This is a genomic window from Oxalobacteraceae sp. CFBP 8761, assembly GCA_014841595.1.
GTDB lineage: Bacteria > Pseudomonadota > Gammaproteobacteria > Burkholderiales > Burkholderiaceae_D > Telluria.
On the sequence record JACYUE010000001.1, the window covers coordinates 2,470,370 to 2,585,712 of the forward strand.

At 63.9% G+C, this 115,343-nt stretch carries 92 protein-coding genes and 2 tRNA genes (2 of these 94 running past the window's edge); 40 read left to right on the top strand and 54 right to left on the bottom strand.

The window, feature by feature from the left end:
* On the bottom strand, positions 1-581 hold the start of the coding sequence (locus tag IFU00_10730) for a TIGR03862 family flavoprotein (GenBank protein ID MBD8542757.1). It extends 676 nt beyond the left edge of the window; 581 of the gene's 1,257 nt are visible here — the first part of the coding sequence; the start codon lies at positions 579-581; its stop codon lies beyond the left edge, outside the window.
* Positions 582-717: 136 nt separating this feature from the next.
* On the opposite strand from IFU00_10730, the gene IFU00_10735 reads away from it, so the two are divergent.
* The 5 genes from IFU00_10735 (at position 718) to dctP (ending at position 3,722) form a co-directional block, all read left to right on the top strand.
* Positions 718-1,128, top strand: coding sequence for a hypothetical protein (locus IFU00_10735; GenBank protein ID MBD8542758.1), 411 nt, complete (start codon positions 718-720; stop codon positions 1,126-1,128).
* On the top strand, positions 1,125-1,328 hold the full coding sequence (locus tag IFU00_10740) for a helix-turn-helix transcriptional regulator (protein ID MBD8542759.1): 204 nt from the start codon (positions 1,125-1,127) through the stop codon (positions 1,326-1,328). Before IFU00_10735 ends, IFU00_10740 begins: the two co-directional genes overlap by 4 nt.
* Positions 1,325-2,266: an alpha/beta hydrolase gene (locus IFU00_10745; GenBank protein ID MBD8542760.1), complete on the top strand. Its 942-nt coding sequence runs from the start codon at positions 1,325-1,327 to the stop codon at positions 2,264-2,266. Before IFU00_10740 ends, IFU00_10745 begins: the two co-directional genes overlap by 4 nt.
* Before the next feature lie 12 nt (positions 2,267-2,278).
* Complete coding sequence (locus tag IFU00_10750) at positions 2,279-2,503, top strand: hypothetical protein (GenBank protein ID MBD8542761.1); 225 nt, start codon at positions 2,279-2,281, stop codon at positions 2,501-2,503.
* 178 nt (positions 2,504-2,681) lie between these two features.
* A complete protein-coding gene (gene dctP / locus IFU00_10755) occupies positions 2,682-3,722 on the top strand; it encodes a TRAP transporter substrate-binding protein DctP (protein ID MBD8542762.1) in 1,041 nt (346 codons plus the stop codon).
* Positions 3,723-3,734: 12 nt separating this feature from the next.
* On the opposite strand, the gene moaD is transcribed toward dctP, so the two are convergent.
* From moaD to IFU00_10770, 3 genes are read right to left on the bottom strand one after another with little or no spacing between them, the layout of a single operon-like run.
* The gene (moaD, locus tag IFU00_10760) at positions 3,735-3,992 is read right to left on the bottom strand and encodes a molybdopterin converting factor subunit 1 (GenBank protein ID MBD8542763.1); all 258 of its coding nucleotides are present in this window, start codon (positions 3,990-3,992) and stop codon (positions 3,735-3,737) included.
* A gap of 7 nt (positions 3,993-3,999) precedes the next feature.
* Positions 4,000-5,232 carry a molybdopterin molybdotransferase MoeA gene (locus IFU00_10765; protein MBD8542764.1) on the bottom strand — a complete coding sequence of 411 codons (1,233 nt, stop codon included), beginning with the start codon at positions 5,230-5,232 and terminating at the stop codon, positions 4,000-4,002.
* A 28-nt stretch (positions 5,233-5,260) separates the two neighbouring features.
* The gene (locus tag IFU00_10770; GenBank protein MBD8542765.1) at positions 5,261-6,736 is read right to left on the bottom strand and encodes a threonine synthase; all 1,476 of its coding nucleotides are present in this window, start codon (positions 6,734-6,736) and stop codon (positions 5,261-5,263) included.
* A gap of 224 nt (positions 6,737-6,960) precedes the next feature.
* On the opposite strand from IFU00_10770, the gene IFU00_10775 reads away from it, so the two are divergent.
* Positions 6,961-7,929 (top strand): IS1595 family transposase, encoded by a 969-nt coding sequence (locus tag IFU00_10775; GenBank protein ID MBD8542766.1) that lies wholly within the window; start codon positions 6,961-6,963, stop codon positions 7,927-7,929.
* Positions 7,930-7,961: 32 nt separating this feature from the next.
* Here IFU00_10775 and IFU00_10780 read toward each other — a convergent pair whose 3' ends face one another.
* Genes IFU00_10780 through kbl form a run of 3 tightly spaced genes read right to left on the bottom strand, consistent with a single transcriptional unit; the run spans position 7,962 to position 11,579 of the window.
* Positions 7,962-9,344: an L-serine ammonia-lyase gene (locus tag IFU00_10780; GenBank protein MBD8542767.1), complete on the bottom strand. Its 1,383-nt coding sequence runs from the start codon at positions 9,342-9,344 to the stop codon at positions 7,962-7,964.
* 36 nt (positions 9,345-9,380) lie between these two features.
* Positions 9,381-10,343, bottom strand: a complete 963-nt coding sequence (locus IFU00_10785; protein ID MBD8542768.1) for an NAD-dependent epimerase/dehydratase family protein — start codon at positions 10,341-10,343, stop codon at positions 9,381-9,383.
* A gap of 30 nt (positions 10,344-10,373) precedes the next feature.
* Complete coding sequence (kbl, locus tag IFU00_10790) at positions 10,374-11,579, bottom strand: glycine C-acetyltransferase (GenBank protein MBD8542769.1); 1,206 nt, start codon at positions 11,577-11,579, stop codon at positions 10,374-10,376.
* Between the two features lie 174 nt (positions 11,580-11,753).
* Between kbl and IFU00_10795 the strand changes: the two genes are divergently transcribed.
* Positions 11,754-12,329 carry a helix-turn-helix transcriptional regulator gene (locus IFU00_10795; protein MBD8542770.1) on the top strand — a complete coding sequence of 192 codons (576 nt, stop codon included), beginning with the start codon at positions 11,754-11,756 and terminating at the stop codon, positions 12,327-12,329.
* A gap of 79 nt (positions 12,330-12,408) precedes the next feature.
* Here IFU00_10795 and IFU00_10800 read toward each other — a convergent pair whose 3' ends face one another.
* The 4 genes from IFU00_10800 to IFU00_10815 form a co-directional block, all read right to left on the bottom strand.
* Positions 12,409-14,580 carry a S9 family peptidase gene (locus IFU00_10800; GenBank protein MBD8542771.1) on the bottom strand — a complete coding sequence of 724 codons (2,172 nt, stop codon included), beginning with the start codon at positions 14,578-14,580 and terminating at the stop codon, positions 12,409-12,411.
* 93 nt (positions 14,581-14,673) lie between these two features.
* The gene (locus IFU00_10805) at positions 14,674-15,321 is read right to left on the bottom strand and encodes a sel1 repeat family protein (GenBank protein ID MBD8542772.1); all 648 of its coding nucleotides are present in this window, start codon (positions 15,319-15,321) and stop codon (positions 14,674-14,676) included.
* A 138-nt stretch (positions 15,322-15,459) separates the two neighbouring features.
* Complete coding sequence (locus tag IFU00_10810; GenBank protein ID MBD8542773.1) at positions 15,460-16,119, bottom strand: 3'-5' exonuclease; 660 nt, start codon at positions 16,117-16,119, stop codon at positions 15,460-15,462.
* A 39-nt stretch (positions 16,120-16,158) separates the two neighbouring features.
* A complete protein-coding gene (locus IFU00_10815; GenBank protein MBD8542774.1) occupies positions 16,159-17,424 on the bottom strand; it encodes an Hsp70 family protein in 1,266 nt (421 codons plus the stop codon).
* A gap of 203 nt (positions 17,425-17,627) precedes the next feature.
* Here IFU00_10815 and IFU00_10820 point away from each other — a divergent pair, with 203 nt between their 5' ends.
* Genes IFU00_10820 through cphA (IFU00_10830) form a run of 3 tightly spaced genes read left to right on the top strand, consistent with a single transcriptional unit; the run spans position 17,628 to position 22,002 of the window.
* A complete protein-coding gene (locus IFU00_10820) occupies positions 17,628-18,539 on the top strand; it encodes an isoaspartyl peptidase/L-asparaginase (GenBank protein ID MBD8542775.1) in 912 nt (303 codons plus the stop codon).
* Between the two features lie 8 nt (positions 18,540-18,547).
* A complete protein-coding gene (locus IFU00_10825) occupies positions 18,548-19,417 on the top strand; it encodes a cyanophycinase (GenBank protein ID MBD8542776.1) in 870 nt (289 codons plus the stop codon).
* Positions 19,414-22,002: a cyanophycin synthetase gene (gene cphA / locus IFU00_10830; protein MBD8542777.1), complete on the top strand. Its 2,589-nt coding sequence runs from the start codon at positions 19,414-19,416 to the stop codon at positions 22,000-22,002. Before IFU00_10825 ends, cphA (IFU00_10830) begins: the two co-directional genes overlap by 4 nt.
* Positions 22,003-22,413: 411 nt before the next feature.
* Here the strand turns inward: cphA (IFU00_10830) and cphA (IFU00_10835) are convergent, their stop codons facing one another.
* From cphA (IFU00_10835) to IFU00_10850, 4 genes are all read right to left on the bottom strand, one after another.
* Positions 22,414-25,047: a cyanophycin synthetase gene (gene cphA / locus IFU00_10835; GenBank protein MBD8542778.1), complete on the bottom strand. Its 2,634-nt coding sequence runs from the start codon at positions 25,045-25,047 to the stop codon at positions 22,414-22,416.
* A gap of 90 nt (positions 25,048-25,137) precedes the next feature.
* The gene (locus IFU00_10840) at positions 25,138-26,592 is read right to left on the bottom strand and encodes an iron-containing redox enzyme family protein (protein ID MBD8542779.1); all 1,455 of its coding nucleotides are present in this window, start codon (positions 26,590-26,592) and stop codon (positions 25,138-25,140) included.
* A gap of 132 nt (positions 26,593-26,724) precedes the next feature.
* The gene (locus IFU00_10845) at positions 26,725-27,351 is read right to left on the bottom strand and encodes an isochorismatase family protein (GenBank protein MBD8542780.1); all 627 of its coding nucleotides are present in this window, start codon (positions 27,349-27,351) and stop codon (positions 26,725-26,727) included.
* A gap of 97 nt (positions 27,352-27,448) precedes the next feature.
* Positions 27,449-28,816 carry an amino acid permease gene (locus IFU00_10850; GenBank protein MBD8542781.1) on the bottom strand — a complete coding sequence of 456 codons (1,368 nt, stop codon included), beginning with the start codon at positions 28,814-28,816 and terminating at the stop codon, positions 27,449-27,451.
* Between the two features lie 582 nt (positions 28,817-29,398).
* Between IFU00_10850 and IFU00_10855 the strand changes: the two genes are divergently transcribed.
* Positions 29,399-31,276, top strand: coding sequence for a diguanylate cyclase (locus IFU00_10855; GenBank protein MBD8542782.1), 1,878 nt, complete (start codon positions 29,399-29,401; stop codon positions 31,274-31,276).
* A gap of 2 nt (positions 31,277-31,278) precedes the next feature.
* On the opposite strand, the gene IFU00_10860 is transcribed toward IFU00_10855, so the two are convergent.
* From IFU00_10860 to IFU00_10885, 6 genes are all read right to left on the bottom strand, one after another.
* A complete protein-coding gene (locus tag IFU00_10860) occupies positions 31,279-33,246 on the bottom strand; it encodes a response regulator (protein MBD8542783.1) in 1,968 nt (655 codons plus the stop codon).
* A 278-nt stretch (positions 33,247-33,524) separates the two neighbouring features.
* A tRNA-Val gene (locus IFU00_10865) sits at positions 33,525-33,599 on the bottom strand.
* A 131-nt stretch (positions 33,600-33,730) separates the two neighbouring features.
* Positions 33,731-33,805 (bottom strand) — tRNA-Val (locus IFU00_10870).
* A gap of 56 nt (positions 33,806-33,861) precedes the next feature.
* Complete coding sequence (gene dnaQ / locus IFU00_10875; GenBank protein MBD8542784.1) at positions 33,862-34,563, bottom strand: DNA polymerase III subunit epsilon; 702 nt, start codon at positions 34,561-34,563, stop codon at positions 33,862-33,864.
* Positions 34,564-34,635: 72 nt separating this feature from the next.
* On the bottom strand, positions 34,636-35,112 hold the full coding sequence (gene rnhA, locus IFU00_10880; GenBank protein MBD8542785.1) for a ribonuclease HI: 477 nt from the start codon (positions 35,110-35,112) through the stop codon (positions 34,636-34,638).
* A gap of 18 nt (positions 35,113-35,130) precedes the next feature.
* Positions 35,131-35,919, bottom strand: a complete 789-nt coding sequence (locus IFU00_10885; protein MBD8542786.1) for a class I SAM-dependent methyltransferase — start codon at positions 35,917-35,919, stop codon at positions 35,131-35,133.
* Positions 35,920-35,939: 20 nt separating this feature from the next.
* Here IFU00_10885 and gloB point away from each other — a divergent pair, with 20 nt between their 5' ends.
* Positions 35,940-36,746: a hydroxyacylglutathione hydrolase gene (gene gloB, locus IFU00_10890; GenBank protein ID MBD8542787.1), complete on the top strand. Its 807-nt coding sequence runs from the start codon at positions 35,940-35,942 to the stop codon at positions 36,744-36,746.
* A 7-nt stretch (positions 36,747-36,753) separates the two neighbouring features.
* Here the strand turns inward: gloB and IFU00_10895 are convergent, their stop codons facing one another.
* The gene (locus IFU00_10895) at positions 36,754-38,343 is read right to left on the bottom strand and encodes a malate synthase A (GenBank protein MBD8542788.1); all 1,590 of its coding nucleotides are present in this window, start codon (positions 38,341-38,343) and stop codon (positions 36,754-36,756) included.
* A 172-nt stretch (positions 38,344-38,515) separates the two neighbouring features.
* Between IFU00_10895 and IFU00_10900 the strand changes: the two genes are divergently transcribed.
* Entirely contained in the window at positions 38,516-39,421 is a 906-nt protein-coding gene (locus tag IFU00_10900; GenBank protein ID MBD8542789.1) for a LysR family transcriptional regulator, read from the top strand.
* A 99-nt stretch (positions 39,422-39,520) separates the two neighbouring features.
* On the opposite strand, the gene IFU00_10905 is transcribed toward IFU00_10900, so the two are convergent.
* The 3 genes from IFU00_10905 to upp all read right to left on the bottom strand — a co-directional run bounded on the left by IFU00_10905 (position 39,521) and on the right by upp (position 41,073).
* Positions 39,521-39,724 carry a cold-shock protein gene (locus IFU00_10905; protein ID MBD8542790.1) on the bottom strand — a complete coding sequence of 68 codons (204 nt, stop codon included), beginning with the start codon at positions 39,722-39,724 and terminating at the stop codon, positions 39,521-39,523.
* A 319-nt stretch (positions 39,725-40,043) separates the two neighbouring features.
* Complete coding sequence (locus IFU00_10910) at positions 40,044-40,415, bottom strand: Hpt domain-containing protein (protein MBD8542791.1); 372 nt, start codon at positions 40,413-40,415, stop codon at positions 40,044-40,046.
* A gap of 7 nt (positions 40,416-40,422) precedes the next feature.
* Entirely contained in the window at positions 40,423-41,073 is a 651-nt protein-coding gene (gene upp / locus IFU00_10915) for a uracil phosphoribosyltransferase (GenBank protein MBD8542792.1), read from the bottom strand.
* A gap of 513 nt (positions 41,074-41,586) precedes the next feature.
* Between upp and IFU00_10920 the strand changes: the two genes are divergently transcribed.
* Together IFU00_10920 and IFU00_10925 are read left to right on the top strand one after the other, a co-directional pair.
* Positions 41,587-43,323 (top strand): EAL domain-containing protein, encoded by a 1,737-nt coding sequence (locus IFU00_10920; protein ID MBD8542793.1) that lies wholly within the window; start codon positions 41,587-41,589, stop codon positions 43,321-43,323.
* An 83-nt stretch (positions 43,324-43,406) separates the two neighbouring features.
* The gene (locus IFU00_10925; protein MBD8542794.1) at positions 43,407-44,813 is read left to right on the top strand and encodes an HDOD domain-containing protein; all 1,407 of its coding nucleotides are present in this window, start codon (positions 43,407-43,409) and stop codon (positions 44,811-44,813) included.
* 24 nt (positions 44,814-44,837) lie between these two features.
* Here IFU00_10925 and aroC read toward each other — a convergent pair whose 3' ends face one another.
* Positions 44,838-45,932: a chorismate synthase gene (aroC, locus tag IFU00_10930; protein ID MBD8542795.1), complete on the bottom strand. Its 1,095-nt coding sequence runs from the start codon at positions 45,930-45,932 to the stop codon at positions 44,838-44,840.
* Between the two features lie 216 nt (positions 45,933-46,148).
* Here aroC and IFU00_10935 point away from each other — a divergent pair, with 216 nt between their 5' ends.
* Entirely contained in the window at positions 46,149-48,446 is a 2,298-nt protein-coding gene (locus IFU00_10935) for an EAL domain-containing protein (protein MBD8542796.1), read from the top strand.
* A 12-nt stretch (positions 48,447-48,458) separates the two neighbouring features.
* Here IFU00_10935 and IFU00_10940 read toward each other — a convergent pair whose 3' ends face one another.
* Entirely contained in the window at positions 48,459-48,911 is a 453-nt protein-coding gene (locus IFU00_10940; protein ID MBD8542797.1) for a CBS domain-containing protein, read from the bottom strand.
* 201 nt (positions 48,912-49,112) lie between these two features.
* Between IFU00_10940 and IFU00_10945 the strand changes: the two genes are divergently transcribed.
* Positions 49,113-49,901, top strand: coding sequence for an alpha/beta hydrolase (locus IFU00_10945; protein MBD8542798.1), 789 nt, complete (start codon positions 49,113-49,115; stop codon positions 49,899-49,901).
* On the opposite strand, the gene IFU00_10950 is transcribed toward IFU00_10945, so the two are convergent.
* Entirely contained in the window at positions 49,894-51,300 is a 1,407-nt protein-coding gene (locus IFU00_10950; protein MBD8542799.1) for a YihY family inner membrane protein, read from the bottom strand. The genes IFU00_10945 and IFU00_10950 overlap by 8 nt on opposite strands.
* An 84-nt stretch (positions 51,301-51,384) precedes the next feature.
* Here IFU00_10950 and wrbA point away from each other — a divergent pair, with 84 nt between their 5' ends.
* The 14 genes from wrbA to IFU00_11020 all read left to right on the top strand — a co-directional run bounded on the left by wrbA (position 51,385) and on the right by IFU00_11020 (position 68,876).
* Positions 51,385-51,996 carry an NAD(P)H:quinone oxidoreductase gene (gene wrbA, locus IFU00_10955; GenBank protein ID MBD8542800.1) on the top strand — a complete coding sequence of 204 codons (612 nt, stop codon included), beginning with the start codon at positions 51,385-51,387 and terminating at the stop codon, positions 51,994-51,996.
* Entirely contained in the window at positions 51,996-52,394 is a 399-nt protein-coding gene (locus tag IFU00_10960; GenBank protein MBD8542801.1) for a DUF2069 domain-containing protein, read from the top strand. The genes wrbA and IFU00_10960 overlap by 1 nt, the downstream gene beginning before the upstream one ends.
* Positions 52,387-53,808 carry an FAD-binding oxidoreductase gene (locus IFU00_10965; protein MBD8542802.1) on the top strand — a complete coding sequence of 474 codons (1,422 nt, stop codon included), beginning with the start codon at positions 52,387-52,389 and terminating at the stop codon, positions 53,806-53,808. The genes IFU00_10960 and IFU00_10965 overlap by 8 nt, the downstream gene beginning before the upstream one ends.
* 22 nt (positions 53,809-53,830) lie before the next feature.
* Complete coding sequence (locus IFU00_10970; protein ID MBD8542803.1) at positions 53,831-54,259, top strand: DUF4124 domain-containing protein; 429 nt, start codon at positions 53,831-53,833, stop codon at positions 54,257-54,259.
* The gene (locus IFU00_10975; GenBank protein ID MBD8542804.1) at positions 54,247-56,796 is read left to right on the top strand and encodes an ABC transporter permease; all 2,550 of its coding nucleotides are present in this window, start codon (positions 54,247-54,249) and stop codon (positions 56,794-56,796) included. Before IFU00_10970 ends, IFU00_10975 begins: the two co-directional genes overlap by 13 nt.
* Positions 56,796-57,866, top strand: a complete 1,071-nt coding sequence (locus IFU00_10980) for a carotenoid 1,2-hydratase (protein MBD8542805.1) — start codon at positions 56,796-56,798, stop codon at positions 57,864-57,866. The genes IFU00_10975 and IFU00_10980 overlap by 1 nt, the downstream gene beginning before the upstream one ends.
* A gap of 18 nt (positions 57,867-57,884) precedes the next feature.
* Entirely contained in the window at positions 57,885-59,714 is a 1,830-nt protein-coding gene (locus IFU00_10985) for an ATP-binding cassette domain-containing protein (protein MBD8542806.1), read from the top strand.
* Between the two features lie 167 nt (positions 59,715-59,881).
* Positions 59,882-61,918, top strand: coding sequence for a Cache 3/Cache 2 fusion domain-containing protein (locus IFU00_10990; protein ID MBD8542807.1), 2,037 nt, complete (start codon positions 59,882-59,884; stop codon positions 61,916-61,918).
* Between the two features lie 102 nt (positions 61,919-62,020).
* Positions 62,021-63,145: a threonine aldolase gene (locus IFU00_10995; GenBank protein MBD8542808.1), complete on the top strand. Its 1,125-nt coding sequence runs from the start codon at positions 62,021-62,023 to the stop codon at positions 63,143-63,145.
* 41 nt (positions 63,146-63,186) lie between these two features.
* Positions 63,187-63,981: a thymidylate synthase gene (locus IFU00_11000; protein MBD8542809.1), complete on the top strand. Its 795-nt coding sequence runs from the start codon at positions 63,187-63,189 to the stop codon at positions 63,979-63,981.
* A gap of 221 nt (positions 63,982-64,202) precedes the next feature.
* Positions 64,203-65,525, top strand: a complete 1,323-nt coding sequence (locus IFU00_11005) for an Atrophin-1 multi-domain protein (GenBank protein ID MBD8542810.1) — start codon at positions 64,203-64,205, stop codon at positions 65,523-65,525.
* Between the two features lie 129 nt (positions 65,526-65,654).
* Positions 65,655-66,182 (top strand): serine acetyltransferase, encoded by a 528-nt coding sequence (locus tag IFU00_11010; GenBank protein MBD8542811.1) that lies wholly within the window; start codon positions 65,655-65,657, stop codon positions 66,180-66,182.
* A 425-nt stretch (positions 66,183-66,607) separates the two neighbouring features.
* Positions 66,608-67,705 carry a glycosyltransferase gene (locus IFU00_11015; protein ID MBD8542812.1) on the top strand — a complete coding sequence of 366 codons (1,098 nt, stop codon included), beginning with the start codon at positions 66,608-66,610 and terminating at the stop codon, positions 67,703-67,705.
* Positions 67,692-68,876: a WecB/TagA/CpsF family glycosyltransferase gene (locus IFU00_11020; protein MBD8542813.1), complete on the top strand. Its 1,185-nt coding sequence runs from the start codon at positions 67,692-67,694 to the stop codon at positions 68,874-68,876. The genes IFU00_11015 and IFU00_11020 overlap by 14 nt, the downstream gene beginning before the upstream one ends.
* A 112-nt stretch (positions 68,877-68,988) precedes the next feature.
* On the opposite strand, the gene IFU00_11025 is transcribed toward IFU00_11020, so the two are convergent.
* The 4 genes from IFU00_11025 to IFU00_11040 all read right to left on the bottom strand — a co-directional run bounded on the left by IFU00_11025 (position 68,989) and on the right by IFU00_11040 (position 73,485).
* A complete protein-coding gene (locus IFU00_11025) occupies positions 68,989-69,849 on the bottom strand; it encodes a glycosyltransferase (GenBank protein ID MBD8542814.1) in 861 nt (286 codons plus the stop codon).
* Positions 69,850-69,904: 55 nt separating this feature from the next.
* Positions 69,905-71,341 (bottom strand): MOP flippase family protein, encoded by a 1,437-nt coding sequence (locus IFU00_11030; protein MBD8542815.1) that lies wholly within the window; start codon positions 71,339-71,341, stop codon positions 69,905-69,907.
* Positions 71,338-72,204 carry a glycosyltransferase family 2 protein gene (locus IFU00_11035; protein ID MBD8542816.1) on the bottom strand — a complete coding sequence of 289 codons (867 nt, stop codon included), beginning with the start codon at positions 72,202-72,204 and terminating at the stop codon, positions 71,338-71,340. Before IFU00_11035 ends, IFU00_11030 begins: the two co-directional genes overlap by 4 nt.
* A gap of 315 nt (positions 72,205-72,519) precedes the next feature.
* Positions 72,520-73,485, bottom strand: coding sequence for a hypothetical protein (locus IFU00_11040; GenBank protein ID MBD8542817.1), 966 nt, complete (start codon positions 73,483-73,485; stop codon positions 72,520-72,522).
* Between the two features lie 416 nt (positions 73,486-73,901).
* Here IFU00_11040 and IFU00_11045 point away from each other — a divergent pair, with 416 nt between their 5' ends.
* A complete protein-coding gene (locus IFU00_11045; GenBank protein MBD8542818.1) occupies positions 73,902-75,341 on the top strand; it encodes a discoidin domain-containing protein in 1,440 nt (479 codons plus the stop codon).
* 167 nt (positions 75,342-75,508) lie between these two features.
* Here IFU00_11045 and IFU00_11050 read toward each other — a convergent pair whose 3' ends face one another.
* The 9 genes from IFU00_11050 to IFU00_11090 all read right to left on the bottom strand — a co-directional run bounded on the left by IFU00_11050 (position 75,509) and on the right by IFU00_11090 (position 86,565).
* Positions 75,509-76,714 carry a glycosyltransferase gene (locus tag IFU00_11050; protein ID MBD8542819.1) on the bottom strand — a complete coding sequence of 402 codons (1,206 nt, stop codon included), beginning with the start codon at positions 76,712-76,714 and terminating at the stop codon, positions 75,509-75,511.
* Complete coding sequence (locus tag IFU00_11055) at positions 76,711-78,108, bottom strand: O-antigen ligase family protein (protein MBD8542820.1); 1,398 nt, start codon at positions 78,106-78,108, stop codon at positions 76,711-76,713. The genes IFU00_11050 and IFU00_11055 overlap by 4 nt, the downstream gene beginning before the upstream one ends.
* A gap of 34 nt (positions 78,109-78,142) precedes the next feature.
* On the bottom strand, positions 78,143-79,216 hold the full coding sequence (locus IFU00_11060; protein MBD8542821.1) for a glycosyltransferase family 2 protein: 1,074 nt from the start codon (positions 79,214-79,216) through the stop codon (positions 78,143-78,145).
* Complete coding sequence (locus IFU00_11065; protein MBD8542822.1) at positions 79,203-80,162, bottom strand: hypothetical protein; 960 nt, start codon at positions 80,160-80,162, stop codon at positions 79,203-79,205. The genes IFU00_11060 and IFU00_11065 overlap by 14 nt, the downstream gene beginning before the upstream one ends.
* A gap of 2 nt (positions 80,163-80,164) precedes the next feature.
* Positions 80,165-81,070 carry a chain length determinant protein tyrosine kinase EpsG gene (gene epsG, locus IFU00_11070; GenBank protein MBD8542823.1) on the bottom strand — a complete coding sequence of 302 codons (906 nt, stop codon included), beginning with the start codon at positions 81,068-81,070 and terminating at the stop codon, positions 80,165-80,167.
* Between the two features lie 15 nt (positions 81,071-81,085).
* On the bottom strand, positions 81,086-82,528 hold the full coding sequence (gene epsF / locus IFU00_11075; GenBank protein MBD8542824.1) for a chain length determinant protein EpsF: 1,443 nt from the start codon (positions 82,526-82,528) through the stop codon (positions 81,086-81,088).
* A gap of 63 nt (positions 82,529-82,591) precedes the next feature.
* Positions 82,592-83,380: a polysaccharide export protein EpsE gene (gene epsE / locus IFU00_11080; protein ID MBD8542825.1), complete on the bottom strand. Its 789-nt coding sequence runs from the start codon at positions 83,378-83,380 to the stop codon at positions 82,592-82,594.
* Positions 83,381-83,488: 108 nt separating this feature from the next.
* Positions 83,489-84,628, bottom strand: a complete 1,140-nt coding sequence (locus IFU00_11085) for an outer membrane beta-barrel protein (GenBank protein ID MBD8542826.1) — start codon at positions 84,626-84,628, stop codon at positions 83,489-83,491.
* A gap of 431 nt (positions 84,629-85,059) precedes the next feature.
* Complete coding sequence (locus tag IFU00_11090; protein ID MBD8542827.1) at positions 85,060-86,565, bottom strand: undecaprenyl-phosphate glucose phosphotransferase; 1,506 nt, start codon at positions 86,563-86,565, stop codon at positions 85,060-85,062.
* A gap of 829 nt (positions 86,566-87,394) precedes the next feature.
* Here IFU00_11090 and IFU00_11095 point away from each other — a divergent pair.
* The 3 genes from IFU00_11095 (at position 87,395) to IFU00_11105 (ending at position 91,005) form a co-directional block, all read left to right on the top strand.
* Positions 87,395-87,910 (top strand): dihydrofolate reductase, encoded by a 516-nt coding sequence (locus IFU00_11095; GenBank protein ID MBD8542828.1) that lies wholly within the window; start codon positions 87,395-87,397, stop codon positions 87,908-87,910.
* The gene (locus IFU00_11100) at positions 87,907-88,542 is read left to right on the top strand and encodes a DUF4337 domain-containing protein (GenBank protein MBD8542829.1); all 636 of its coding nucleotides are present in this window, start codon (positions 87,907-87,909) and stop codon (positions 88,540-88,542) included. Before IFU00_11095 ends, IFU00_11100 begins: the two co-directional genes overlap by 4 nt.
* A gap of 204 nt (positions 88,543-88,746) precedes the next feature.
* On the top strand, positions 88,747-91,005 hold the full coding sequence (locus IFU00_11105) for an arginine/lysine/ornithine decarboxylase (protein MBD8542830.1): 2,259 nt from the start codon (positions 88,747-88,749) through the stop codon (positions 91,003-91,005).
* An 85-nt stretch (positions 91,006-91,090) separates the two neighbouring features.
* Here the strand turns inward: IFU00_11105 and IFU00_11110 are convergent, their stop codons facing one another.
* The 5 genes from IFU00_11110 to IFU00_11130 form a co-directional block, all read right to left on the bottom strand.
* Positions 91,091-92,599, bottom strand: coding sequence for an alpha/beta hydrolase (locus IFU00_11110; protein ID MBD8542831.1), 1,509 nt, complete (start codon positions 92,597-92,599; stop codon positions 91,091-91,093).
* Between the two features lie 253 nt (positions 92,600-92,852).
* Positions 92,853-93,419, bottom strand: coding sequence for a dCTP deaminase (locus IFU00_11115; GenBank protein MBD8542832.1), 567 nt, complete (start codon positions 93,417-93,419; stop codon positions 92,853-92,855).
* A gap of 82 nt (positions 93,420-93,501) precedes the next feature.
* Complete coding sequence (locus IFU00_11120) at positions 93,502-94,311, bottom strand: alpha/beta hydrolase (GenBank protein MBD8542833.1); 810 nt, start codon at positions 94,309-94,311, stop codon at positions 93,502-93,504.
* Positions 94,312-94,424: 113 nt separating this feature from the next.
* Positions 94,425-95,333 (bottom strand): intradiol ring-cleavage dioxygenase, encoded by a 909-nt coding sequence (locus IFU00_11125; protein MBD8542834.1) that lies wholly within the window; start codon positions 95,331-95,333, stop codon positions 94,425-94,427.
* Complete coding sequence (locus IFU00_11130; GenBank protein MBD8542835.1) at positions 95,330-95,872, bottom strand: periplasmic heavy metal sensor; 543 nt, start codon at positions 95,870-95,872, stop codon at positions 95,330-95,332. The genes IFU00_11125 and IFU00_11130 overlap by 4 nt, the downstream gene beginning before the upstream one ends.
* Positions 95,873-95,995: 123 nt before the next feature.
* Here IFU00_11130 and IFU00_11135 point away from each other — a divergent pair, with 123 nt between their 5' ends.
* Together IFU00_11135 and IFU00_11140 are read left to right on the top strand one after the other, a co-directional pair.
* Positions 95,996-96,682, top strand: coding sequence for a response regulator transcription factor (locus tag IFU00_11135; protein ID MBD8542836.1), 687 nt, complete (start codon positions 95,996-95,998; stop codon positions 96,680-96,682).
* A 1-nt stretch (position 96,683) separates the two neighbouring features.
* A complete protein-coding gene (locus tag IFU00_11140) occupies positions 96,684-98,129 on the top strand; it encodes a HAMP domain-containing protein (protein MBD8542837.1) in 1,446 nt (481 codons plus the stop codon).
* 10 nt (positions 98,130-98,139) lie between these two features.
* On the opposite strand, the gene IFU00_11145 is transcribed toward IFU00_11140, so the two are convergent.
* The 8 genes from IFU00_11145 to IFU00_11180 all read right to left on the bottom strand — a co-directional run bounded on the left by IFU00_11145 (position 98,140) and on the right by IFU00_11180 (position 111,232).
* Positions 98,140-100,491 (bottom strand): DNA internalization-related competence protein ComEC/Rec2, encoded by a 2,352-nt coding sequence (locus IFU00_11145; GenBank protein ID MBD8542838.1) that lies wholly within the window; start codon positions 100,489-100,491, stop codon positions 98,140-98,142.
* A gap of 201 nt (positions 100,492-100,692) precedes the next feature.
* Positions 100,693-102,387 (bottom strand): hypothetical protein, encoded by a 1,695-nt coding sequence (locus tag IFU00_11150; protein MBD8542839.1) that lies wholly within the window; start codon positions 102,385-102,387, stop codon positions 100,693-100,695.
* Positions 102,384-104,093, bottom strand: coding sequence for a hypothetical protein (locus IFU00_11155; protein MBD8542840.1), 1,710 nt, complete (start codon positions 104,091-104,093; stop codon positions 102,384-102,386). The genes IFU00_11150 and IFU00_11155 overlap by 4 nt, the downstream gene beginning before the upstream one ends.
* Complete coding sequence (locus IFU00_11160; protein MBD8542841.1) at positions 104,090-106,975, bottom strand: type VI secretion system tip protein VgrG; 2,886 nt, start codon at positions 106,973-106,975, stop codon at positions 104,090-104,092. Before IFU00_11160 ends, IFU00_11155 begins: the two co-directional genes overlap by 4 nt.
* Positions 106,976-107,099: 124 nt before the next feature.
* Positions 107,100-107,906 (bottom strand): TatD family hydrolase, encoded by an 807-nt coding sequence (locus IFU00_11165; GenBank protein ID MBD8542842.1) that lies wholly within the window; start codon positions 107,904-107,906, stop codon positions 107,100-107,102.
* 4 nt (positions 107,907-107,910) lie between these two features.
* Positions 107,911-108,618, bottom strand: coding sequence for a lipoprotein-releasing ABC transporter ATP-binding protein LolD (lolD, locus tag IFU00_11170; protein MBD8542843.1), 708 nt, complete (start codon positions 108,616-108,618; stop codon positions 107,911-107,913).
* A 16-nt stretch (positions 108,619-108,634) separates the two neighbouring features.
* Positions 108,635-109,900, bottom strand: coding sequence for a lipoprotein-releasing ABC transporter permease subunit (locus IFU00_11175; GenBank protein ID MBD8542844.1), 1,266 nt, complete (start codon positions 109,898-109,900; stop codon positions 108,635-108,637).
* Positions 109,901-109,948: 48 nt separating this feature from the next.
* The gene (locus IFU00_11180; GenBank protein ID MBD8542845.1) at positions 109,949-111,232 is read right to left on the bottom strand and encodes a lipoprotein-releasing ABC transporter permease subunit; all 1,284 of its coding nucleotides are present in this window, start codon (positions 111,230-111,232) and stop codon (positions 109,949-109,951) included.
* 195 nt (positions 111,233-111,427) lie between these two features.
* On the opposite strand from IFU00_11180, the gene IFU00_11185 reads away from it, so the two are divergent.
* The 3 genes from IFU00_11185 to IFU00_11195 form a co-directional block, all read left to right on the top strand.
* A complete protein-coding gene (locus IFU00_11185; GenBank protein MBD8542846.1) occupies positions 111,428-112,444 on the top strand; it encodes a hypothetical protein in 1,017 nt (338 codons plus the stop codon).
* 43 nt (positions 112,445-112,487) lie between these two features.
* The gene (gene recJ / locus IFU00_11190) at positions 112,488-114,191 is read left to right on the top strand and encodes a single-stranded-DNA-specific exonuclease RecJ (GenBank protein ID MBD8542847.1); all 1,704 of its coding nucleotides are present in this window, start codon (positions 112,488-112,490) and stop codon (positions 114,189-114,191) included.
* Between the two features lie 292 nt (positions 114,192-114,483).
* On the top strand, positions 114,484-115,343 hold the 5' portion of the coding sequence (locus tag IFU00_11195; protein ID MBD8542848.1) for a metallophosphoesterase. It continues 250 nt past the right edge of the window; 860 of the gene's 1,110 nt are visible here — the first part of the coding sequence; its start codon is at positions 114,484-114,486; its stop codon lies beyond the right edge, outside the window.

The window sequence follows — 115,343 nt, forward strand, 5'->3', positions numbered from 1 at the left end:
ACTTCGACACCACGCTCGCGCAGCAGCGGGACCCAGGCGCCGTCCGAGCCCAGGCGCGCCCAGCTCGCGCCGCCCAGCGCCAGAATCGTCGCGTCGGCGTCGACCAGTCGTTCGCCGTCCGGCGTGGCAAAGCGCAGGCGGCCATCCTGCCAGCCGAGCCAGCGCTGGCGCATGTGAAAGCGCACGCCGCTGTCCTTCAGGCGGTGCAGCCACGCGCGCAGCAGCGGCGCGGCCTTCATTTCGAGCGGGAATACACGGCCCGACGTGCCGACAAAGGTCTCGATGCCAAGGTCGTGGATCCAGGCGCGCACGGCGTCGGCATCGAACCCTTCGAGCCAGCCGTTCACGTGCACGGCGCGGTCGCGGTAGCGCTGCACGAAATCGGCATACGGTTCCGAGTGCGTGATGTTCATGCCGCCCTTCCCGGCCAGCAGGAACTTGCGGCCGACACTGGCCATCGCATCGCAGACGTCGACCTGCACGCCCGCTGCGGCCAACGTCTCGGCCGCCATCAGGCCTGCAGGACCGCCGCCGATCACGACGACACGGGGCGAAACGGCAGAATTGGCGGGCTGGGTCATGGTGACGAACGAGAAAAAGCGGGACCCGCATTGTAGTCGACTTCCCACCCCGAAAAACGCTGTAAAGGATGCTTGACATCCCAAAATAGCGGGCCTACGATGTAAAGCATCCTTTACTAACCACGAGAGGCACCAGATGGCTGCGAGCAAGCACGAGAAGCGGGTTCACACGGCGTACCTGCGCGAGATGGCCGGCGCGTTCCTGGTCTATGCGGTGTTGCTGATGGCCTCCATCCGCTTCGGCAGGCCAATGGACGACGGCCTGCTGCGCATCCTGGTGCTGCTCTCGCCGATGATCGGCTTTTGCCTGGCGCTGTGGGCGATCGCGCGTCACCTGGGCCGGGTCGACGAATACCTGCGCAGCTTTTTGCTCGAATCGTTTGCGCTGGCCGCCGGCCTGACCGCCGGCCTCACCTTCAGCTACGGTTTTCTGGAGACCGCCGGCTATCCGCGTATGTCGATGTTCGCCGTGTGGATGGTGCTGTGCGGCGCGACCATGCTCGTTTGCCTGGTACGCTCGGTGCACGAGAAACTGCAGACGCGATGAAAAACCGTATCCGCGAACTGCGCGCCACGCAGGGCTGGAGCCAGGCCGATCTGGCCGAGCGGCTGGACGTCTCGCGCCAGAGCGTCAACGCGATCGAGACGGGCCGTTACGATCCCAGCCTGCCCCTTGCCTTTGCCATTTCCCGGCTGTTCGGCCTGCCGGTCGAAGCCATCTTCACACCTGATCAGGAGACCGCATGAAAGCTGCACTGTTGTTGACTCTGGCGCTCGGCGCCGCCCCCTTTGCCGCCGCCCAAGCACAGTCTGCGGCCACGGCACCCCAGAGCGCGAACCGCTTTGCCGCCAGCATCAAGCCGGCCGAAACCTTTGAATCCGGCGCGCTGCTGGTCGAGCGCCATGGCAGCAAGGGCCGCCCGGTAATCCTGATTCCTGGCCTGGCCAGCGGCCCATGGGTATGGCAGGAAGTGATCCGCCAGTTCAAGGACGAGTTCACGCTGTATGTCGTGACGCTGCCCGGCTTCGACGGCCGCCCGGGCCCAACTGGCGAACCCTTTGAAGGCGCCCGCGCCGCACTGGAAGGATTAATCGCGCAGCGCAAGCTGAACAAGCCGATCCTCGTCGGTCACAGCCTGGGCGGCACGCTCGCCTACGCCGTCGCGCAGGATGTAGGCAACGGCATCGGGGGCGTCGTGGCGCTCGACGGCCTGCCGGTGTTCCCCGGTACCGAGAACATGCCGCCCGCGCAGCGCCCACAAGCGGCGCAGCGGGTGCGCGACACGATGGCCGTGGCCGACCCCAACGCCTGGGCCGCCCAGCAGCGCCAGTACATGCGCGGCCAGGGCGTGCTCGACATCGGCAAGGCCGACGACATCACGCCACTGCTGCTGCGCAGCGACCGCGCCGCCGTCGGCGCCTACGTGGCCGACGCGCTGGCGCTCGACCTGCGCCCGGGCCTGGAAAAGATCACCGCGCCGGTGCTGGTGGTGGCGCCGTTTTACCAGTACGATGGGGCGCAGGACACGATGACGGCAGATGACAAGGTCGCGCACTACCGCAGCCTGGTCGAGGGCATCCCCTCGGTCGAGGTGGTGCCCATCGCGCCGTCCCGGCACTTCCTGATGATCGACCAGCCGCTGGCCCTGGCCGGCATCCTGCGCCGCTTTTTCGACCGTCGTTGAAAGGAGTTTTCCATGCGCCCTGCTACCTATTGGATCGGCCAGTTCCTGCTGGCCGCCGGCACGATGTTTCTGCTGCTTGCCGCCGTCGACCTGATGCGCGGCGACACCCTGGCTGCCACCTGGCCCGGCACGCTGGCCTGGTCGGCCGCGGCGGCAGCGATCTTTGTCGCCTCACGCTGGCGCCAGGCCAGCCGCGGCATCGCCTGCGCGGTCTGCAAGGATGAGCAGGCGCGCTGATACCACCGGCCAGGCGATTCCTCCAGAATGTTCCATTTGTCAGATCTGCAATATTCCGCTTGACATGCCGCGCAGCAGGCATATTCTTGTCCTAGCCAGCTGCGAACGATGACGCCCGCACCGACGAGGCACGCCACGATTCGCCCGGCAGTCCGTTACAACATCTTGGAGGATGTATATGTCGGTAGAAATCGAATCGTTCGCTACGCGCAGGACAGTACTCGGGGCGCTCGCCACCAGCCCACTCTGGATGGGCTCGGCGTGGGCCCAACCCAACAATCTCAAGATCTCGCACCAGTTCCCCGGCGGCAGCATCGCGCGGGGCGACTTTCGCGACCGCCTGTGCCGCATGTTCGCGTCCGAGGTCGAAAAGCGCACGCGCGGCGGCGTGAAGTTCTCGATCTATCCGGACTCGACCATGATGCAGCCGGGCGCACAATTCGGCGCGCTGCGCAGCGGGAAACTCGACATGGCGCTGGTGCCACTGTCGTACGCGGGTGCCGAGGCGCCGGAAGCCAATATTGGCCTGATGCCGGCACTCGTCACGTCGTACGAACAGGGCTATGGCTGGCGCAATGCACCCGTCGGGCGTGAACTGTCGCGCATCCTTGGCGAACAGGGTCTGGTCATCGTCAGCTGGATCTGGCAGGCGGGCGGCGTGGCGTCGCGCGGCGACCCGATCATCACCCCCGACGATGCGCGCGGGCTGAAAGTGCGCGGCGGCTCGCGCGAAATGGACATGCTGCTGCAGAACGCGGGCGCCACGGTCGTCAACATGCCGTCCAACGAGATCTACAACGCCATGCGCAGCGGCGCCCTCGATGCGGCGCTCACGTCATCCACGTCGCTGATCTCGTTCCGTCTGCAGGAGACAGCCCGTTCGCTGACGACAGCGCGCGGCGGTTCGTACTGGTTCATGTTCGAGCCGCTACTGATGTCGCGCACCGTGTTCGAGCGTCTGACCAAGGCGCAGCAGCAGGCCGTCATGACGGTGGGCGCCGATCTGGAAAAGTTCGCGATGAATTCGGCGCGCATGGACGATGCTGAAGTCGCGACCGTGTATCGCGGCGTCGGCGCGCGCGTGGTCGACCTCAATCCTGACGCGCTGCGCGGCTGGCAGGAAGTCGCGCGCAACACGGCCTGGAAGGACTTCGCGGCCCGCAACAGCAATTGCGCCAAACTGATGGCGCTGGCCGAGCAGTCGATCGCCGCGATCTGACTTTGTGAAAGCTTACCCGCCCGTCACGGGCGGGAAGAACGCCACTTCGGCGCCGGCCGCCACGGGCGTGGCGCCGTCGCACATCACCTGCTGATGGGCCATGCGCACCGCGCGCTCAGGCGCCAGCGCCTCGGCCCAGACGCCACCGCGCGCGCGCAGCAATTCGCGCACCGCGCCCACGGTCGCCACGTCAGGCGGCAGGTCCAGCTGTTCCTGCCCCGTACCGACTGTTTCACGCAGCGCGGCAAAATACTTCACGTTGATCTTCATGACAATCCTAATGCTGTAGTTCGGCGAACGGAATGAAGCGCACCAGGTCGCCCGCGGCAATCGCATTGCCCGGCGGGTTGTCGATGAGGCCATCGCCCCAGACGGTCGACGTCAGCACGCCGGAACCCTGATTTGCAAACAGTTCAAGGCCACCACCTGCATTGAAGCGCGCCCGCAGGAATTCGTTGCGGCGGTCGCCCTTGGGCAGGTCGAAATCGGCGCGCACCAGATAACCGCGCGGTTCGACCGGACCATGCACGCCCTGCAGGCGCAGCAGAAACGGCCGCACGAACAGCAGGAAGGTGACGAAGCTCGATACGGGATTGCCCGGCAAGCCGATGAAGAACGCGTCACCCTCATCGCCCCCTGCCTCGCGGCGTACTTCACCGAACGCCAGCGGTTTACCCGGCTTGACGGCGATCTGCCACATCGACAGCCGCCCCTCCGCCTCGACGGCCGGCTTGATATGGTCTTCTTCGCCCACCGACACACCGCCCGACGTGATGATCAGGTCATGCGCCTGCGCGGCGTCGCGCAGCGTGGCGCGCGTCGCGGCCAGCGTATCGGGCACGATGCCGAAGTCGGTGATCTCGCAGCCAAAGTTTTCCAGCAGCGCGCGCAGCGTGAAGCGGTTCGAGTTGTAGATCGCGCCTGGTGCCAGATCCTGCGCCGCCACCTCGCCCGGCATCGCCAGTTCATCGCCCGTGAAGAACACGGCCACACGCAGGCGCCGGTGCACGGGCAGCGCGGCCAGGCCCACCGAAGCGGCAAGCCCGAGCTCCTGGCTGCGCAAGCGGGTACCGGCCGTCAGGATCACGCTGCCGGCGCCGATGTCTTCACCCTTGCGGCGAATCCACTCGCCATCGGCCGGCGCGTGGCGCACGGTCACATTGTCGCCCGCGGCCTCGCACTGCTCCTGCATGACGACGGCGTCGGCGCCCGGCGGAATCAGGGCGCCGGTGAAGATGCGCGCTGCCGTACCGGGTTCGAGTGGCTGGCCGACGTGGCCGGCCGGGATGCGCTGGGCCACGCGCAACGTCGCCTCGCCGCTCGCGCAATCGGCGGCGCGCACGGCGTAGCCATCCATCTGCGTGTTGTCGGCCGATGGCACGTCGATGGTGGCCAGCTGGTCTTCTGCCAGCACGCGGCCGTTGGCGTCCAGCGTGGGGATTGTTTCGATGGCCGTCACGGGGCGCGCGGCGGCAAGCAGCACGTCCAGCGCCTCGCGCACCGTCAGCATCGGCGGTCGTTGTCCTGGTGCGTTCATGTTACAGCCCCGTGTGATCGGCGATGTACGCCTTCATTTGCGCGACATCCGCAGGCATCACGACGTAGCGCTGCGGCAGCGCCTCGATGTCGTCGAAACCGGCCGGACGCTCGGCATCGGTGCCCAGCGCTTCGAGGATCGTCTCGTTGAATTTGGCGGCCAGTGCGGTTTCCAGCACGATCATCGGCACGCGCGGCGCCATGTGCTCGCGCGCGACCTTGATACCGTCGGCCGTGTGGGTGTCGATGGTGATGTCGTAGTCGTCGGCCACATCGCGGATCGTGTCGAGGCGGTCGTTGTGCGTCGAGCGGCCCGAGGCGAAGCCGAAGCGCGCCACCTGCTTGAATTCGTCGCCATCGCTGCCCGGCTTGCCGGACAGGTCGAAGCCGCCATGCGTGTCGACCTTGCGGAACAAGGCGTGCGTACGCTCGGCGTCGCGCCCGACCAGGTCATACACGAAGCGCTCGAAGTTCGACGCCTTCGAAATGTCCATCGACGGGCTGCTCGTGTGGAACGTCTCGGCCGCCTTGCGCACGCGATACACGCCGGTGCGGAAGAATTCGTCGAGCACGTCATTCTCGTTGGTGGCGGCCACCAGCTTGTCGATCGGCAGGCCCATCATGCGGGCGATGTGGCCGGCGCAGATATTGCCGAAGTTACCAGACGGGACGGTGAACGAGACCTTCTGGTCGTTGCTCGTGGTGGCGGCCAGGTAGCCGCGGAAGTAGTACACCACCTGGGCCACGACGCGCGCCCAGTTGATCGAATTGACGGTGCCGATCTTCTGGCGCGCCTTGAACGTGAGGTCGTTCGAGACGGCCTTGACCAGGTCCTGGCAATCGTCAAAGTTGCCTTTCACGGCGATATTGAAGATGTTCGGGTCTTGCAGGCTGAACATCTGCGCGGTCTGGAACGCGCTCATGCGCCCGTGCGGCGACAGCATGAACACGCGCACGCCCTTCTTGCCGCGCATCGCGTATTCGGCCGCGCTGCCGGTGTCGCCCGAGGTGGCGCCGAAGATATTCAGTTCATCGCTGTTTTTGGCCAGCGCATATTCGAACAGGTTGCCGAGCAGCTGCATCGCCATGTCCTTGAACGCCAGCGTCGGGCCATTCGACAGCGCTTGCAGGATCAGCTTGCCATTGCGGCCGTCTTCCAGCACGCGCAGCGGGGTGATCTCGGCAGCGGACTCGCCGGCACGGGCGTTGCAGTACACGGCAGGCGTGTAAGTGCGCGTCGTGATGGCCTTGAGGTCGGCATCCGGGATATCGGTGGCGAACTTGCGCAGGATCTCGAACGCCAGATCGGCGTACGACAGCGTGCGCCACGCGTCGAGCTCGGCGCTCGTGACCTGCGGGTACTCGGCCGGCAGGTACAGGCCGCCGTCCGGGGCGAGGCCGCCGAGCAGGATGTCACAGAAGTTCTCGGGATTGCGTGCTGCGGACGCGCTCGTCGCGCGGGTGGACACATAGTGCATACGGTTGTAAATCCAGTTGGCTCGGGTGGATCGTCAATTATAGTGGGAGCCAGAGAAATTGTATGCTGTGCTGCAAAAAAGTCATGTCACCCAATAAAATTGGGCGGCCGATGCCCTGGCCGCCCAACGATTGCCGAGGCGCAGTCAACGTTAAATAGTGCCGAGCTATGAACTGATGTGCATTTTCGTGGTCCAACCCCTGTCGTCAGCGCCAGGAGTCGAGCATGAAAGCACCCCGTTTCACGCGTTGGTTCGCCAACTTGCCATTGCTGAACGTCCCGCAGCGCCGGCAGGTGCTGGATGCCTTGCATCCTGCCGCCGGGCTCGACCAGGTCGTCGCACTCATCGCGCACGCCAGGTCGCCGGGCCGCTGTTGCCCCCGCTGTGGCAGCGTGCGCTGTAACCGGCACGGGTTCGCCAACGACCTGCAACGCTTCCGGTGCTGCGATTGCGGACGCACCTTCAATGACCTCACCGGCACGCCTCTGGCGAGGCTCAGGCACAAGGCCAAGTGGCTCGCCTATTCACAAGTTCTGCTCGATTCACTGCCTGTACGCAAGGCGGCAGACCTGGTTGGCGTGCACCGCAACACGGCTTTCCGCTGGCGCCACCGCTTCCTGCATTGGATCAAGCTCGACCGGCCGAAGATCCTGAATGGTATCGTCGAAGCCGATGAAACCTTTCTGCTTGAATCGCAGAAAGGTTCGCGTGCGCTCGACCGGCCCGCGCGGCGGCGGGGTGGCCGCGCCGCCAGGCCCGGCATTTCCGGAGAACTCGACTGCATTCTGGTGGCACGTGACCGCAACGGACGCACGGTCGATGCCGTCACGGGGCGCGGCGCATTGACGGCCGTGCAGCTCGAACGCGACTTGCTGCCCAGACTCGATCCCCAGTCCTTTCTGGTCAGCGACAGCCATGTCGCCTACAGGGCTTTTGCACGCAAGCACGGGATCACGCACGAGACCGTCAATCTGCATTCCGGGGTACGGGCCAGGCGCCTGGGCAGCCTGGCAATTCACGTGCAAAACGTGAATGCCTATCATCAGCGCTTCAAGGATTGGTTGCGGGGCTTTCGCGGTGTGGCGTCGCGCTATCTCGCCAACTATCTGGGTTGGCGCTGGGCTCTGGATGGCGAGAGAGTACGTTCACCAGAACAATTGCTGCACATCGCAATCAGAGTCATCAATACGTAATGCTGACTGCGCCATTGCCGAACCGATGTAAATCAGCACGCGGCGTGATTGACCGTCACGACGTGGATCGCCAGGCCGCCCAGCGACGTTTCCTTGTACTTGACCTGCATGTCCGCGCCCGTCTGGCGCATCGTCTCGATCACGCTGTCCAGGCTCACGAAGTGCACGCCATCGCCCTTGAGCGCCAGCGACGCCGCCGTGATCGCCTTGATCGCGCCCATGCCGTTGCGCTCGATGCACGGGATCTGCACCAGGCCGCCGATCGGGTCACAGGTCATGCCCAGATGGTGTTCGATGCCGATTTCGGCCGCATTCTCGATCTGCTCGTTGGTGCCGCCCAGCGCCGCAACGAGGCCCGCTGCCGCCATCGCGCACGCCACGCCAACCTCGCCCTGGCAACCCACTTCGGCGCCCGAGATCGACGCGTTCTTCTTGCACAGCATGCCGATCGCAGCCGACGTGAGCAGAAAGTCGCGCACGCCGCGCTGCGGATCGATCGGGCGGCAGTCTTCGGCGTAGTAGCGCAGCACGGCCGGGATGATGCCGGCTGCGCCGTTGGTCGGCGCCGTAACGACACGGCCACCGGCGGCGTTTTCTTCGTTGACTGCCATCGCGTACAGGCTGACCTGCTGCACGGCGTCGTGCGGCAAGGCGTTCTGCGGCTGGGTTTCCTGCGCCTGCTTCCACAGGGCGGCCGCGCGGCGGCGCACATTCAGGCCGCCCGGCAGGCGCCCTTCCGTCTTCAGGCCCTGGCAGATACAGTCGCGCATCACGCGCCACAGGCGGTCCAGGCCGGCATCGAGGTCGGCGTCGCTCATGCGCACACGCTCGTTCGCGCGCAGCATGTGCGGGATCGTCAGGCCGTGCGTACGGCCATGCTCGAGCAGCTGGACCATTGTGTCGAACGGGTACGGCACCGGCGTGCCGACGGGTTCCGCGGCGCGCGCCTGCGCTTCGCCGGCCGCCGTGATGAAGCCGCCGCCGACCGAATAATAGATGCGTTCGATGATGCTGCCATCGCGCAGCTGCAGCACGAAGCGCATGCCGTTCGGGTGTTCGGGCAGCGTCGACGCTTTGTGCCAGACCAGGTGGACACGGGCGTCGAACGGCACGGTCTTGATGCCCAGCAGTGCGATCTGTCCATCGAGCGCGGCGAGATCGAGCTTGTCGTCGACCGAGGCCGGATCGAGCTCCTGCGGCGTCTCGCCCATCAGGCCCAGGATCACGGCCTTGTCGGTGGCATGGCCGACGCCGGTCAGCGCCAGCGAACCGTACAGGTGCGCCTCGACGCCAACCGCCTCGTCCAGCATGCCGCTCTCGAGCAGAAAGCGGCGCGCCGCGACCATCGGGCCCACCGTGTGGGAACTCGACGGGCCGATGCCGATCTTGAACAAATCAAACACGCTCATGTCCATCTTGTGTCTCCTGCTTTTTTATTTTAAGGCGAGGTCTTACGCTGCTGCCTTGATGCCGACGTCGATATTGGCCAGCATCGAATCGACCATTTCGTCGATGCCGATGCGCGATTGCCAGCCCCAGTCCGCGGTCGCGCGGCTGTCGTCCAGGCTTTTGGGCCACGAGTCGGCGATCTGCTGGCGGCTGTCCGGCGCGTAGGCGATGGCGAAATCAGGCCGCGCTTTCTGGATTGCGGCGGCCAGTTCACGCGGGTTGAACGAGACGCCGGCCACGTTGTACGACGAACGGATCGCGACCTGTTCGGCGGGTGCTTCCATCAGTTCGATGGTGGCGCGGATCGCGTCGGGCATGTAGATCATCGGCAGCGTGGTCTCGGGGCCGAGGAAGCATTCGTAGGTCTCGTCGCGCAGCGCCGCATGGAAGATCGCGATCGCGTAATCGGTGGTGCCGCCGCCCGGTGGCGACTTGTAGCTGATGATGCCCGGGTAGCGAATGCTGCGCACGTCCACGCCATACTTGCTGTGATAGTACTCGCACAGACGCTCGCCGGCCAGCTTGCTGATGCCGTAGATCGTGGTCGGGTCCATGATTGTGAACTGCGGCGTCTGTTCGCCCGGCGTGTTCGGGCCGAAGGCGGCGATCGACGAGGGCCAGAAGACTTTCAGTGGCTTGCCGACGTCGCCGCGCTCGCGCGCGATTTCGAGGATGTTGAGCAGGCCATCCATGTTCAGGCTCCAGGCCTTGAGTGGCGCTTTTTCGCCGGTGGCCGACAGCATGGCGGCCAGCTGGTAGACCTGGGTGATGTCTTCGTCGGCGATCAGGCTTGCCAGCGCGTCGTTGTCCAGCACGTTCAGGCGGGTGTAGCGCGCCGCGCCGTACAGGTTGTTCTCGCCGATGTCCGACGCGATGACGTTCTGCGCGCCGTGGCGCTCGGCCAGCGCGCTGACCAGTTCACTGCCGATCTGGCCGTTGGCGCCGATGATGAGGATGCGTTCCATGCTGTGTTTCCTTGCCTATGTATTTATTATTTATTGTTGCTTGATGATGCCCAGCTCGCGGCCGGCTTGTTCGAATGCCTTGAGCACGATGTCCAGCTGTTCGCGGGTGTGCGCCGCCGACAGTTGCACGCGCACGCGCGCCTGGCCCATCGGCACCACCGGATAGAAGAAACCCGACAGCAGCACGCCCAGCTCGAACATGCGCGCCGCGAATTTCTGCGCGACTGGTGCGTCGAACAGCATCACCGGCACCACCGGGTGCGTGCCCGGCTTGATGGTAAAGCCGATGCGCTCGATCTCGGCGCGGAAGTACGCGGTGTTCTCCATCAGGCGGTCACGCAGTTCGGTCGACTTCGAGATGCGCTCGAGTACCGCGAGCGAGGCGCCGGCAATCATCGGCGCGAGCGTGTTCGAGAACAGGTACGGGCGCGATTTCTGGCGCAGCGTCTCGATCACTTCTTTCTTGCCCGACGTGAAACCGCCCATCGCGCCGCCCAGGGCCTTGCCCAGCGTACCGGTGATGATGTCGATCTTGCCGATCACGCCGCAGTGTTCGTGCGTGCCGCGACCGGTCGCGCCCATGAAGCCCGATGCGTGGCACTCGTCGATCATCGTCAGCGCACCGTATTGCTCGGCCAGTGCGACGATCTTGTCCAGCTGGGCGATCGTGCCGTCCATCGAGAACACGCCGTCGGTGACGATGATCTTGTGGCGCTTGCCCGCTTCGGTGGCCGCGATCAGCTGCTTTTCGAGATCCGCCATGTCGTTGTTGGCGTAGCGGTAGCGCGCCGCCTTGCACAGGCGCACGCCGTCGATGATCGACGCGTGGTTCAGCGCGTCAGAGATGATCGCGTCGTTCTCGTCGAACAGCGGCTCGAACACGCCGCCGTTGGCGTCGAACGCGGCGGCGTACAGAATCGTGTCTTCGGTGCCCAGAAATGTCGACAGCGCCGCTTCCAGTTCCTTGTGCACGGTCTGGGTGCCGCAGATGAAGCGCACTGACGACAGGCCGTAGCCGTATTTTTCCAGTGCGGCGGCGGCGGCTTGCTGGGTTTCCGGATCGCCCGCCAGGCCCAGGTAATTGTTGGCGCACATATTGATCAGGGTGCGGCCATCCTGCGCGACCACTTCGGCGCCCTGGCGCGAAGCCAGTACGCGTTCCGGCTTGAACAGGCCGTCGCTACGCAAGGTGTCGAGTTTTTGCTGCAGGCCGTTGTAGAAAGTCTGGTCGCTCATGGTGTTTTTCCTGTTCCGTGGATGGTCCGGCTTGACCGGCAGTTGGCGGATGCTGTACCGTGGGTTTGTTCGATGTAGAAGACTTATCCTGTATATCGAACAAAGATTCAATATAGTGGATATTACCCGCGCCCAATCGACTTGGCAAGCCGGTCCTCAACACCTTATGCGGCAATGAATACAATTTCAACCAACAACGCGCCACCCGAAGTCGGCGCCACACTGCAACGCCTGCGCCTGGCCCGTGGCCTGACGCTGGAAGACCTGTCGCGCATTGCCGGCGTCTCGAAATCGATGCTGTCGCAGATCGAACGCGAAAAAGCCAACCCCACCATCGCCATCACCTGGCGCTTGGCCAATGCACTGGGCGTGCAGATTAGCGAACTGCTGTCGTCCGACGTGCGCCCGACGGAACTCATCCGGCTGGTGGACGCGCACGAAATCCCCACCCTGCCCGGCGCGCACGCCGGCTATTCGCTGCGCATCCTCGGCCCGATGGATTTGGCCGGCAAGTATGAATGGTATGAGCTGACCCTGGCGCCCGGTGGCGAACTGGCGTCGCAGGCGCACGATCCGGGGACGGGCGAACACCTGACAGTGATCACGGGGACCGTGGAGCTGGAAGTGGGACCGGAGAAGAAAAAGGTGCGCCACGGCGCGACGGCGCGCTACCCGGCCGACCAGAATCATGTGATCCGCAATACGGGCAAGACCGAGGCCAAGGCCGTGCTGGTGGTCGTGCACCGCTAGTAGAAACACCAGGCGACAGACACACAAAACAACATGGCCGCCGGATCGCTCCGGCGGCCATGTTTGCATGCGCCTGGGGTTACTTGGCGCCGGCGGCCGTCACGGCCGCGTCATTCATGTGCAGCTCGCGCGACAGGAAGCCCCAGCGATCTGCCACTTCCTCGATCTGCTTGCTGGTCGGCTTGCCCGCACCGTGACCCGCCTTGGTGTCGATGCGGATCAGGATTGGCGCGCTGCCGGCCTGCGCCGCCTGGGCAGCGGCGGCGTACTTGAAGCTGTGCGCCGGGACCACGCGGTCATCGTGATCGGCCGTCGTCACCATCGTCGCCGGGTAGCAGGTACCGGCCTTCAGGTTGTGCAGCGGCGAATACTTGACCAGCGCCTTGAATTCGTCCGGGTTCTCGGACGAGCCGTAGTCCGAGGTCCAGGCCCAGCCGATCGTGAATTTGTGGAAGCGCAGCATGTCCATCACGCCCACCGACGGAATCGCCGCCGCGAACAGGTCCGGGCGCTGCGTCGTGGCCGCGCCAACCAGCAGCCCCCCGTTGCTGCCACCGCCAATGGCCAGCTTCTGTGGCGACGTGACCTTGTTCTCGACCAGCCACTCGGCCGCGCCGATGAAGTCGTCGAACACGTTCTGCTTTTGCAGCTTGGTGCCGGCCTGGTGCCAGGCTTCGCCGTATTCGCCGCCGCCGCGCAGATTGGCCACGACATACACGCCGCCCATTTCCATCCACGCCAGGTTGGCCGGTGAGAAGCCCGGCGTCAGCGAGATGTTGAAGCCGCCATAGCCGTACAGGTAGGTCGGGTTCTGGCCGTTCATTTTCAGGCCCTTCTTCGACACGATGAACATCGGGACCCTGGTGCCGTCGCGGCTCGTGTAGAACTGCTGGCGCGTTTCATAGTCGGCCGGATTGAACGCGACCTTCGGCTGGCGGAACACGGTGCTCTGGCCGGTGGTCATGTTCAGGCGGTAGATCGTGGTCGGGCTGGTGAAGCTTGTGAACGAGTAGAAGGTCTCGGTGTCGCCACGCTTGCCCGACAGGCCGGCGACAGTGCCGATCCCCGGCAATGCGATCTCGCGCACCGGCTTGCCGTCGAGCGAGACGACGCGCACGACGCTGCGGGCATCCTTCAGGTACTCGAGCACCAGCTGGTTGTTGACGATGTCGGCGCCGGTCAGCGTGTCGGGACTCTCGGCAACGACCTCTTTCCAGTTCGATTCCGCAGGCTTGCTGACGTCGATCGCGATCACGCGCTTTTTGGGCGCCTTGCGGTCGGTGCTGAAGTAGAACACGCTGCCGACGTTGTCGATGAAGTCGTAGCCGGCGTCGAAGTTGTCGATCAGGTCGACCACTTTCGCGTCCGGCTTCGACAGGTCCTTGTACGACACGCGGTACTTCGGCGCCGTGCCCTTGGTGGTGGTGATGATCAGGTAACGGCCATCGTCCGTGGTCTGGCCGCCGAAGCCCCATTCCTTCTGGTCGGCGCGGTCATACACCAGCGTGTCGGCGCTTTGCGGCGTGCCGATGCGGTGGTAGTACAGCTTCTGGAAGTAGTTGACGTCGGCCAGCTTGGTCGCTTCCTTCGGCTCGTCGTAGCGGCTGTAGAAGAAGCCCTTGCCGTCCTTGGTCCAGGCGGTGCTCGAGAATTTGACCCACTTGATATGGTCCGGCAAGTCCTTGCCGGTCTCGATGTCGCGCAGCTTGATCTCGTTCCAGTCCGAGCCCGACGCGGCAATGCTGTACGCCAGCAGCTTGCCGTCGGGGCTGACTTCGGTGCCGGCCAGGGCGACGGTGCCGTCTGCGGCCAGCTTGTTCGGGTCGAGCAGCAGGCGCGGCTCGTCATTCAGGTTTTTCAGCGTGTACAGGACTGCCTGGTTCTGCAGGCCATCGTTGCGCGTGTAGAAGTAGCGGCCACCCTCCTTGCCCGGCACGCTGTAACGCTCGTAGTTCCACAACTGCGTCAGGCGCTGGCGGATCGCTTCGCGTTGCGGGATCGCGGCCAGGTAAGCCTGGGTGACCTTGTTCTGGGCGTCGACCCACATCTTCGTTTCGGCGCTGTTGGCGTCTTCGAGCCAGCGGTAAGGATCGGCGACGACGGTGCCGTGGTAGTTGTCCGTCTGGTCGACTTTCTTCGTCACCGGATAGGTCGGCCCGGTGCCCTTGGTGGAACAGCTTTGTGCGAGCGCCGGATTGGCGCTGAAGGTCGTGGCCAACACGGCGGCAAGCGTGGCAAGTTTCATGTGCATGTTGTTCTCGGTCTGTGAATGATGAGGTCGGCTTGTGGCCGCAGGGCATCATAGCGCGAAACGAGAACAGTGCAAACCGCCCGCCCGCGGCGGCTACATCAGGCCAAGGGCGCGCCTGGCCACGGGATTGCCGGCGCCTGCCGCATGGCGGTACCAGTACAGGGCGCGCGCGCTGCTGGCTGTCACGCCCAGGCCGCGCGCGTACATATGCGCCAGCTGGACCTGCGCCGCGACGTGCCCCTGCAAGGCGGCCTTGCGGTACCACGCCATCGCCAGCGGATGACTGACCGTAACGCCCAGCCCATGCAGATAGCCGTGCGCCAGCTGCGCCTGCGCGCGCGCCATGCCCTGCTCGGCCGCCCGGTAGAACCAGCTCAGTGCAGTGGGATGCGACAGCGTCACGCCGCGGCCCTTGCGGTACAGCAGGCCGAGATTGTATTGCGCCGAGCGATCGCCCTGCTGCGCTGCGCGACGGAACCAGCGCGCAGCGAGCGCGTGGTCGGGCGGCACGCCCCGGCCGCTGTAGTGCAAGGCGCCGAGATGGTTCTGGGCATAGGCCAGGCCGTGCGAGGCCGCGCGCGCCAGCCAGGCGGCGGCCTGCGCATCGTCGCGCTCGACGCCGTGGCCGCGCAGGTAGAGCTGGGCCAGGTTGAACTGGGCATACGGATTGCCTTGCCAGGCAGCGCGGCGATACCAGGAGAACGTCGCGGCGCCGGCGCGGGCGGCATGGTCGGAGCTCATCCAGATCCTTTCGGCAAGTCGTGCGAACGGCCGCAGGCGCAGCCGATTCCATTGCCAAAAGTTTAAGTAGATCGGGGCTACGCGGTTTGCGAGCGCACAATCAGGATGTCAGGCAAGGTCAGTTGCCATCAGTTGCCATCAGCTGCAATGCGCCTCGGCAGCCATCCGGCGTTCGCGCACGGTGGCCGCGTATTTTTCGAGAAATACCGGGATCTTGGCGGCAGCGACTTTGTTGATCGACACCAGCAGACTCGGCTCGACGCGATCGATGCCGCAGGTGCGCCCGAGATGCCGCGCAGCATGCAGCAGCACGTCGGCGGCGACCTGGGCGTCGGCCTCGGCCCGGTGGGCGGTGCCGACAAAGGGAATGCCGAGCTGGCTCGACAGCTGGCCCAGCTTGTAGCTGACCAGGCCCGGGAACAGGCGGCGCGACAGTTTCAGCGAGCACACGAGGCCCACGTGCTGCGTCGTGCGGCCCAGGCGCGCACCTTCGGCCTTCAAAAACTTTTCGTCGAAGCTGGCGTTGTGCGCCGACAGGACGTCGCCGCCGATGAAGTCGAGCAGCTCGGGGACGACCTGGTGCGAAGGCGGTGCGCTGTCGACCATCTGCTGGGTGATGCCGGTGAGGGCCGTGATGAACGACGGCACGCGCACGCCGCAGTTGACGAGCGAGACATAACGCTCGGTCACTTCGCCGCCAACGATGCGCAGTGCCGCCACTTCCGTGATGCGGTCGCCCATGTCAGGCGACAGGCCGGTGGTCTCGAAGTCGAGCATCACCAGCGGTCGGTCGAACATACTCATCCTTGCTCCTTTGTGTGCTTTTCCAGCGGGGTGTCAGCCGAACTTGCGCAGCGCATCGAGCGCCAGGCCGGTGCCGATGCTGCCGAACAGGTCGCCCTCGACGCGGCGCGCATCCGGCACCATCGCACCAATCCGCGCGCGCAGCAAGCCCACGCCGCTCGAACCACCGGTGAAAAAGACCGTGTCGACATCGCTAGGGCGCACGCCAGCATCGGCGAACAGCTTGCCGACGGTGGTGGCGACCTGCTCGACCAGCTGCGCGATCGCCCCTTCGAACTGGGCACGCGCGATATCCAGCGACTCGGGCGGCGACAGGCGATCGAGCTGCAGATTGACCATGTCGGTGTCGGACAGCGCAATCTTGGCGCCCTCGACCTGCATCGCCAGCCAGTGACCGGCGCGGTCTTCGATCAGGTTTTGCAGGCGCGCGATGCGGGCCGGTTCGGCGGCGTCGCGTGCCAGGTCGGCCAGCTGCGTCACGCTCTTGCGCGTATAGGCCTGGTTGATCGTGTGCCAGGTGGCCAGATTGAAGTAGTAGCTCGACGGGATTTCGGCGCCCGAACGCAGCTTGCTGCCGTAGCCGAGCAGCGGCATGACGCTCGCCAGGCTCAGGTACTTGTCGAAATCGGTGCCGCCGATATGCACGCCGCCGTTGGCCAGGATGTCGTCGCGGCGGTCGGGCCGGCCCGCGCGCTCGGGCCCCAGGCGCACCAGCGAAAAGTCGGACGTACCGCCGCCGATGTCGGCGATCAGGACCAGTTCTTCGCGGTCGATGCGCGATTCGTAATCGAAGGCGGCGGCGATCGGCTCGTACTGGAAGCCGATGTCGCGAAAGCCCACCGAGCGCGCCACGTCGAGCAGTGTATCCTCGGCCAGCTGGTCGGCCTGGGCGTCGTCGTCGATGAAGAACACGGGGCGGCCGAACACGGCGCTCTGGAACGGCTGGCCGGCCTGTGTTTCGGCGCGGTGCTTGACCTCGCCGATGAACTGGGCCAGCAGCGAACGGAACGAGACCGAACGGCCCGCGACCTCGGTCTGGCCATCGATCAGGCTCGTGCCCAGCAGGCTTTTGAGTGAGCGCATCAGGCGGCCTTCGTAGCCTTCGAGATATTCGGCAAGCGCAGCGCGGCCATAGCTCACGCGGTCGTCGTCGGCATTGAAGAACACCACCGATGGCAGCGTGGGCTTGCCGTCCTCGAGGGTCAACAGCGCCGTCGGGGCGGATTGCATCATGCCGGGCCGATACCAGCCGACCGTGGAATTTGACGTGCCGAAGTCAACGCCGCAAGCGTGCACCATAGGAACCTTTATCTTGAAGGGGCGGTATGGTAACAGATTCCGTCAAGTATCGCTTCCCCGCTTCCCGCTGTAAGCAAGCTCTTACAGGGAGGCGGCAGGCGTACCGATATGGCGTCTCTGGTGAACACCGGATAATCGCCCGGCAATGCACTGCCGGTGCTGCACGCTGGCCACGACAACAATAAAGCAGAAAGATTGACCGCATGAGCAATACCCCCCACGCTGGCGCCGTCGTTGTACACGGCGGCGCCGGCACGTCGCGCGACCATGAAGACGGTTGCGTGCTCGCCGCGCGCCGCGCCCTGGCGCAACTGGAAATCAACGGCGACGCACTCGACGCCGCCATCGGCGCCGTAGCCACGATGGAAGACGATGGCCGCTTCAATGCCGGCAGCGGCTCCGTACTGGGCCTGGATGGCGCCACGGTCGAAATGGACGCGGCGATCATGGACACGCGCGGCCGCCTTGGCGCCGTCGCCTGCGTGCAGTCGGTGAAGAATCCGGTGCGCCTGGCGCACGCGGTGGCCGACACGCCGCACTGGTTGCTCGTCGGCGAAGGCGCCAGCCGCTTCGCACGCACGATCGGCATGCCGGACGCCGCCCCGGTCACGGAACGCCAGCGCACGGCGCACCGCAAGCTGCTGGCGCAACTGGCCGGCTCGATGCCGGTGATGCCTGGCCTCGATCGCGACCTGATCGACCGCTACTGGAATTACAATACGCCCATGCGCTTGCCCGAAGGCGTGGCATGCGACACCGTAGGCGCCGTCGTACGCGGCGCGGATGGCCACTTTGCCGTGGCCTGTTCGAGCGGCGGCTCGGCGCCGGCCCTGCTGGGTCGCGTCGGTGACGCGCCGATCATCGGCAGCGGCTTTTTTGCCGGCCCGGAAGGCGCTGTCGCCGCAACCGGCATCGGTGAGCAGATCGTGCGCCATCTGCTGGCACGCACCGTGTACGGCTGGATTGCCGATGGCATTCCGCTGGCGGCCGCGCTGCAGCGCGGTGTGGCGTTGTTCACCCCGGACATCAAGGTCGGCCTGATTGCGGTCAGCCGCACGGACGCCGGCGCTTTCAGTAACAGTGATATGCCCACTTCGAAAATGGTACAACGATGAACCAGGAAATGAACGTACCGCGCAACGGCCACCTCGTCATCATCGGCGGCCACGAGGACCGCCAGCACGACATGCAGATCCTGTCGCGCTTTGTCGAGCTGGCCGGCGGCGTCGACGCCCGCATCGTCGTGATCACGGCCGCCAGCCAGATCGCCGACACGATGTGGCACATCTACGATGATGCCTTCGGCGCACTGGGCGTGACCCGGCACAGCCACCTCGAAATCACGAGCCGCGACGACGCCAACGACGAGAACTTCGTGCGCCAGGTTGCCGAAGCCGATGGCATCTTCATGACGGGTGGTGACCAGAAACGCCTGCTCGCGCTGATCGGTGGCACGGCGCTGGACGCCGAAATGCACGCCGCACTGAAGGTGCGCGGCGCCACCATCGGCGGCACCAGCGCCGGTGCATCGGCGATGTCGGGCCACATGCTCGCGCAGGGCCGCACCGACCTGCTGCCCGAAAAAGGCTCGGTCAGCCTGGGCGCCGGCCTGGGCTTTCTGCACCGCGTCGTCGTCGACCAGCACTTCTCGGAGCGCCAGCGTTTGTCGCGCCTGCTGTCGATCGTCGCGCAGAACCCGTACCTGCAAGGCATCGGCATCGATGAAGACACGGCGCTCGTGATCGAGCGCGGCGTGGGCATCGAGGTGCTGGGCGAAGGCGCGGTGACTGTCGTCGACGGCCGCTCGATGAGCAGCAACGTCGCCGAGATCAAGGACCGGGCCATCCCGGAACTGATCGACGTGCGCCTGCACCTGCTGCCCGCTGGCGCCAAGTATTCGCTGCCGATTGGCGATGAACAGGTAGGCAGGCGCATTCCCGCGTCGCTGCTGGACTTCCTGCAGATCGTCACGAAGCGCACGCCCCTCTCATGAAGGTCATCGAAAAGCGCCTGCTGCGGGGCCCGAACCTGTACGCCGAGACGCCGTGCCTGATGGCCGTCATCGACAATATGACTACGAAGGGGCGCGGCTTCGGTGCGCGCCTGCTGGCGCTGCTGCCGGGGCTGCCCGCGGCGGCGGCCGTGCGCTTGTCGGACGATGCCCTGCCCGTCGATGCGCTGGAACCGGCCATCATTGAACTTCAGCGTCTGGCAGGCATCCCGGGCGAACACGGCGCGACGCTGCCAATACTCGGTGACGAGCAGCGCCGCCGCATCGTGTGCGGCTATGGCGTCGAGCAGGTGGCCAGCGAAGCGCTGCGCACCGGCATCAAGCTGCTGACTGCGCTGACGCGCGATGAACCGTTCGATCTCGATGCCGCTGTGGCGGCGCTGCGCGAGATCGCTCTAGAGCATGCGATCGGCACCAGCACCGGCGCCGTGCTCGATGCGGCGCAGCGGCGTGGCATTCCATTGCGCCGTCTGACGGATGACGCGAACCTGTTCCAGCTGGGCTGGGGCAGCCGCCAGAAGCGCTTGCAGGCGACGATTACCGGTGCCACCAATTCGATTGCGGTGAGCATCGCCAGCGACAAGCACCTGACCAAGACGCTGCTCGCGCAGGCCGGCGTACCGGTACCGCGTGGCGAAGTCGTGACGACGAGCGAGGCGGCCCAGCGGGTCGCACGCCGCCTGGGCTGCGCGGTGGTGGTCAAACCACTGGACGCGAATCAGGGCAAGGGCGTGACGGTCGATTGCGCCACGCCGGACAGCGTCGAACGGGCATTCGAGCATGCGCGGCGACACAGCCGCCGCGTGATTGTCGAGCAGCGCCTAGAGGGACGCGACTACCGCGTGCTGGTCACGGGCGGCCGCATCGCCGCGGCATCGTGGCGGCGCCCGCCCGGCGTGACGGGCGATGGCCATTCGACGATCCGCGCGCTGGTCGAACGCGAAAACCGCAATCCGGCCCGGGGTGACGGGCACACGAATATCCTCACCAGGATTCCGCTCGATGCACTGGCCGTCGAGACGCTGGCCAGCCAGGGCTACGAGCTCGATACGGTGCTCACGGCAGGCATCGGCGCCGACTTGCGCGGCAACGCCAACCTGTCCACCGGCGGCACCGCCGAAGACGTGACCGATCTGCTGCCGGAAGAGACGCGCGACATCTGCATCCGCGCCGCGCGCACGATTGGCCTGGACATCGCGGGCATCGACATCATCTGCGACGATATCGCCCTGCCCTTGCGCGATCAGCGCGGCGGGGTCATCGAAGTCAATGCCGCGCCGGGGATCCGGATGCACCAGTATCCGAGCCGCGGCGAGGCGCGCGATGCCGGTGACGCCATCGTCCAGGCCCTGTTCGGCGCCGACGACGGCCGCATTCCCGTGGTCGCCGTGACGGGCACCAATGGCAAGACCACCACCAGCCTGTTGATCGAACACGTAGTGCGCCTGACTGGTCTGCGCACCGGCGTCACGACGACCAGCGGTGTGTACCTGGACGGGCAGCTGGCCTATGAAGGCGACTGCACCGGCTACCATTCGGCGCGCAGCGTGCTGGGTTCGCCCGAGGTCGATTTCGCGGTGCTGGAAACAGCGCGCGGCGGCATTCTCAAGCGGGGACTGGCCTACGACCGCTGCGACGTGGCGGTGGTGCTGAATGTTTCGGCTGATCACCTGGGGCTGGATGGCATCGACACGATCGAGGATCTGGCGCGGGTCAAGGCGGTGGTGGCGGCCAGGGCAACGCGCGCGGTGGTGCTCAATGCCGAAGACGCCCATTGCGTGAAGATGGCGGACACGCTGGCCGACGGCGTCGAGATCATCTATTTCGCGCTGGACGCCGAAGACCCGATTCTGGTACCGCACATTGAACACGGTGGCCGCGGCGTCTACCTGCAGGATTCGACGATCGTGCTGGCCGGGGGCGTGCGACACGAAGCCTTGCTCGATGTGCGCGACATGCCCGTCTCACTCGGCGGTCGTGCGCGCTACAACATCGCCAACGGAATGGCAGCAGCGGCAGCGCTGATGGCCAGCGGGTTCAGCAACCACGACATCGCCGCCGGCTTGCGCGGGTTCGTTTCGGACAGCAAGCACAATCCGCTGCGCTCGAACCTGTACGATGTCGACGGCGTGACGGTCGTCGTCGACTACGCCCACAACTGCGCCGCCTACGCTGCGCTGGCCGAGATGGCGCGCGCCATGACCGCCGGCCGCCTGGTCGGCGTCGTGGCCGCCCCGGGCGACCGCCGCGACGCCGACCTGATCGACATTGGCCGTACCTGCGCCGCCGGCTTCGACGAACTGGTCGTCTACGACAGCGAAGCGCGCGGCCGCGCCAAGGGTGAATCGGCAAGACTCATCGCCCGCGGCGCCCAGCTGGCGAAGATCGCGCCAGACCACCTGCAGATCGAGCACGACGTCCACTGCGCTATCCGACTGGGCCTGGCACGCTGCGTGCCCGGCGACGTCCTCGTCTTTGGATGCGGTTCATCGATCTCCGAACTCACGGAAGCCCTCCGCCCCACCCGTCCGGACCTGGCCAACAAAATCGAAGCCGCCGCAATCTGAGCCCCAACGACAAACGGCCCCAAAAGGGCCGTTTTTTTCGCGCACCGTCAGTGCACACAAATCAATTACCCAACAATTCGACACTGACCCCAATTCATCATTGCACGACGACGCTACCCGAAGAAACTGAACAATTAGGGTCAGTGTCGAATTCTTTGACAACTTTTTCGAATCAGCAATCCTTCATGGGCTGAGCACGCTTAGTTTGGGAGAAATTGCCCAACAATTCTACTCTGACCCTCATTAAATCATTTGCCTCAGATTTGCCATTAGAAAATGAACAATTAGGGTCAGTGTCGAATTGTTTGATAACTTTTCCGAGTTGGACGGACTCAGTCAGTTGAGTCTGTTTAAATCCGGAGCAATTGCTCAATAATTCTACTCTGACCCTAATTGTTCGTGATCTTCGGGTTAGGCCGTTTGGGCGGCGATCAGGGCGGCGCTTTCGGGGTCGGTCACCCGGATGGCGTCGATGAAGACTTGCAGGGAGGAGCCGCAGGCGAAGATCAGGACGTCGCCTGGGTTGCACAGGCTCAGGCCGAGGCGGATGGCGTTGCCGACTTCCAGCTCACGGTGCAGCGTGTCGCTGATGCCGACCACTTCTTCGGCGCCGGACAGGATCAGGTCGACCGCTTCACCCGGTTCGCGGCCGCGGCTTTGCGATTCGTAGACCACCAGCTCGTCGAAACGCTCGCCACAGACGCGGCCAACCTGCTCCAGGTCAGTGTCGCGGCGGTCGCCAGGCGCCGTCACGATGCCGATCAGTTGACCGGGCAGCATGCCGCGCGCCATGTCGGCCATGGCGGCGTAGGCGGCCGGGTTGTGCGCGTAGTCGACGATGACCGTCACGCCGCGCACGTCGAACATGTTGGTGCGCAGCGGATTCGTGCGGCCGTTCGAGACGAACGTCGACAGCCCGGCGGCGATGTGCAGATGGTTGAAGTTGGCAGCCATCAGGCCGGCGGCGGCCGCCAGTGCATTGGCAATGTTGAAGCGTGCCAGGCCGCCGAACGAGATCGGCATGCTCTCCACCCGCAGCACCGCTTGCTGGCTATGGCCATCGGCCAGCACCACCGCCCCATCCTGCAGATACGCGCCGCGGCCGCCGTCTTCCAGGTGCTTGAGCATCACCGGGCTTTCCGGATCCATCGAGAAGAACAGCACTTCGGCGCCCGGCTTAACGCGGCGCGCCATCTGCACGCACAGCGCATCTTCAGCATTGAGCACTACCGCCTTCGAGGCCGACTGCGCTACCACCGCTTTCACCTGCGCCAGATCTTCGATCGTGTCGACGCCATCCAGGCCGAGGTGGTCGGCCGCGATGTTCAGCACGATTGCGACGTCGCAGCGATCGAACGCGAGACCGCGTTTGAGGATGCCGCCACGCGCCGTCTCCAGCACCGCGACCTCGACTTCCGGTGCGCCCAGTACCGTGCGCGCCGACCAGTAGCCGGTGCAATCGCCCTTCACCACCTGCTTGCCGTCGATGAAGACACCCTCGGTGGTCGTCACGCCTGTCACCTTGCCCGCCATGCGCGCCGCGTGGGCCACCAGCAACGTGGTGGTGGTCTTGCCATTGGTACCGGTCAGCGCGATGACGGGAATGCGCCCGTCGGTATTGCCCATCAAACCTTCGACGATGGCGTCGCCCGCGTCGCGCGGTTCGCCCGCGCTCGGGTACTGGTGCATGCGGATGCCCGGCGCGGCGTTCACTTCAATCACGGCGCCCCGCTGCGCTGCGAGCGGCTGCGCGATGTCCTGGCACACGATGTCGATGCCGGCCACGTCCAGCCCAATTTTGGCGGCGGCCCGAACGCACAGCAGGCGAGTCGATTCCGGCAACTGGTCGGTCACGTCTTCGGCGGTGCCGCCGGTCGACAGGTTCGCATTGCCGCGCAGTTCGGCGGTGACGCCCACCGGCAGCACGCTGTCCACGTCGAAGCCCTGGCGCGCCAGCATGTCGTTCGCATGGTCGTCGAGCGTGATGCGGGTCAGGATGGTCGCGTGGCCCGCGCCGCGCGCGGGGTTGGCGTTTTCGATCTCGACCAGCTGGCGCACCGTCAGGTTGCCGTCGCCGACCACGTGCGCCGGGCGGCGGCACGAGGCGGCTGCCACGCGCCCGCAGGCCACGAGCACGCGGTAATCGCGTCCTTCGACATGGCGCTCGACGATCACGCGCCGGCCGAAGCCACGGGCAAATTCGAACGCCAGGGCCACGTCTTCCGGTGTCGCGCAGGCCACCGTGACCCCCTTGCCCTGGTTGCCGTCGAGCGGCTTGAGCGTGACTGGCACACCCAGGCGCCGCGCCACGCGCTGCGCGGCTTCGGCGGTCGTGACCACATCGCCCTCGGGCACCGGCACGCCGGCTTCCTTCAACAACGCTTTGGTCAACTGCTTGTCGCTGGCGATCTTCACGGCGATGAAGCTGGTCTCGCCAGTGGTCGTTGCTTGCAACCGCTTTTGCCGCACACCCCAGCCCAGCAGGAACAGGTTCGCCTCTTCGGTGATGCGCTGGGTCGGGATGCCACGCTCGTGCGCCGCCGCCAGTACAGCCGCCGTGCTGGTGCCGATTGCATAGCGCCCGGCGATGCCGCGCAGTTCTTCCAGGCGCGGTTCGAGCGCAAACGCTTCGCCGCGTGCCAGCGCCGTGACCAGGTCCACCGCCAGATCGAATGCCGGCTCGGCCAGCTTTTCGCAGGTGTACGCGACAACCACGCGGAACTGGCCTGGATGGCCATTCACCGGGCGCGTACGGCCGAAGGTGGCAGGCGCGCCGGCCAGCGACTGCAATTCAAGAGTGACAGTTTCGATCACCCGGCCCAGGTACGTGCCAGCCGCCAAGCGTTGCGCAAAACCGCCAAGGGCCCCATCGGACAGGCGCGCGCCGCCCAGCGCTGGCAGCAGGCCCAGCAGCGTATTGTTGAAGCCGGGGATATCGCGGGTCGAGAGGCCGTACAGGTCTTCCAGGTCGACGACGGACAGCAGGCAGGGTGAATCGGCGTGGACGTTCGGTCCGCGCAGAAAGCGTTGTTCCAGGATTTGCACGTTGGTGTTCCCTTGTTATGGTGTTGATGAAGCGACGGCCGGCACACGCTCTCTACGTGTACCGGCCGCTTTGTGCACTATGCGGACGCCTCAGGCGTCGAACAGTTGCGTGTACATCCGGGTGGCCATCAGGCCCACCGTGGTGTGGTGCACTTCCGGCGACAGCAGGCGCGCCAGCAGCGCCATTGCTTCCTGCTTGCCGCTGCTCGAAGCAACCTGCTGCTCCAGCACACGCAGCTCGTTGCCGGTATCTTGCGCATCGGCGCCTGTGTGGCGGCGGATCAGGCCACGCACGGGGAATGCGGTTCCGCGCTCGGTGCCCAGGCCGTGCTGGTCGAGGGTACGCTGGCGCGCACGAGCAGTCAGCACGCGTGGTCCGGCCGCCTGCCCGCCGTCAGGGTGGCTCGTGATCCAGTCGCGCAGCACTTGCAGTTCGTAGGCATTGAACACACCGAACATCTCGGCGCGCTCGCCTTCCACCAGACGCCAGAAGCGGCTGTGCTCGACTTGCTCGCCGCGCTTGATCCAGCCAGCTTCTTCGAGCGCGGCCAGGAATGCCGGGATCTGCGCTGGTTCGGTCAACCAGTCATTGACCGAACGCCCGGCCACGCGGCAGTAATCCGAGTGCATGTTCTTGCCGACCACGCTCTTGGCCGCCATGATGTCGACCAGTTCTTCCTGCAGATCGAATTCGCCAATCACCGACGTCGTGCTCGCACCCAGGTCGTTAAGGCGGTAGCCGTTGACGACGCGTTGCCAGAACGCGTCACGGTCACCCACGCGCGGCATCAGGTCATGCACCGATTGCACGGCCTTGCGGGCATGGCCGCTGCCGGCGTTGTCGACCGTCACGTGCAGCGTGAAGTAATACGGGTCGATGCCCAGTTCGTTGAGCTCGTAGGACGTGATCAGCAGGTGCAACGGCAATTGTTCGTAACCGAGGTTGTAGCCGATGATCTCCGGCAGGTAATGTTCGGCGTTGTGACCCAACGCGAGTTGCAGTGCGCCCTGCAGGAAATGGCTGTCGCTCAAGCCTGCCCAGCTGTCGCAGCCGTGCGTGGCCAGCAGCTTGCGGTACAGCGTCACGTGGTTCTTGTCCGGCAAGCCATCACCCAGCTCTTCGAGATACGTCTTGATCAGCGGGTGGAAGGCAACGTCGTCCCACTGGCGCACCAGGCCATATAGCCAGGCGCCGTCGACCAGCTTGGTCGGGGCCACGCCCTTGATGAAGTACAGCGCATGGGCACGGGTGCTGAAATAGCGGCGGGGCGCGCCGTTCTTGCGCGCAGCCAGGTAGTCGCGGTATTCCTGCCCGACGATCTCGGCGCGCTCTTCGATCCACCCTTGCAGGTCATTCATGTTCGATGGCAGATCGACCGGCAGTTCGCGCGCGAGCGCGAGCTGGTCGTCGATGAACGACTTGGCGGCTTCAGGCTGCGCTGCCGGGTCGGCATACAGCGAGAAGTACAGATTCCTGGCACCCTGGCCGGTAGGCAGCGGGGCACTCTGGACGCCTGGCGCGTCGGCTAACAGCATTGGGCTCATGTCTCGATTCTTGAAATGCGTTCTATGGACGGTACCGCATTATCCGTGCTCAGGCATGTCGAGAGAATCGGTAGGCGTGCTGTCGGCCTGTAAGATAGGGATTACAAAAATATTATTGAGTGACGCAGGTCATTATGCGGCTGCACCCAGCGCCAGGGCTTCAACCTGATCTGTAACCAGGCCACCGCCTGACAGTTGTACCGGCATTGCCCCGGCATCGAGCATGCGTGTCAACGCGCGCTCGCCATCACCTGTGCTGACGTCCACGGCACGTATTGCTTCCGTTACGAGTAGCACCTCGAACCCTGCCGTCAGTCCATCGACGACCGTATTGAGCACGCAATAATCCGTTGCCAATCCGCACACAGTCAGACGCCGGATGCCGTGCTCACGCAGCGTCTCGGCCAGGCCGGTACCGTTGAAGGCCGAGTAGGCATCGACATCCACGGTGGTGGCTTTGGAAACGACCACGGCGTCATCGAGCTGCAGCGCCTCGGCAAAGCGTGCACCATCGCTGCCCGCAACACAGTGCACGGGCCACGGCCCGCCCTGCTCGGCAAACGAACAATGCAATGCAGGATGCCAGTCGCGCGACACGTACACCGGCAGCGCATGCGCGCGATACAGGTCGATCAGGCGATTGATCGGGGCCAGCACGGCGTCGCCTTGCGGGACGCCCAGGCTGCCGCCGGGAAGGAAGTCGACCTGCGGGTCGACGATCAGGAGGGCGTCGCCCCCACCCAGCACGATGGCACTCATGGTTGTTCCCTTTGCTGTTCGTTCACATGACGCCATGACAGCGTCGCCAACGAGAGCCTACCATGAAGCCCCCGCGCTGGCAGGGGCGCAAAACAGCTTACTGTGGCGTGTTATTCAGCAGCGAGTGCTTGCGTGCATAGCCAAAGTAGACGGCCGCGCCGATGGTCAGCCAGATCGCGAACGCGACCCAGGTATGCCAGCTCAGGAACGACATCAGGACCAGGCAGAAGATGATCGCCAGGATCGGGATCAGCGGCACGGCCGGGCAACGGAACGCACGTGGCAGGTCAGGACGCTTCTTGCGCAGCACGATCACGGCAATCGAGACCAGCGTGAAGGCGGCCAGCGTGCCGATATTGACCAGCTCGGCCAGCACCGTCAGCGGCACCACGGCAGCGATCAGACCAAAGATGATGCCCACCAGCCAGGTTGCAAAGAATGGCGTGCCGTATTTCGGGTGCACTTTCGACAGGCGCGCCGGCATCAGGCCGTCACGCGACATCGCGAACAGGATGCGGGTCTGGCCATATGCCATCACCAGCATCACGGTGCTCATGCCCAGGATCGCGGCCAGGTCGACGAAGCCGGCGACCCAGTCTTCACCGGCCACTTGCAGCGCCAGCGACACCGGATGGTCGACACCCTTGAAGTCCATGTGCGGCACGATACCGGTCATGATCGCAGCGACCACGACATACAGGATGGTGCAGATGATCAGCGAACCGATGATGCCGATCGGCAGGTCGCGCGCCGGATTCTTGACTTCCTCGGCCGCCGACGTAACGGCGTCGAAGCCGATGAAGGCGAAGAACACCAGTGCGGCAGCGCTCATCACGCCCGTCATGCCGTATGGCATGTACGGCTGCCAGTTCTCCGGCTTGACGTGGCCCACACCGACCGCGATGAACAGCAGCACGACGCTGATCTTGATGATCACCATCACGTTGTTCAGACGGGCCGACTCGCGCATGCCGAGCGACAGCAGGAACGTGATGGCCATCATGATCAGGAACGCCGGCAGGTTGAACAGGGTCTCGACGCCGGGCCGCGCGCCAGGCGCAGCGGTCAGCGCGTCAGGCAGTACGACGCCAAAGCCGGACAGCAGCGACTGGAAATACCCCGACCAGCCGACCGCAACGGTCGAGGTAGCCAGGCCGTATTCGAGCAGCAAGTCCCAGCCGATCATCCAGGCGACGAATTCGCCCAGCGTGGCGTAGCTGTAGGTATAGATGGAACCGGCGACCGGGACGGTCGAGGCGAATTCGGCGTAGCACAGCGCGGCGAAGCAGCATGCCATGGCCGCGATGACGAACGACAGCGACAGGCCGGGACCGGCCGTGACGGCGCCGGTGCCGGTCAGCACGAAGATACCGGTGCCGACGATGGCGCCGATGCCGAGCAGGATCAGGTCGGTCGGGCCGAGCACTTTCTTGAGGCCGCCCGGCTTGGCGCTTGCGGCGATCATCGCATCCAGATTCTTGGTTCTAAAAATACTCACTACGTGTTCTCCAATCAAATAATGGTGTGGTCCCGCGTCTTGTCATTCCTGCGCCTGCCTGATGGGCGGGCGCTTTCCCGGGATCCTGCCTGGTGGGCCGGCTTGCCTGACCTGAAACCGCCGCTGCTTGTACCTGTCATCTCCAGCTTTTTCGCAGGTGTGCCAATATAACCAGAATGTTGTCTCGAATCAAAGCAATCTGCTGAAACGGGTGCAATTTACGTGCCCGCTGGCAAATCCAACGGAGCGTTGCGTAAACAGCGCGCCCGCATCGAGCGTCCTTGATTTCCCAAGTGCAACATTCGATAATGGATGCTAGCCACCGCCCCAGCTCATATGGGCCGCCTCCCGCCGTTTGGACACCGCTGTTCCCCCGCCATGAATGTCACCCCAAGACACTTGATTACCGGACTGCCCGCGCACGCGTCGAGGCGGCCCGGACTGCGGCCTGGAATGCGCCGCGCAATGGTGGCCTGCGGCTTCACCCTGGTGCTTGGCGGCGCACTGGCAGCGCCGAACCCGGCGTCGCGCCTCGACGACATTGCCGTCATCGCGGAACAACATCATGCACAGGCCCGCACCCTGTTGGTGCAGGAAGGCCCGGCACTGATCGCCGGCGCGCCCTATGCAGTGCGGATCCGCTATCTGTTTCTGTTGCGCCGGGTGCAGGTCGATGGCGGCAATTACCGCGACGCGTACGAGACCAACGAACAGATCATCAAGCTGGCCACCACTGCGCACGATCCGCGCAACCTGGCACTGGCCAGCCTGGGCCGCGTGTATCGGCTGATTGAAAACAATGATCCCGCTGGCGCGCTGGGCTTGCTGGAAACGCTGGGCGCCCGCTACCGCGATCTCGACAGCCTGGAGTTCAAGGCCGGGTTCGATGCACTGCAGGGCGCCGCCTTCAGCGCCGTCGGCCAGTACGATCGCGCGCTGCAGCGCTTCCTGCCCGCGCTCGAACTGGTCAACAACCACCCCGATCTGTGGAGCCCGCGCAAAGCCGACATCCTGCTGGCCATGGCGCGCATGTACGTCAATGCGCGTGATCCCGTGCGCGCGCTCGAGACGCTGCGCGAAGTACGCGCCAGCAAGGCAAGCCTGCCGCCGCGACTGGATGCGGCGGCGTCGTTCCTTGAAGGCCGCGCGCTGATCACGCAAGGCCAGCCCGAAGCCGGCCTGGTCGCGCTCGAGCGGGCGCTCGGGCTTGCGCAAACGCATCAACTGCTGTCAGTCGAGGCCAATGTGCTGGGCAATATTGCCAACGCCTACCTCAAGCTGGGCCGCTACGGCCAGGCCGAAACAGCCGCGCGCGCCGCCTTGATCCCTGCCAGAGACAGCGAAGACAGAATCAGCCTGCAGATGGCAACCGCGAACCTCGGCTTTGCGCTGTTCGGCCAGCGGCGCTATCAGGAAGGCATGCGCCTCGTCGACGAGGTCAGCGCCGCCATGCGCCAGGCGGGTGCCCTGTCCACGCTGGGCCGCATCCTGGACGAGAAAAGCCAGGCGCTGGAGCGGGCCGGCCGTTTCAAGGAAGCCCTCGCCACGCTGCGGGAGCGCGAAAAGGTCGTGCAGCAACTGGCGCTGAATGACCGCAACAAGGCGATCTCGGCGTTGCAAGAGCAATTCAAGTCACGCGAACGCGTTGCCCAGATCGACAGCCTGCGCCTGGAAAACGCCGCGAAGGATGCTGAACTGCGTCACCGCACGGTGATCCAGACGGCCGCCTCGCTGGGCGCCGCGCTGGCTCTGCTGCTGTGCTCGGGCGTGCTATGGCTGTATCGCAAATCGGAACGCACGGGCCAGCGCCTGTCGGAATTGAACGCCGAGCTGGCCCACTATTCGGCGCATGACCCGCTCACGGGACTGCACAACCGGCGCTCGTTCCAAGACCGCATGCGCAGCCGCACCGGGGAAGCGGCGCCGCAACCGGATGCCGCGGACTGCTTCACGCTGCTCGATATCGATCATTTCAAACGCATCAACGACGATTACGGCCACGCCGCCGGCGACGCCGTGCTGGTCGAAGTGGGCAAGCGCCTGCGCGCCACGCTGCGCGAGTCGGACATGGTGTTGCGCTGGGGCGGCGAAGAATTCCTCGTGTATTCGCAGGGCGTCACGCCGGCGCAGCGGCCACTGCTGGTGCAGCGCATCCTCGACGCGCTCGCCAGCGCGCCGGTGCTGCTGGCCGACGGCACGCTGCTGGCCATCAGTGCCACGGCCGGCGCCGTTGCGCTGCCGTTTGCCGCGGGTGAGGACGACGCGCCCGCGCCATCGATGGATTGGCAGCAAGCCATCGCCCTGGCCGATCGCGCCATGTACAAGGGCAAGGAAGCAGGCCGCAACCGCGCGTATATCGTGGCCGGCCTGCGCCGCCCGGAAGGCGCCCTGCAGCTCGACCTGGTGTTGCCGGGTATGGCGGCCTGAGGCTAGACCGGCAGCGGCGCGCGGCGTGCGTTGACCGCCGCCACGGTCTGCAGCAGCGCCGCCGGCACCAGCGGCTTGGCCAGAAATTCATCGAACCCCGCCGCCAGCACTTTCTGTTCGTCTTCCTTGCGCGAAAACGCCGTCAGCGCGATCACTGGCACGCTGGCGACCAGGCGGTCCGGCAAGGCGCGCACCTTGCGGATGAACTCGAATCCATCGACGACCGGCATGCCGATGTCGCTGATGATCAGGTCGGGCCGGTGCTGCGCGATCAGGCGCAGCGCTTCCTGGGCACCGGTGGCGGTCAGTATCCTGGCCTGGCTGGGCGCCAGCACTGCCTGCACCAGTTCGAGCGAGTCGAGCGCATCGTCGATCACCAGCACCGTCAAGCCCTGTAGCGCCAGCGCCGTCAGCGGCAACCCTGGCACAGGCACCGCTGCGGCAGGCGCCGGGGCACAGCTGCTTGCGAACGGCATGCGCAGCGTGAAGGCCGCCCCCTGCCCTTCACCCGCGCTGGCCACGCTCAGCGCGCCACCCTGCAAGTCAATCAGCTGGCGCGCAATGGCCAGCCCCAGACCCAGCCCCCCATGACGCCGTGAAGACGATCCATCAGCTTGGCGGAACCGGTCGAACACGAATGGCAGGAACGCGGCCGGGATGCCGGCGCCGGTATCCTGCACCGTGATCTCACTGGCGTCTTCCAGGGTGCGCAGCGTCACGGTCACGACACCGCCCGGTTCACTGAACTTGATCGCATTGGACAGCAGGTTCACCATCACCTGCTGCATGCGGCCGCTGTCACCAAGGATGCGCCCTGCCCCGGCATCGAGATCGCTGATCAGCGTTACCTGGCGTGCCAGAGCCGCGGGCCGCGTCGTGTCGAGCGCGGTGTTGATGAAGTCGTGGGGTTGGAGCGGCACGTGATCGATGCGCACCTTGCCGGCCAGCAGGCGGCTCATGTCGAGCATGTCTTCGATGAGTTCGGACTGCGCACGTGCATTGCGTTCGATCGTGCACAGGCCGCGCTTGAGCGAAGCATCGTCGCGCCCGCCTTGCAGCAGCAATTGCGACCAGCCGAGCATGGCGTTGAGCGGTGTGCGCAACTCATGCGACAGGGTGGCCAGAAAATCATCCTTCATCTGACTGACGTTTTCCGCATCGAGTCGCGCCTGCTGCTCGATCAGGAACAGCTTCTGGCGCTCGGCCGCGGCCACGAGCGAGGCGGCGATGGTCTGGTTGCGCTCTTCGAGACGTGCATCGAAGATTGTCGCGAGCAGTGTGATACTCAGCAGCAGCACCGTCGTGATCGTCACCATCGCCGCCAGGTAATCCTGGTCGACGCCCACCAGTGCGGCGCCACAGACACTGCCGGGTGCGAAACGTGCGGCGGCCATGCCGGTGTAATGCATGCCGGCAATTGCGCCGCCCATGACGACGCTGGCCACCAGTTGCAGCGTGCGGCGCGAGCGAGCCCCCTCCTCCATGCGCATGCCGATCTGCAGCGCCAGCGCCGACGCGCCGATCGCGATGGCGACCGACAGCCCGAACAGCCATGGCGAGTAGGTGATTGCAGGATGCATCTGCATGCTGGCCATGCCGGCGTAGTGCATGGCGTTGATGGCAAGGCCCATCAGCAACGCACCGGCAGCAAGATGCCGCGGCCGAACCGTGCGGTGCCGCACTTGCCAGAGCGCGAGGCCGGACGCGACGACCGGCAACAGCCACGAGACGAAGGTCGTCGTCGTGTCGAAGCCGATCGGCAGCGGGAGGCGAAACGCCTGCATCCCGACAAAGTGCATCGCCCAGATGCCGCTGCCCATGGCCATGGCCCCGCCAGTAATCCAGACATACCGTGCGCGCCCCTGTGCCTGTCTGACGCGCATGACCAGACTCAGGGCGGTATACGACGCCAGTATGCCGACCAGGATCGAGACGACGACCAGCAAGGGTTGGTAATGCCCATTCACCATGAAAGCTTCGCTGCTTGAATGTTTCGGATGCCCGCACGTGCTCAGACACAGCGCATGTCGGGTAGTTGTACGACAAGTGTACAGGGCGAAACGACTTGCGCGATTGAATTCAGACCGTCCCGCGGCCTGTTTGACCGCGTTTTTTTGACAATAACTCATGTCAAAAATGTGCGTGACGGTAAGCGGGCCAGCTGATCGCTTTGCAGCGCAGATCGGAGCACAATGCAAAAAAGGCTTGCACGGTGAAGTGCAAGCCTTTTTTGGTCAACCATATTCGTTGGTGGGAAGTGCAAGTTTCGAACTTGCGACCCCTGCAGTGTGAATGCAGTGCTCTACCCCTGAGCTAACCTCCCAGCGAGGCCGTATTATGCCACAGCGGATAAATTATGCCAAATGGCAATCGACTGTGTGCATGCGGGCGGCGCACTGTATAACTGGCGCGGAAACGAACAAGGCCAGCATCTCTGCTGGCCTTGCAAATTCTTGGTGGGAAGTGCAAGTTTCGAACTTGCGACCCCTGCAGTGTGAATGCAGTGCTCTACCCCTGAGCTAACCTCCCGAAGCGAGGCATATTATGGCACAGAATTTTCTTGGCGTCACCCCTGCGCAGCACGATCAGGCCCCGTAAGTCCGCCAGACGCAGTTGCCCTTCACACTTTTATCCAGGCCAGCCAGCACCGTATCGTGCTCGGCCAGTTCATCGCTGCTGGCCGTCACGACGATGATCTCGCCCAGCGGGACGATCTCGAGCGCTTCACCGTCGTTGCTGGTTTCTTCTTCGACATCCATGGTCAGCGAATTCTGGCCGCGCGTCATCGCCAGATACACATCGGCCAGCAACTCCGAGTCGAGCAGAGCGCCGTGCAGCTTGCGGTGCGCATTCGAGATATCGTAGCGGTCGCACAACGCATCGAGCGAGTTGCGCTTGCCGGGGTGCAGCTCTTTCGCCTGCACCAGCGTGTCGATGACGCCGTCGCAATACTGGACGAACGGCGGCAGGCCCATGCGCGTGAATTCGGCGTTCAAAAAACCCAGGTCGAACGGCGCGTTATGAATGATGACCTGGGCGCCCTGGATGAAGTCACGCAGCTCGTGCGCAATCTCGTGGAACTTCGGTTTGTCGCTCAGGAACTCGGTGGTCAGGCCATGCACGGCCAGTGCGCCCTCGTCCGACTCGCGCTCGGGGTTGATGTAGCAGTGGTAGTTATTGCCGGTCAGCTTGCGGTTGAAAATTTCAACGCAGCCGACTTCGATGACGCGGTCGCCGGTGCGGGGATTCAGGCCTGTGGTTTCGGTATCGAGAACGATCTGACGCATGGTGCAATTCTTCAAAGTGGGTGCGGGCGCAGTATAACAACTGCGGCGGCGTGCTGCGCAGCGCCGGACTGATTACCGCCGTACCGATGCCGCGCCCTTGTTGGCCAGCACGTCGGCCCGCTCATTGCCAGGGTGGCCATTGTGGCCGCGCACCCAGCGCCATTCGACGGCGTGCTGCTGCTGGGCCAGGTCGAGGGCCTTCCACAGGTCTTCGTTTTTCACGGGCTCTTTCGCGGCCGTCTTCCAGCCACGCGCCTTCCAGCCGTGGATCCACTCGGAGATGCCTTTCTGGACGTACTGGCTGTCGGTGTGCAGAACGACTTCGCATGGCCGGTTCAGCACGCCCAGCGCCTCGATCACGGCGCGCAATTCCATGCGGTTGTTGGTGGTGTTCGGTTCGCCGCCAAAGATTTCTTTCTCGTGCCCGTTCGATACCAGGAGCGCGCCCCAGCCGCCCGTGCCCGGATTGCCCTTGCAGGCGCCGTCGCTGAAAATCTCGACCCGGGTCGGGTTAGTGTCGTTGTTCGTTTCGCTTTTTGCGTCGTGCATTGTTTCGCTCATGCCCTGCTATTCACTTTCAATTCGTTCGATCCGGTTTGCCGCCGGCACTGCCGCCGGTCGATTGCTGGTTTTTTTGTTCCATGCGGGGCCAATCAGATGCATCCCCTTGACGCGCTTGATCGCATGCACGACGTAGACGGCGCCAAGATACGGCCACCAGCGCCCGCCAGCCGATTCCATCATCGCAAAGCGGCTCAGCCAATGGGCGGTGCGGCATGGTGGTGCGTAACAGCCGAAGTGGCTGCGCGTCGCGCTCAGATTGAGCAATTTTAGCCAGTCTTTCAGGCGCGGCATAGAAATGAATTCGCCCGTGTCCGGCAAGTAGCCATTGCGGGTAACACGCCCGATGCCCTGGCGCATGCCCCACAGGCTGGCCGGATTGAAGCCGCAGATGATGACCTGCCCCTCGGGAATCAGGATGCGCTCGACTTCGCGTAACACCTGGTGCGGCTCTGCAGCGAACTCGAGGACGTGCGGCAGCACCACCAGATCGATGCTGCTTGACGCAAACGGCAGCTCGGCGAAGTCGGCTGCGGCAGCGATCTGGCGGCCGTTTGAGGCGAACGCAAGCTCGTCGGCATTCGACGTGCGCGTGGCCACCTGCCACCGGTTGGGCATGCGGCTGGCGGCCAGCGCATCGAGCTGCGGCACGCCGATCTGCAGCGCGTTGTAGCCGAAAATATCCGCCGTCAGTTCTTCGAGGCAGGCCTGCTCGAACGCGCGCACGTACGCGCCGGCTGGCGATTGGAGCCAGTTGTCGAGCGCTATAATGGATTTCTCGGCAGCGCTATCCATGCCACCTCTTGACCATACACATGACCATGACACCTCCACGGCAGCCGGCCCTGTCGGTACTGACAGTGCCGGCCTTCAAAGACAATTACCTCTGGCTGGTTCACGACGGCACGCATGCAGCCATCGTCGATCCGGGCGACGCAGCACCGGTGCGCGCGGCGCTGGCCGCGCACAACCTGCGCCTGACTGCCATTCTACTCACCCATCATCATGCTGACCATATCGGTGGCGTGCCCGCCCTGCTGGCCGAATGGGATGTGCCGGTCTTCGGCCCGAAGAACGACGGCATCGACCTCGTCACCGACCCGCTGGTGCAGGGCGATTGCATCACGGTGCCGGGCATTCGTCTAGCGCTCGACGTGCTGGATGTACCGGGCCATACGCTGGGGCACATTGCCTATGTGCGACGAGACGCGGACGCGCCGTGGCTGTTCTGCGGCGACACGTTGTTTGGCGCCGGCTGCGGACGCCTGTTCGAGGGCACGCCGGCGCAGATGGATGCGTCGCTGACGCAACTAGCGGCGCTGCCCGATGAGACGCTGGTGTATTGCGCGCATGAATACACGATGTCCAACCTGGCGTTTGCGCAGGCCGTGGATGGCGGCAACACGGCGCTTGCTGCGCGCGTGGAAGCTGACGGCGCCAGCCGCGCCGCCGGCCAGCCGACCATTCCCTCGACCATTGCGCTGGAAAAAGCCACCAACCCATTCCTGCGCACGACGAGCGCGCCGATCGTGCGCAGCCTGGTTGCCGCAGGGCGTGTGGCTGAAGGTGCAGCGCCGCTCGAGGTATTCACGGCGCTGCGGGCGTGGAAAAATACGTTCTGACGCGGCGTCAGATTTCTTCGTACAGCGGCAGCGTCAAAAATTCCGCGAACGCTTCCGCTGTCGACATCTGTTCAAAGATGGTGGCGGCGCGCTCGTAGCTTGCATGCGTCCCATCGGCTGCCACCAGCTTTACTTTTTCCAGTTCTTCCGGAATCATCGCGCGCACCATGTCGGCCGTGACCTTGCGGCCGTCTTCCAGCACGCCCTTGGCGGACCGGATCCACTGCCACACCTGCGAGCGGCTGATTTCTGCCGTCGCAGCGTCTTCCATCAGATTGTGGATCGGCACGCAGCCATTGCCGGCCAGCCAGGCGCCCAGGTAGTGGATGCCGACGTTGATGTTGTAGCGCAGGCCCGCTTCGGTGATCGGCGCTTCCGGCTTGAAGTCGAGCAATTGCTCAGCAGTCACGACAACATCGGGCCGCTGCTTGTCGAACTGGTTCGGCCGCTCGCCCAGCACCTTGGTGAATTCTTCCATCGCCAGGCCCACCAGCCCCGGATGCGCGACCCAGCCGCCGTCATAGCCATCGGTCGCATCGCGCGCCTTGTCGTTGCGCACGCCGCCCATCGCGACCTCGTTTTTCTCCGGGTCGTTCTTGATCGGAATCAGCGCGGCCATGCCGCCGATGGCCGGCGCGCCCCGTGCGTGGCAGGTCTTGAGCAGCAGCAGCGCGTAGGCGCGCATGAACGGCGCCGTCATCGTCACTTTGGCGCGGTCGGCCAGGCAGAAATCGCTGTCGCGCTTGAACTTCTTGATGCACGAGAAAATGTAATCCCAGCGGCCCGCGTTCAGGCCGGCGCTGTGCTCGCGCAGCTCGTACAGGATTTCGTCCATCTCGAACGCGGCCAGGATGGTTTCGATCAGCACCGTCGCCTTGATTGTCCCCTGCGGGATACCGAGCAGATCTTGCGTCATGACGAAGATGTCGTTCCACAGCCGCGCCTCCAGGTGCGATTCGAGCTTGGGCAGGTAGAAATACGGGCCGGCGCCCCGTGCCAGCAATTCTTTCGCGTTATGGACCATGTACAGCGCGAAATCGAAGATGCCGCCCGAGACGCGCTTGCCGTCGACCAGCACGTGTTTTTCATCGAGATGCCAGCCGCGCGGGCGCACCAGCAGCGTGGCGACCTTGTCATTGAGCCGGTACGACTTGCCGTTCTGTTCGAGCGAAATGGTCTTGCGGATCGCATCGAACAGATTGATCTGGCCGCTGATCTGGTTATCCCAGTTGGGCGTGTTCGAATCCTCGAAGTCGGTCATGTAGCTGTCGGCGCCCGAGTTCAGCGCGTTGATGACCATCTTGCGCTCCACCGGCCCCGTGATCTCGACCCGACGGCAATGCAGCGCAGCGGGAATCGGGGCGATGCGCCAGTCACCGTCGCGGATGGCAGCGGTCTCGGGCAGGAAATCCGGGCGCTCGCCGGCGTCCAGGCGCTCTGCCCGCTCGGCACGCGCGGCCAGCAAGGCCTGGCGCCGCGGCTCGAACGCGCGTGTGAGCGTGGCCACCAGCGCCAGCGCGTCCGGCGTCAGGATCTGCTCGTAGGCCGGCTGGATCGTGCCGGAAATTTCCATGCCTTGGGGGATGCTGAGGGACATATCGACTCCTGAAGATGAATGAAAATCACGTGCGACGCTGCACCGGGACTGGCCCCGCTTGGCGTTCCTGTTGGCATCCAGTATATTCACCCGCGTAACGCTAAACGAGACAAATACGCACTTCATCTGTGTGTTTTTGTATTAAATCAAACTACACAACTGGATCGCTGGCATGAGCAAGTTCACCCAGATGGCAACCTTTGTCGAGGTCGTGGCGCGCGGCAGCCTGTCGGGCGCGGCGCGCGCCGAGGGCATTGCACCGGCGATGATCGGGCGCCGGCTCGACGCGCTCGAGGCCCGGCTGGGCGTCAAACTGCTGCGCCGGACCACGCGCAAGCTCGTGCTGACCGACGAGGGCGTGGCGTTTCTGGAGGATTGCCAGCGCATCCTGGTCGAGGTCAACGAGGCGGAGTCGGCGATCTCGGAGCGCAGCGGCCGCGCGTCAGGCCACCTGACGGTCTCGGCCCCGGCCGGCTTCGGCCGCCAGCACGTGGCACCCCTGCTGCCGTCGTTCCTGGCCGAGCACCGCGACGTCACGGTCAACCTGAACCTGAATGACCGCGTCATCGACCTGATCGGCGACGGCGTCGACGTGGCCATCCGGATCGCCCGCCTGGGCGACTCGAACCTGGTGGGCGTGAAACTGGCCGACAACGGCCGCGTGCTGGTTGCCGCTCCCGCCTACCTGAAGCGTCATGGCACGCCGCGCACACCGGGCGACCTGGCGCGCCATAACTGCCTGGCAATCAGCAGCGAAGGCAGCCAGCCCGGCTGGACTTTTCTCGAGAACGGCAAACCCGTCACGCACAAAGTCAGCGGGAATATGGTGTGCAACGACGGCGCCGTACTGCACGCCTGGGCGCTGGCCGGCAAGGGCCTGGCGTGGCGCTCGATGTGGGAAGTGGGTGAACAGATCGCCAGCGGCGAACTGTGCACTGTGCTGGACGCCTTCGCAGCGCCCGGCAATGACATCCACGCCGTGTTCGCGCAGCGCCGCCACTTGCCGCTGCGTATCCGCGCCTTCGTCGATTTCCTGCGCCGCAGTTACGCGGCGCCCGACTACTGGCGCCAACGCTGACGCCTCACCCTGCGCGAGGAAGGGTAACAACAAAAGGTACGGACGAAAAAAATCCCCGGCAGTTCCGGGGATTTTGGTCTCGCAACGCCTGTTAGGCGATTACAGAGGCTGGATGTTCGAGGCTTGCTTGCCCTTAGGGCCGGTGGTCACGTCGAACGAGACGCGCTGGTTTTCCTGCAGCGACTTGAAGCCGTTGCTCTGGATAGCCGAGAAGTGCGCGAACAGATCTTCGCCGCCTTCATCAGGGGTGATGAAGCCGAAGCCCTTCGAGTCATTGAACCATTTAACGATGCCAGTTGCCATTACAATTTCCTATTTCGGTTAGTTGGGCTTGCGCCCGTTTTAGATCGTTTGAAGAAGCAAGAAAGAAATGACAGACAGACTGCACTACTACCTCGAACCCAACGATCCCACATTATACCGAATATTTCTCGCGCATGCCCTATTCGTTGAATAAAAATACGTAAGTAGCCCCACGATTCCTAATGTCAATAAATTTGACAACACGATTTTTTAATTCGGTATGCAGCAAAGAATAGAGGCAAGGACGTTTGATTTGTTTGCGCTTAATCAAATTCCGGTCTGCTCGACAATTGCGCGCGCGACTTGCGCTCCCCGTGTTTCAGGTCAGCGCCTTGGGGTCGCGCAGGGCGGCGGCTATATAGTCGTCGAGCTCGGCGCGCCAGGCTTGCCATTCGCCCGCAGCGACGGCATCGAATGCACGCAGCACGCGCAGGCGCTGTTCGAGCAGGCGCGCGTGGTGGCCCAGGCCGCGAAAACCGAAGGTCGCCGCCGAACCGGCCAGCGTATGGAGCATCGCCTGCAGCTCGCCCGCCGGCCCGGCGGGGTCGAACCCGGGTGCGCCGGCCGGTGCAAGCTCTTGCGACAACTGCGCCAGGCGCCCGAACGTGGATGGCAGGCGCGCCGCGAACTTGTCGTTCAGTTCGGCCAGGCGGGCGAAGAATTGCTGGTCAGCCGGCTGCGTCATGGTCATGCCGGCCTTACTTGGTGCCAAAGATACGGTCACCCGCATCGCCCAGGCCCGGGATGATGTAGGCGTGTTCGTTCAGGTGCGAATCCAGCGAAGCGACGTAGATCTTGACGTCCGGATGCGCGTCCTGCACCACCTGGATCCCTTCGGGCGCGGCGACCAGCGCCAGGAACAGGATCTGCTCGTCCGGCACGCCGCGCTTTTTCAGCACGTCGATCGCGTGCACCGCCGAGTTGCCGGTAGCAATCATCGGATCGCACAGGATGAACGTGCGATCGGTCGTGTCCGGCAAGCGGACCATGTACTCGACCGGCTCATGCGTATCGGGATCGCGGAATACCCCGATGTGGCCGACGCGCGCCGACGGCACCAGTTCGAGCAGGCCGTCGCTCATGCCGATGCCGGCGCGCAGGATCGGCACCACCGCCAGCTTCTTGCCGGCGATGACCGGCGCATCGATCGTCACCAGCGGCGTGCGGATCTGGCGCGTCGTCAGTGGCAGGTCGCGCGTGATCTCGTAGCCCATCAGCAGCGTGATTTCGCGCAGCAGTTCGCGGAACGTGCGCGTCGACGTGTCGTGCTCGCGCATGTGCGACAGCTTGTGCAGGATCAGCGGGTGATTCAGGATGAAAAGGTTCGGAAAGCGCGGATCTTGGTTCATGGCGGGGCTCGACACGGTCGATGAAGCTTGTAAGCCAGCATTATCACAGGCACAACGTGGTTTGTCCCGGCCCTGGCCGAAATAATTCTTGGTCGACGCTGCCAACGCGCAGTCGCTGACGCTCTGCAGCGGCCAGCCTGCCCGCGGTCGCGCCTCCCTCCCCGGCGCACCGAATCACGCAAGCGCCCTGCTCCAACGCATGAATGTGTCACGATGACACAAATCTGGTTGCATTAAGGCACTAAATCGAGCGATAGATATTTTCTACTCAGCAATAATCGGCGACAATACACAGGTGGCAGGCCAGCGTGTGACGACGTTGGCAGTTGCGCGCCTCAACGTCCGGATGCGCGCACGCGCAGACGTGGAAGCGAACGCATCGTACGTTGCTCATTCTGATGCAGTACGGAATTTTTCAGTGATAGACTCGTTCCTGGTTTGTTGCCCGGCACGGATAACAAGATGATATCGGCATGGCTTGACCATGCCGCGACACGAGAGCCCTGACCGACCATGCTGACCCCACCCTCCGCAGCTTCCCATCCGCCGACGGCGCACCTGCCGCCGGCGACGCTGCTCGACGGTCTGCTGGAAAGTGCGGGCGACGCCGTGTTCCGGGTCGCGCCCTGCGGAACGATCCGCGCAGCAGGCACCCGCGCCCAGCGCCTGCACGGGTATGCGTCCGGCTGTTCGCTGGTGGCGCTCGTGCACGACGTCGACCAGGCCGCCTTGCGCCACGCACTGGACGGCGCCGCGACAGCGCACGAAGCAGCGCTGGTCGAGGCGCGCTTTCGCAGCGGCGAGCGTGACATCTGGTTCGAACTGCGCATTGCCCAACTGACGACGGGCGACGATGCGCAAATCCTCGTGATCGGGCGCGACATGTCGGCGCAGCACGCGACCGAGGAGCGGCTGCGTCACATGGCGACCCACGACGCGCTGACCGAATTGCCGAACCGCCTGCTGCTGGCCGACCGCATCCGCGTGGTGATTTCAAATGCGCGCCGGTCGGGCCAGGGTTTCTCGGTCGTCGCGATCGGCATGGACGGGTTCAAGAAAGTCAACGATGGCCTGGGCCACCCGCTGGGCGACGCCGTACTGCAGATGGCTGCCACGCGCCTGCGCCGGGTCTTGCGCGACAGCGATACGCTGGCGCGCGTCGGTGGCGATGAATTCGTCGCCGTGCTGCCCGGCACCTTCACCGATGCCCAGATCAAGCTCGTCACGGGGCGCCTGATGGCCACCTTGCAGTCGCCGTTCGAGACGGATTGCCACACGATCTACCTGGGGGCCTCGATTGGGGTGACGGTGTACCCGGACCACGCCGAAGACGAAGTGCGCCTGGTCACGCTGGCCGACGCCGCGCTGTCGCGCGCGAAGGAAACCGGCAAGGGCCGCACGGTCGTCTACAGCCCGCGCGACCAGGGCCCGCCCGAGCACGACATCTCGCTCGAGGCGGCCATGTTCAAGGCCGTGCGCGAAGGCGAGTTCCTGCTCTACTACCAGCCAATCGTCGACGCCCGCACGAAAGTGATCGAAGGCTTCGAGACACTGATGCGCTGGAAGCACCCGACGCTCGGCATGGTGCCGCCGGTGCGCTTCATCCCGATCGCCGAAAACAACGGCCTGATCAACCTGCTGGGCGCCTGGGCGCTGAAGGCGGCGTGCATGCAGATCCGCCAGTTCCAGGAAGTGGCGGGCCGCGAGCTGTACATCTCGGTCAACATCAGCCCGCGCCAGTTCCGCAGCGACCGCTTCCTGTCGGTGCTCGACGACGCGCTGGCGATGTCCGGCGCCCAGGGCCACCAGCTGGTGCTCGAAATCACCGAAGGCACGCTGATGGTCGACCCGGTCCACGCCGAAGCGGTCATGGAAAAAATGGTCGAGCGCAACGTCCGCATTGCCATCGACGATTTCGGCACCGGCTACTCGTCGCTGGCGTACCTGAAGCGCTTCCCGATTTCGGTGCTCAAGATCGACCGTGCATTCGTCAAGGACCTGCCCGGCTCGCACAAGGACGCGGCCATCTGCAAAGTCGTGCTCGACCTGGCCCGCCACCTGAGCCTGGCCGTCGTGGCCGAAGGCGTCGAGACCGAAGACCAGCTGTCCTGGCTGGACGAACAGGGTTGCCACTATGTCCAGGGTTACCTGACGGGCAAGCCGATGCCGGCCAACGTGGCCGTGACGGCCCTCAAGGAAAACCTCTATACCGCTCTACTGCCGGCCGACACCCGGACAGGGAAACCATGACCACACCAATCACCACCGCGCGCTCGGCGAAAGCGCAAGCCACTCTCGCCCTGCTGTGGGAACGCATCCGCCGCCAGGGCGACATGCCCGGCTTCACCAAGGCCATCAATGCCATCCTGGCGTCGATGCGCGGCGAGGACGAACGCGATTTCTCGATGACGCAGACCGTGTTGTCCGACCCCGTGCTGACCCAGAAGGTCCTGCGCCTGGCCAACAGCAGCATGTACGCGGCGTTCGGCCAGCACGTCAACACGATTTCCAAGGCCGTGCTGGTACTCGGCACCGAAAGCATCGGCCATCTGGCGCTGGGACTGAAACTGATCGAAGAGCTCGGCCGTAGCACGCCGGACACCGAGATCGCGCACATCGAGATGGAAAAAGCCGTGCTGGCCGGGATGGTGGCGCAGCAACTGGCCAGCGGCGCGCAGGTGCGCAATCCCGAAGAAGCAGTGGTCTGCTCGATCCTGCACTCGCTGGGCCGCATGATGGTCACGTTCTACATGCCCGAGCGCTGGACCCTGATCCAGGCCGGCGCGGCCGGCGGCGACGACACGGCAGCGGCCTGTGACGTGCTTGGTCTGCACCTCGAAGAGCTCGGCCGCGCCACCGCCGCCCATTGGGGCCTGCCCGGCAACCTGGTGGCCGGCATGCGCCGCGTCGAACCGGGCGAACGGGGTGAACGCTTTGAGCACGATGACTGGCTGGCCGCGCTGGGCACGATGTCGACGCGCGCCGCCGATGCACTATGGGCGGACGACGACGCCGGCGCCGACAAGGTGGCCGAACTGGCCGAGCAGTTCGCACCGATGCTGGGCATCTCGCCGGCCGGCATCCTGGCATCGATCGACAAGGCCCGGATCGAAGCGGCGGCCGATCTGTCGATCGCGCCGCTGGCCCGGCCGGCAGAGAAACGCGCGCGCCTGGCCGCAGCCAGGCGCGACCGCATTGCCGGCAACCAGATCCTGATGGGTGGCGTGGCCGACATGCGCGACGCGGGCCTGAACGCGACCGCCGGCCAGATGATGTCGCTGGCGCTGGAAACGATGCACGAGGGGCTGTCATTCTCGCGCTCGTTTGCGTTCGTGCGCAACCGGCGCGAAGGACGCTACACGGCGCGCCTGGCGCTCGGCGAAACCGCCAAGGCCCTGCAGCCGGATCTGACCTTCGACGACACCTACGAGGCGAACGTGTTCCACGCCGCGCTGGCAAGCGACCGCGTGATCTTCATCGAGAATGCGCACGACACCAAGTTCGCGGCCAAGCTGCCGGGTTGGTGGAAAGACACGCTGTCGGAGGCGCGCTGCTTCATCGTGATTCCGCTGTGCGCGCACGGCCAGCCCGCCGGCTTCATTTATGGCGACTGGGACGACACCTATCCGCAGGTGATCCTGAGCCAGACAGAATTTGCGCTGCTCAACGACTTGCGCACGCTGGTCGTGCGCACGGTCGAGCGCCGCCATCAGATGGACGTGATCGCGACCCGCGCCTGAGCGCGCCGCCGCAGTCCACGACGGTTACGTCAAGCGGGGCGTGGCGACCTTCACATCGCCGCACTGCGCGCGGTGCATCAAGGCGTGATCGATCAGCACCAGCGCCAGCATCGCTTCGGCAATGGGTGTGGCGCGGATGCCCACGCACGGGTCGTGGCGACCGAACGTTTCCACCAGCGCCGGATTGCCTTCCTTGTCGATCGAGCGGCGTGGCACGCGGATCGACGAGGTCGGCTTGATCGCGAGCGACACCGTGATGTCCTGCCCCGTCGAGATCCCGCCCAGCACCCCACCGGCATGGTTGCCGACAAACCCTTCTTGCGTCAGTTCGTCGCCGTGCTCGGAACCGCGCTGCGCCACCGAGGCAAACCCGGCGCCGATTTCGACGCCCTTGACGGCATTGATGCCCATCATCGCGTAGGCAATGTCGGCGTCGAGCTTGTCGTAGATCGGCTGGCCCCAGCCCACCGGCACGCCCCGCGCGACGACGTCGATGCGCGCACCGATCGAATCGCCATCGCGGCGCAGCTGGTCCATGGCATCTTCCATGCGCGTCAGCAGGGCGGCGTCGCCCGTCGCAGCGAAGAACGGATTGGCGTGCACGTGCTCCCAGCCGTCGAACGGTACGTCGATGTCGCCCAGCGCGCGCATGCAGCCCATGAATTCGGTCCCATACTGCTCGCGCAGCCACTTTCTGGCGACGGCGCCGGCGCCCACCACCGGCGCCGTCAGGCGCGCCGATGAACGCCCGCCGCCGCGCGGATCGCGCACGCCGTACTTGTGCCAGTACGTGTAGTCGGCATGGCCGGGACGGAAGCTCTCGGCGATATTGCCGTAATCCTTGCTGCGCTGGTCTTCGTTGCGGATCAGCAGCGCGATCGGGGTGCCCGTCGTGACGCCCTGGTAGACGCCGGACAGGATCTCGACGCGGTCAGGCTCCTGGCGCTGCGTGACGTGACGCGACGTGCCCGGCTTGCGGCGGTCGAGGTCGGCCTGGATATCGGCTTCGGTCAGTGCCATGCCGGGTGGGCAGCCATCGATGACGCAACCGATCGCGGGACCGTGCGACTCGCCGAAAGTGGTAACGGAAAACAGCTTGCCAAATGTATTGCCGGACATGGATATGAGGGTGTGCGATTTGATCGAAAGAGCATTTTAACAGGCGATCCGGCAAGCAGAAACCGACAATCTGCAATCCACTCTCGCCAAAATGTTTCTATCAGGATATATTTACCAAAATATATTCTCTGTTGAGCAACTGCTGGTTTCCTTTCCTATTTACAAATGCCTATATACTTCACGTATACATGCCAAGCCTCCCTGGAGACGTAGCACATGCCAGCTTCGACGCCGCCCTCCGATCCAACGCAGGATGACCCCGTGACAGATGACCTCGTTTTTGCCGACGAAGTCGATGCCGTCGACGACAGCAGACGGCTACCGTGGCGCATCCTGGTCGTCGACGATGACGCCGATGTCCATTCGACGACCACCTTTGCGCTGGACAACGTCGTCATGCAAGGCCGTCCGCTGGCGTTCCTGCACGCCTACTCGGCCGCGCAAGCGTTCGCGCTGCTGAGCCGGGAAAGCGATATCGCCGTCATTCTGCTGGACGTCGTGATGGAGCGCGCCGACGCCGGCCTGCAACTGGTGCGCCGCATCCGCGACGAACTGGGCTTGCGCGACGTGCGCATCATTCTGCGCACCGGCCAGCCCGGTTACGCGCCCGAGATGGAGGCGATCCGCGGCTACGACATCAACGATTACCGCACCAAGTCGGAACTGACCCGCACCAAGCTCTACACCGCTGTAGCCGCCGCCATCCGCTCGTACGAGCAACTCTGCGCACTCGACGCGAACCGGGTCGGCATGGAGCGCATCGTCGCCGCCTGCGCGCAACTGATGGCGCTGCACGGCGTGCGCGACGTGGCGTATGGCATCCTGGCCCAGGCTGCCGGCCTGGTCGGGCAGCCAGTCGATGGCATATTGTGCACGCGGGAGTTTGGCGATGGCACCGGAACCGGCGCCTTCGGACCGCTGTTCGTGGTCGCCGCCAGCGGCGACAGCCGCGATCTCGAAGGCTGCGAACTCGGCGCGCAGTACGACGATCCGTATGTCACCCGGCTCGCGCTGGCCGCCGAACGCACGCTGGCGCAGCGCGGGTGCACGACCGACGACGGCATGCTGACCTTGTTCTTCCCTGGCAAGGCCGGGCGCGATTTCGTGGCTTGCCTGCCGCTCGAACGCGCGATCAGCGACGTCGAGACGCGCCTGCTACAGGTCTTTTGCGGCATGGTGGCCGTCAGCCTGGACAATTGCGAACTGGTGACCGACCTGAACAAGTCGGCGTTCCACGATCCGCTCACCGGCCTGCCGAACCGCACGCGGATGATCGAACTGATCGATGCCACGCTCGCTGCCGGGGCCGACAACGACGCCGTGCTGGCACTGGTCGACATCGACCACTTCGCCGAAACCAACGACGCGCTCGGGCACCGCTTCGGCGACCTGCTGCTGGCCGCCGTCGCCCGGCGCCTGTGCACGTGCCTGGCGCCGGGCCTCGCACCTTCGCTGCATATCGGGCGCATCGGCGGCGACATTTTCAGCGTGCTGGGCAGTGCCGAGGTGGTCCAGCCAGCCGCGCTGCAGACGCTGTTTCTGCACGCGTTCCACATCGACGGTCAGGACGTGCAGGTATCGTCGACGCTGGGCCTCGTCCGCCTGCGCGAACACGACGGCAGCGGCGCCGATGCACTCAAGGATGGCGACATCGCGCTCAAGCGCGCCAAGCTGCAGCAGCGCACCGGCCACTGTTATTTTTCGCGCAGCATGGGCGTTGAAATTCGCGAGCGGGTGCGCATGATGCATGCGCTGCGCAGCGGCTTCCAGCGCGGCGAACTGTTCCTCGATTACCAGCCGCAGATCGATCTGGCCAGTAACCGCGCTGTTGGCGCCGAGGCGTTGCTGCGCTGGCGCCAGCCAGACGGCCGGTTGGTCTCGCCCGACCGCTTCATCCCGATTGCCGAATATTCCGGCCTGATCGTCGAGATCGGCGAATGGGTGCTGCGCCAGGCCTGCACCGAACTGCTGCGCCTGCGCTCTGCCGGCCACACGACATTCACGATGTCAGTCAATGTCTCTCAGGTACAGTTACGGCATCCACACTTTCTCGACATGCTGCGCCGCGCGCTCGACGATACGGGCGCACCGCCTGACTTCATTGAGCTGGAAATCACGGAATCGATGGCGATGGAAGAGCCCGCTGCGCTCGTCGAAAAGCTGGCGCACGTCAAGCGCACCGGCGTGTCGATCGCGATCGACGATTTCGGCACCGGGTTTTCATCGCTGTCGCACCTGCAGCGGCTGCAGGTGGACCGGCTCAAGATCGACCGCACGTTCGTTACCGAGATTACCGGCTCGGCGCGCGGCAGCAGCATCGCGCAGATGGTGGTGCAGCTGGGCCGCAACCTGGGCCTGTCGGTGATTGCAGAAGGGGTGGAGGACGAGCGCCAGGCGCAGATCCTGCGCGAGCTCGGTTGTCCGCTGGCCCAGGGCTTTCTGTATTCGCGGCCGTTGTCGCCGGAGGCGCTGCTGGCCTGGCTGGCCGATGAGTCGGTCACGCACGCGGCGTGACCGTTGGCGCGGTCAGTCCGGAGCGTTCTGCTCGGCTGGCCAGTCGCGGATATAGGCCTTGAGCATGCGGTTCTCAAAACTTTGCGCTTCCAGCACCGCGCGCGCCACGTCGTAGAACGAGATCACGCCCAGCAACGTGCGCGCGTCCATCACCGGCAGGTAGCGCGCATGCTTTTCGAGCATGATGCGGCGCACCTCGTTGACCTCGGTATCCGGCGTGACGGTGATCGGGCTGTCGTCCATGTGACGGCGCACCGTGCCGGCGCCCACCGCGCCGCCATTGGCGTGCAGCGTCTTGAGCACTTCGCGGAACGTCAGCATGCCCACCAGGTCGCCGTATTCCATCACGACGAGCGAGCCGATATCGTTCTCGGACATCGTGGTTACGGCCTCGACCAGGGGCTGGTCGGGCGTCACGGTGTACAGGATATTGCCCTTCACTTGCAGGATTTCCGAAACTTTCATGCTGGCCACCCCCGCGCGGTCAATACTGCTGTTGGATAAATTTGTATAAGGCATAACGCCGACTGTAGCCTATGCCCGGTAAAAAATCCAGCATTGCGCCACCTCATGGTGCGAACGCGGCGGCAGAATGGTGCAGTGCAGATTGCGCAAACGGCCATCGCTGCTAGGATGGCTGGCTTCCATCAACACAGGCTAACTGACATGCAACTCACGATTGGCGACCATACCGCCTTTTGCCATACCGGCGACAGCGCGTTCGACCCCGCACTGCCCACGGTCGTGCTGGTGCACGGCGCCCTGAACGACCACGCGGTGTGGACGCAGCAAAGCCGGACGCTGGCCGCACGCGGTTTCGCCGTGCTGGCGCCTGACCTGCCCGGCCATGGGCATAGCAGCGGGCCGGCCCTGCGCTCGGTCGAGGCGCTGGCCGACTGGTTGCTGGCCTTACTGGACGCTGCGGGCGTGAAACGCGCCCTGCTTGCCGGCCACAGCATGGGCTCGCTGATCGTGCTGGAAGCGGCGTCCCGGGCGCCCCAGCGCGCCGCCGGCCTGGCCTTGCTGGGCGCCACGTTCCCGATGAAGGTGGCCGACACCCTGCTCGCCACTGCCCTCGACGATGAGCAGGCGGCCATCGACATGGTCGTGGCCTGGTCGCATGCGGCATCAAGCGCCCCGTCGATTGCCAACGCGGCGCGCGAGCTCATGCAGCGGCTGGCAGCCGGTAGCGACGAACCGCTGCTGCACACCGATCTGGCCGCGTGCAATGCGTACACCAACGGCATGACGGCTGCTGCCACCATCACCTGTCCGGTCGTGTTCGTGCAGGGAACGCAGGACAAGATGACGCCGCCGCGCAAGGCGGCATTGCTGACCGAGGCGATCGCGCATGCAACGATCGTCACGGTCGATACGGGCCACGCGATGATGCAGGAAGCGCCCGAGGCTGTGTCGAACGCGCTGCTGGCGCAGGCGGACCGGCTGATCAGCTGACCGGCCCGGCAACCGCGTCGACGTCGGCGTCGGCGTCGCCGAAATGCTCGCGCAGGGTTTCGTTCAGCCCGGCCTCGACCGCCTCTTCGACCCGGCGCGCCAGCGCGCCGGTGTCGAGCGACAGGGCGGTATCGGGGCTGGCCTCTTCTTCGCGCTGCACGGCCTCCTCCACCGCGAAGTCGAACACGAACAGGCGGTACACGTCGGCCAGGCGCAGCGTGTCCGGGTCGGCCAGCAGCACCCAGTGCTCCTGGCTGGCGCGCTTGGTGTGGCGCCAGCTGATCTTCGCCGGCGCCTGGTCGTGCACGCGCCCGACCCAGCCCTCGGCCACCATGCGGTGCAGCAGGCGTGCCAGTTCGTTGTAACCGATGCGCGTGTGATGGCGGATGGTGCTGCCGGACACGAGCGCCGTGCCACTCAGCTTGGCGCTGCCGTGCAGGACCTTGAGCACCGACATCGCGTCGACGAAGGCGCCGCCGGGCGCGGCCTGGTACCACCAGCGTTCGTATTTCACGACCGGCAGTGCCGCCGTCAGCAAGGCCCCCACTAGCGTGATCATCCACGTGACATAGATCCAGACCAGGAACAACGGCAGCGCGGCCAGCGCGCCGTAGATGATGGCGTAGGTCGGAAACTGGCGGATGAAGAGGCCAAACACGCGCTTGGCGACTTCGAACGCAATGGCGGCGGCGAGCGCGCCCCAGAAGGCGTCGCGCCAGGCGACATGGCGATTCGGCACCGCCACGTACAGCAGCGTGTAGCCACCTGTCGTCGCGGCAATCGAGGCCAGGGTAAAGGCGAGCGTGGCCAGCACGCTGGCATCGCGCTCCAGCCCGCCGGTAACGTCAACCAGCTGGGAAGTGAAACTGAGCGAGGCGCCGAACAGGATCGGACCCAGCGTGATCAAGGCCCAGTACACCAGCAGGCGCTGGGTCCATGGACGGGGCTGGCGCACGCCCCAGATCTGGTTGAAGACCCGCTCGATCAGGCTCATGGTCGCGGCCGTCGTAAACAGCAGCGCCACCGCGCCCAGCGCCGACAGGCCCTTGGCCTTGCTGGCAAACTGCGTCAGATTGCCACTGATCGTGCTGGCAATGGCCGGCGGCATCAGGTTCTGCACGAACCAGGCATCGACCATCGTGCGCACCTGACCGAACGCGGGGAACATCGTGAAAATGGCCAGCACGATCGTCAGCAGCGGCACCAGGGCCAGCGTGGTCGTAAACGTCAGGCTGCCGGCAACTTGCGGCAGACGCTCTTCGCGCAGGCGGCGCAGCGCAAAGCGCACCAGATCCTTGGCCTCGGCCCGCGTCAGGCTACGTTCGAGGCTGCCCTCGAGGCTGCCATCGGCGCTGTCGGTAACGGCGTGGGAAGGATGCTGCGGCGGTTGGTTCGGCATGGCCATGGAAATACCCGATTCAGGCCGCGAATTGGGCGTCAACCCGGGCATGTCACTTCAACAAAGCGCACTATAATACCAAGGATGAACACGAATCCTTTGAGCATCCTGGTTTTGTACTACTCCCGCCACGGCGCCACGCGCAAACTGGCAGAACTGATCGCGCAGGGCGTCGACAGCGTCCCCGGCGCCGAGGCGCGCCTGCGCACCGTGCCCACCGTGTCATCGGTGGCCGAAGCGACTGCACCGTCCATCCCCGAGGATGGCGCGCCATATGTCGAGGCGGCCGACCTGGCCGAATGCGCGGGCCTGGCGCTGGGCTCGCCCACGCGCTTTGGCAATATGGCCTCGAGCATGAAGTACTTCCTCGACGGCACCGCCGCCGAATGGGTCAATGGCACGCTGTCGGGCAAGCCCGCCGTCGTGTTCACGTCCACCGGCAGCCTGCACGGCGGGCAGGAAGCAACGCTGCTGTCGATGATGATTCCGCTGCTGCACCATGGCATGCTCGTGATGGGCTTGCCGTACACGCATCCCGAACTGATGAACACCGCCAGCGGCGGCAGCCCGTATGGCGCCACCCACTGGGCCGGCGTCGATGGCAAGCGTGCCATCACCGAGGACGAGCGCGCCTTGTCGATCGCGCTCGGTCGCCGCCTGGCAACCGCGGCGCTCAAACTGCACGAAGGTCAATAATGGGCAAAGGCAGAGTCTTTCATATCGGCGCGGTGCTCAGCCTGGTCTGGCTGATCGCCTGGCTGGTGGCGTGGGAAGCGTTCGTCGCACCGCTCCAGCCGGGCAGCTGGCTGCTGGCCCTGAAAGCGCTGCCGTTGCTGCTGCCACTGCGCGGCGTGGTCAAGCGCGACCTGTACACGCTGCAATGGGCGTCGATGCTGATCCTGATTTACTTTGCCGAAGGCGCCGTGCGGGCCTGGGCCGACACCAACCCGCTGTCGCGCCAGATGGCCATCGGTGAAGTCGTGCTGGTGGTCGTGTTCTACGTCTGCGCCCTGCTGTACCTGCGCCCGTTCAAGAAAGAAGCGCAGCGCATGGCCAAGGAATTGCTGGACAAGGTCAAAGTCCCGCATGGTTGACCAGTCAGCGGCCGCCTTCCTGCAAGGGCTGCGGTCCATCGTGGGCGTCGACCACGTCATCACGATGGATGCCGAGATGGCGGGCTACCTGGCCGACTGGCGCGGTCGCTACAGTGGCCGCGCGCGCGCCGTCGCGCTGCCGCTGGACACCGATCAGGTGGCCGCCGTCGTGCGCCTGTGTGCCAGCGCCGGCGTCCCCATCGTCCCGCAAGGCGGCCGTACGGGCCTGGTCATGGGCAGCGTGCCCGATACGTCGGGCGACGCCATCGTGCTGTCGCTGCGCCGCCTGAACCGTATCCGCGCGATCGACGCGGCCAACCGCACCATCACGGTTGAGGCTGGCTGCATCCTGGCCGACATCCAGGCCGCCGCCGCAGGGGCCGGCATGCTGTATCCGCTGTCGCTGGCGGCCGAGGGGTCGTGCACGATTGGGGGCAATCTGTCGACCAATGCCGGCGGGACAGCGGTGCTGCGTTACGGGAACACGCGCGACCTGTGCCTGGGCCTCGAAGTCGTCAATGCCCAGGGCGCAGTCTGGGACGGCTTGCGCGGCCTGCGCAAGGACAACACGGGCTACGCGCTGCGCGACCTGTTCATCGGCGCCGAAGGCACGCTGGGCGTCATCACGGCGGCCGTGCTGAAACTGTTCCCGGCGCCGCGCGGCATGCGCACAGCCCTGGTTGCACTGGACTCGCCGCGCCAGGCGCTGGCGCTGCTGAACCTGCTGCAAGCGCGCTGCGGTGCGGCGCTGACGGGTTTCGAGCTGATGTCGGCCGTCTGCATGGATCTGGTCGCACAACAATTTCCCGCCCTGCCGCAGCCATTTGCCGCGCGCCACCCGCACTATGCGCTCGTCGAATTGTCGAGCAATGAATCCGAAGCGCATGCCCAGGCGCTGCTCGAATCCGGCATCGGCGCCGCGCTGGGAGATGGCATCGCGCGCGACGCCGTCGTGGCCACGTCCAGCCAGCAAGCGCTTGGCCTGTGGCGCCTGCGTGAACACATCCCGCTGGCGCAGGCGGCGGCCGGCAAGAACATCAAGCACGACATCTCGTTGCCGGTCTCGACAATCCCGGATTTCATCGCGCACACCGACGCCGCACTCGACCGCGCGTTTCCCGGCTGCGTGCTGGTCACGTTCGGCCACCTGGGCGACGGCAACCTGCACTACAACGTCGCGCCGCCACCGGGCATTGCGCACGACACGTTTCTGCTGCAGCAGGATGCCGTGAACCGCATCGTGCACGACGCGGTGGTCGCGTTTGCCGGTTCGATTTCGGCCGAGCACGGCATCGGCGCGCTGAAACGCGACGAACTGGCGCGCACCAAGTCGCCGGTCGAACTTGGCATGATGCGTGCCATCAAAACCGCGCTCGACCCGCTGGGCATCATGAATCCCGGGAAAATACTATGACCGGGAGCCTGCCATGCGTTGCCTGTGGTGCATTGTGCTGTGTGCGACGTGCTGCGCCCTGTGCCGGCTGGCCACGGCAGGCACGGTCTACAAATGTCATGAGGGAACGCACGTGAGTTACACCGACCGCCCCTGCCCTGGCGCCGGTGCGCCCCTTGCGCTGCCGCCCGCCCCGGCGCCCGATCCGGTGCAGACCGCGCGCCTCGCCGCGGCCCGCGCCGCGCTGGCGGCCATCGACGGGGCACGCGCCGTGCAGGCTGCGCGTGACGCGCATGAATTCGGGCGCGCCGGCCGCGCAGCGCTGGCCCTGCGCAAGCGCTGCGACAAGCTGCGTCTGCAGGCACGCTGGGCCAATGAGGACCTGGCCAAGAGCAGCGATGATGCAAAAGCCGTCGCGCGCATCAAGGCGCGCCGCATGGCCGACACACTGGCGGTCGAATGCCCAGGTTGAGCCGGCTCACGCGCTGGCTGCTGCTCGGCGAGTGGCGTGCGCACCCGGTGCGCGCACTGGTGGCGATTGCGGCGATTGCCGTTGGCGTGTCGATGGGTTTTGCCATCCACCTGATCAATGCGGCCGCCTTCAATGAATTCTCGGCCGCCGTCAAGAGCCTGTCGGGCCAGGCCGACATCCAGGTCCAGGGGCGCGAACTGCTGTTTGACGAAGCCGTGTACCCGCAGCTGGCCAGCCATCCGGACGTCGCGGTGGCCGCACCCATTCTCGAGGTGCAGGCCGGCGTGCCGGGCCAGGACACGCCATTGCGCATCATCGGCATCGATGCCTTTCGCGCCGGCTTCATTTCGCCCGACCTGACCGGCGTGCCGGGCAATGGCCGCATGCTGGACGTGCTGGCCGACGATGCGCTGTTCCTGTCGCCGTCCGCCGAGGCGTGGCTGGGCAAGCGGCGTGGCAACACCCTGAATCTGCGCGCCGGCACCGGCGTCATCACGCTGCGCGTGGCCGGCCCCGTACAGCGGGCGCGCAGCGGCCAGCGTCTGGCCGTGATGGACATCGGCGCCTTGCAATGGCGCCTGGAACGCGTGGGCAAGCTCTCGCGTGTGGACCTCAAGCTGCGCAGCGGCGTCGACCGCGCCGCGTTCCAGCGCGCTCTGGCAGCCGATCTCGAGCGCACCTGGCCGGGCCGCTTCACGGTCGGCCAGCCCAACGACGCCGACCAGGAAAGCCGCACGTCCAACATGAGCCGCGCCTACCGCGTCAATCTGACGGTGCTGGCGCTGGTCGCACTGTTCACCGGCGCCTTCCTCGTGTTCTCGACCCAGGCCCTGTCGGTCATGCGCCGGCGCAGCCAGTTCGCGCTGCTGCGCGTGCTGGGCTTCGAACGGGGTCAGCTTCTGCGCCAGGTGCTGCTTGAAGGCGCGAGCCTGGGCGTGGCCGGCAGCCTGCTCGGCATCGGCGCCGGCTACGCGCTGGCCGCCACCGCCCTGCATTATTTTGGCGGCGACCTGGGCGCCGGCTATTTCCCTGGCATTCGCCCGCAGGTCGCGTTCACGCCCGGCGCCGCGGTCGTCTTCTTCGGCCTGGGCCTGGGCGTGGCCCTGCTCGGTTGCCTGGCGCCGGCATGGGAAGCGGCGCGCGCGCGGCCGGCCGTGGCAATCAAATCCGGCGCCGACGAAGCACCGCTGTCACGCCTGGCGCGCGTCTGGCCATCGCTTGCGTGCCTGGCAATCGCCGCGCTGTTCGCGTTCGCGCCGCCCGTGTTCGAGTTGCCGCTGTTTGGCTACCTGGCAATCGCGCTGCTGCTAATTGGCGGCATCGGCCTGATGCCCCGCTTTGCTGCCGTCACGTTCCGCGCACTCGAAGGGTGGCTGTCCAAAAAACGGCATCCGATGCCGGTGCTGGCGCTGTCGCTGGGGCGCCTGGCCAATGCGCCGGGCCAGGCTTCGATTGCGCTGGGCGGCATCCTGGCCAGTTTCAGCCTGATGGTGGCGATGGGGATCATGGTCTCGAGCTTCCGGGTCTCGGTCGACGACTGGATGGGCCACATCCTGCCGGCCGACCTGTATGTGCGCACGCTGGATGCCGGCGGCACCGGTTACCTGAGTCCGGCGCAGCAGGCTGCCTTGACGGCGCTGCCCGGCGTGCAGCAGATCCAGTTCCTGCGCACGCGGCGCGTGTCGCTGGCGCCCGAGCGGCCGCCGGTCGTCGTCATCGCGCGCGACATCGACGTGCGCGATCCGGCGCGCCTGTTGTATCTGGTGGGCGACAGCGCGCCCATTCCTGCCGGCGCGCGGCCGGCCTGGGTGTCCGAGGCGCTGCTCGACCTGTACGGCGCGCGCGTCGGCCAGACGCTGCGCCTGCCGCTGGGCGGCGCGGAGACGCCGTTCTTCGTGGCCGGCGCCTGGCGCGATTACGCCAACCAGAGCGGCTCGGTTGTCATCCAGCTGGCCGACTACCGCAAGCTGACCGGCGAAGGCGCTGTCACCGACGCGGCGCTGTGGACCGCAGATGGGGTCGACGCGGCCACACTGGAAACGCGTTTGCGCGCGCTGCCATTCGGCGCGGCGCTCACCTTCATGCGCCCGGGCGACATCCGCGCGGCGAGCCTGAAAATTTTCGACCGCAGTTTCGCCGTCACGTACTTGCTGGAGGCGATCGCGATCGCGATCGGGCTGTCAGGCATCGCCGCCAGTTTTTCGGCCCAGACTTTGGCACGGGCGCGAGAATTCGGTATGCTGCGCCACGTCGGCGTCACGCGGCGCCAGGTCCTGCAGCTGCTCGCCTTCGAAGGTGGCCTGCTCACCGGCCTGGGCGTCATCGCCGGTTTCGTGCTCGGGCTGACCATCAGCCTGATCCTGGTTTTCGTGATCAACCCGCAGTCGTTCCACTGGACCATGGGCCTGCACCTGCCCTGGCCACTGCTGGGCAGCGTGGCCGCGGTGCTGGTGATCGCGTCCGTCGCCACCGCGCTCGTGTCAGGCCGCCAGGCCTTGTCGGGCGGTCCGGTGCGCGCTGTCAGAGAGGATTGGTAATGCGTTTCATCCTGTATCTACTGTTGTCGCTGCTGGCGCTGCCAGCGCGCGCCGAACCGCCCGTGTTTGCCCCCGTCACGCCCGGCGCGGCGCTGACGTTCCCGCGCGACTATGGCGCGCATCCCGAGTTTCGCACCGAATGGTGGTATGTCACTGGCTGGGTCGAGACGCCCGACAAGCGCCCGCTGGGGTTTCAGGTCACGTTCTTTCGCAGCCGCACGGGCGTCGACGGCGCCAATCCAAGCCACTTCACGCCGCGCCAGCTGGTGATCGGCCACGCGGCGCTGTCCGACCCGGCGGTCGGGCGCCTCGTGCACGACCAGCGCAGCGCCCGTGAAGGCTTCGGCCTGGCCTGGGCGCGGGCCGGCAACACCGACCTGAAACTCGATGACTGGCGCATGGTGCGCGACCAGGATGGCACCTACCGCGTGACGATCCGCTCGAACCAGCTCACGCTGGAACTGCGCCTGCGTCCCACGCAGCCGGTCCTGGCGCAGGGCCAGGGCGGGTATTCGCGCAAGGGCCCGAGTGCGCAGCATGCCAGCTACTACTACAGCGAACCGCAACTGGCCGTCACGGGCAGCGTGGGCCGTGCCGGGATGGCCTCTACGGCCGTTACCGGGAGCGCCTGGCTCGATCACGAGTGGTCGAGCGAAGCCCTGCAGCCCGACGCCGTGGGCTGGAACTGGGTCGGCGCCAACCTCGACGATGGCGGCGCGCTGATGGCTTTCCAGATCCGCGACAAGCAAGGTGGTAAACTATGGGCGCACGCCACCCGGCGCGACAAGGCGGGCAAGGTCACGCATTACGCGCCCGAGCAGATCACGTTCACGCCGAAGACGCTGTGGACGTCCCCGCGCACGCAGGCGACCTACCCGATCGCCACCACGATCACCACCGGCGACCAGGTCTGGCAGATCGTCCCGCTGCAGAACGACCAGGAACTCGATTCGCGCCGCTCGACGGGCGCCGTGTACTGGGAAGGCGCGGTCACGATCCAGCAGAACGGCCGCCGCGTCGGCCGCGGCTACCTCGAGATGACCGGCTATGTGCAGCCAATGAAATTATAAGAATCCCACGAAGACACGATGACCACGCGTACCACCAGCTCCACCGCCTCCCCCGACGCAGACAGTTCACGCAAGAGCAGCCTCTCGACCCTCAAGGGCTTGATCCCGTTCATGGCGCCGTACCGCCGCCAGTTCATCCTGGCCGGCATTGCGCTGCTGTTCGCGGCGGGCGCCACGCTGGCCATTCCGGCGGCGTTCAAGCAGATGATCGACCTGGGCTTCGGCGCGTCAGCCACTGCGCGCGGCATCGAGAATGTCAACGCGACCTTTTTGGCACTGTTCGGCGTGGCCGCCGTGCTGGCGGTAGCCACGGCCGCGCGCTTCTACATGGTCTCGTGGCTCGGCGAGCGCGTGACGGCGGATATTCGCAGCGCCGTGTACCGCCACGTGGTGCGCCAGAGTCCCGAATTTTTCGAGACCACGCGCACCGGCGAAGTGCTGTCGCGCCTGACCACCGACACGACGCTGATCCAGGCAATCGTCGGCACCAGCATCTCGCTCGCACTGCGCAACACGCTGCTGTTCATCGGTGGCCTGGTCATGCTGTTCATCACGAGTCCGCGCCTGACGTCCATCATTCTGGGCCTGCTGGTGCTGGTCGTGCTGCCGATCGTGCTGTTCGGCCGCCGCGTGCGCAAGCTATCGCGCGATTCGCAGGACCGCATCGCCGATGCGTCGGCCGTGGCCGGTGAAATCCTCAACGCCATGCCGACCGTGCAGGCCTTTACGCGCGAGGGCTATGAAGCCGGGCGCTTTGGCGTCGAAGTCGAAAGCGCGTTCACCACCGCCATGCGCCGCATCCGCGCGCGGGCGACACTCACGCTGCTGGCGATCGTGCTGATCTTCGGGGCGATCGTGTTCGTGCTGTGGCTGGGCGCGCATGCCGTGATTGCCGGGACCATGACCGGGGGCGAACTGGGGCAGTTCATCCTGTACGCCGGCATCGTCGCCGGCTCGGTCGGGGCCTTGTCCGAAGTAATGGGCGACGCCCAGCGCGCCGCCGGCGCCACCGAGCGCCTGCTCGAACTGCTGGGCGCCCGTTCGGACATCCAGGACCCGCTGCACCCGGCCACGCTGCCCGCGCGCACCGCCAACGGCGCGCGTGTCACGCTCGATGGCGTGACCTTCGCTTATCCATCCCGCCTGCAGGAAGCGGCGCTGTCGCACCTGGCGCTCGAGATCCAGCCCGGCGAGACGGTGGCTGTCGTCGGCCCGTCCGGCGCCGGCAAGACCACGCTGTTCCAGCTGCTGCTGCGCTTTTACGATCCGCAATCGGGCAGCATCCGCCTCGACGGCGTCGACGTGCGCGACCTGACGCTGCAGACGCTGCGCAGCGCGGTGGGCATCGTGCCGCAGGATACGGTCGTGTTCTCGCTCGACGCGATGGAAAACATCCGCTACGGCCGCCCCGACGCCACCGACGAGGAAGTGATTGCGGCGGCGCGCATGGCAGCCGCCCACGAATTCATCGAGCGCCTGCCGGAAGGCTACCGTTCGTTCCTGGGCGAACGCGGTGTGCGCTTGTCGGGCGGCCAGCGCCAGCGCATCGCGATTGCGCGCGCTTTGCTGAAAAACCCACCGCTGCTGCTGCTCGACGAAGCCACCAGTGCGCTCGATGCCGAATCCGAACGCCTCGTGCAGCGGGCGCTTGAAGCGGCCATGATCGGGCGTACCACGATCATCATCGCCCACCGCCTGGCCACGGTGCAGCGCGCCGACCGCATCGTCGTGCTCGATGGCGGCAGGATCGTCGAGATGGGCACGCACCACGAACTGGTCGCCCTGCGCGGTGTATATGCGAACCTCGCCGCGCTGCAGTTCCAGGCGCATGCACCCGTGGCAGCGTGACAGGATCGACCGGAGTATTGCGGGTGTCGGTGACCGAACCGTGACTTCCCGTCACATTCCGTTGCATCCAGGCACCTCAATGACTGCCAAAACTCACTAAATATTGCCATTAGAAAAGGTTGGGGCGTATGATCCGGAGTTATACCCTCCATCATCACTCGACTTTCATGAGCAACCAAAAATTTAGTTTAGCCAGCTGGAATGTCGGCACCCGCATCAGCGCCGTCACCTTCGCCCTGGCAGGGGTCATCATCGCCGTGCTGATCGGCACGATCACGCTGTCGACATCGAGCATGCTGGAACAGCGCGCCATGGAGAGCGTTTCCAGTGAACTCAAAGGCGTGGCCAACACGGTCGAACTGTTCAACAAGACCGTGTCGAGCCAGGCCGTCAGCTTCGGGCGCATCTTCAGCGCCGGCCTGCCGGGCGCGTATGCGCTCGACGAAGCGGCCACCGTGGACATCGGCGGCCGCCAGGTGCCGACGCTGAGCCTTGACGGCAAGGCGCTGAACCTCGACTTCGCCGTCCCCGACAGCTTCACCGAGCGCACCGGCGCCAACGCCACCGTGTTCGCCGTTGCCGGCGACGACTTCGTGCGCGTGACCACGTCCGTCAAGAAGGAAAACGGCGACCGCGCCGTCGGCACGGCCCTCGACAAGACCGCACCGGCCTACGCCGCGCTGCGCGCCGGCCGTACCTATGTCGGCCTGGCCCCTCTATTCGGCAAGCAGTTCATCACCCAGTACGAGCCGGTGCGCGACGCCGCCGGCAAGGTCGTCGGCGCACTCTACGTGGGCGTGAACATCAGCCAGGACATCGCCTTCCTCAAGGAGCGCATCAATGCGATCAAGGTCGGTGACAGCGGCTACTTCTACGTGCTGTCGGCAGCGCCCGGCAAGACCTACGGCGACCTGCTCGTGCACCCGAAGAGCGAAGGCAAGAACATCCTCGACAGCAAGTCGGCCAACGGTAACGAGTTCGTCAAGGAGATGCTGGAGAAGAAGGAAGGCACGGTCCGCTACGACTGGCAGAACCCCGGTGAAACCGGCGCGCGCGAGAAATTTGCGGCGTACACGCACATGAAGGACTGGAACTGGGTCATCGCCGGTGGCACGTATATCGACGAGATCACCGCCGCCGCCACCCAGCTGCGTAACCGCTTCATCCTGTTCGGCATTGCCGCGCTGGCCGTACTGGCCACGCTGCTGTACCTGCTGGTGCGTGCGACGGTGACGCGCCCGCTGGCCGAAGTCGAAGAAGTGGCCCGCCGCATCGCCGGCGGCGACTTGACCGCCCGGATCGCGCCCAGCAACAATGACGAAATCGGTCGCCTGACCGTAGCGATCAACGACATCGGCGAGAGCCTGTCGGGCGTGGTCGGCAAGGTACGCGACGGTGCCGAGCACATTGCGGCCGCCTCGCAGCAAATTTCAACCGGCAACCTGGACCTGTGCAGCCGTACCGAAGAACAGGCCGCCAGCCTGGCCACCACCGCGTCGTCGATGGACGAGCTGACCACGACCGTGCGCCAGAACGCGGACAATGCGCGCCAGGCCAACGAATTTGCCCAGACTGCGTCGAACGTGGCCCAGAAAGGCGGCGACACGGTGTCGCAAGTGGTCGCCCGCATGGATTCGATCACGGTCGCCTCGCGCAAGATTTCGGACATCACGAGCGTCATCGATGGCATCGCGTTCCAGACCAATATCCTGGCACTCAATGCAGCCGTGGAAGCGGCGCGCGCCGGCGAACAGGGTCGCGGTTTCGCGGTCGTGGCGTCCGAAGTGCGCAACCTGGCGCAGCGCTCGGCCGCTGCCGCCAAGGAGATCAAGGGTCTGATCGACGCATCGAACCATGAAGTCGGCGCCGGCAGCGCGCTGGTGGCGCAGGCCGGCACCACGATGCAGGAAGTGCTGACGAGCGTGCAGCGCGTTACTGCCATCATGGCCGAAATCAGCAACGCCAGCCAGGAACAGACCCAGGGCATCGAGGAAATCAACCGCGCCGTGGTCGAGATGGACACGACCACGCAGCAGAACGCGGCACTGGTCGAAGAAGCCAGCGCCGCGGCGCAGGCCATGCACGAGCAGGCCGATGCCCTCGCCCGTTCGGTGCGCAGCTTCCGCCTGGCCGAAGACGGCCCGAGCCTCGGCTACGATGCACCGGCACCAGCCCCGCGCCGCGCGGCGCTGACCCACGGCTGACGTTCGGCCAATCAAGCGTCTTGCGCCCGGCCACCCGGCCGGGCGCTTCCTGTGTCGACCTCGCGCGGTGTAGAGTAGCGTTCCTGTCTTTCGGAGTGCACCTTGTCAGAATCCGCCCTGCAGCGCCGCTGCCACACGATCTTCCCCGGCCATCGCCAGCGCCGTCCTGCGGAACATTTTGCAGCGATGGCCGCCTGGTGCGAGCAGCACGACATCGATCACGACGTGTATGGCAATGGCGACCTGATTCAGTCGTTCGAAGCGAAGGTGGCGGCCACGCTCGGCTTCGAGGCCGCCGTGTTCTGCGTCAGCGGCACGATGGCGCAGGTGACGGCGCTGCGCCTGGCCTGCCTCGAGCGCGCCAGCCGCATGGTGGCGCTGCACCCGACCTCGCACATCTTCGTCCACGAACGCGCCAACTACCAGTTGCTGGACCACTTTCAGGCACTGCCCGTGGGTGACCGGCACCGGCCATGGACGGCCAGCGATCTGCTGGACGTGCCGGACCGCCTGGGCGCCGTGGGCCTGGAGATCCCGATGCGTGAGATCGGCGGGCAGCTCTCGCCATGGGACGAACTCGAGGCGATCAAGCGCGGCTGCCGTGAGCGCGGCATCCACCTGCACATGGACGGCGCGCGCCTGTGGGAAGCGGCGGCCGGGTACGGGCGCAGCGCGGCGCAGATTGCGGCCGGCTTCGATTCGGTGTATGTGTCGCTGTACAAGGGCCTCGGTGGCCTGGGCGGCGCGATGCTGGCCGGCAGCCGCGAGTTCGTGGCGCGCTGCGCCGAATGGTTCCGGCGCCAGGGTGGCAACGTGATCCATCGCTCGCCGTACGTGGTGGCGGCCGCGATGGACTTCGACGCGCGCCTGGCGGCGATGCCCGACTATTTCAGGCGCACCCAGTTTCTGTATGCCGCGCTGCGCGCGCACCCGGCAATCCGCGTGAATCCGGCCGCGCCCCAGGCGAATATGCTGCATCTTCACCTGCCCGTATCCCGCGACGCCGCACTGGCGATCCGCGACGGGCTGGCGGCCGAGCATGGTATCTGGATGTACAACCGCGCCGCTCACGGCGCACTGCCCGATACCAGCGTCGTCGAAATTTACGTGGGTGACAACCTGCTGGCGATGTCCGACGACGCACTGCGCCTGGCCTTGCAGCGCTTTGCCGACCGGCTGGCAGCGCCCGTCGTGGCAGGCGCCAGCGCCCCCATCTGCACCGGATGATAGAATGACGGGTTGTCAGTCCCTTCATTACACGATCCGCAATGCGCCAATATCTCGACTTCATGCGCCATGTCCAGCAGCATGGCGCCACCAAAACCGACCGCACCGGCACCGGCACCCGCTCCGTGTTCGGCTACCAGATGCGCTTCAATCTGCAGGAAGGCTTTCCGCTCCTGACGACCAAGAAAGTGCACCTGAAGTCGATCATCCATGAACTGATCTGGTTCCTCCAGGGCTCGACCAACATCGCCTACCTGAAGGAAAACGGCGTATCGATCTGGGACGAATGGGCCGACGCCGACGGCAATCTGGGGCCCGTGTACGGTTACCAGTGGCGCAACTGGCCAACGCCCACGGGCGAACACATCGACCAGATCGCGCAAGTGCTCGAGCAGATCCGCACCACGCCCGATTCGCGCCGCATGATTGTCTCGGCCTGGAACGTGGCCGACGTGCCGTCGATGAAGCTGCCGCCCTGCCATGCGCTGTTCCAGTTCTACGTGGCCGACGGAAAGCTGTCGTGCCAGTTGTACCAGCGCAGCGCCGACATCTTTTTGGGCGTGCCATTCAATATCGCCTCATATGCGATCCTGACGCACATGATGGCGCAGCAGGCGGGCCTGGAGGTGGGCGACTTCATCTGGACCGGGGGCGATTGCCACCTGTACGCCAACCACATGGAGCAGGTCGACCTGCAACTGTCGCGCGAGACGCGCGCGTTGCCGCAACTGGTCATCAAGCGCAAGCCGGACTCGCTGTTCGACTACCGCTTCGAGGATTTCGAGATCACGGGGTATGACCCGCATCCGGGGATCAGGGCGCCGGTGGCAGTCTGACGGCGGCCGGCTTCGGCAAAGCGCGTGAGCCGTCCATGAAGCATCTTCGAAAGGTCGACATGACATTTTTATCAAGCACGATGATCCGGCGCATCATCCCGCCCATGATCTGTGCATCGATCGCAGCTTGCGACGGTCACGCTGCCGTGGATGCGCAAACCGCAACGGTAGCAGTACAGCCTGGCGCAGCAGATACCAATGCATCCGCGCATGGCACCTATTTGCGTCCTTACTCCGCCACTTCGTTGTGGAATGTACGGCCCGTTAAACCCGTGTTTGGAACATTTGTCATACCCAGGTCCAGGTATTTTCCCACCGTTACGTCGGGCGCTTATTCCACTGGCGTCTTCCTTGCGTCATCGTCTGACAAGCCAATGACGGTTGTCGGTCGCGGCTCCAGCGATACCGCCACGAACACCGTTTCCGATCCTGACAATGGCGCCGCGCGGGTGATCACGCTACCCCGCTGGCCTGCCGGCGTGTTGCCGGCTACAGGCACGGATGGTCATGCGGATATTGTCGATCCGGTCACGAATACGATCCACTCCTTCTGGCAACTCAAGCAGAATGATGGACGCTGGACCGCTGCGCTCTATTCATGGAGCAATCTCGCGGGCACGGGCTGGGGTGATCCTGCTCATTATTACCAGGGTGCCCGCGCCGTGGGCGTCCCGGCGTCGGCTGGTCTGATACGCAAGCATGAAATCAAGGATGGCTTGCCTGTCTACCACCATGCCCTGGCACTATCGCTGGCCCATAACGCGTTGTCGAATGGCGTGAATGGCCCGGCGTATATCTTTCCGGCTACATCGGCCGACAACACGCTGACAACCAATACCGGCGCCATTCCAGAGGGCGCACTGCTGATGCTGCCACCCGGCTTTGACACCGGCGCAATCGACGACCCAAAACTGAGGAAGATCGCCGAAACGCTCAAGGTGTACGGCGCCTACGTGGTTGACCGAAATGACGGTACACCATTTGTCATATACGTCGAAAACGATGCAGGCTTTCACCTGATGCGCACTGGCTGGGACAACAAGATCGCCAGCCAGCTCGACACAATACGTGCCGGCCTTCGGCAAGTGACGAGCGCGCAAGCCTGGATCGACGCCAAAGGCAATGATGCGTCCGCTGCGATCAAGGCGCAACGAAACATGAATATTCTGTCGATGCGCGGCCCCTGGCAACAACAAGCCGGCACCGCTGCAGCAAGCTACGACACCGCCACGCAGCGCTTGGTGTTCGATGCAACGATAACGAAAACCGTGTATGTCAATTCCAACAATACCGGCATGACGCGCGTTTCATGGGCCGTGCCAAAGGCGGGAGCTAAGCTCACGTTTTCGGTCAGCGCAACTGGGGGCGCTGCGCTGCGCATGCAACTTAACACCAACGGACAGATTACCTTCGACAGCAAAGATCTGAAAGATGGACAATCGGTGAATCTCACGTGGCCAGCCAGCGCCAAGGTGACCTTGATCGCGACGAGCGGAACAAAGGGCGCCTCGTCGGTTCGCGCCAATCTGGTGCTGGCACCCTGACGCTTCCTCTACACAAAACGGGTAGTTGTAGCACGCGCGCGATCAAGCGCACACAGTTGCCAAAAGTGCAAATAGTCGAAAGTTCGCTACAATACTGCCACGTAGAAAATTTTGTTTACTGGGGATCTGATGCAGGATAGGCATGACTGGGATTGCGATCTGCTGCGATATAACATGCGGCGACCGTTCTTGCGTGAGCAATCGATTTGGGCCATCTGGCTATATCGACGAGGACGTAGCCTCGATGGACGTCCGGCCGGGTTTGGCAAGAAATGGCGCATGCCCCTGTACTGGTTGATGTTTCGCCTGATCGAGACTGTGACTGGTGTTAGCCTTCCCAAATCTGCCTCGATCGGTCCCGGATTACGCATCTGGCATTTTGGCGGTATTTTCGTTCATCCCGATGCGAAGATTGGCGCCAATTGCACCTTGCGGCAAGGCAATACGATCGGCAATCGCCATGTCGACGGTCCAGTCCCGGTCTTGGGTGATAACGTTGAGCTCGGTGCTTACGCGCAGATACTTGGTGGAATAACAATCGGCAATAATTGCCGCATCGGCGCAATGTCCGTCGTACTGCACGATATGCCAGACGGCAGTACTGCAGTGGGCGCTCCAGCCCGCATCATCATGGCACCCGTGACAAACGAACACTGATGAAATAGTGCCGCGTTGGCGCGGTCACGGTCGACGCCTCGTTAGAGCCATGCGAGATCTGGATAGCGAAACCGAAGCACCTCGCAACCGGTGCTGGCGACCTGATCACGCGTTGACTAACGCATCGCAGGCGCAACCACAACACGCTTCAGCAGAAAAGTTTGCAAAAAAACATTGTCGCCACAAAAATTGCGCTTACCATATTGCTTAAAATCAGAATCATACCGAACGGCGCACTGCGGGTGGCCGTTGGCCAGGCTATTTGAGGTGCCGAGTGAGCACCCTGCGCTTGTCGCTATGTACATTCCCGTTCGTAACCCCCAGGAAGGATCGTTTTGATATCTGCGTTTTCGCTCGCTCTGCTCGTGCTGCTATGTGTCGTTCTGATACCGATACTGGTGCTGCTTGCACAAGTACTCCTGGCAATGTTTCCAGTGCGCCCCGCGTCTGCACTGCCCGGCCCGCGTCCACGCGTCGCGGTATTGATACCTGCCCACAATGAAGAGGCGGGCTTGCTCGCGACCCTCGCCAGCGTGCAGCCACAGCTGACGCCTGGCGATCGTATTCTGGTGGTTGCCGACAACTGCAGCGACCGTACTGCAGATGTCGCACGACTGGCCGGTGCCGACGTGGTCGAACGCAGCCATGCGCAATTGCGCGGCAAAGGCTACGCGCTGGACTTCGGCGTGCAGGCGCTGTCGGCTTCACCACCCGACGTGGTAGTGATCATTGATGCTGACTGCATCGTTGGCGAGGGCACGATCGAGCGCGTGGCAGGCCTGGCAGCGCAGCATGGACGGCCGGTCCAGGCGCTCTACCTGATGTACCTTCCTACCGGCAGCAGCGCGCTGAAAAAGATCGCCGAATTTGCCTGGCTCGTCAAAAACAAGGTCCGCCCGCTCGGTTGGTTCCGCCGGGGCTGGCCTTGTCAGCTGATGGGTACCGGGATGGCCTTTCCCTGGCAGACGATTGCCAAGGCCAGCTTGGCCACCGGCCATATCGTTGAAGACATGAAACTGGGAATGGACCTGGCGCTTGCTGGCAGTGCGCCGATGTTCTGCCCCCATGCCCTGGTATACAGTTACTTCCCGACGAGTACCGAAGGTGTGCAAAGCCAGCGTACACGCTGGGAGCACGGGCATCTGAGCATGATTGCCAGCACGGCTCCTGCTACGCTGCTTGCCGGGTTGCGCCGTGCCAGCCTCAGTCTGTTTGCCTTTGGACTAGATCTGTGCGTGCCGCCACTGGCATTGCTGGTACTGCTGGTGTGCGGGCTGGGAGTGCTGAGTTTGTTGCTGGCATTGTTTGGCGGCCCGGCTGGGCCGCTGGTGTTGGCCGTACTAGCCGGCGCAGCGCTGGGTGCGGCAATTTTGATGGCCTGGTGGCACCACGGGCGTGCCGTACTCAGTGGTAAAGAACTCGGCCTTGCCGTCGTCTATGTCTTGGCGAAAATACCACTGTATTTTCGCTTTCTGTTCCGGCGCCAGGTCGCCTGGGTGAGGTCCAAACGTGATAGCGAATAATATTCTGACAGCACCTCATGACGGTGCGCCCGTTGAAACCGACTTTGCGCGCCGGGTTTATTGTGTGCTAGGACTTCCGTTCGATGCAATCGATACCGAACAAACCGTGCAGTTGCTGCTCAAGCGTGCCCGTCATGGCGAGCGCTGCTTTTTCTCGACGCCTAATTTGAATTTCCTGATCACAAGCGGGCAGGACCCGGAATTCCGGGACTCGGTACTGCGCTCTTCCCTGTCGCTGGCCGACGGCATGCCAGTCGTCTGGCTGGCGCGCCTGTTGGGCCTACCGTTTACCAGCCGCGTTGCCGGCGCAACGGTCTTTGAGCAATTGCGCGCGCAACACACCATGCCACTCAAGGTTTATTTCTTTGGTGGTCCCGACGGCGTGGCGCAACAGGCGGCCGACGTTCTGAACGCCGAGCAGGGCAGCATGCGCTGCGTGGGCGCGTACTCACCTGGCTTTGGCACACTGGCAGACATGAGCACACCGGCCGTCATCGAGCAAATTAATGCTAGCAACGCTGACCTGCTGGTAGTTGCCTTGGGTGCCAAGCGCGGCCAGGCGTGGATAGAACACAATCTCGCGGCCCTGCATACACCACTGATCAGCCATCTTGGCGCAGTGGTCAATTTCGTTGCGGGCACCATCAGCCGCGCGCCGGTTGGCGTTGGCCGGTTCGGCCTGGAATGGTTATGGCGCATCAAGGAAGAACCGGCGCTATGGCGTCGCTACTGGAATGACGGTACAGCGCTGGTGCGCCTCCTGATCACTCGCGCCCTGCCCGGCGCCATTGCTTTGCGCAATGCCCGTGCCGCTACAACGGCGCAGGTGCTGTCGGAGCGGGATGATGGGCATCACTACACGCTGACTCTGGACGGAGCGTGGCACGATGCTGCACTGGCCGATTTACGAGCCGCGCTCGCGCGCATGACTTTGCAGCGGCGTCACATTCACGTCGAACTGATGGCCGATTGCCGTCTCGACAGCGCAGCGCTAGGCTTGTTGCTTCTTTTATATGGCCACCAGAGCAGGATTGGCGCTCCCCTGAGTGTGGATGCCCAAAATCCAACGGTACGGCGCACCATGCGCCTGCAGAATGTCGCGTTCTTGCTGGAGGGTTTGAACGAAGCAGTACCGCTTGGGCCCGCGACGATACCTGCGGGTCCGCGATAGCTCGCTACCGGCCACCGAGAGGACAGACGGGGGACGTGAGCAACGTCTCGCCGTGATTGGCGGTATTTCGCGAGAATCGGTTGCCTGGTGCGGCTGAGACTGCCGCCCGACTTCAAAGAATAGAGCTGCCTAATGACATCGTAAACTCGCCTTTACGCATCTTTTGCAATGCAAACTTCGAGTACCTGCTACGCAACATGACACCGATGTCGCCCAGAGTCAGCCGCACCTGCTGGTAGCCGACCAACGAATAGAGTATTCCCGCCAGGTCGTCGTGACTGCAATGTTTCTGATAAAACATACGAGCAGCTCGCAGGATCTTTTCCGACGACCTCTGCGTGATACGCTCGAACTCGTGTGAAATATCCATGACGTAGGTATTGGCCTGGATGCTGCGCGCCGGGCCGGCAGTCTTGATGAGTCGGACCCACATATCCCAATCCTGCCACGCTGGCAAATCCGCGTCAAAGGAGCCGGCATCTTTCATCCGTTGAGGCGTAGTAAACACCTGGTTGCCAACGGCATTCGTTTTCACGATCTGCTCCGGTGTTACCAGTGCTTCCTTATCCCATAACCAGACTTGTTCGCCGACATTGACAATGCGGCGGTCGAACAGGCACGAGAAATGCTCCCCTTTCTGCTCGAGACGCAGCCATTCGGACAAAAACGTTTCCAGCCGATGCGGCAGAAAAATATCATCGTCATCGAGGCCAGTAATAAAATTGCCAGTTGCAATTTCGATCGCCTGATTGCGGGCAGCACATGCACCGATCGATGTGTCATTGTGGATCAGCTTGACTAATTGTGGCCCCTCCAGCCCATTCACATAATCGCACGTACCATCCGTTGAGCCATCAGACACGATAATCAACTCAATATTCCGGTGCGTTTGCGACAGCACCGAATTGACGGCACGCTGCAGCAATTGCAAACGATTTTTCGTGGGTATATAGACTGTTACCAGATTTTCCATAGATGTCGTTTCTCGATAAATTTGCACATGATTAGGTACGTCTTGAATTCAAGGTCTACGCAGTTTTCATGCCGATCATTTTTTTACAACTTTGCACGACGTCTTTAGAAAATATCACGATCAATGCACCGTAAATGATGGCGCCGGCCAGCGTAGTCACGGCAAATACAATCAGTGCGGCAAGGCTGGTCCCTGACAGGAAGGAGAATAATGGATACAACGCAGCCGTCATCAACAGTGCAAACAGCACCGGCTGCCATATCTCCCTGAACAAACCCATCAAGCTGGAATTGAGCTGTTTCGTTGCAAAATAAAAATGAGGAATTCCGTTCAACACGTTCGCGATCAAATAACAGCAAGCAACTCCTTCAATCCCCCACTGCACGCCAATCAGAAAGCTGCCGACCTGCAGGACAGAACCCAGCAATCCAAGACGCATCATGAGATCTGTCCGACCTGTCGCCATGAAGACCGAGCCTGTGGTCGAAATCAATGATTGTAAAAATCCGACCGGTGCCAGCCATGCCAGAACCATCGGTACCTTGCCCCATTGGTCTCCCAGCGCGATCAGCACGAACGGCTCACGCAATAGCCAAAGTCCTGCCATCATGGGCGCAGTTAACGTCGCAATCAGCCGAATCGAGCGGAAATACAGCTGCCCCATTTTTTCCCGCTCAGTTTGCTGACGGCTCATTACCGGGAAGAGTGCTCTGCCAACAACGTAGCTCATGCTCTGCAACGGAAACATCATGACTTTGTAGGCTTGAGCATAAATACCCAACTGTATCGACCCCAGTACCCTGCCGATCACCATGCTGTCCGCATTGCGCGCAAAAAAATTGATGAAGTTAAAGCCTGTCAAATTGCCGCTGAACCCCCAGAGCGAGCGCAGCTCCGCGTTGTTCCAGATTTTTTTCGGACGCCATGGGCTGGTCGTCCACAACTGTACTGAAGAACATATTGCCGATGCCAGGGTGTTCCACACCAAGCTGTAGACGCCATAGCCAAGGAACGCCAGGGTGATCGCCACTGTCAGTCCGACTAACGAGGAGATGATTTCAATTCGTGCCACCGTTTGAAACCCCGAACGGCGCTCAAGCAAAGCCTGATGAACAGCGCTGGCGCTCGTGATCGGGAACACGATCGACAGCAGGCAAAGGACGGGAGCAAGTCGGTCGATCCGGAAATAGGCTGCCAGAAGTGGCGAGGCAATGATCAGGGCCAGCGTCAAAAACACGCCCATCCCGACGTTCAACCAGAAAACTGAACTGGTCGTCTCCTCCGTGAGGTTTTCCTTCTGGACCACAGCTGCAGCCGTTCCCATGTCTCGGAGCAGGAAGGCGAAGTTGGTTGCAACAGTCGCCATCGCCAGTAATCCATACTCGGAAGGTTGCAACAGCCTTGACAAGACAAACAGGGAAATCAGCTGCATGATGACCCGTGAACCCTGCGACAGCGTCAGCCAGCGCGCATTAGACATCGCAGACATCATGCTGTTTTTCTTTCTGCACCAAAACCGTATGCGGCGATCATTGCGCGAATCTGGTCATCGTTAAACTTACCGACGAGATTATCTTTCCAGAGCGCGACATCTTGCGAACCGTCCCAGCAATGCACTTCATGGTGCTCGGCGACGCGTTTGAAGGTAGCGCCATTCATGCTCGCCATCCACCAGAACCAGATATCGTCACCACGTGGACACAGCGCGGTGAAGGCAGGAACATTGAGTATTTCAGGTCCGAACACATTGGCGGGATATAGCACGCCGCCGATACCGGTCGGGAAATTCAAAGGGCTTGATTCTGCATTGCTGGTTTCAAACTCCCATTCGTTGTAGGAGACAGGTAGCCCGTTCGCGTCAAGTCTGATGCGATGCATCCGGTGGCAAATGACCTCAAGCTTGCCCGGAACGCGCGCCTGAACTAACTGCTGCAACCAGTCACGCCAGTAAAACACATCGTCGTCTGCTGTCACGATCGCGCTTGCACATCCCTGCTGCAACAGCGGTATCATTTTTTTGTATGACTTGGTATCGTCGCAGGCGATAATTTCCAGGCCGGCTCGCTGCAGACGGGTGACTGCCGGTGGTAGCAGCGCCATATCCGCATGAGCGATCCACAGCACGACCCGATCTGCCGCATAGGATTGCGACAGCAGCGATTTCAGCGTCCAGTGGAGCGTGCTAAAGCGTGGTGGATAGGACGTCAGGGAAACGACAACCCCAGCCTTGACATCGTTTGCACACCCAGGCCTGCGACCATAGCGTCTCCAATTCATTTCCAGAGTTGCATGCAAAATGAGCTTCTTCCAGCGCAAGTGCAGCCTGCTGCGTTTATTTTGCAACCAGCTAATCATGAGTTACAACCCTACTTGACATAATAATATTGCTATAAATTAATAGATCCCTTGCGGTGTACGAGCACCGATTGCTGGGAGCACGACCAGTGATGCAGCCCTTATGAGTGACTTGGCAATCGCCGTTGCGCAGCGTCGGGTCACAACGATCAACAGTCCAGGCATGTTTCATCCAGGAATCTTGTCTAATTTTACACGTTCTGAACAAACGCGTATTCCGCTCACGCATTTGGCCGCGGGAGTTCATTCGAATCGCTCTTCGCAGTCGGAAGCCAGCGTGCATGACGCACTGTGCCCTCGCAACACAGCGCCTGATCACGACAACGAAGGCAGTGGTCGCGCCGCCGACGTCGACTCGCACTCTGCCAGCGCGAAAGTCGACAGCGCGACATTGCATAATTGCCTATCCATCAACCGCACCAGCTCACCATCACCATCATTGAATTTGCGCGCGAATATCATTGGTCCGCCACCGTAGACGTTTTCTTCACTAAACCGCCGAGTGGAAAGGAAGTAGTCCACATGGCTGATCGACATGTTGGCAGGACTGGCGCCACCAGCGCTCCAGTCGGTATAAGTCAAGTTCCGTCTAACGTGGGCCAAGAATGGCGAGTTTCCCAAAATCGTGTGCAGGAATGTCTCATCAGCGTACTGCGTACCTTTGAAGAACTGCACCAGTGCCGGATTACGATCTTCGAATTGGAGCAGATAATCGCAAGCAGCCCTCGTGAGTGCCCACCAGGTCGAGCCACCATATGGCGTCAGGTTGCCCAGTGCGCGCTGAAGATTACGTTGACGGGGCATGATGCGTGCCTTGAGCAGGACGCGTATTGCCAGGCTTTGCAGCAGTGACAGTGTTGGGCGCACCTTGTAGGTCGTCAGGCGTGCCAATGGCTTACCCGCCGCCTCGCACGGCATCGGCACCATGCTGATAAATTCAACAGTGCGATGAGCTGCAAAGAAGGCGTTGATGTCCGCCGTCGGCCATAGCGGGTAATCGACGCCGCTGAGTAATACAAAGCGATCGAAGTTGCCTGCTGCGCAGGCAGTTTTCATCAAGCTAAGAATCGCCTCCACCTGAGAAAAGTCACCCCAATGGACCGCGACCGTCTCATCCCGTGGTAACACCCTGACATCGTCCGACTGCAGATGAATGAACGCGTTGAGATCCGTTTTCTTGTCCACATGTACAAAGAACATTGCCCCATCTGACCGCAGGCGATTAATCAATCGCTGCAGGTGCAGGGGATTGCCGTGCACTAGTAGCAAATATGCGATCACGCCGCTTCGGATATTAGTGTCATTTATTGTCATTACATTGAAGCCGTTTTAAAAGCGTTGCGGGAGAGTGTCATTACTGCTCCGCCAGCATGTCATTACTAAATACATGCCACGTACCGTTACCAATTGGTAACGATAATTTGAATACCGTCCATACCAAGAATTCCATCTAGTCACTTATTTCAGGCCTCGAATTTAAATGGGTAAAACGTCTAGCCAAGATCATTACGAATAGCCGGGAATTGAGTTTACCTCAACAGTCTTAACAATAAAGCCTCATTACGCACCATTACTGTGCGGAATTGTTTTCTTAAACCAACGGTTCTCCAAATTTCACACAAATATGTTCTTTGGGTGAAATTTTATTCCCTATATGCATTAAGATTTCCACTGGTCACTAATTCAACGAGTAAATGATGAACAATTTTCAACAAAGTCCAATTCTGAAACGCATACATGCTTACGGCGGCATGACGCTTGTTGCTGCCGCGCTCGGGATTGGAAATGTAAATGCGCAATCCATCAATCTTGCAGCAAACAGACCTGCCATGGCGTCTTCGTTTCAAACGAGCACCATGGTGCCTGCAAGTGTCGTTGACGGTGATCCGAAAACGCGTTGGTCGTCAACATTTTCCAATACAGAGTGGATCCAAATCGACCTCGGCTCGGTACAGAGTTTTAACAGCGTCCTGCTTGATTGGGAAACAGCGTTCGCCCGCGCATACAGCCTTCAAGTATCCACCAATGGCAGTGCCTGGACGACCGTGTTCAGTACGAAGACTGGCCTCGGTGGCGCAGAGAGAATTGACTTTCCCGCCACAAACGCACGTTTCGTGCGCATGGTGGGTACGCAACGCGCAACGAACTGGGGCTACTCGCTGATCGAGTTCAAAGTTTCGAACGAGCCGAAGCGCACCGTGGTTGCGGCTGTCAATCCACTTCCGACCGATGCGATCTTTGCGCCGACGAGCTTCTGGTACCAAGTAATTCCCACGAACGTTACCCTTCACCCCAACTCGGCAATGTTCACGGCTGATGTCGAGCGTCAGATCAAAGCGTATTACGGCAATGTCACCATCAACACCACTTCCTATGCAAGCCCGGTATATGTAGCGCCGGCGAATACCCCTACAGCCGCAGTGCGATTCTGGGATTGTCAGAACAAACGGTACACCGACCCGGGCCTGGTACAGCAGTGGTCTGCCGTTCCCATGCCAACCCACGCGCAACCGGCAGTTGGCACCGACAGCGAGATGACGGTATATCAGCCATCCACCGATACCATTTGGGAGTTCTGGCTGACCCGCAATCAAGGCGGCGTGTGGCAAGCGTGCTGGGGCGGTCGTCTTCAGAACGCCTCCAAGAGCAGCGGTATCTTCCCAGGAAGTTACGGCACCACCGCAACCGGCTTGCCATTTCTCGGCGGTCAAATCACTGCTGAAGAGCTCCAGCGGGGCGAAATTCGCCACGCAATCGGCATCTCGCTGGTTGAACTTGCGAGCTGGAACGTCTTCTCTTGGCCGGCACAACGTTCTGATGGCTACAACCCGAACAACGTACCAAACCGTATCGCCGAAGGTCAACGTTTCCGCCTCGACCCAAGCATCAATGTCGATGCACTCAATATTCACCCGGTTGCCAAGACGATTGCCAAGGCAGCACAAAAATATGGTTTCGTGGTCTGGGACAAAGCTGGATCGGTCAGTCTGCGCGCGCAGAATCCAAAATCGTACACTGCCCTCGGCCAGCCAAATCCGTACAATGCCCTGTTTAACGGCACAGCCGAATACAACGTGCTGAAAGGCTTTCCCTGGAATCGCCTGCAATTCCTTCCAATGAATTACGGCAAGCCCTGATTGCTGATACTGCCCCCCCTGTAAGACCCACCCGTCAACACGCAGTACACCATGAACGGGAACGTTTCACTTAAAGCGACCTCCGGCACCCCCGGGAGGTCGCTTCACGTTCGCCACAAAAACCAACAGTACTCAGCACCGCATTTTTGCACGATGAAATGCCGCCATCAGGCCAACGTGGCGTTGATCAAACGCGACAGCTTGGCTGCCTCGGTATCGATCGCGTGGCGTTCCAGCACACGGCGATAGCCGGCTTCGCCCATCGCCTGCAGCTGTTCGGGCGAGGTGGACAGGCAGACTTCCAGCATCTTGGAAAGCTCGTCCACATCTCCGGCCGGAAACAACCAACCCGTCTCGCCGGTCCGTACCAGTTCCGGAATGCCAGCGATGAATGTTGAAAGTACCGGGCGGCGCAGCGCCATCGCTTCCATCACGACCACAGGCAAGCCTTCGGCAAAGCTTGGCAGCACCAGGGCACGTGCTGACAGCATTTCCTCACGTACCCTGTCTCCATCGATCCAGCCTGTGATGCTGATGTGATCCTGCAAGCCGGACTCGGCGATCAAGGCTTCGATCGCCGGGCGCATCTCGCCGTCTCCGGCGAGCACCAGGTGAATCGCCAGGCCTCTGGCAACGACTGCCTTCACCGCGTGTACGAGCAACATCTGCCCCTTCTGCTCGCACAGACGACCGACACAGACCAATCGTGGCGCAGCGGGAATCGGGCGCACAGGCACCGCATGGAAATCTGGATCGATGCCGCAATGAACCACTTGCACCTTCGGCCAGTCCGTTGCGGCTGCCCAGCGGAACAGCTGGCTGCGGCCGAATGAGCTGACGCCGACGACGAATGCCGAACGGCGAATTTTTTCCGCCAGCCACAGGAATTCCGGCTTGTCGAACTCTTCCGGACCGTGCACGGTAAAACTGTAGGACGGACCGCCAAGAATATTGGCGAGCATCGCCACCTCAGTTGAGTTGGTGCCGAAGTGAGCATGCAGATGGCGCGCGCCATGGGCCGCCATCCAGGGCACGATCCGGCATGCTTCCGCCAAGTAAATCAGGTGCAGAGGCAGTGGCCGGTCGGACCGCATGCCGATCTTGCATGCCAATGCCAGTGCCTTGAGCAGACGCCCCGGCCGCGTGAGCGCCATGCGCACGACGTCCATGCCCATGGCGAATGCTCCATCCTGCAGGACGTAACGGGTAACGGCGCGTTCGCGCACGTCTTCTTCATCGCGCAGTTCGTCGGCCCAACCTCTCATCGCCAATCTTTGCACGTCGTAACCTTGACGCTCCAGCGCAAGGATCTCGCGTCGGATAAAACTGTGACTAATTTTGGGATACTGGTTCACCAAATATGCAATCTTCATGCTCGGCCTTCATTGACGGACCCGCTGTTGCGGTCCAGGGAATACAGGTGCACGAGCGAGCAGGCTGCGCCCACCGTGAACCAGAAGTACCAGTTAAACACCAGATAACGGAACATGTTGTCGGAGTAGGAAACTATCAAATATTGAACCACCACTGCCAGCAGCAGAAAGCCGGATACGCGGTCCATACGGGCGAACGACCTCAGCGTCCAAAGAACGCGTGCATATAGCCACAAGTAGCACGCCAAGCCGATCACTCCCGTTTCGAAAAGAAATTGAACATACACATTGTGGGCATCCCATCTGACCGTTCGGTCCATCGGGAAAAACGTTCCCGCAAAATGACCGAACCCATCCAATCCGTAGCCGTAGATCAACCTCATTGGCTCCATCCACCCGATTGCCGCTTTCCAGAGCAACTGGCGCCAAGCAAAGGAATTCAGTGGTGCATAGCGGACCACTTCATTACCCTGATTCAAGTCCATCAAACGATCCTGAATGGACGGAACGAACACGACGACGAGTGGCAATACGAGCAAGTACAGCAGGTATTTACGCTCGAACAACAATGCGTACAGTACGAAGATCAACAAACAGGACAGCCAAGCGCTGCGAGTCTGGGTCAGCAGCAGTTGAATCAGCAACAGCGGCAGATAACAGCAAACCACAACGCGGCCAGTCGGCGTGATGTTGAAAAGCGGGCTCTTGAGCATGTACAAGCACAGAACCAGCATCAGCGCGACATAGAAGGCCAGAATGTTCGGGTGTGTAAAGGTAGATTCCAGACGGAAGTTGCTTGTACCCACATTCAGTGCGATATCGACGAATGCATATAGCGTGGGGATTGCCGACGACCACAGCACCAGCCGAATGGCTTTGTTGAAGTCGTCAATGGAGCGCACCATGTAGACGGCAATGATAAACATCGCAAAATTGGACAGGATGCCGAGGTATTGTTTGACCGCATTTGCTTTCTCATAGGAGATCACAACGCCAACGGCCATCATGACCAATACCGGGAACCAGAACCGCGCCAGTTTGGTCGGGAATTCCTTGGGCTTCTCCATCACAAGCATGCAGGTAATCAGGATAACGACGAGGTTAATGAGCCCGCCAATACCCATGCGAGTATCACCGATACCAACTTGCGTCGACTCCAGGACACGGTCTCCAACGGAACGGAACAGGAGAATCAGTATCAACAGCTTTTTATAGTCGTACACCAGCAGCACGCCAAGCAGCAACACAGCAGGCAAGGCAACGAGGCGACCAGGATGATCTCCCACGGCATCGGTAAACACAGGAATGGCTGCGCCGATCAAGAGGCACAATATGACAATCGCCGCCATGAGCCATACTGGCGCCTGAAACGGATTTTTGATCCGGGCACCCATTATTTGTGAGCCATAAACGAGTTAATAGACATCATCAAGCCAATTCTGGGGCGACACTGAGTCGGCGCTTGCCGGGCAGGCGCCGGATTAGCCAGCCACGAACCGCGCTCCAGTCATTCGTTTCCGGAACATGCGCAGTACGAAAACGGTTGTAACGCCATAGCAGCGCCGCCCCATTTCGGGTCGAGATCGTCTTGCGATAAGAGAGCTCGCGCTCCAGCTCGACAGATGGGCCGAAGCCGCGGCGCAGGGCATCGGCCATCCTGGCGTATTCGACATCAAAATTCATTTGGCCGCCGACGTCGAACAGGATGCCGCCATGGTTGCAGAACGGCGCCGGGTCGAACCAGGGAATGTCGTGCATCGTGCAGAACGAACGCGTCAACGAGCGCGAAATTGCCAGAGACATCTCCATCTGTTCGACGTAGCGGGCGGCGCTGACGTTGTTGCCGTGCCAGCGGTAGCGAAGCAGCTTTTGCGGCAGGTTCGTCACCTTCCCCATGACCGCCAACTGCCCGAACAAGAAGTAATCCTCGGCAAGCCCTGGCACCTCGAGGCGCTGGTGCTCGGGAAGAACCTTCAGCATGTCGACTCCGTAGCGCACACCAAGCTTCCGGACCTCGTCGAAGCGCAGCGCCGCCGCCGGATGGATGACGGGATTGCGGAATAGGCTCGCGGCGCTGACGCGCGCGCTGCCTACCGGAACGCTCATGTCCCCGATCTTGTTACCTGCGGCGTCGATCACATCCGCCTGTCCGCCAACGGCGGCGCAGTCCGGTCGTGCTTCGAACGCAGCCAGCGTCACCGCCATGCGCTCAGGCAAGCAGATGTCGTCGGCATCATGTCTCATCACAAACTCGCAATCTGCAATGTCAAGGCCGCAGTTCAGCAGGCCGGACAAACCTTGTGCATGCGGGAACGAATGCAATTGGATACGCGGATCGCGTGCATGATAAGCCTCGGCCATCTCGCGGCTGCCATCGGTCGAGCCATGGTCCAGCACGAGCAGCCGCCAATCGGTGAAGGTTTGAGCACGAACGCTGTCGATGGCTTCAGCCAAAAACGCTTTCCCGTTTTTCACGGGCAGCAAAATATCAAATTTGGCCATTCTGGACCCTATATGTCGCCTCGTCCGGACGAGCGCCTGGATGGGCGTGGCGTTGCGCCGCAAAGCCATCGATGGCGTCGAGCACGGTGGCCGGCGAGTTGGATGACTTGCGCGCGAAGAGCACTTCGCGCTTTTCGTTGGGGCAGTTGTTGTTGACTGAATCGAGAATGACCGGTTCTGCAAACGTCGGCAAATGACTGGCGTCGATCAGCTCGGGGCCGGTTTTCCCGGGCATCCAGTCGGTATACGTCAAACTATGGCTGATGCTGGCCCTGAACCGCGAATTCCAAAGGATGACCTGAAAATAAAATTCATCGGGACAGTCGACGAACTTGCAGAATCGGTAGATCGCCGGCTGGTTTGCCGTGACATCGAGCACGTGCTGTACTGCCTCACCGCTCAGGCACCACCACTGCGATCCAGTGACCAGCTCCTTGCCCTCGAATACTGTCTTGTAGTCGCGCAGCGGCAAAATGCGGTTGAGGACGCGCTGCAGCGGCCAGCGCAGGCGCGCCAGCGGCTTGCCCTTGCGTATCCACAGGCGCGTAATCCGTTCGATCGGCTTGTTATACGTCACGTCCGGCAGTGGAAATACCTCAATGAATTCTGTGCCGCGATGGCGTGCGAGGAAGGCGTCGATGTAGCCGGGGGTCTGCAGCGGGTAGCAAGCGCCGCTGAGCAGCACGAAGCGCTCGAAGGTATGCGATGCGGACATCGCTACCTTCATCAATTCGAGCGTGGCCTCGACGAGTGACATATCGCCCCATGCGCCATTGATGCGGCGCGTGCAGAACGTCACCGCCGGCGCCAGGGAAGCGAAATGGCTCTGATCCGCCTTGGCGTCGATGTGTACAAAAAACGCGACGCCTGGCGCCGTCAGACGCTGCACCAGCCGCTCCAGATGCGCCGGACGGTCGTGCGCCAGAATCAAATAGGCAATCCGCACCGTCAATACTCGTTAAGAACGGTTCCCACCAGATGCACGCGGGCATCGCCCAATAGTGCGACTAGCTCGCGCATCTTTTTCAGTTGGCTTTGGTCCTGATGCGCAACGATCACGGCTGCCCCGGCGCGGCTGGCGATGAGCTGAGCATCGGAGTACATTTCGCCGGATGGGGTGTCGATCAAAATCACGTCATAGTCAGCAGCCAATTCGCGCAGCAGGCGCCCGAATGACGGGAGACCCAGCAATTCCGAAGGATTCGGCGGCAGCGCACCGGTGGTCAGAACCGACAGGTCTGCCAGCGCAGGGACACGCTGAATAGCGTCCCTGCCGCTGCGGCCCGCCAGCATGGCCGACAGGCCGTCGCGGTTTTCCAGTGCGAACAGCGTGTGCTGACGCGGTGAACGCAAGTCGGCGTCGATCAAGAGCGTGCGCTGATGCTGCTGCGAAAACACCACAGCCAGGTTCGCCGCGAGAAAACTCCGGCCATCGCCGGATTCGGCGCTCGTGATTGCAAGGGCGCGGCGGTCGGCCCCCGTGTCGAACCAGCGCCACATCAGCTGGTTACGTAACGCGCGCAGCGATTCAACGCGAGCGGTGAATGGCTCGTAAGCGGCGATGACGTCTGCACTGATGGCGCTCTCCCCCGGCAGAAGGTAATCGTAGTCGTACTGGTGCGACAGCGCCAACTCGATGTCGGCGGCCGTGAGCACGCCCATTTCAACGGCGGCGTCGCCAAAGCGCATATTGCGCGCCAGCGAAAAACGCATCACCTTGTCGGCATCGAGCGCCGATAGACGGCCACTGCGGATCAAGATGGCGCCGATGGAATCGTCTGTATGGCGGCTGGCCGGGCGCTCATCGCGGCCCGGATCAGTAACGAATGCTTCGGGTGGGTTGGTGGAATTCATAATCAACGCTCCATGCTATACATTAGGCCGAGGCGCCGGGATTGCCGAGCGCCCCAGTTTGCCCGCGCGACCGCTGCCCGACGATCCTGGGGATACGTTCCTGCGGGATGCTGCACGGGGCTTCTTGATCACGCCGAGCAGCGGCAGATCGAACGCGCTGACCAGATGCGACGCCGATCGCACGCGCGCGTCCAGCAGTTCCAGGACCAGGACAGCACCCAGGCCAAGAACGGTGCCGACGACGAGCGCCAGGGCAATACTCAGCAACAGACGTGGACCAGATGCATGCAGCGGCGGCGTGGCCGCCGTCAGCACGGCGATATCGGCCTGCTTGGACTCGCCTTCCAGACTGATCAGGTTCAGGCGGGCACTTGCCGACTCGTAAGCGCGGCGCGCATTTTCCACTTCGTTGGTCAACAGGTTGAAGGAATCGCGCGCGCCGTTCAGGGTTTGCACTTTCGCCTTCTGCGCCGCCACTGCGGCGCGTAATTCGCCTTCACGGCGCTGGCTGATGTCGGCGGAAGCGATGACGCTGCCGGACGAGATGCGCATCTGCGCCTGCAAGTTCGAGCGCAGTTTGTCCACTTCCGATTTGGCGGCCATGTATTGAGGATGATTCGGCGACAAACGCTGTGCGGTGTCGGCAAACTTGGCTTCGGCCAGCGACAGGCTGCCTTGAAGATTCTGGATCAACGGATTGTTCATCACGTCGGGCGAATTGCCGGCGTTGTTTTCAACCTGCCGGCGGCGTGAATCTGCATCCATGCTCTGGCTCTGGACCGTGACGAGCTGGTTCGACAGTTCGTTCAGACGTGTCGTCTCAACATCCAGTCGGTTGTCAGCGCTGTAAATGTCGTTGTCCTTCTGGTACTTGGACAGACGCGCCTGTGCCGTTTCATAGCGGTCGCGCAGGGTCTTGATCTGGGACGTAATGTAACCGCTGGCCCGTTGCACCGGATCGGTCTTGAGCTGCACACTGACGTCGAGATACGCGTTCGCAAAGGCATTGGCCACCATCGACACATATTGCGGATCAGTGCCGCGAACGTTGATCGTCAAGACACTGCTCTCGCGTGCTGGCACCACGTCCAGGCTACCTAGCAGCGACTCGGCCAGCCAGTCGCGCAGGGTACCACGCCCGCCAGTCGCCGCCTCGAAATTGGCTTGCACACCGGGGCCGCTGGCCAGTTTGAGATCATCGACGACTTTTAGAGCGACACTCTTGCTTCGGATGATATCGACTTGGGTCGCAATATATCCAGGCATCAGCTGTGCTGGCGCGCTCAGCCCGGTTACCGGATCGACTCCCTTGTAATTGACGACCATCGACACGCCTGCCACGTACTTCTTGGGCTGGATCAGACTGATCACCACGGCGCCAAGAATAGTCATGGCCAGCGTGAGCAGGATGATCTTGTAGCGGGCGCGCAAGGCGAGTAACAACACAGTTGGATTCATGATGGCTTTCAAAACATGCAATGGAGCGCGCGCGGCGCGCTCCGGGACTGAATGACATTGGGCTTAGAACAAACTTTCCTTGACGTACACGACATCGTCAGGCTTCAACAGGTCATCGCCCCTGACATCAATGGTCTGCAGCTTGCCAAATTCGTCGCGGCGCTTGATGCGCAGGCCGCGCTCGGTACCGCGCGGGGTCAGGCCGCCGCCGGCCGACAGCGCCTGCAGAACAGTCATCTGACGCTCAAGGCGCAGCATGCCCGGTCTCTGGACTTCGCCGTAGATGTAGAAGCGCGGCGCACGCTCCACGAAGATCGTGTCGCCACCCTGCACATCCAGATTCGATGCCATATCAGTATTACGGACCAGTTCCGCTGTATCGACCTGCTCCTTGTAAATTTTGCCGTCACGCGTGCGCACCACAGTCACGATGTCGCCACCATCAATGCCGATGCCGCCGGCAAGCGCCAGCAAGTCAAGTACAGTGCGGCGACCTTCGATGGGATAGCGACCGGCGTTCTTGACCTGACCGAGTACCGATACCTGCTGGCTGGTCAGCGCCGTGATCAGGAGGTTGACTTGCGGCTTCTTCACGAAGCCGCCGCGCTCCAGCATGGAGGCAATTTTCGCTTCTGCAGCGGCGCTCGACAATCCACCAACGGCAACTTGCCCCACCAGCGGTACGGTGATGAAGCCCGACTCACTGACACGTGTCTCCACGCCCAGATCAGGATTGCCAAACACGGAAATCTTGACGACGTCGCCGCCGCCGAGCACCATTTCATCGGCACGTGCCGCTCCCATGCTCCACGCCAGAACGACAGCGAACATACCAAGCAAGATTCGTTTCATATTGAGCTCATTTCATTTACAAAAGTGTCGATAGTGCAATTCGGATTGGTGGTTCATGCCAGGTCATGGCGTACAAGCTTGATGCCGCGCTTCCATCCCTGTCATCGGTCAATGAAATTGCAGGACAGCGCTCAGCGAGGCGCCGTTGGCCTTGTAGCTGTTCGTGCCGGCTGCAAGACTACCATTGCGCTGGTCGCGGAATACACTCGCCTTCACCGTGATGTTACGCAGCGGCTTGTAGACAAGTCCCACGGAGGCTGTATCACGGCTGTCGCTAGCCAACGGGGACGCCATCACCTGGGCCGTCCCGGTATAGGGTGTAAATTCGCGCGTTTCGGTCTTCCAATCCACCTCACCATTGATTTTTGCGGAGAATTCCCAGGTCACGAGCGCACTCGCGCCCTTCGTCAATGCGCTGTCGATAAGGGCGCCGTCAATGGCGGTAAATTCACGCCAGCCTTGGGCGACGACTTTCACGCGACTTGCTGGTGACCAGTTGATAACCATGCGTGCATTCGTCCCGCTGTCATCACGATCGAACGCTGATTCTTGCTTGCGTTTCACCCACCCGCCGAGAAACGAGACCTGCGTGCTGCCTGTCGCCATCCACAGCACGTTGATCTTTGCCTCATCCTGGACATAGCCATTGATCAAGGAGCCCACGCCGCCAGCCATCACCGCGTTGGGATAATTTCCTTGCAAACGGCGCAACTGGAACCCGGCTGTACTGCCACTGCGCGCCAGATAGTCCACACCTGCTACCCAGGAATCCTCGACGCGATCACTGGCGCGCTGCGAGGCCAGCTCATAGGAGTTCTCCTCTTTCGAGACCTCACCACGCAACTGCCAGCTCGGATGAAACTGCCATCGACCGTCCGCATAACGCCTCTTGCTGATCCGCAGATTGCGCTGGACGACGTCAAAATCGGCAAACGACGCCAGCTCTTGCCGGTAATAGCCGCCGACATGGCCATCGAAACGTGATGCAACGAACCATTGCCAGTCACCGCGGATGTCTTTGCGGAGATAGTCCAGCTGGCTATTGCGATCAAATTTCACGGACGCGAAGTCTGCAACGCCGCTGAACAACTGACGACTGACAGGACGCTCAAAACGCACGCCACCGCCGGCACTCCGGTAAGTGTCGGAACGCGCACCCGACCGTGCCGATTCATCGTCCGACGCGCGAAACAGGTTATCGTCATGTTGTATACGGGCAGTGACGAACGGCTGCAGAGTGCCCGACACTGCCGGCATGCTGGACAGGGAATAAATCAGCGCTATGCAACCCGCCCCTGTCAGCCTGGAACACAGGCGGCTGACTGGCAGCCGTCGCATTGCTCGCGATGCGACGGACTCAACATGACGTTCGCAGATTCGCAGTAAGTACAAGAAGAATCCAATCCCAAATAATATGTTTCACGCTTCTTCCCGCTCGCTTGCAAAACATGCACGCCGTGCACTTTCAAACAGTGTCCAAAGACTGAATGAGCCCAACGGGCAAACATGTCTTTTTATCAGGATAAGTTGCAATTCTACTACATAACACGACTGACACGTGTTCGTTACGCGCGCTTGGCAACGACGGGTTGGGAGCTCAGTCCGGCCTTGATCGAACCGGCGCGGCCGGGGTCGAGACAGACCTGGCAGAATCACGCGCTCCCCATCCACGGCACATGTCAATACGCCGTCTTGTGGAACCAGACGGAAAATGCCGTCATGACGAGGATCTTCAAATCCAGTGCGAGTGACCAGTGCTCTATATAGTGCAGGTCGTGCTCGACACGGCGCTGCATCTTGTCCAGCGTATCGGTCTCTCCACGAAATCCGTTCACTTGCGCCCAACCTGTGATGCCTGGCTTGACGTTGTGACGCGCGTAGTATTCCGAAATGATTGCGCCGAATTCCAGGTTGTGCTTGATCGCATGGGGCCGCGGACCGACGATCGACATATGCCCGAACAACACATTGAAAAGCTGTGGCAGCTCGTCCAGGCTGCTGCGGCGCAGGAAGCTGCCGACACGCGTGACCCGGCTGTCGAAACGCGTTGCCTGCTTGACTTCCGCGCTGGCGCAGTCGTCGAACTTCATGGAGCGGAACTTCCAGACTTCGAATTCCTGATTGTTGAAACCATGGCGCCGCTGCTTGAATATGACCGGGCCGGGACTGTCGAACTTGATCGCGAGAGCGATGATTGCCAACACGGGGCTGACCAGGGCGAGCAGTATGCTGGAGATCACGAGGTCTTCGATCCGCTTCAGACGGCCCATCTGCTCACCGATGCGGCTGTTGGCGATCGTCAGGACTGGAACGCCTGCCAAGCGTTCCATATTAATGGACGGGAATTGCCAGACGACGTTGTTGGGCACCAGGTCAATCCTGACAGGCACTGTGCGCAGTTTCTTGAGCAACGCTTCGACACGCTCGGTCGCGAGCCAGGGTAGCGCTACCACGACACGGTCAACGGGATTTGTGCGGATGTAATCGAGCATCGTGCATGTCGAACCCAGCATGTGCTGGCGCAGCGATTCCGGAATGCCCCGCTCGACGCGGTCGTCGAACACGCCCAGCACGCGGATGTTCGCGTGGCTGTTTCGCTTGATCGCATTGACAATCAGTTCAGCGCGCTCGTTGGCGCCGACGACGATGATCGACTCGTCGAGCATGTTTGCCAAGCGCGCACGGTAAATCATCCGTGTGAGGATGAGGCGATTTGCAAGCAGCAGCACGAACCAGGCGCAGGCACTGGTTGCTACCCAGACGCGCGAAAACTCCGGCAAGGTACCGGACAGGTAGCCGACGATCATGATCAGCGAAAGACCACCGAAGAAGCCCAGACCCAACTTACTCAGGAGGGCATTGAGTGACAGGATCTCGCGCTCGCGATAGGCCTGCGCGCAGTGCAGCGACACAATGATGACGAGCGTGCTCAGGTAAATAAAGAGGTGGCCAGCCGTCGTCAGTCTGGCATCGAAGCCGAACCGTACGAAGAAGCCGCCAAAGCCGGCGAGCAGCAGGACGGCGATGTCGGCGATCTTAAGCAGATTGATGAAGAACGGCAGCCAGTACCGAGCCGACGATTGCGCACTACTCTTCTTGAGCAGTGACCCAAGTTCGCCAGCGGCATCCAGCGATCGATGTTTATCGTGTTCGCCAACAACGGTAGCAGGGTCGAGGTTTTTCATCGTGACAGATCCAATCATCATGAATTGAATAAGGTGCGCAAATTTCAGCCAGCAGGTATGTCATCTTGCGAGCACCTACTGAGAACGCTTGCGACCACGATAACGGCGCAAAGAGCTGCTTGCGCAGATGCCTCAGCTACCCGATACCGCTCCTTTGCGGCCGCAGAGGCAGGATTTGCGTCCCTATCCAATTGTTTGCTGCAGCGCAGCGAAACGCGTACCACTCAAAAATAAGAAAATGAAACCGACTTCATCAAGGACTAAAGCAAAATAATGTTTGCATCATTTGATGCACATCAATAACATAAATAGACTATATGCTAATTAAGCTTCAAAGTCATTAGTTTTGACGCGACGCAGCAAAATATATAAATTACAACTAGCAACGTAAATTTCCGCTTCGCAAACCATCTTCGTTTCGCGTCCACGTGCTGTTCTTGACAGACGACCTGGATAGTCGATGAAAGCCGTTTACTCGGGGTTTCACATGCAAAGACATGCGCACCAGGTGCCGCTTGCGCCCGGTACCAACTAGGCGCTGACATTACCCCGGCGCTCGGGGACGGTACATACTGCTTACTTTTTATTACTGTTTTCCCGACGCAGCCTGCATGCCCGGATTGGCCGATCAATCGCGAGCCGCTTGATATGGTTACCCCTCCCGGCGACGCCAACCTGTTGTCAGTACAGCGCATACCGTGCAGATTGCTGCACCTGCTGTCGATTAACGGTATAAAGATTGGTATGATGCAAGGTCTTGATACCTTCAGACACCACAGGACCCTCTGATGCCAGTTTCCAACGCCGCGACCGTCACGCGCCCCCTGCCATGACCGCGCACCTGACCCTGGTCGTTGCCATCGACCGGGACAATGGCATCGGTATCGACAACCGCATGCCATGGCACCTGCCGAACGACCTCGCACACTTCAAGCGCGTCACGCTCGGCAAACCGGTGATCATGGGCCGCAAGACGTTCGACTCGATCGGCCGCCCGCTGCCGGGCCGGCGCAATATCGTCATTACGCGCAATGCCGACTGGTCGCATGACGGCGCCGAGCGCGCCCCATCGCTCGATGCCGCCATCGCGCTGCTGGACGGTGCGCCAGCCAGCATCATCGGGGGCGCGCAGATCTTCAATGCCGCAATCGACCAGGCCGACGCCATGATCGTTACGCACATCGATCACCGCTTCACCTGCGACACGTTCTTCCCGCCGATCGACCCTGCCGTGTGGATAGAGACCGCGCGCGAGACGCACCATCAGCCGCAGCGCGACGACGCGCCCGGATTCGATTACGCCTACGTCACTTACCAACGCAGCGCCAGCAAGGGCGCGCCATGAGCAGCGCGCTCCGCCCCCCTGGTTCGCGCGGCGGTGACGGCTTCGCCGGCCGCGTCGCTGTCCTGATCGCGGTGCTGGCCACGATCGGCACGCTGTTTGCCTTTCTCGGCACCTCGTCGCACAACGACGCGAGCCTGTTCAAGACGACGGCTGCAATGGAAAAGACCAGTGCGGCCAACGCCTGGGCCCATTACCAGGCCAAGTCGAGCCGCCAGAATCTGGCCGAACTGGCCGCCACGCTGCCCGGCGTCGATGCTGGCCGCTACACCCAGCAGGCCGAGCGCTATCGCCTCGAGAAAGACGTCATCCGCAAGGAAGCAGAGCGCTGGGAGGCGTCGTCGCGCGACTGGAACCGGCGCTCCGAAGAAGCGCTGCACCGCCAGCGCCAGTGGGCGGCAGCGTCGGTGGCGCAGCAGATCGCAATTTCACTGGCCGCGATCACGCTACTGGCGCGCCGCACGTGGCTGCTGACGCTGACCGGCGCCGTCGCCACCTTCGGCATCACGCTCGGTCTGTTCGCGTTTCTGGAAGGGACTACGACGGCATTGTCGCCCGTGCCGCTGGGCGCGGCGCTGGCTGCCGCGCTGCTGACCGAGGGGGTTAGGCGCGCCGGGCGCCATCTGGACAGCTAGGGTGCGACACTGAACTGCGTGAGTGGTTAATGTAGCAAACAAGCTGGCATCAATGCCGGCAAAAAAACCTGCACCGGAGCCCGCAATTTCTGCGAAAATCCGCTACTCATTTTCTACGGTGCCGTGCGCGGCGGCCCTGCTCCACTTCGGAATGATCCGGGATGGCGCGGCCGCTCCCCACGGCGCTTCGCTTTGGAGCTGTCCATGAAATTTCGTTTCCCCATCGTCATCATCGACGAGGACTTCCGCTCGGAGAACACCTCCGGCCTTGGCATTCGCGCCCTCGCGGCAGCGATGGAACAAGAAGGCATGGAGGTCGTTGGCGTGACCAGCTATGGCGACCTGTCCCAGTTCGCCCAGCAGCAGTCGCGCGCATCGGCATTCGTGCTGTCGATCGATGACGAGGAATTCGGCAGCGGCTCGCTGGAAGACACCGATTCGGCGCTGGTCGGCCTGCGCGCCTTCGTCAAGGAAATCCGCCACAAGAACGCGGACATCCCGATCTATATCTATGGCGAAACCCGCACCAGCCGCCACATCCCGAACGATGTGCTCAAGGAGCTGCACGGCTTCATTCACATGTTCGAAGACACGCCCGAATTCGTCGCGCGTCACATCATCCGCGAAGCCAAGGCGTATCTGGACAGCCTGGCGCCGCCATTCTTCCGCGCGCTGGTGAACTACGCCTACGACGGTTCGTATTCATGGCATTGCCCTGGCCACTCGGGCGGCGTCGCCTTCCTGAAGTCGCCGATCGGCCAGATGTTCCACCAGTTCTTCGGTGAGAACATGCTGCGCGCCGACGTCTGCAACGCGGTCGAGGAACTCGGCCAGCTGCTGGACCACACGGGCCCGATCGCCAAGTCCGAACGCAACGCCGCGCGCATCTATGGCGCCGACCATTGCTACTTCGTGACCAACGGCACCTCGACCTCGAACAAGATGGTCTGGCACTCGACCGTCGCGCCGGGCGACATCGTCGTCGTCGACCGCAACTGCCACAAGTCGATCCTGCACTCGATCATCATGTGCGGCGCGATTCCCGTGTTCCTGATGCCAACCCGGAACAACCTAGGCATCATCGGTCCGATCCCGCTGTCCGAATTCACGCCCGAATCGATTGCCCGCAAGATCGAAGCCAATCCGTTCGCGCGCGAAGCCGTCAACAAGAAGCCGCGCATCCTGACCATCACCCAGTCGACCTACGACGGCGTGGTCTACAACGTCGAGACGCTGCGCGAAATGCTGGACGGTAAAATCGACACGCTGCACTTCGACGAAGCGTGGCTGCCGCACGCGACGTTCCACGACTTCTACAAGAACATGCACGCGATCGGCCAGAACCGTCCGCGCGCGAAAGAGTCGATGATCTTCTCGACCCAGTCGACGCACAAGCTGCTGGCCGGCCTGTCACAGGCTTCGCAAGTGCTGGTGCGCGAATCGCAGTCGGTCAAGCTCGACCAGGACGCCTTCAACGAAGCGTACCTGATGCACACGTCGACCTCGCCGCAGTACTCGATCATCGCTTCGTGCGACGTCGCCGCTGCGATGATGGAAGCGCCAGGCGGCACCGCGCTGGTCGAAGAGTCGATCCTGGAAGCGCTGGACTTCCGCCGCGCGATGAAGAAGGTCGATCAGGACTTCGGCACCGACTGGTGGTTCCAGGTCTGGGGTCCGGACAAGTTCTCGGAAGAAGGCATCGGCACGCAGGACGACTGGATGATCCGCGCCGAAGAATCGTGGCACGGTTTTGGCGACCTGGCCCCGGGCTTCAATATGCTCGACCCGATCAAGGCGACCATCGTCACGCCGGGCCTGAACCTGTCGGGCCAGTTCGGCGAGACCGGCATCCCGGCCTCGATCGTCACCAAGTACCTGGCCGAACACGGCGTCATCATCGAGAAGTGCGGCCTGTACTCGTTCTTCATCATGTTTACGATCGGGATCACCAAGGGCCGCTGGAACACGCTGGTCACGGCGCTGCAGCAGTTCAAGGACGATTACGACCGCAACGCGCAGATGTGGCGTGCGATGCCGCAGTTCGCCGCGGCCAACCCGCGCTACGAAATGCACGGCCTGCGCGACCTGTGCACCGAGATCCACACGTTCTACAAGTCGCACGACGTGGCGCGCCTGACGACCGAGATGTACCTGTCGGACATGATCCCGGCGATGAAGCCGTCGGACGCGTTCGCGCACATGGCACACCGCAAGATCGAGCGCGTGGCAATCGACGAACTCGAAGGCCGCATCACCGCGATCCTGCTGACGCCGTACCCGCCGGGCATCCCGCTGCTGATCCCGGGCGAGCGCTTCAACCGCACGATCGTCGATTACCTGCGCTTTGCACGTGACTTCAACGAGCGCTTCCCGGGCTTCGAGACCGACGTGCACGGCCTGGTCAAGCGTGAAGTCGATGGCAAGCGCGGCTACTTCGTCGACTGCGTGCAGCAGGACGACTGATCCTGAAGGCTGCGCCGTCAGGCCAGCCTGCCAGTCAAGACAACGCCAGCCAATCGGCTGGCGTTGTTGCATCAAGCGTGCGTGTTCAGCGCGGCGCGCACTGCGGCAACGCGGCCCGCGTGGCCAGCAACGCACGGCTGTCGTCCACCGACGGCGTGTTGTCGGTGAATTTGCAGCCGTACTGAGGATCGGCCACGATGGACGGCGTCAGCACGTCGTCACCCTCGGGCTTGACGCCCTTCTGCTCCCATTTGACCATCGCGTCGAACGCGGATGCCTGTTCGGCGATCGTGAAGTCGCAGTGGGCGATCCCGCGGATGGCGCGCTGGACCAGCAGGTTCGACGTGCCCAGCGCATCGGCGCGGCGCTTGTAGATCTGCTCCATCTTGAACGGCACGTACAGGTCGCCCAGCGTGTGGATGGTCACCACCGGCACAGTGATCCGGGCGTTCGTCTTGGGCACCCAGCGCAAGCCGTCGCGGCGCAGCCGGTTCGCACCCGATGTGGCAGGCACGCGGAAGATGCTCGCGTTGTAGGCGACCTCGTCGGCGCTGATGGCAGGGTCGGCATCGAGCTGGAAGAAGATGTCATTGGTCGTCACGACGTCATCGAGAAGGATGCCCTGCATCTTGCCGTCGCGCCCGAACGTGCCCCAGACCGTGGCCTGGTACGCGCTGGCATAGGCATAGTCGAACAGTGGACGCGTGCCGCCACTGAGGCTGGCAACGATCTGCTTCAATCGCAGGCCTTGCGCGGTCGGCACGGCCGGCGCAGTGGGCGTGCTGCCACCCGGGAAGCTGGAGAACATCTTCGCCCGCACCTGCGGGCCAATGCTCGCCCAGTCGGCCGGCGGCCAGCGCGTGGCCGGCATGCCGGCCTCCACCATGGCGGCAGTCTGATAGGCGGCAAAATAATCGTAGAGCTCCGTGTCGCCCAGCACGCCGCACATCGGCACCGCACCGTGGTAGCGGATCTTGTTGATGGCCGTCTCGATGTTTTCCTCATCCACCGCAGCCGCCGTGACATGGCCACCCATCGAATTACCAATGATGTACGTTTTGCTCGGCGCTGCCAGCGTGCGGCCGTTCTTGCCGGCGATGTCACGGAAAGCCAGCGCCAGCGCGTTCGTGTCTTCGACGCCGGCGCGCACGTCGTAGTAGTTCGTGCTGTAGCTCGATGCGGCCCACGCATAGCCCTGGCCGATCAGGTGGCGGCGCAGCGCTGGCGGCGCCACTTCCAGCGACGGGCCCGTGCCGCCATAGCCGTGGGCGTACATGACCAGCATGCCGTTCCAGTTTTTCGGCACTTCGATCTGGTAACCGGCCTTGTTCAGCACGCCCCACCAGCGGTCGGTCTCCGGCGCATTCGCCATGCTGTTAAATGGCAGGTTGCTTTCGATGACCGCATAGGTGCGCCCGTCTTGCGGGCGGAGTGGTTCGGGCTGGATGGCAACCGGCGGCGTGGTCGCCAGCGGCGGTGCGACAGCATCGTCGTCGTCTCCACCACAGGCGGACAGCGCCAGGACGGCGGTGAGTGACGGTACTACCCGCGCGGCAAAGCGGCGGGACGTGCAGGGTGCAAGCTGCGTTTTCATCAACACGGTCTCCATGATTTTAGTTTTGCACAGCGAAACTAAAAATCACTGTGTGATTTATTGTAGATCGAAACAGCGCGCGCAGGCGTGCCCGGAACGCGCAGGGTGCAGACAGATGGGGGATGCGGCTTGGCGGTGACGGGGCGGCAGCGCAGGCCTGACCGGGTGTCAGGCCCGTGGAGTACGGTGCATGTGTGGCCGCCTTGCGGCGGTCAGTCTGCCCCGACCGAATACAGAATGGTGGTGCAGTTGCTCAGGCTTTCGGCAGTGTCACGCCGATCTGGCCCTGGTACTTGCCGTCACGGTCCTTGTACGACGTTTCGCAGACTTCATCGCTTTCGAAGAACAGCACCTGCGCGCAACCTTCGCCCGCGTAGATCTTCGCGGGCAGCGGCGTCGTGTTCGAGAACTCGAGCGTCACGTAGCCTTCCCATTCGGGTTCAAACGGGGTGACATTGACGATGATGCCGCAGCGCGCGTAGGTCGATTTGCCCAGGCAGATCGTCAGCACGTTGCGCGGGATGCGGAAGTATTCGATCGTGCGCGCCAGCGCGAACGAATTCGGCGGGATGATGCAGACGTCGCTCTTGATGTCGACGAACGAGTTCGAGTCGAAGTTCTTCGGGTCGACGATCGTGCTGTTGATGTTGGTGAAGACCTTGAATTCATCGGCGCAGCGGATGTCATAGCCGTACGACGAGGTGCCGAACGAGATGATCCGGCGGCCATCCTGCTCGCGCACCTGCTGCGGCTCGAATGGCTCGATCATGCCAGTGCTTTGCGCCATGCGGCGGATCCAGTTGTCGCTCTTGATAGTCATTTGTGGGTTTCCAGCAGGGAGAAAATCACGCGATTTTACGCGAAAAGGCGCTGGCCGTGAGGCTTTGACAACGATTGATTTGCTACCCTGCCGCCTTGGTGCCGCCAAGCAGACGCTTGATCATCGCGTGGACCAGCCGCGCCGTTTCGGCCGGTTTTTCGAGCGGATACAGATGACCGCCTTCGATCATGGCCAGGTGCTCGCCCACCAGCTTGCGCGTGGAGGCGAGTCCTGCCTGCCGCATCTCTTCAGACATGGTGCCGGCGATGAAGCCGACGGGCACCGGGAACGGCGCGCGGATCACGGCGCCCATGTGGTGCGGCAGGGACTGGTAAATGGCGGATTCGACGTCGCGCCGGAAGCGCAGCGTGACGCCGTCGGGATGCGGCGCCAGGCCATGCTCCATGTAGTCGTCGAGCGCGCCCGGCGCCCAGGCCTGGAAGATCGACTTCGCGTGGAAGTGGCGGAAGGCGGCGTCACGGTCCGGCCAGTGCTCGCGCCGCTTGTACGAAAAGCGCGCCGGCGACAGCCGTGCGCCCCACCCCGCCAGCTTGGCCAGGCGCCAGACCAGCGCGCGCCAGCCGGCCACCACGGGTGAATCGAGCATCACCACACAACGCACCAGATCGGGCCGGCGCCGCGCCGCCATCGTCGACAGCGCGCCGCCCAGCGAATGGCCAACAAGGATCGCCGGCTGGCCGTAGCCTTCGAGGTGCGCGATCAGCTCGTCGGTCAGCGTGTTCCAGCCATCGCCCACCGGGTAGCGCGGATCGTGGCCATGCATGTCCAGCGTGCGCACGTCGTAGTGTTCGGCAAGCTGCGCCAGCAGGCGGTTGTAGGTGCCAGCCGGGTAGCTGTTCCCGTGGGCGAAGTGCAGCAGCGGTTTGGGCATGGTCAGCGATGGTGGTCAGGGATGGTGGCCGGTGATGGTGGCCAAATTATGCGGCCCATTGTAATGGCGTCTCCGGCCCCGGCCCCGATCTTGGGAGCGCGTTTAGAGCGTATTCACCAATTTACGCCGACTGTCAGCGTGGCGCTGTAGCCCTGGCTGGCCGTGCCCGTGACGCTCGCCATCTGCAGCGCCGTCCCGTCGCTGAACACGTTGTCGAGCGCGAAGCTCATCCGCGCCAGATTGCCGATGCTGCTCGCATAGCCGCTGCTGGTATAGGCCTCATTGGCAATCGCCAGCGGGAAGGTGAACTGCGATGTCTTGATGCGGTTCGCGGCGTTCGTCGCCTTGGCCAGCGACGGATAGACCTCGAAGTGCACGTGCGGCATCCGCCCGTCGTAGCAACCGGGGAAGATGGTCGTGAACGTGACGTAGCCTTCGCTGTCGGCTTCCTGCACGCCGCGCAGGTAGTTCTCGCTCACGATGCCGCTGCTGTACATCGAGTAACCCCCTTCGCGCGTGCAGTGCCACAGGTAGACCGTGGCGCCGGCGGTCGCCGCGCAGCCCTGCGCCACGTTCTCGATCCTCAAACGGATCGTCAGCGGCACACCGGCCGCCACGCCGCTGGCCCCGGCCACGCTGGTCCGGATATCGCTGCGCACGATGCCCGACAGGACCAGCGCATTGGCTACGCCATTGGCATTGGCGTTGGTGCCGTCGCCCGGGTAGGGGCCGCCGGTTTCTTCGGGAATCACCGAACACACTGCGCTGCCGCTGCCCGTGCTGGCGGCGCCCGTGGTTGTGGTGGAACTGGACAACCCGAAGCCATCATCGGCGCTGACGCCGCCGCAGCCGGCAAGCGGCAAGACCGCACTGCCCGCGCCGACAAACAGCCAGCGCAGCGACTGGCGCCGGGTGGCTGACCGGGTCAGCATGCGGGCAACGTCGGCAGCGAGGCCCCGGTGGTGGTCAGCGTCGTGGTCGGCGTGCTGCTCGGTGTCTTGATGATGGCGTGCTGCGGTCATTTTCTGCGGTCTCCCTCATGGATATCGTGTTGTTCATGATCGGCTTTGCGGTCCCTGCCACGCGGCGCGTCAAGCTGCGCACGCTGTTGTGGCGTGAGCACTGCCTTGAGCATGGCGCGTGTCTGCAGCCGCAGCAGCTCCTGGTCGGCGATCGCCTGGCCCAGCGCCTGCGCGGCGGCGGATGCTGCGGCCCCGTCGAATTCCGGTGCACGGGCCACCGCGCGCAGCACCGCGTCGGCCTTGCGCCCGGCAAGGTCCAGCGCGCGCCGCCGGGGCGCCTGGCCGTGCAGGATCGTGAAGACGCGCTCGTTCTGCGCTTCGCTCAGGTTCAGGCCGCGCAGGAATGGCGGCATGCCGAACGGGCCGGCTTCGCCGTCGCGCTCGTGCCATTGACCGAACGGCGGGCCGTCGCGCCCAGGACCGTCCGGTGGCGGCATCGGCTGGGCCAGGACCGTGGGCGCGGTCAGCAGGCAGACGGAGAACGCTGTCGCGGCGCGCAATCGGGATAGTGTGGAGCGCGGGGAAGCTGGTCGTGTCATCGAAGACCTCTCGTGTTATCAGAGCGGCCATTGTGTGGCGGCGGCGTGTAAAGCGCGTCTAAGCCAGGTAAATCCGCGTAAAGCACCGCAGACGGCGCCGACCTGCTGCGCTATCCTGTCGCCATGAATCACGTTTTACTCATCGACGACGACGTCGAACTGGTCGGCATGTTTGCCGAATACCTCGAACAGGAAGGCTTTTCCGTCACCTGCATGCACAATGGCGAGGACGGCGCGCGCGCCGCGCTGACCGGCGGCTACGCCATCGCGGTCCTGGATGTCATGATGCCCGGCGCGGGCGGCATCGAAGCGCTGCGCCAGATCCGCGCCGGCAGCCGCATGCCGGTGCTGATGCTCACGGCGCGCGGTGACGACGCCGACCGTATTCTGGGCCTCGAACTGGGGGCCGACGATTACGTGGCCAAGCCGTGCACGCCACGTGAACTGACGGCGCGCGTACGCGCCATCCTGCGCCGCACCCAGGCCGTGCCAGAGAGCGGCGCCGGGGTCGTGCTCAGCGTCGGCAAGCTGACGATGCTGCCCGAACAGCGCCGCGCTACCTGGGACGGCCAGCACCTTGACCTGACCAGCACCGAATTCAATCTGCTCGAAGTCCTGGCCCGCAATGCCGGCCGCCCGGTCAGCAAGAACGATTTGTCCGAACAGGGCCTGGGCCGGCCGCTGGCGCGGTTCGACCGCAATATCGACGTCCACCTGAGCAGCCTGCGGCACAAGCTGGGGCCGTTGGCCGACGGCCGCTCGTGCCTGCAGACGATCTACCGCCAGGGCTACCAGTTGATCAAGGAGTAGCATGGGCCGGTTGTTCTGGAAGTTCTTCCTGTGCATCCTGCTGGCGCAGGTGGCCGCAACCATCGGCGTGGGCGGCGTGTTCTGGCTGCGCGATCAGGCGCGCCAGCGCGCCACGCCCGTGCTCGACAGCGGCCCACCGGCAGCGATCGCGCTCGACGCCGCCGCCGCCACGCTGCGCCACGGCGGCTTGCCCGCCCTGCGCAGCCTGCTGCCCGACATGCGGCGCCCACAACTGTTCGTGCTCGACGCGGCGCGCCACGAACTGCTGGGCCGCGCGGTGCCGGCCGAACTGATGCATGCAGTCGAACGTGAACTGCGCGATGGCGCCCAGGCTGGCGACAGTGCCGTGTGGCGCGGCGCGCGGCGCCTGGTCGGCCCGGGCGGCGAGCAGTACATCGCGTTTGTGTCGCGTGGCTTCGGGCGCCAGATCGGCCGCGACGCCGGTCGTCAGGACGGGCTGCGCGACGGTATCGGCCCTGATACGCTGACGCCTGGCCTCGGGCCCGGTCCCGGCCCGCGGCGCCGTATCGGCCAAAGCGTCGTGATCGGCGCCACCGTGCTGGCCAGCCTGCTGTTCGCGGCGCTGCTGGCCTGGTATTTCTCGCGCCCCATCCGTGCCCTGCGCAGCGCCTTCGAGGCCGCTGCCGCCGGTGATCTGGCGCCACGCTTCGGTCCCGGCGCCAAGGGCGGCGACGAACTGGTCGACCTGGGCCGCGACTTCGACCGCATGAGCGCACGCCTGCGCGCGCTGATGGATGGCCAGCGCCGGCTGCTGCACGACGTCTCGCATGAACTGCGCTCGCCGCTGGCGCGGATGCAGGCGGCGCTGGGCCTGGCGCACCAGCAGCCGGACAAGATCGGCATCACGCTCGAACGCATCGAGCGCGAAAGCAACCGCATGGACAAGCTGATCGGCGAACTCTTGACGCTGTCGCGCCTGGAAGCGTCGCCCGACGTGCTGCGGCGCGAGCCGGTGGATCTGGTGGAGCTGGTCGATGGTCTTGTCGCCGATGCGCGCTTCGAGGCCGGCCAGGCCCGGGCCGCCGACGATCACGGCGCGGCACTGCGCGTCGACTTCGACGCCGACGACAGCGTCAACGTCAGCGGCGACCCGGACCTGCTCTGGAGCGCGCTCGAGAACGTGGTGCGCAATGCAGCCAGACATGGCGCGCCGGGCGGCGTCGTGGCGGTGTCCGTGCGCGCCGTGGATGGCGTGGCACGGGTCGAGGTGTGCGACCGGGGGCCGGGCATCGCGCCCGAAGATCTTTCCGCGATCTTCCAGCCGTTCTTCCGCTCCGGCGCGTCGCGCACCGGTGTCGACGGGCATGGGCTTGGACTGGCCATTGCGCAGCGCGTGGTGCAGGCACATGACGGCGAGATCGTGGTGGCCAATCGCGATGGCGGGGGCTTGCAGGTGACGATCACGCTGCCTGCGGCCGGACGATGACGTCTGCGGCTCAACGCCCGTACCAATAGCGGGCGTGGGTCGCACGGTAGGTTGCCACTTCCAGGCTGGCCCCGAACGCCAGCGTGACGGCGCCCCGCTCATCGGTGCGAATGCGCTCGATGCCCATGGCGCCATAGCGCCCGTAGATGAGCTTTTGCGGGTGGCGATACCGATTGCGATGACCTACCTGGAAAATCCCGACTGTCGGCGCCACCGCTTGCAGGAACGCTGCGCTCGACGAGGTGCCGCTGCCATGGTGCGGCGCCAGCAGCACGTCGGCGCGCAGACGGTCAGCGTCAGTGTCCAGCAGCGCGGCTTCCTGTGCCGCTTCGATATCGCCGGCCAGCAGGATCGCCTTGCCGCCCGCGCTGATGCGCAGCACGCAACTGCGCGCATTGCTTTTCAGGCGCGGGTTGGCGTAGCTGGCGCTATCTGGCGCGAGCATCTCGAAGCGCACGCCGTCCCAGTGCCAGGCCTGGCCGGCGCTGCAGCGGGCCGGGTGCGTGGCCTTGCCGAGCAGCCGGTGGTCATCGGGCAGTGACGAGATCAACTGCCCTACCCGCACGGTCTGCAACACTGCCTCGGCGCCGCCGATGTGATCGAGGTCGCTGTGAGAAATCACCAGTGCATCGAGCCGGCCGATGCCCCGGCCGCGCAGGTAAGGCAGGATCACGCGCGTGGCGCCGCTTGCGCCGGGCGCGTACAGCGGGCCGGTATCGTATAGCAGGCGATGGTGCTGCGTTTCGACCAGCAGGGCCATGCCCTGGCCGACATCAAACGCCGTGATGTCGAACCGCCCTGCCGCTGGCGCGGCCGGCATGTGGGTCAGCAGCGGCGTCCACGCGGCCAGGCCCGCCCAGCGCTGTGGCCACCCGCGCGGCGCCAGCATCCATGCGGTGCCGGCCAGGGCCAGCACGAGGATCCACGGTGTTGGCGCGGGCGCGGTCCATACGGCCAGTGCGGGCGCGGACATCCACGTCAGGGGCCACACCAGTACGACGATCGCCAGGTGCGCGCTGCCCAGCACCAGATCGGCCAGCGGCGACGGCAGCACGCTGCCGGCCAACGCCAGCGGCGTGACGAACAGGCTGATGACGGGAATCGCCACCGCGTTGGCGAGGGGGCTGACCAGCGACACCTGCCCGAACAGCAGCAGCGTAAGCGGCGCCAGGCCCAGCGTGACGGCCCATTGGGTGCGCGCCGCCACCACGAGACCGGCGCGCCAGCCGCGCGTGGACGTACCCAGGCGGCCACTGCACGCATACAGGATCGCCGCCACCGCCCCGAACGACAGCCAGAAACCCGGCCACAGCATCGCCCATGGATCGCGCAGCACGGCCACGCCCAGCGCCAGGCACAGCACGTGTGACATCGAGGTGATGCGCCCGCACCACAGCGCGAGCGCGACCACCGCCAGCATGTAGAAAGTGCGCTGGGCCGGCACGCCGAAGCCTGCCAGCAGCACGTACAGCAGCGCTACCAGGGCGCCCGCCAGCGCGGCCGCCTTCTGGGCGGGAAGGTGCAATGGCAGGTTCGCACCGGTGAACAGTGAGCAGCGCCACAGCCACGACGTCGCCCACGCAGCCAGGCCCGCCAGCATCGTGATGTGCAGGCCGGAGATCGAGACGAGGTGGCTGATCCCGGTGCGGTTGAACACGTCCCACGACGCCTGGTCGATACCACGCTGGTCACCGATCACCAGCGCAACGATCACGCCCGCATACGGCTTGCCGTTCAGGACCGCCAGGATGCGGCTGCGTAGCCAGCCCCGAGCCCGCTCCAGCGCATAACCGGCGTCCGGCGTCCATGCCGCCAGGCGGGCATTGCGCGGGCCGGCCGGGCGCACGTAGCCCGTCGCGCGGACGCCCTGTTCCAGCAACCATGCCTCGTAATCGAAGCCGTGCGGATTGGCGTTGCCGTGCGGGCGCTGCAGGCGCACGACAAGGCGCCAGCGTTCGCCCGGCTGCACGAACGCCGGATCGGCGGCGCTCGCGCTGTACCAGGACAGGATGATTTTGGGCGGCACGGTCGCACCGGGCGTGTCGACGTGCGCGACGTCGAACTGGAAACGCACGCCACCGTCGAAGCGATGCGGCAGGCTCGCGATGACGCCGGTCACGGCGATCTCGCGGCCTTCGTCCGCAAGCGGCAATGCGTCGCCCAGCGCAGTGTGGGCAAGGACGGCTGCCCAGCAGGCGCCGAGCAGCAGGCCGGCAATCAGCTTGCGGGGGAAGCCGCGCAGGATCACGCAAACGACGATGGCAGTGGCCAAGCAGGCTGCGAGGCTGGCTGGTTCCGGCAATGCGGGCCGGGTCTGGAGCCAGGCAGCGCCTGCGGTGAAGGCAAGGATGGCGCTGCGCATGGGTTAGAGAACAAGCGTCGGTCAGGCGGCCGGGCGGCTGACGCCCGACTTGCGCCCGATCGCCATTGCAGCGACGATGAACCTGGCCGTCGCCACGGCGGTCGGGCGGACCATCCAGTCTTTCTGGCGCGTCACCGGGTCGTCCATGACATCTCCTTCGTGTTTCCGCGTCAAGCGGCTGTCCGGATCGGATCGATGCACTCAAGGCTCGCTTGCAATCCGCACCAGTGTCCAGCTGCTGTGCCGGCGGACGCGTTGTGCGAACGATGCACGTGGCAGCTGGCTGCCGGCGGCAAACCAGCGCGTGCCATCGAGCGCCTCGCTGTCGTCACAGCGCCACCATCCGCTGGCCGGGCAGGCTGCACTGCTTTGCGCGACGCTGCCGATCAGGGCGTCGTCGTGGGGCATGATGTCCGGGTCTGGCGTAAGGCCGGACGCAAGATCAGGCGCAATGACGGGGGCAAGGTCAGGCTCAAAGGCGGGGGCGAGACTGCTTGCATGACCCGGGATGGCTAACCCGGTCTCAGCAGGCGCTGGCATGATCTGAACCGGGGCACGGGGACGGTGGCGCTTGTCCGCCAGACGCCACCGGGTCAGGCTTCGGCTTTCATAGCTCGGCTGCAAACCCCTGACCCGCTGCCAGACGGTTGGTTGCGGCAGCAGCAGCGCTTGCGGCATGCGCTTGCCTTCGGCGATGAACTGGCGTTGCCCGTTGTAGACACGCACGCGGGCGTTGACCTCGGTACACTGCCACCAGCCCGTGTGCGGACAACTGTCACCGGCGAGCGCGATGGCGCCGAGCGCAGTGGCCGGCGCTTCGACAGCCGCTGGCGCCTGGATTGCGGTCGGCCGCAGCCGGAGACTGCCGGCGATCCGGTCCCACAGATCGATCAGCGCCCCCTCGGACAACGTCGACTGCACCGGCTTGCCGCCACTGGCCGGATTGGTGCCGGCGGCCAGTTCCAGTGTCATGAACGGCATGTTGACATCCGCCTGGCGCCCGGGCATTTCCCACTGAAACGAATAGCCGGTCGTGAAATTGGGTTCGCGCACCCGCATGACCAGTTCGTCGCCGTCAAGGCCATTGATGGCGCGCGCCGCTTCACGCAGATGCGAGAACGCAAGCTGCATGAACAGCGGACGGCGGTCGACCGTGATCGCATGCCGTTCGAGCAGGCGCGGGGCGGGCGTCACCCCTGCCATCGACGAGAGCACGATACTCACGTCAGGATGGCCCGGCAGGCCGGCGAACAGCACGACGCTTTCCGTGTCCGCGTCGTCGTACGGATCGAGCACGATGGCATGGTCAAGACAAAACCCCGGCTCGCGCGGTATCTCGCCGGGCTGCATCGCGCGAAACCGGCGCAGCACGCGTGCCAGTCCGTCCCCGCTGCCCGGCGCCATGCCCTGCGCCTGCGCGTCGATGCTGACGTGGGGTAGTCTCAACAGGCCAAGCACGTCCACGTCTTCAATCGCCACGACATGACCGTTTTCGATGGTCTGGGCCGGGCGCCGGTTGTGTACGAACACCTTGCCCTGCCCCGTCGCAGACAGCAAGTCCTTCGCCGACTCCAGCTTGCCGTACTCGTCTTTCCCGTCAAGCAGCGTGTTTTCCAGTGCGCCAAGACGTTCCGTGAAGTCGTCGTCCGTTTCACGATCGGTGCTGACAACGTCGTAACCGCCGACGAAGCCACGTCGCAGACGCACCGTCGCCTCGGCGGGAAGGTCGATCAGGAAACGGCCCACGCAGACGGTCTTCATCGTGCCGGTCATCTTTGCCACCTTTTGCCTATCCTCGTCGGTCTGGAACGAGTTCGCGAGAAAGGACACCAGCGTCAGGGCTGACGCCATCGCTATACCGACCCAACGCACATGGCGGCTCTTCAGCCGCTTCATCGGACTTCCTGAACGATCTTGACGATGAGATGGCGCGTCAGCAGCAGCATGTCTTCGTGCTGGAAACTGTCCTGGTGCCGAAAACCCGTTGGTGAGAACGCTCCGCGCACGTGCGCTGCCGCCCCTGCGCCGGATTGCAGCGGCACGGTTTCATCGCCTTGTTCGTCCTGCGGCCACAAGACAAAGCGCAGCCGGACACCGTTCGCGGTTTCCACCTCGCGCGTGTCGGCACTGCCTTTCCCACCATCGGCGACCAGCTTTGCCGCCCGCACGTTGGCGGTCGTGAGCACGGCTGGCGACGTCGAGGGCATGCGCGCCACCCAGCGAATCTTGCCATACGCTTTCAGCGTTTTGTCCGCGCCGTAAAAAGCGTAGGAGTGGCGGTGATAGTACGGCGTGCTCTTGCCGCCCTTCCCTTCGACGCCCAGAACCTGGCGATGAAAGCGCTCCGCCTCGTTGATTGCATCGAGAATTTTCTTGACCGGCCCCCCATGCAGCTTGGCGTAGCGCTGCGCCGGGTCCGCCAACGCCGGGTCGATCATCCGGTGCCACGACGTCATGTCCCGATACATATCGTAGGGATTGCCATCCGGTAGCGACACCATGTCGCGCAGATCCTCGTGCGCGTTCACGCCACGCAACGTTTTGATCACCAGCCACGGCGCCGGATAAAGATGATTCGGCAGCAGTTGCAGCAGGCCGGGCGCCACCGCCATCACCGGCATCGTCTTGGCGCTCGTGTCGCCGGCGATATCGGCGAACCCGGACGCCGCAAAATTGGCCAGTGGCCCGTTGGTAAAGTTGCCTGCCTCGGTGCCGCAGGCCATGCGCCGGTACGCAACCGGGGCGCCCAGCGCCGGCATCACGGCGTGCACGATGCCGGCGATGTCCGAGGCGCCGCCTGCCCCTTCGCTCAGGCGTGCGCAGGCACGCGCGACCAGTCCGCCCATCGAGTGGGTCACCAGGATCACGTGGCGGCATGCATGCTTGCGGTTGGTCCAGAAGGCGCGTATCCCGTCGATCCGTGCGCGCAGGCGTTTTGCCGCGACGTCGCACGACGCCAGCCAGTTGTAGCCGAAGGCATAGACCGGATACTGGTAGCCGGCGTAGTGTTCGAGTTCGGCTTCGGTGACATGCTCGATCTGCCGCACGCCCCAGCGTTCGGGGTCGCACTGCATCACCCGCTTCCAGTGCAGGCGCACCAGGCGCGCCCCCTGGGGCGAGAGCTGGAACGTCTTGTCCAGGTTGCGTTGCAGGTCGACCAGCAGCGCGCCGTACGAGTCGGCGTGGATTTCTCCCCAGCCCCGCTCGCGCATGACGTCCGGCTCCAGGCCGCAGAGCGGGAAGTCGAGTTCGCCGTCAGGATCCACCTCGAGGATGGCGGGATCGAGGATGCGCTGGCGCAGTGCAGGCGCGCGTGTTTCCCATACGTCGGCCTCGCGGTATTTGCCGGCGAGGTGATTCGGTGGGCGCCATGCGGGCTCGCCCGCGCGCAGCGCGTCGTCGTCACGCTTGTTCAAACTGGCACGCGCCCGCAGGTTCGAGCCCATGCTGCCGGGAACGAAAATGACGGGAATGACCTTGCGCGATCCGATCGTCACGCGCGCGCGCACCTTGAATGCAACTGGCGTGGCGACCGTGTGGGCCACCAGGCTGCCGTCGCGCTCGACGGTGGGCTGGTGAATGGGCCGGGTCGGCTCGCTCATGCTCTGTCCGTGCTGGCGGGCGTCGGATCGCTGGACTGGTCATCGGCCAGCAGACGGAATTCGATGTCGCCCATGGCGTAGCTGTGAAGGATGCCCGTGCGGCCTTCATCGTCGGTAATGCCTTCGATGCGGGTGCCGTCCTCGTGCTGCGCGATATAGCGCTGCCCCCTGGCCGGCAGGTTGGTCTGGCGGTCGACGACCACCACGCGCTCATCGGTTTCGAGGATGGTGGCCGGCAGCCGCAGGCCAGCCGGCATGCCGCCACCGCCTGTGAGGTAGTCGACGCTGGCGGCCTTGATGACGTGGTTGCCGCTGCTCTGGTGGGTGATCGCGCCGCCGTGCCAGTCGGTTTGCGTGCCCTGCGACACCACCTTGACCGACGGCGCTTCGAGCTCGATGCCGGTGGCGGCGATCAGGCGAATCCGGTTGGACGACTTGATCTCGATATCGCCCTTGTGCGTTTCGACGACGATGTCGCCGCGCGCCGCAATCAGTTTCATGCCCAGGTCATACGCGAACAGGCTGAGCGCACGCGACGCCCGCAAAAACAAGCTGCGCCCGGCCGCCAGTTCGGTGTCGCCGGTCGAGACGATGTCGATCTTGGTGCGCGCGGCCAGCGCGATGGCGTCATCGCTGGCCAGCACCACCCCGGCCGGCGCGCTCACCGCCACCATCGGTGCGCCGCCCTGCGCCAGGCCTGGGGCCACATTCGAACCGTCGTGCCAGCGGCGCAGGCGCTCGGTGAGCTCGGCCAGGCGCGGGCTGGCCGCATGCTCTTCGCCGTGCGCGCCCGCCAGCCGGCCCAGTTCATCGAGCACGCCGTGCATCACCTCGGCGATGCCGACCAGCGCGCCGCGTTCCAACTGGGCGCCACCATCGGCGTCGCTGCCGCCGGCACTGAGCAGGATGCCTTCGCCGCCGCGCACGGCAACGGCCTTGCTGCTGCGAAGCTCGGCGCCCTCACCGCGTGCCCTGGCCGTGCCACTCGAGCGAGGATCGGACAGCCAGCCCAGATTGAGTTCGGCAGCCGCGTGGTCGCTCGCCAGCTGCACGCCGATCTGGCCCGGTGTATCGTCGAACAGCAACTGCCCGCCACGCGCGCCGCCAATCTCACGGCTGCGCATGCCGGCCAGGTAGCGGTTGCCCGGCAAGCCACCCGCGCGGCTGAGCGCGGGTGGCTGCGAACGCTCGTTGTACAGCTGTGACAGGATCACGGGCCGGTCGGGATCGCCGCCCATGAACGCCACCAGGACCTCGGTGCCCACGCGCGGCATGCCAAGCGTGCCCGATTGCTGCTGGCTGCCAGCGCCAGCCCCGGCCCAGTTGGACGCGACGCGCACCCAGGCCGAGTCGGCGGGCGTACCCGACGCCCCCGCCCCATGTGCGTGCCGGTGGTCGTCCGTGCGCATGCCGGGAAAGCGGATCTTGACGCGGCCCAGCGCATCGCAATGGACTTCTTCGCCAGGCGGACCGGTCACGATGGCGCTTTGCAGTTGCGGATGCGGCAGGTCGGTACGCGGGTCGAACCCGGGGGCCAGCGGAATGCCGCGCCGCACGGCGTCGAAGCTGGCCCGCACGCGTATGGCGCCGGATGCAGCCGAAGATGCGGGCGCATGCGCCAGCGCAGCCCCGGCCACTGACGCCAGCACCGACGCCGCAAACGCGCAGTCGGCGCCAGTGAGCGCCGTTCCCATCAGCCGCCGCACGCGCTGCGCAACGTCAGCCGGCAGGTTGTTCTCGGCCTCGACCTGCAGTGCGGTGATGACGAAGTCGCGTTCGGCGGGCGGGTGCGTGTCGATCTCGGGATGGCCGCCAAGGGTGAACCACTCGCCGGCGCGCAGGTCGCGCACGGTGCCCGCGCCATGAAAGCATTTGGTGTCGAGCTCGTGCCGGTTCATGCGCAGCTGCCCCAGGCGCCAGTGGTCTTCGACATCGTTGCCGGCATGGGGCATCTCGACCTGGTAGTCGTCCAGGCTGGCGGCCAGCCCATTGCCGCTGGGCCCCTGGTCGGCCATGCCACGCGCGGTGGCCGTCATGAAGCTGGTGCCCAGCGGATTGCGATAATCCCAGCTGTGCCGCGTCGTGCTGCCAGCCTGCAGGCGGCGCGCGGCGCACCATGACACGATCGTGTCGCGCTCTTCGCTGGCGCCGCCCTGGTGGTAGCGCACGGCGCCGGCGCTATTACGGGGCAGCGTGCTGGGATCGTTGAACAGCACCAGCGTGTGGGCAGGTGACGCGTCGCGTTCGCTGCCCGCCGTCCTGCTGCGCGCGTGGCCGGGGCGGAAGGTCCAGGCCACGCCACGCCGGCGCAGCAGGCGGCGCACGAAGGCGGCGTCGGACTCGTTGTATTGCATGGTCTGCTCGCGCGGCGGAAACTGGCGCGGGTCGAACAGCGGATCGAGTTCGTAATCGAAGGCGCTGGCCAGCACGCTGTTCGACAGGCGCCATTCATCGAACAGCACCTGCACGATCTCGAGTTCGTTCTGGTAGCGAAACACGCGGCTGTTGATGCGCTTTTCCATGATCGCCAGCGCGTCGCGGATCACCAGCTGGTACACGCCCAGGCCACCGTCGAAATCGCCGGCGCGTGCTTCGGCCACGATGCCGCACACGCCGCGCAAGCCGCCACGATCGGTGACAAGCGCGACTTCGGCCGGCAGCGCGATCAGTTCCTTGAGCGGCAGGCGCGGTGTGGACGCAACGCAGGTGACGGTGTACTCGAGGCCACCGCAAATGGCTTCGCTGCCCGTGACACGTTGCGGCAACAGGATGGTGGCAAGTGGATGATCAGCATGGCCGAGACGCAGCCGGATGGGCCGGTGCGCTCCCGATAGCGAACGGTCGTTCTGCAGCATGCGCAGGAATTCGCTGGCGTTGTCCACGTGAATCTCCTGTCCATCCAATGCGCTTCGCGGGGAAGCACATCTTGGCACGCCGTACTGATGGCGTTTTGTCAGGTGTCACAGATGCCAGGCGCCGTTTCGGGAACTTCGCAGGGCCGCCTGGCTAGACGGCAGCGCACAAGCCGGCCAGGCGCGGGATGGCGGCCAACGAGGCGCGATGGGCAGCGATGCGCACGACATTCGTGTCCACGCCGCGCAATTCGGCCAGCGCCGCGCCGATGCCCGGCAAATTCTCGGGGCTGTTGCGGCCCGGATGAATCCAGCTGGGGGCGATGTCGGGTGAGTCAGTTTCCAGCACGATCCAGTCGAGCGGCAACTCCGTGGCGAGGCGCCGGATCTGCAGCGCACGCGTAAAGGTCAGGTTGCCGCCGAAGCCCAGGTGCAGCCCGAGGTCGATGAAATTCTGCGCCTGCTGGAAGCTGCCATTGAAGGCATGCGCGATGCCGCTCGGCGGGCGGATCTGGCGCAAGTGCTTGAGCACCTGGTCCTGCGAGCGGCGCACATGGGTCATCACTGGCAAGCCGAAGTCGCGCGCAATGCGCAGCTGTTCGCGGAAGAACCGCGCCTGCTTCTCGCGCATCTCGGGCGTGGTGAGTTCGGGGATGAAGAAATCCAGGCCGATTTCACCGATGCCCACGAAGCGCGGATCGCCCATCGCCGCTTCGACGCGCGTGCGCAGGTACGCCAGGTCGTCATCGTGTGCCTGCGGCACGCACATCGGGTGGATGCCCAGCGCATAGCAGGCGTTCGGGCTGCCCGCGGCCAGCGCGGCAACGGTATCGAAATTGCCCCGCTCGACCGCCATGATGACGATCATCGAGACGCCGGCCGCGTCGGCCCTGCGCGCCACGCCAGCGCCATCGCCGCCGTATTCGCGGGCGTCGAGGTGAACGTGCGTATCGATCCACATGGCGTCAGCCCTCTGCAGCCTGCAGCCCGTGCTCGGTCATGCGCAGCACGCGGTCGCAGCGGCGCGCCAGTTCCATGTCGTGCGTGACGATCACGAAGGCGGTGCCCAGGGTGCGCGACAGTTCGAGCATCAGGTCGAAGATGATCTGCGCGGTCGTGTGATCGAGGTTGCCGGTCGGTTCATCGGCCAGCACGCAGGCCGGTTGCGTGACCAGCGCGCGCGCCAGCGCGACCCGCTGGCGCTCGCCGCCGGACAATTCGCCCGGGCGGTGCATGACGCGTTTGCCCAGGCCCACGCGTTCGAGGATAGCCTGCGCCAGCGTCAGCGCCTCGGCGCGAGGCATGCGCCGAATCAGGAGCGGCATCATGACGTTGTCGAGCGCCGTGAATTCAGGCAGCAGGTGGTGGAACTGGTAGACGAAGCCCAGCGCCGTGTTGCGCAGTTCGCCGCGCCGCGATTCGGACAGGCTCGCAAAATCCTCGCCGCGCAGGCTGACCGTGCCGCTGCTCGGCGTATCCAGGCCGCCGAGCAGGTGCAGCAGCGTCGACTTGCCCGAGCCGGACGCGCCGACAATCGCCACGCGCTCGCCACGATAGACGGCAAAGTCGATGCCGTCGATGACGCGCACGATGGCATCACCCTGGTTGAAGGTCTTGCCCAGGCCACGGCAGGCCAGCACGGGTACGTCGTTGGTGTTGTTCACGTGGTTCATTGAATCGTTCATCAGATTATTCATAGCGTAGCGCCTCTGCCGGCTTCACGCGCGAGGCGGCCCAGCTTGGGTAGATCGTGGCCGCAAAGGCCAGCACCACCGACACGATGCCGATGGTGACGACGTCCGGCGTGTACAGCTCGGACGGCACGGTACTGATCAAATAGATATCCTTGGACAAGAACTCCACGCCCAGCAAGCGTTCGATGAACGGCACGATGACACCGATGTTCTTGCTCACGCCCACGCCCATGGCCACGCCCGCGAGCGTGCCGAGCACACCGACGACCGCGCCCTGCACCATGAAGATTTTCATGATCGAGCCGGGCGAGGCGCCCAGCGTGCGCAGGATCGCGATGTCGGCCTGCTTCTCGGTCACCGTCATCACGAGGCTCGACACCAGGTTGAAGGCGGCCACCGCGATAATCAGCGTCAGAATGATGAACATCATCTTTTTTTCGGTCTGCACCGCAGCGTACCAGTTGGCGTTGAGCTTGGGCCAGTCGCGCACGACCAGGTCGCCCTTCATCGAGGCCTTCAATTCGGCCGCAACTTGCGGCGCTTCGCGCATGTTCGCGATGCGCAGGCGCAGGCCCGATGGCGCCTGCTGGCGCTCGAGCCGCTGCGCATCCTCGATGTGCACGAACGACAGCGCCGCATCGAAGTCGAAGTGCCCGGCCTCGAAGATGCCGGCCACCGTGAAGCTGCGCGTGCGCGGCACCATGCCGGCCGGCGTGACCTGGCCCTGGGCCAGCACCATGGTGACCTTGTCGCCCATGCCCACGCCCAGCGCGCGCGCCAGCGCATAACCGAGCACGATATTGAAGCTGCCGGGCTTCAGGGCATCGAAGCTGCCGGCGCGGATCTGCTTTGCCACCGTCGACACATTGTCTTCGACGCCGGGCAGCACGCCGCGCACGATCGACGGGCGCATGATCCCGTCGCGCACCAGCAGGCCCTGGGTTTCGACGAAGGGGGCCGAGCCCAGTACGGCCGGATTCTGCGCCGCCTCTTTCGCCTTGGCCTGCCAATCCGGCATGCTGCCCGATGCATCGAACACCTCGATGTGGGCCAGCACCGACAGCATGCGGTCGGTGACCTGCTTCTGGAAGCCGTTCATCACCGACAGCACGATGATCAGGGCCGCGACGCCGAGCGCGATGCCGGCCACGGAAATGAGCGAGATGAACGAAATGAAGCTGCTGCGACCGCTGCTCTTGCCAGCGCGCGTGTAGCGCAGGCCGACCTGCCACTCGTACGGCAGTTTGTGGATGGTGCTCATGAATTTTCGTGCTTCAGATTGGAATCGGGGCGGACGACACAGGCGCGGTTACTCATAGCGCAGTGCCTCTGCCGGTTTCACGCGCGAGGCGGCCCAGCTTGGGTAGATCGTGGCCAGGAACGACAGCAGCACGGCCACGCCGCCGATCCAGCCAACGTCGGCCCACAGCAGTTCGGACGGCATCTCGCTGATCAGATACACCTCTTGCGACAGGAAGTGCACGCCCGAGACGCGCTCGATGGCCGGCACGATGACGTCGACATTGAGCGCCACCAGCACGCCCAGGCCCACGCCGAGCAGGCCGCCCAGCAGGCCCACGAGCGTGCCCTGCACCATGAAGATTTTCATGATCGCGCGTGGCGAGGCGCCCAGCGTGCGCAGGATGGCGATGTCGGACTGCTTGTCCTTGACGGTCATGACGAGCGTCGAGACCAGGTTGAACGCGGCCACCGCCACGATCATCGTCAGGATAATGAACATCATGTTCTTCTGCGACTGCACGGCCGCGAACCAGACGGTGTTGACCTTGGTCCAGTCGCGCATGATCAATTCACCCGGCATCGAGCGCTGCAGTTCATAGGCCACGCGTGGCGCCTGGTGCAGGTCTTGCAGGCGCAGGCGGATGCCGGCCGGTGCCGTGGCGCCTGTCGCCACCTGGGCGTCGTCGATATTGATCAGGGCGAGCGTGGAATCGAACTCGAAATGGCCGGCTTCGAAAATGCCGGACACGGTCAGCGCGCGCGTGCGCGGCAGCGGGTTCTCGCCCGGCGTGCTGGCGCCGCCCAGGATGCCGCTGCTGGCCACGAGCAGCGTCACGCGGTCGCCCACATCGACGCCCAGCGACTTGGCCAGCGCGCGGCCCAGCACGACGTTGAACGAGCCGGCGCGCAGTGATTCGAAGCTGCCGGCCTTCATCTGGCGCGTGATGTCGGATACCTGCGCCTCTTCGACGGGCGCCACGCCGCGCAGCAGCGCCGGCTTCATGACGCCATCGACCAGCAGCATCGATTGCGCGTCGATGAACGGCGCGGCGGCCTTGACCTCGGGGTTGCGCAGCGCCTGCAGGCTGGTGGCGCGCCAGTCGGGCAGCGCGCCGCGGCTGTCGAAAATCTCGACGTGGGCCAGCATCGACAGCATGCGGTTGGTGACTTCCTTCTGGAAGCCGTTCATCACGGACAGCACGACGATCAGCGCGGCCACGCCGAGGGCGATGCCGGCCACCGAGGCCATCGAAATGAAGGAGATGAAGCTGTTGCGGCCGCTGCGCTTGCCGGCGCGCGTGTAGCGCAGGCCGATCTGCCATTCGTAGGGGAGTTTGTGGGTGATGCTCATGCTGTCCGTGTCGACCGATCCGCTGTGTTTTTGTATTAGTAGCGCAGCGCCGGGCTGCATCAGCCCGGCAGTTTGCCAGACAAAACGGGATTGTGGCGCAATTATCAAAAACCCACTAGGGCATTCCAGTGGGCATGCGGAGCAGAAACGGGATGGCGATCCGCTGGCGGCGGCGATTTGCCCTAGAATAGCGGGATGGCTCATATTACGCTCGTCCTGCCGTTCGCTCTGCCGCTTCCCGAATTTGCTCCCGACCTGATCCGCGCGATGAACACGCCGGCGCTGGCGCTGCTGCTCTCACGCACGTCGAGCGCCACGCGCACGCGGACGGCCGAACATACCCATGCCCTGTCCCATGAAACCTGGCTGGCGCGCGCGCTCGGCGTGGGCGCCGCGGGCAGCGTCGACGTGGCCGTTGCCGCCATGCGCGGCTTCGGGCTGGATCCCAATGGTGGCAACTGGTACATCGTGTCCCCCGGTCATATCCAGATTGCGCGCACGCACCTGACGATGGCCGATACGCGCCAGGTACCGCTGGCCGATGACGACAGCCGCGCGCTGTTCGCCACGGCGGCCGAACTCTGCGAGAGCATTGGTCATGCGCTGCGCTACGGCGATGCGCAGACATGGTTTTTGCGCGCCGACGACTGGACCGGTTTCGAGACCGCCACGCCCGATACGGTCGTGAACATGGACCTGACGGATTTCATGCCGAAGGGGCAGCCGGCGCTGGCCTACCGGCGCCTGCAGAACGAAGTCCAGATGGCGTGGCATGCGCATCCGGTAAACGCCGCGCGCGAAACGCAGCGGCTGCCGATCGTGAACGCGTTCTGGATGTGGGGCGCGGGCCGGACGGCGCCCGCAGCGACGCAGCCGCTGGCCAGTGTTGCCGTGCCGAGCTGGCTCGGTGCGCTCGGCGATCAGCGGTTCGAGACGCTCGACCGGTTGGCCGACCTGCTGTCAACCGACCGCACGCTGGTGGTCGGCCCGCTGGCCGAAGCGGCGCAGGCAGCCGACTGGGGCGTCTGGCTGCAGGTGATGCAGCAACTGGAAGATACGCTGTTCGCACCGCTGCTGGCTGCCGTCAAGGCGGGCCGCGTGAGCAAGCTGACGCTGGTGCTGAGCAGCCGCGAAGGCCTGCTGGAGACGACGACGAGCGCGCTGGCGCAGCGCAAATTCTGGCGCAGCCCGACGCTCGACGCACTGAAGTGAGAACACTGGTGAGCGCACTGAAATAACCCGACCGAGACAGACATTGACCCTGAAGACCCGACTTTCCACCCGCCCTTGCCCGTTCCGCACCTCCGAACTGCTGCGCCAGGATGGCGTGCACCCCGTGCTGGCCCGCATCTACGCGTCGCGCGGCCTGCTCGATGCGCGTGAGCTTTCGAGCGAGCTGGCGGCCCTGTCGCCGCCGTCCGGCCTGAAGCACATCGACGCCGCCGCCGCGTTCCTGGCCGACGCCATCGGCGCCGGCAAGCGCATGACGATCGTCGCCGACTACGATTGCGATGGGGCCACCGCCTGCGCGGTCGCCCTGCGCGGTCTGCGCGCGATGGGCGCGCAGGTCGACTACATCGTCCCGAACCGCTTCGAATACGGCTATGGCCTGACGCCCGAAATTGTCGCACTCACCGCGCGCGAAAAAGCGCCCGACATCATCGTCACGGTCGACAACGGCATCGCCAGCGTCGACGGCGTGCTCGCGGCAAACCAGTTGGGCATCGACGTCGTCGTCACCGACCACCACTTGCCGGGGGACGTGCTGCCGGCGGCGCGCGTGATCGTCAACCCGAACCAGCCCGAGTGCGGCTTCCCGAGCAAGAACCTGGCCGGCGTGGGCGTGGTGTTCTACGTACTGCTGGCCCTGCGCGCCGAATTGCGCCGGCGCGGCGTATTCGACGCACAGACGCAGCCCAAGCTCGACAGCCTGCTCGACCTGGTCGCGCTGGGCACGGTGGCCGACGTCGTCAAGCTCGATGCCAACAACCGCATCCTCGTTGCACAAGGCTTGAAGCGCATGCGCGCGGGCCGCATGCATGTTGGCGTGGCGGCGCTGTTCCGGGTGGCCGGCCGTGAGGCGCGCTGCGCCACGCCGTTCGACCTGGGCTTTGCCGTCGGCCCGCGCCTGAACGCGGCCGGCCGCCTGCAGGACATGGCGCTCGGCATCGAATGCCTGACCACCGACGACGAAGGCCGCGCCTGGGCCATCGCCCAGCAACTGAACGAAATCAATCTCAAGCGCCGCGAAATCGAAGCCGAGATGCAGGACACCGCGCTGCTGCACCTGGACACGTTCGAGCCAACCGGCGCCAGCACGATCACCGTGTTCGACGAAGGCTGGCACCAGGGCGTGATCGGCATCGTCGCCTCGCGCCTGAAAGAGAAATTCTACCGCCCGACATTCACCTTCGCGCCAGCCGGCGACGGCATGATCAAGGGCTCGGGCCGCTCGATTCCGGGCTTTCACTTGCGCGACGCGCTGGACCTGGTGTCCAAGCGCGTGCCGGGCCTGATCGACAAGTTCGGCGGCCACGCGATGGCCGCCGGCCTGTCGCTGCGGCACGACAATTTCGACACCTTCTGCCAGGCCTTCGAAGCCGTCGGCCAGGCATGGCTGACCGAAGCGCAGCTCGAACGCATCATCGAAACCGACGGTCCTCTCGAAGACGAGTTCTATTCGACCCAGTTCATCGAACTGATGGACGGCCAGGTCTGGGGCCAGGGCTTCGCGCCACCGGTCTTCTGCGACGAGTTCCGCGTCGTCAGCCAGCGCATCCTGAAAGAGCGTCACCTGAAGCTGCAGCTTGAAAAGAACGGCCGCCGCTACGACGCCATCTGGTTCGGCCACACCGACAGCCTGAGCGACCGCGCCCGCGTCGCCTTCCGCCTCGACGCCAACGAATACAACGGCGTCACCAAAGTCCAGCTACTGGTCGAGCACGCCGAATCCGCCTGACCGCTTGGGCCGAGCACCTGAGCAATTGCAAAATAATTCGACTCTGACCCCAATTGCAGCACGCTCGAATTGAGGCAATTGCCCAATAATTCGACTCTGACCCTCATTGTTACGTTTACTGCAGAGTCCGCCTAACAATTAGGGTCAGAGTCGAATTGTTTGATAACTATTTGCGGGCGGGATACTTACAGGCGACATGATCCTGGCGTGTTCGCTATGATGAGCCGGTTTGCCGGTTTGGCCATTCCCCTCTCATTCCCTGTGCGCTGGCTGGCTGCTGGCGGGAGCATGCATGTTTTCGATCATTATTAATTTTCTCGGCTCACTGATGCATTTTTACGTGGCGCATCGCCTGTATGCGCTGGGGCCGGTTCGTGCGCGCGTGCCGGCGCGTGTCTGGTGGGTGGGCGCTGTGCTTCTGTGGGCGTTTTATCTGTGGGGCGTGCAACTCGGGGATGCGGCGCTGGACTGGCTCTGGTGGCCGGGGCAGTTCTCGATGACGTGGCTTGGCGTGCTGTTCTGTATGACGCAGTATCTGCTGCTGGCCGACATCATCACAGGTTTTGGCTTCTGGCTGCGGACCTGGGCGCCGCGCATTCTGGCCGTTGGCGCGATCGCGGGCGTCTCGGTCAGCGCCTTTGCGATTTTTCAGGCGATGCGCGCGCCGGCCATCGTCGAGCAGGAAGTCACCCTGCCCGGCCTGCCCAAGGCGCTCGATGGCACCGTGCTGGTGGCAATCAGCGATACGCACCTTGGGGCCCAGCGCCGTGCGGAGTGGCTCGGCGCGCGGGTCGACCAGATCAATGCCCTCGATCCGGATGCCGTCGTGATGCTGGGCGACCAGGTTGAAGATGAACCGATCAACGACGCCCAGCTCGCACCTGTCCTCAAACGGCTGCGGCCCGCCATGGGCGTCTGGGCCATTACTGGCAACCATGAATACTATGGCGACGCCGGCGGCACGATCCACGAGTTCGCAGCCGGCGGCGTCAAGTGGCTGCGCGACCAGCACGTCGAGATCGCACCAGGCCTGCACCTGGCGGGCCTGGACGATATCGGGCGCGCCCGGCGCGGTGGGCGCGACGTGAATGCCGGTCTCGAACGCATGCTGCCCAAACGGCTGGACGGTGCGACGATCCTGCTCTCGCACAT

What these genes read in the sequence shown, in the direction of transcription:
- IFU00_10735 (MBD8542758.1), top strand. Translation starts at nt 718, where the DNA reads ATGGCTGCGAGCAAGCACGAGAAGCGGGTTCACACGGCGTACCTGCGC.
- IFU00_10740 (MBD8542759.1), top strand. Translation starts at nt 1,125, where the DNA reads ATGAAAAACCGTATCCGCGAACTGCGCGCCACGCAGGGCTGGAGCCAG.
- IFU00_10745 (MBD8542760.1), top strand. Translation starts at nt 1,325, where the DNA reads ATGAAAGCTGCACTGTTGTTGACTCTGGCGCTCGGCGCCGCCCCCTTT.
- IFU00_10750 (MBD8542761.1), top strand. Translation starts at nt 2,279, where the DNA reads ATGCGCCCTGCTACCTATTGGATCGGCCAGTTCCTGCTGGCCGCCGGC.
- dctP (MBD8542762.1), top strand. Translation starts at nt 2,682, where the DNA reads ATGTCGGTAGAAATCGAATCGTTCGCTACGCGCAGGACAGTACTCGGG.
- moaD (MBD8542763.1), bottom strand. Translation starts at nt 3,992, where the DNA reads ATGAAGATCAACGTGAAGTATTTTGCCGCGCTGCGTGAAACAGTCGGT.
- IFU00_10765 (MBD8542764.1), bottom strand. Translation starts at nt 5,232, where the DNA reads ATGCTGACGGTGCGCGAGGCGCTGGACGTGCTGCTTGCCGCCGCGCGC.
- IFU00_10770 (MBD8542765.1), bottom strand. Translation starts at nt 6,736, where the DNA reads ATGCACTATGTGTCCACCCGCGCGACGAGCGCGTCCGCAGCACGCAAT.
- IFU00_10775 (MBD8542766.1), top strand. Translation starts at nt 6,961, where the DNA reads ATGAAAGCACCCCGTTTCACGCGTTGGTTCGCCAACTTGCCATTGCTG.
- IFU00_10780 (MBD8542767.1), bottom strand. Translation starts at nt 9,344, where the DNA reads ATGGACATGAGCGTGTTTGATTTGTTCAAGATCGGCATCGGCCCGTCG.
- IFU00_10785 (MBD8542768.1), bottom strand. Translation starts at nt 10,343, where the DNA reads ATGGAACGCATCCTCATCATCGGCGCCAACGGCCAGATCGGCAGTGAA.
- kbl (MBD8542769.1), bottom strand. Translation starts at nt 11,579, where the DNA reads ATGAGCGACCAGACTTTCTACAACGGCCTGCAGCAAAAACTCGACACC.
- IFU00_10795 (MBD8542770.1), top strand. Translation starts at nt 11,754, where the DNA reads ATGAATACAATTTCAACCAACAACGCGCCACCCGAAGTCGGCGCCACA.
- IFU00_10800 (MBD8542771.1), bottom strand. Translation starts at nt 14,580, where the DNA reads ATGCACATGAAACTTGCCACGCTTGCCGCCGTGTTGGCCACGACCTTC.
- IFU00_10805 (MBD8542772.1), bottom strand. Translation starts at nt 15,321, where the DNA reads ATGAGCTCCGACCATGCCGCCCGCGCCGGCGCCGCGACGTTCTCCTGG.
- IFU00_10810 (MBD8542773.1), bottom strand. Translation starts at nt 16,119, where the DNA reads ATGTTCGACCGACCGCTGGTGATGCTCGACTTCGAGACCACCGGCCTG.
- IFU00_10815 (MBD8542774.1), bottom strand. Translation starts at nt 17,424, where the DNA reads ATGGTGCACGCTTGCGGCGTTGACTTCGGCACGTCAAATTCCACGGTC.
- IFU00_10820 (MBD8542775.1), top strand. Translation starts at nt 17,628, where the DNA reads ATGAGCAATACCCCCCACGCTGGCGCCGTCGTTGTACACGGCGGCGCC.
- IFU00_10825 (MBD8542776.1), top strand. Translation starts at nt 18,548, where the DNA reads ATGAACGTACCGCGCAACGGCCACCTCGTCATCATCGGCGGCCACGAG.
- cphA (MBD8542777.1), top strand. Translation starts at nt 19,414, where the DNA reads ATGAAGGTCATCGAAAAGCGCCTGCTGCGGGGCCCGAACCTGTACGCC.
- IFU00_10840 (MBD8542779.1), bottom strand. Translation starts at nt 26,592, where the DNA reads ATGAGCCCAATGCTGTTAGCCGACGCGCCAGGCGTCCAGAGTGCCCCG.
- IFU00_10845 (MBD8542780.1), bottom strand. Translation starts at nt 27,351, where the DNA reads ATGAGTGCCATCGTGCTGGGTGGGGGCGACGCCCTCCTGATCGTCGAC.
- IFU00_10850 (MBD8542781.1), bottom strand. Translation starts at nt 28,816, where the DNA reads ATGATCGCCGCAAGCGCCAAGCCGGGCGGCCTCAAGAAAGTGCTCGGC.
- IFU00_10860 (MBD8542783.1), bottom strand. Translation starts at nt 33,246, where the DNA reads ATGGTGAATGGGCATTACCAACCCTTGCTGGTCGTCGTCTCGATCCTG.
- dnaQ (MBD8542784.1), bottom strand. Translation starts at nt 34,563, where the DNA reads ATGCGTCAGATCGTTCTCGATACCGAAACCACAGGCCTGAATCCCCGC.
- rnhA (MBD8542785.1), bottom strand. Translation starts at nt 35,112, where the DNA reads ATGCACGACGCAAAAAGCGAAACGAACAACGACACTAACCCGACCCGG.
- IFU00_10885 (MBD8542786.1), bottom strand. Translation starts at nt 35,919, where the DNA reads ATGGATAGCGCTGCCGAGAAATCCATTATAGCGCTCGACAACTGGCTC.
- gloB (MBD8542787.1), top strand. Translation starts at nt 35,940, where the DNA reads ATGACCATGACACCTCCACGGCAGCCGGCCCTGTCGGTACTGACAGTG.
- IFU00_10895 (MBD8542788.1), bottom strand. Translation starts at nt 38,343, where the DNA reads ATGTCCCTCAGCATCCCCCAAGGCATGGAAATTTCCGGCACGATCCAG.
- IFU00_10900 (MBD8542789.1), top strand. Translation starts at nt 38,516, where the DNA reads ATGAGCAAGTTCACCCAGATGGCAACCTTTGTCGAGGTCGTGGCGCGC.
- IFU00_10905 (MBD8542790.1), bottom strand. Translation starts at nt 39,724, where the DNA reads ATGGCAACTGGCATCGTTAAATGGTTCAATGACTCGAAGGGCTTCGGC.
- IFU00_10910 (MBD8542791.1), bottom strand. Translation starts at nt 40,415, where the DNA reads ATGACCATGACGCAGCCGGCTGACCAGCAATTCTTCGCCCGCCTGGCC.
- upp (MBD8542792.1), bottom strand. Translation starts at nt 41,073, where the DNA reads ATGAACCAAGATCCGCGCTTTCCGAACCTTTTCATCCTGAATCACCCG.
- IFU00_10920 (MBD8542793.1), top strand. Translation starts at nt 41,587, where the DNA reads ATGCTGACCCCACCCTCCGCAGCTTCCCATCCGCCGACGGCGCACCTG.
- IFU00_10925 (MBD8542794.1), top strand. Translation starts at nt 43,407, where the DNA reads ATGCCCGGCTTCACCAAGGCCATCAATGCCATCCTGGCGTCGATGCGC.
- aroC (MBD8542795.1), bottom strand. Translation starts at nt 45,932, where the DNA reads ATGTCCGGCAATACATTTGGCAAGCTGTTTTCCGTTACCACTTTCGGC.
- IFU00_10935 (MBD8542796.1), top strand. Translation starts at nt 46,149, where the DNA reads ATGCCAGCTTCGACGCCGCCCTCCGATCCAACGCAGGATGACCCCGTG.
- IFU00_10940 (MBD8542797.1), bottom strand. Translation starts at nt 48,911, where the DNA reads ATGAAAGTTTCGGAAATCCTGCAAGTGAAGGGCAATATCCTGTACACC.
- IFU00_10945 (MBD8542798.1), top strand. Translation starts at nt 49,113, where the DNA reads ATGCAACTCACGATTGGCGACCATACCGCCTTTTGCCATACCGGCGAC.
- IFU00_10950 (MBD8542799.1), bottom strand. Translation starts at nt 51,300, where the DNA reads ATGCCGAACCAACCGCCGCAGCATCCTTCCCACGCCGTTACCGACAGC.
- wrbA (MBD8542800.1), top strand. Translation starts at nt 51,385, where the DNA reads ATGAACACGAATCCTTTGAGCATCCTGGTTTTGTACTACTCCCGCCAC.
- IFU00_10960 (MBD8542801.1), top strand. Translation starts at nt 51,996, where the DNA reads ATGGGCAAAGGCAGAGTCTTTCATATCGGCGCGGTGCTCAGCCTGGTC.
- IFU00_10965 (MBD8542802.1), top strand. Translation starts at nt 52,387, where the DNA reads ATGGTTGACCAGTCAGCGGCCGCCTTCCTGCAAGGGCTGCGGTCCATC.
- IFU00_10975 (MBD8542804.1), top strand. Translation starts at nt 54,247, where the DNA reads ATGCCCAGGTTGAGCCGGCTCACGCGCTGGCTGCTGCTCGGCGAGTGG.
- IFU00_10980 (MBD8542805.1), top strand. Translation starts at nt 56,796, where the DNA reads ATGCGTTTCATCCTGTATCTACTGTTGTCGCTGCTGGCGCTGCCAGCG.
- IFU00_10985 (MBD8542806.1), top strand. Translation starts at nt 57,885, where the DNA reads ATGACCACGCGTACCACCAGCTCCACCGCCTCCCCCGACGCAGACAGT.
- IFU00_10990 (MBD8542807.1), top strand. Translation starts at nt 59,882, where the DNA reads ATGAGCAACCAAAAATTTAGTTTAGCCAGCTGGAATGTCGGCACCCGC.
- IFU00_11000 (MBD8542809.1), top strand. Translation starts at nt 63,187, where the DNA reads ATGCGCCAATATCTCGACTTCATGCGCCATGTCCAGCAGCATGGCGCC.
- IFU00_11010 (MBD8542811.1), top strand. Translation starts at nt 65,655, where the DNA reads ATGCAGGATAGGCATGACTGGGATTGCGATCTGCTGCGATATAACATG.
- IFU00_11015 (MBD8542812.1), top strand. Translation starts at nt 66,608, where the DNA reads ATGTTTCCAGTGCGCCCCGCGTCTGCACTGCCCGGCCCGCGTCCACGC.
- IFU00_11025 (MBD8542814.1), bottom strand. Translation starts at nt 69,849, where the DNA reads ATGGAAAATCTGGTAACAGTCTATATACCCACGAAAAATCGTTTGCAA.
- IFU00_11030 (MBD8542815.1), bottom strand. Translation starts at nt 71,341, where the DNA reads ATGATGTCTGCGATGTCTAATGCGCGCTGGCTGACGCTGTCGCAGGGT.
- IFU00_11035 (MBD8542816.1), bottom strand. Translation starts at nt 72,204, where the DNA reads ATGATTAGCTGGTTGCAAAATAAACGCAGCAGGCTGCACTTGCGCTGG.
- IFU00_11045 (MBD8542818.1), top strand. Translation starts at nt 73,902, where the DNA reads ATGAACAATTTTCAACAAAGTCCAATTCTGAAACGCATACATGCTTAC.
- IFU00_11050 (MBD8542819.1), bottom strand. Translation starts at nt 76,714, where the DNA reads ATGAAGATTGCATATTTGGTGAACCAGTATCCCAAAATTAGTCACAGT.
- IFU00_11055 (MBD8542820.1), bottom strand. Translation starts at nt 78,108, where the DNA reads ATGGGTGCCCGGATCAAAAATCCGTTTCAGGCGCCAGTATGGCTCATG.
- IFU00_11060 (MBD8542821.1), bottom strand. Translation starts at nt 79,216, where the DNA reads ATGGCCAAATTTGATATTTTGCTGCCCGTGAAAAACGGGAAAGCGTTT.
- epsG (MBD8542823.1), bottom strand. Translation starts at nt 81,070, where the DNA reads ATGAATTCCACCAACCCACCCGAAGCATTCGTTACTGATCCGGGCCGC.
- epsF (MBD8542824.1), bottom strand. Translation starts at nt 82,528, where the DNA reads ATGAATCCAACTGTGTTGTTACTCGCCTTGCGCGCCCGCTACAAGATC.
- epsE (MBD8542825.1), bottom strand. Translation starts at nt 83,380, where the DNA reads ATGAAACGAATCTTGCTTGGTATGTTCGCTGTCGTTCTGGCGTGGAGC.
- IFU00_11090 (MBD8542827.1), bottom strand. Translation starts at nt 86,565, where the DNA reads ATGAAAAACCTCGACCCTGCTACCGTTGTTGGCGAACACGATAAACAT.
- IFU00_11095 (MBD8542828.1), top strand. Translation starts at nt 87,395, where the DNA reads ATGACCGCGCACCTGACCCTGGTCGTTGCCATCGACCGGGACAATGGC.
- IFU00_11100 (MBD8542829.1), top strand. Translation starts at nt 87,907, where the DNA reads ATGAGCAGCGCGCTCCGCCCCCCTGGTTCGCGCGGCGGTGACGGCTTC.
- IFU00_11105 (MBD8542830.1), top strand. Translation starts at nt 88,747, where the DNA reads ATGAAATTTCGTTTCCCCATCGTCATCATCGACGAGGACTTCCGCTCG.
- IFU00_11110 (MBD8542831.1), bottom strand. Translation starts at nt 92,599, where the DNA reads ATGAAAACGCAGCTTGCACCCTGCACGTCCCGCCGCTTTGCCGCGCGG.
- IFU00_11115 (MBD8542832.1), bottom strand. Translation starts at nt 93,419, where the DNA reads ATGACTATCAAGAGCGACAACTGGATCCGCCGCATGGCGCAAAGCACT.
- IFU00_11120 (MBD8542833.1), bottom strand. Translation starts at nt 94,311, where the DNA reads ATGCCCAAACCGCTGCTGCACTTCGCCCACGGGAACAGCTACCCGGCT.
- IFU00_11125 (MBD8542834.1), bottom strand. Translation starts at nt 95,333, where the DNA reads ATGACCGCAGCACGCCATCATCAAGACACCGAGCAGCACGCCGACCAC.
- IFU00_11130 (MBD8542835.1), bottom strand. Translation starts at nt 95,872, where the DNA reads ATGACACGACCAGCTTCCCCGCGCTCCACACTATCCCGATTGCGCGCC.
- IFU00_11135 (MBD8542836.1), top strand. Translation starts at nt 95,996, where the DNA reads ATGAATCACGTTTTACTCATCGACGACGACGTCGAACTGGTCGGCATG.
- IFU00_11140 (MBD8542837.1), top strand. Translation starts at nt 96,684, where the DNA reads ATGGGCCGGTTGTTCTGGAAGTTCTTCCTGTGCATCCTGCTGGCGCAG.
- IFU00_11145 (MBD8542838.1), bottom strand. Translation starts at nt 100,491, where the DNA reads ATGCGCAGCGCCATCCTTGCCTTCACCGCAGGCGCTGCCTGGCTCCAG.
- IFU00_11150 (MBD8542839.1), bottom strand. Translation starts at nt 102,387, where the DNA reads ATGAAGCGGCTGAAGAGCCGCCATGTGCGTTGGGTCGGTATAGCGATG.
- IFU00_11155 (MBD8542840.1), bottom strand. Translation starts at nt 104,093, where the DNA reads ATGAGCGAGCCGACCCGGCCCATTCACCAGCCCACCGTCGAGCGCGAC.
- IFU00_11165 (MBD8542842.1), bottom strand. Translation starts at nt 107,906, where the DNA reads ATGTGGATCGATACGCACGTTCACCTCGACGCCCGCGAATACGGCGGC.
- lolD (MBD8542843.1), bottom strand. Translation starts at nt 108,618, where the DNA reads ATGAACCACGTGAACAACACCAACGACGTACCCGTGCTGGCCTGCCGT.
- IFU00_11175 (MBD8542844.1), bottom strand. Translation starts at nt 109,900, where the DNA reads ATGAGCACCATCCACAAACTGCCGTACGAGTGGCAGGTCGGCCTGCGC.
- IFU00_11180 (MBD8542845.1), bottom strand. Translation starts at nt 111,232, where the DNA reads ATGAGCATCACCCACAAACTCCCCTACGAATGGCAGATCGGCCTGCGC.
- IFU00_11185 (MBD8542846.1), top strand. Translation starts at nt 111,428, where the DNA reads ATGGCTCATATTACGCTCGTCCTGCCGTTCGCTCTGCCGCTTCCCGAA.